The organism is Sphingomonas sp. A2-49 (assembly GCF_025548555.1).
Taxonomy (GTDB): Bacteria; Pseudomonadota; Alphaproteobacteria; order Sphingomonadales; family Sphingomonadaceae; genus Sphingomonas.
In genome coordinates this window covers 1-115,343 of sequence record NZ_JAJLPA010000009.1, presented here as the reverse complement: position 1 = coordinate 115,343, position 115,343 = coordinate 1, and the positions used below count along the sequence as shown (strand labels likewise).

Here is a 115,343-nt window from a genome sequence, read left to right as displayed (position 1 = left end):
CGGCAGCGAAGGATTCGCCAAGGCCGAAGTGACCGCCGGCGGCATCAGCACCGCCGACCTGTCGTCGCAGACGCTGGAGGCGCGCCGCGTCCCCGGACTGCATGCGATCGGCGAGGCGGTCGACGTCACCGGCTGGCTGGGCGGGTACAATTTCCAATGGGCCTGGGCCAGCGGATGGGCGGCTGCGCAGGCGCTCTGACACGGCAAGCCAGCCCACCGAGTTGCGCATCGCAGCATTTTCGCCTATGTGGGCCCCGCGGCCTCGCTCGGCCTCGGCTTCGCGATCAATGGCGGTGCAGGGTCTTCAAGGGGATATGGCAACGGCCATGATGCGCGCGAGACAAGCGCCACATGCCCGCCGACTGCCACCCGCATTGGCCCGCGATTTTCTGAAATCGCGATCGTACTGTCCCTGCCGCGCCCCAGTTCTGGCCTCGTCGCCATGCTGTCGGGGCGCCGCTTCCATTTAGGTTGCCCGAATGCCATTTTCCTCCTTGCCCCCGCTTCTCGCCGAAGCGCTCGTCGCACGCGGCTATACCGCACCCACCGCCGTCCAGGGTTCGGTGATCGAACCCGAAGCGATGGGGCGCGACCTCGTCGTCTCGGCCCAGACCGGTTCGGGCAAGACCGTCGCCTTCGGCCTCGCCATGGCGGGCGAGCTGATGGCGGACGGCACGCTGCCGCCCCCCGGCCTGCCGCTCGCGCTCATCATCGCGCCGACCCGCGAACTCGCGCTCCAGGTCAGCCGCGAGCTGATGTGGCTGTACAAGGGCGCGCATGCCCGCATCGCGACCTGCGTCGGCGGCATGGATGCCAGCAAGGAGCGCCGCTCGCTCAGCCACGGCGCGCATATCGTCGTCGGTACGCCGGGCCGGCTGCGCGACCACCTCGAGCGCGGCGCGCTCGACCTGTCGGCGCTGCGCGTCGCGGTGCTCGACGAGGCGGACGAGATGCTCGACATGGGCTTCCGCGAAGACCTCGAGGGGATCCTCGACGCCTCGCCGACCGAACGGCGCACGCTGATGTTCTCGGCCACCATGCCGCGGCCGATCGTCGCGCTCGCCAAGCGCTACCAGCGCGACGCGCTGCGCATCTCGACCGTGGGCGAGGATCGCGGCCATGGCGACATCGCCTATCAGGCGGTCACCGTCGCCCCCGCGGACATCGAGCATGCCGTCATCAACCTGCTCCGCTTCCACGAGGCGGAGACGGCGATGCTGTTCTGCGCGACCCGCGACAACGTCCGCCACCTGCACGCCAGCCTGGTCGAGCGCGGTTTCGCCGCGGTGGCGCTGTCGGGCGAGCACAGCCAGAGCGAGCGCAACTCCGCGCTCCAGGCGCTGCGCGACCGGCGTGCGCGCGTCTGCGTCGCGACCGACGTCGCCGCGCGCGGCATCGACCTGCCCTCGCTCAGCCTCGTCGTCCATGTCGAGATGCCGCGCGATGCGGAAACGCTCCAGCACCGTTCGGGCCGCACGGGGCGCGCCGGCAAGAAGGGCACGGCCGTGCTGATCGTGCCCTACCCGCGCCGCCGCCGCGTCGACATGATGCTGAAGCAGGCCAAGATCGCCTGCGACTGGATCCCCGCCCCCAGCGCCGACGACATCCGCAAGCAGGATCGCGAGCGGCTCATCACCACGCTGCTTGCGCCGATCGAATTCGATGACGAGGATCGCGAGCTCGCCACGCGCCTGATGGCCGAAAAGTCGGCGGAGGACATCGCCGCCGCGCTGGTCCATGCGCACCGCGCGCTGATGCCGCAGGCGGAGGACCTGCTCGATTCCGCGGCACCCGGCGCAGGCCAGACCGACCGGACGCAGGGGCACCGCCCGGGGTTCGACGACACGGTGTGGTTCCGCATGGACATCGGTCGCCGCCAGAACGCCGATCCGCGCTGGCTGCTGCCCCTGATCTGCCGCCGCGGCCACATCACCAAGGCGGAGATCGGGGCGATCCGGATCAATCCCAACGACACGCTGTTCGAGGTGCCGCGCACGGTCGCAGACCGCGTCCTCGCCAGCGTCCAGCGCACCGCCAATCCGGAAAGCGACGAGGGCAGCCTCCAGATCGTGCCCTTCACCGGCAACCCGCGCGAAGCCGGCGGCAGCGGCGGCGGCGATCGTGGCCCGCGCCCGCCGCGCGACAATGCCGGCCGTCCGCGCACCGGCGCGGCACCCGCCCGTCACCAGGCCAAGCCCTATCGCAAGGGGCCGCGCGGCTGATGACGACGGGCGTCCGCATCCTCGTCGACGCGGACGCCTGCCCGGTGAAGGACGAAATCTACAAGGTCGCGTGGCGCCGCTGCGTGCCCGTGACGATCGTCAGCAACAGCCACTTCCGCGTGCCGGCGCACCCGCTCGTCACCCGCGTCGTGGTGAGCGACGGCTTCGACGCCGCCGACGACTGGATCGCCGAGCGGTCGGACGCGCAGGCGGTCGTGGTGACCGCCGACATCCTGCTCGCCGATCGCGCGCTAAAATCCGGCGCGACCGTCCTGTCGCCGACCGGCAAGGCCTTCACCACCGCCTCGATCGGCGGCGCGATCGCGACGCGCGCGATTATGGCGGACCTGCGTGCAGGTGGCGACCAGATCGGCGGGCCGAAAGCGTTCGCGCCTGCCGATCGCAGCCGGTTCCTCCAAGCGCTCGACACCGCGCTCGCCCGCCTCCAGCGCTGAGCCGGAACCACGACGGCGGTTCGCCCATTGTCGCGGCATATCCAGCATGGAGATACCGTGATGTTCCGTCCCCTCATGATCGGCGCCGCCCTCTTCGTCGCCGCGCCCGCGCTCGCCCAGATGCAGGCGACCAATCCCGCCGATCGGCCGAGCACGCCGCTGCCCGATGCCACCGCGCAGGACAGCAGCAACGCGCGCAGCGACGCGATCGCCGCGCAGACGGCACCGGGCGTCGCCGCCGCGAACGAGGATGTCGCCGCGCAGGCGAGACTCCAGAGCGGTGCCGCTGCCGCGGTCAACACGGCCAACGACGCGCGCTACCGTGCCGACGTCCGCCGCTATCGCGCCGCGATGCGGACCCGGCGACAGGTCATCGCATCCGACGCCGCGCTCCAGGCCGACCGCGAGCGCGCCTATGCGATGGCGATGTCGGACTGGCGCGAACAGGTCCGCGCCTGCAAGAAGGGGCATAGCCGCGCCTGCAAGCTGCCGACGCCGAACCCCCAGAACTACATGTGATACCGCTGGCGGCGCGCGCCGGTCGCGCGCCGCCCCGGTTCAGCCCTCGTCGCCCATCCTGAGCGCGGCGATGAAGGCTTCCTGCGGAATGCTCACCGAGCCGTACTCCCGCATCTTGGCCTTGCCCTTCTTCTGCTTGTCGAGCAGCTTGCGCTTGCGGCTCGCATCGCCGCCGTAACATTTGGCGGTCACGTCCTTGCGCATCGCGCTGATCGTCTCGCGCGCGATCACCTTGCCGCCGATCGCCGCCTGGATCGGGATCTTGAACAGGTGGCGCGGGATCAGTTCCTTCAGACGCTCGACCATGCCGCGGCCGCGGACCTCGGCGGTGCCGCGATGGACGATCATGCTCAGCGCGTCGACCGGCTCCTCGTTGACCAGGATGCTCATCTTGACGAGGTCGCCCTCGCGATAGCCGATCTGCTGGTAATCGAAGCTGGCATAGCCCTTCGACAGCGATTTCAGCCGGTCGTAGAAGTCGAACACGACCTCGTTGAGCGGCAGTTCGTACGTCGCCTGCGCGCGCCCGCCGACATAGGTCAGGTTCTTCTGGATGCCGCGCCGGTCCTGGCACAGCTTCAGGATGCTGCCGAGATATTCGTCGGGGACGTAGATCGTCGCATTGATCCACGGTTCGCTGATCGTCTTGATCTTGTTGACGTCGGGCATGTCGGCGGGATTGTGCAGGTCGATCTGCGTGATCCCCGCCGGATCGGGATGCGTCAGCTCGATCTGGTACACCACCGACGGCGCGGTGGTGATGAGGTCGAGGTCGTATTCGCGCGTCAGCCGCTCCTGGATGATCTCGAGATGCAGCAGCCCGAGGAACCCGCAGCGGAAGCCGAAGCCCAGCGCGGCGCTCGTCTCCATCTCGAAGCTGAAGCTCGCATCGTTGAGGCGCAGCTTGCTGATGCTTTCGCGCAGCTTTTCGAAGTCGTTGGCATCGACCGGGAACAGCCCGCAGAAGACGACCGGCTGGACCTCCTTGAACCCCGGCAGCGCCTCCGCCGCGGGCCGCTTGGTATCGGTCAGCGTGTCGCCGACGCGCGCCTGCGCGACGTCCTTGATCTGCGCGGTGATGAAGCCGATCTCACCCGGCCCCAGGTCGGTCAGCTGCTCGATCTTGGGGCGGAAGCAGCCGACGCGATCGACGAGGTGCGTCGTGCCGGCCTGCATGAAGCTTACCTGCTGGCCCTTGCGCAGCACGCCTGCCATCACGCGCACGAGGATGACGACTCCCAGATACGGGTCATACCAGCTGTCGACCAGCATCGCCTTCAGCGGCGCGGTCTCGTCGCCGCGGGGCGGCGGGATGCGGGTGACGATCGCTTCCAGGATCTCGTCGATGCCGATTCCCGACTTGGCGGAGGCGAGCACCGCCTGCGACGCGTCGATGCCGATCACGTCCTCGATTTCCTTGCGCACCTGTTCCGGCTCGGCGGCGGGCAGGTCGATCTTGTTGATGACGGGCACGATCTCATGGTCGTGCTCGATCGACTGATAGACGTTGGCGAGCGTCTGCGCCTCGACGCCCTGTGCCGCGTCGACGACCAGCAGCGCGCCCTCGCATGCGGCAAGGCTGCGGCTGACCTCATAGGCGAAGTCGACGTGCCCCGGCGTATCCATCAGGTTGAGCGTGTAGGTGATGCCGTCGCGCGCGGGATAGGACAGGCGCACCGTCTGCGCCTTGATCGTGATGCCGCGCTCCTTCTCGATATCCATGTTGTCGAGCACCTGGCTCGACATCTCGCGGTCCGTCAGCCCGCCCGTCCGCTGGATCAGGCGGTCGGCCAGCGTCGACTTGCCGTGGTCGATGTGCGCGATGATGGAGAAGTTACGGATCGTGGAAAGCGGAGTCATGCCGGCCCCCTAGCAGGGAGATGGCGGCTTGCCAAAGGCGACGCGTCGCTCAGCCGGCAGACAGCGTGCCGATCGCGCGCAGTGCGTCCAGATAGCGTTTCGAACCCTGTCCGGACACCAGCGCCCAGCGCACGCCGCGCTCGTCGAGGATCGCCCGGCTGAGGTCGAAGAAGCGGCGCCTCGCGGCTTCGGCACCGAACATGCGGGTGCCGTCGTCGATCCATGGCAGGTCGATGTCGAACAGCAGGTACAGGTCCGCCGTATTGTCCCAGGTGGCGAACCACGGGTCGCGGCGGCCGAACATCATGTCCGCCCACACCATCGTCATCAGCGGATCGGTATCGAGGATGACGGGCCGCTGCCGTTCGGCGAGCGCGCTGCGCACCTTGGCGTCGTGTCCCTTCCCGATCTCGACCAGGTCGGCCATCGTCAGGTCGGTGCCGAACGCCTCGCAATAGGTGCGGCCGAATTCCGCGACGCAGGGAACGCCGCCGAAATGCTGCGCCAGCCGCGGCGCCATCGTCGATTTGCCGGTACTCTCGGGACCGTGCAGGCAGATCGAGCGCGGCGGCGTCATGCCGGCACCGGGCGCAGCGCCGCACGTCGCCATCCGACGAGGCCGTAGACCGACAGGCCGAGCAGCACGACATACAGCGCACAGGTGAACCACAGCCCCTTGGCGGCGTACAGCGGCACGCTGGCGAGGTTGACCGCGATCCACACCCACCAGCTTTCGATCGCCCGCCGCGCCTGCATCACCTGCGCGGTGGCGGACGCGATCGCGATCCCCGCGTCCCACCACGGATAGGAGGCATCGGTATAGCGGTGCATCAGCATGCCCCAGGCGGCACAGCCCGCCGCGCCGCCCGCCAGCCACGCCAGCCGCGTCGCGGGATCGAGCCGCTCGACGACCACCTCGCCCGCCTCCGCGCGGCTGCGCGCCCAATTGGCCCAGCCGTACAGGTTGGCCGCGAAGAAGAAGCCCTGGAGCAAGGCGTCGCTGTACAGCCGCGCATCCGCGAATACCCAGGCATAGAGCGTCACCGCCACCAGCGCGACCGGGTAGTTCCAGACATGCCGCCCCGCGACCAGCGCGACGTTGACGACGACGAGCCCGGCGGCGACCGCTTCGACAGAGGCAGGCATGATGCTCACCGCATCGTGCCTAGGGCCTTGCGACGCGATTTCGCAAGCCCATGATTCCGGTGCTTGCATCCCCTCCGGGGCGTGGCTATAGGCGCGCCTCCAAGCACGGTCGGCCCCGAAAGGGACCCGTCGGCCGAACTCCGTCGGGGAGTAGCTCAGCCTGGTAGAGCACTGTCTTCGGGAGGCAGGGGCCGGAGGTTCGAATCCTCTCTTCCCGACCATTTCCATCGCTTCGGCGGCGGATTGCCTGGTATCCAGGAGCGGTGCCCGAACCGCTCCCAAGCGCCCGTAGCTCAGCTGGATAGAGCATCAGACTACGAATCTGAGGGTCGGACGTTCGAATCGTTCCGGGCGCGCCATTTTCCAACGAGTAACCGGGGCCGCAGCTTTGGTGGACAAGAGCTGGGGCGTCGCCCCCACGACGACGCCGTCCTTTCGCGTCCGGAGCAACGCCGGCCCCGACCAGCGCGCGGCCGAGCGGGCGCAGGCGCGCGAGGCGCGGGCCCGCGAGCATGCCGCCGCCACCGAACGGCGCCTGCAAGCGCGCACCGCCGATCGCGACGCGGATATCCGCGCACGCGAGGCGGCGCGGCTCGCGCGGCGCGAGGACGAGGAACGGCAGGCGCAGGGGGATCCGCATGCCGCCGCCGCACGGCGACGGCGCGGCTCGGGACGCAAGGACGTCGTGCGCGAACAGCGTGATACGCGTGGTTACGCGACGATCGTCGATGTCGGGCGGATGCGCGCGCTGGCGCAGCGGGGGGCGTCGATCGCGGGCCTCGCGGGCGCGTTCGGCATCACCGAGGCGGAGGTCGAGGCCGCGCTCGCCGGCGACTGAGCACCGGCGGACGATCGCGAAGGGCGGGCCGCGCGATCGGCCCCGCTCTCCGGCGTGCGGGATCAGGCGGCGCGGGCGAGGTCCGCGGTTGCGACGCGGTCGTTGGCGACGGCACGATCCGCACGGACCGACGGCACGGACACGCGCGCGGACAGGGCGTGCTGACGGCGATAGGATACGAGAGCGGCGATCAGGCTGAACACGATGATTTCTCCTGGGGAAAAGCGTTGCTGCAACGCAGCATTCGCACGCCATATGTTGCCGGGAGGTAAGTGCGGCAATTGCAATTTGGCGGCTGACGATTGCACCGCGCGCAATCGCGTCGGACGGCGATGACGACGGCGCCGGGGACGACACGATCTGCTTTCCGCCTCAATTCCCGCGGCTTGGCGCATTTACGGACAGGGATCGCTTGATCCGGGCGGCAAACGGAACGAAACGGGGCCATGGCCGACGACGACGTGCCCGTGCAGCGCAAGGTGATCCATGTCGACATGGACGCCTTCTTCGCATCGGTCGAACAGCGCGACGATCCCGCGCTGCGCGGACGTCCCGTCGCGGTCGGCGGCTCGCGCGCCCGCGGCGTGGTCGCCGCGGCGAGCTACGAGGCGCGGGCCTTCGGCGTCCGCAGCGCGATGCCGTCGGTCACCGCGATCCGGCGCTGTCCCGACCTCGTCTTCGTCCGCCCGCGGTTCGACGTGTACAGCGGCGTGTCGCGACAGATCCGCGCGATCTTCGCCGACTATACCGACGCGGTCGAACCCCTGTCGCTCGACGAGGCCTATCTCGACGTCACCGACGACCGCCGCGGACTGGGATCGGCGCGCGCGATCGCCGAGGAGATCCGGGCGCGCATCCGCGCCGACACCGGCCTCACCGCGTCCGCGGGCGTCAGCTACAACAAGTTCATCGCGAAACTCGCCTCCGACCAGAACAAGCCCGACGGCATCTGCGTCATTCCGCCGCACCGGGGCGCCGCCTTCGTCGCCTCGCTGCCGGTCAAGCGCTTCCACGGCGTCGGCCCCGTCACCGCCGGGCGCATGGAGCAACTGGGCATCCATACCGGCGCCGACCTGCGCGACCGGCCGCTCGCCTTTCTCCAGGCGCATTTCGGCTCCTATGCCGACTATCTGTACCGTGCGGCGCGCGGCGAGGATCACCGGCCGGTGCGCGCGCATCGCCAGTCGAAGTCGGTCGGGGCGGAACGGACGTTCGAAACCAACCTGACCGATGCCGCCGACCTGCACGCCGCGCTCGCCCGCGTCGCGGAGGCGGCATGGGTGCGGATCGACCGGTCGGGCACGCGGGGCCGCACCGTGACGCTGAAACTGCGCCACGCGGATTTCCGCACGATCACCCGCGCCCGCTCGCTCGCCACGCCGGTCGCGGATCAGGCGGCGTTCCTCGCGATCGGCGACGACCTGCTCGATGCGCAGCTCCCCGTGCCGGACGGCGTGCGCCTGCTCGGGCTGACGCTGTCCGGGATCGTCGGCGACGCGCCCGACGGCGACGACGCGCAGCCGAGCCTGCCGCTGTAGCGCGCAGCGGCGCGGGGGACCGCGATGGACGGTTGCGTCGCGCGGCGCTTTCCGGTACCGGCACGCGCTTCCACGCTCATGGCTGGATGCTTGCGGGAGGGCGTTCGCGCCCGTCTGGACCGCTAAACTTGAAACGAGAGTGACATGGCAAAAAAGATCACAGGTTACATCAACCTGCAGGTTCCTGCAGGCGACGCGAAGCCCGCGCCCCCGATCGGCCCGGCGCTGGGTCAGCGCGGCGTCAACATCATGGAATTCTGCAAGGCGTTCAACGCGCAGACGACCGACATGGACAAGGGCACGCCGCTGCCCACCAAGATCACCGTCTATGCCGACCGTTCGTTCTCGTTCGAGATCAAGACGCCGCCGGCTTCGTTCCTCATCAAGAAGGCCGCCGGCCTGAAGTCGGGCTCGAAGGAGCCGGGCAAGGTCGTCGCCGGCAAGATCGCGCGCAGCAAGCTCGCCGAGATCGCCCAGACCAAGATGAAGGACCTGAACGCCAACGACATCGAGGCTGCGACCAAGATCATCGAAGGCTCCGCCCGCGCGATGGGCCTCGAAGTGACGGAGGGCTGATAGCATGGCCAAGCTGACCAAGAAGCAGAAGACCAATGCGGTGAACCCGGAGACGCTGCACGGCGTCGACCAGGCGATCGCGATGGCCAAGCAGAACGCCACCGCCAAGTTCGACGAGACCATCGAGGTCGCGCTGAACCTGGGCGTCGATCCGCGCCACGCCGACCAGATGGTCCGCGGCGTCGTGACGCTGCCGGCCGGTACCGGCAAGACCGTCCGCGTCGGCGTGTTCGCCCGCGGCGCGAAGGCCGAGGAGGCGCTGGCCGCCGGTGCGGACGTCGTCGGTGCGGAAGACCTGATGGAAACCATCCAGGGTGGCACCATCGACTTCGATCGCTGCATCGCGACCCCGGACATGATGGGCGTCGTCGGTCGCCTCGGCAAGGTGCTGGGCCCCAAGGGCCTGATGCCGAACCCGAAGCTCGGCACCGTCACGATGAACGTGGCGGAGGCCGTCAAGGCCGCCAAGGGCGGTCAGGTCGAGTATCGCGTCGAGAAGGCCGGCATCATCCACTCGGGCATCGGCAAGGCGTCGTTCACGCAGGAAGACCTGCGTCGCAACTTCGACGCGCTGGTCGATGCGGTCGTGAAGGCCAAGCCGTCGGGCGCCAAGGGCAAGTATGTCCGCAAGGTCGCCGTCAGCTCGACGATGGGCCCGGGCATCCGCGTCGACACCGCCGAGGTCGCCGGCGCGTAAGCGTACCGGTCACACGGAAAGACGGAGAGGGCCGGGAGCGATCCCGGCCCTTTTCGTGTGGGAACGGGACGTTCCGGTAACCCGGCCCCGATCGATCGTCATGGCGAGCGCAGCGTCATAACCCCGGGGGTCCTGGTCCGGCTGGGGATTGCTACGCCGCGATCGCGATGACGGTGCGCGTCACCTCACTCCGGAAAATCGGCGCCCAGCGACTGGTCGCGACGGCCCTCGATCTCCGCCAGCCGTTCCCTGAGTTTGGCGGTCACCGCGTCGAAGCCGAACTTGCCCAGCACCAGATGGCGCGGCGGGTTGGGCTCCTCGGTCACCGCGATGATCGCCTCGCCCGCGCGCACCGGGTCGCCGGGCTGCTCGCCGCTATAGCCCTTCGTGCTGTCCAGCCGCGCGCCGGCGGTGTCGGCATAGTCGACGATCGTCACCGGCGTCTGCTGCAACGACCGGCCGGCCCAGTCGGTGCGGAACGGGCCGGGCTCGACGCAGGTCACCGCGATGCCGAGCGGCCCGACCTCCGCGGCAAGGCTGTCGGACCAGCCCTCGACCGCATGTTTGGACGCCGCATAATAGCCCGATCCGGGAAAACCGACGAGCCCGGCGACCGAGGTGAAGTTGACGATATGCCCCTGCCGCCGCGTGCGCATGCCGGGCAGGACGGCACGGGTGAGCGCGAACAGGCCGAAGACGTTGGTGTCGAATTGCGCGCGGATGGCATCCTCCTGCCCTTCCTCCACGCTCGCCTGATAGCCGTAGCCGGCATTGTTGACGAGCACGTCGATCCGCCCGAACCGGTCCTCCGCAGCGGCGACCGCTGCTGATATGTCGTGGCCGTCGGTCACGTCCAGCGCGAGCGCCAGCGCGCGATCCCCACGCCCCTCGACCAGATCGGCGACCCGCGCCGCGTCACGCGCGGTCACCACCGCCCGCCAGCCGCGATCGAGCACCAGCCGCGCAAGGTCGCGACCGAAGCCGGTGGAACAGCCGGTGATGAACCACACGGGCGAATCGGGAAGCGTCATGTCGGGGAACCTCGGCGGAAAGCGGATGTCAGGCGGCAATGCCGTACCCGCCCTTCCGGTTCCCCCGCGCCCCCGCTATCGCATCCCGCCGTCGGTGGAGCGGGCGGCGCTGCCGTCGAGATGCGCGCCGATGACCGCGAACGGGCGCGACAGCACGCCGCTCACCTCGCTCGCCAGGATCAGCGCGACGGCAACGACGACGGCGATCGCCACCGCGAACTGGAACGCCCGCGCGAAGCGGCGGCTGCCGGCCTCGCGGTCCGCGATCGAGACGCTCGGCCGGTCGGCATTGCGCCGGTCCGTGCCGCTGCGGGTGTCGGGCTTGTGCGCGGGCGGACGCGCGGCGACGATCCCGTCGATATCGATCCGGTCCTGTGTCCGGATGCCGAAATACAGCCCCTTCTGCCAGACGACGCGCCCGACGATGACGTGATGGATGCGGCGGATCTCGACGATGGTGCCGGTGCGGCATTCGGTTTCGCTGGTCGCAAGCAGGCCGCGCGACGACATGTTGTGGATCGTCACGTCGCCCCAGTCGGCGCCGCACCGCATGCGGGCGCGGACCAGAACCTTGCGGCGCGGTTCGCGCTGCCTCACCGGCGGCGACCGAAGCGCGCGGGACGCGGGACAGGGACGGCGGCGTTCATTCCGTCATCCCTGCCCCACCGATCTTTAACGGGAAGTAACCAACCCGTTCCGGCTCGAAAACAATCGTCGAGATCGGACGCAGCGCCTAAAGCCCGACGATCCCGCCGTCCGTCTTGGTGATGACGATCGTCGCCGACCGCGGCCGGCCGGTGCCGCTGCCGGTCGCCTGGCTCTGCGGCCAGTTGCTGGTGATGTTGGCCGGGCCGCCGCCTTCGCCGGGGTGCTGGATGTTGACGAACAGCGTCCGGCCATCCGGGGTCGAATCGATGCCGGTGATCTCGCACTGCTTCGGCCCGACGAGGAACCGCTTCAGCGCCGCGCCCGGCGCCTTGCCGATCCGCGTCGCCTGCGATCCGGCCACACCGTTGAGGCTGTTGGTGATCGTCCGCGTGCCGCCGTCGCCGACGCTGCCGGGGATCGCCGCCAGCATCATGCAATTGGTGACATCGGTATAGGCGCCGTCGTCGGTCTGGATCCACAGCAGCGGCGTCCCCTGCCCCGCGACGTTGGTCGGCCGCGCGAACCACAGGCCGTCCGGCGACGAGAAGTCGTTGGTGTCGTCGAGGTTCGACAGGTTGATGTTCGCGGGGTTGAGGTCGCTGCCCGCACCGAAGGCGTAGATGTCCCAGGTGAAGGTCGTCGCCTCGCTGCTGTCCCCCGCCTCGCGCAGGCGGAAGACGTGGCCGTTGGCATTGCCGTTGGTCGCGCCGCCGGTGATCCTGGGATCGCTGTACGCGCGCGGATTGGCGGCGTCGGTGGTGGCGACGGTGCGCGACGAATTGTTGGTCAGCGTCAGGTACATCTCGCCGCTGACCGGATTGACCGCGGTCCATTCCGGACGATCCATCCGCGTCGCGCCCAAAGCGTCGCCCGCGAGGCGGGCGTGGGTGAGCACGTCGGCCTGGTCGACGAAGGCATAGGCCGCGTTCGCGCCGGTCAGCGGCGCCGCGCCGAAGGTCAGCGGTAGCCACTGGCCGCTGCCGTCGGCATTCATCCTCGCCACGTACAGCGTTCCGCCGTCGAGATATTTGTCGCCGATCGACAGGCGATTGGCGGCGCCGGCATCCGCGGCCGACCACGGCGTCGCGGACACGAACTTGTAGACATATTCGTTCTGCGCATCGTCGCCCATATAGAAGGCGGGGCGGACGCCCGCGACCATCCGGCCGGGCACGACGCCTTCGTGGTTCATGCGGCCGAGCGCGGTGCGCTTGCGCGGGGTAGACGCGGGATCGAACGGATCGATCTCGACGATCCAGCCATACTGGTTGGGCTCGTTGCGGAAATCGCCCGTGCCGCTGGCGGGCTGCGCCGGGTCGAGCGTCGCGTTGAACTTGGCGATGCGGGTATCGCCAGCCACCGGCGCCGGCGCGGTCGCCCAGACGTAATTGCCCTTGCGCAGCGTGTCGCCGCTGCCCATGCCGAGGCCGTAGCGGTTGAACGCGACGACCGAGCGGGCCCCCAGCGCGCTGGTCCGGCGCGCATTGTCACCCGCCTCGCGCCGGTAATAGCCGGCCCAGTTTTCCTCCGCGGTGCAATAGGTCATCCACGGCATCGTGCCGTTGGCGCAATTGTTGATCGTGCCGCGACCCGCGCGGCCGGTCGGCGAGAAGGCGGTGAACAGCAAGGCGCTGCCCGCGACCGGTCCGGAAAAGGTGGTCGGCGTGAACGGCGTGATGCGACGGTTGAGGCCGCTGGTCGGCACGTAGGACCAGCCGCTCGTGCTGCGCGCGATCTCGATGACGCTGACGCCGTGCGCCTCGATTTCCTTCAACGCCTCGGCGGTCGGGCGCGGGCCGTCGGCGAGGTTGGTCGGGCCGTTGGGGTGCAGGTAGCTTTCGGTGATGTTCTCGTGGTTCATCACCAGCAGGCCGCGCGTGCTGTTGGTCGCGTCCGGCGCGGTGCCGCTCGCGGCGAGGCCGAAGAAGCTCATGCCGTCGTGATGGTCGCCCGCCCGCGCCGAAAAGGTCGTGTCGGTGCCGTCGTTGGCGAAGGCGCCGACGCTGGCGTTGATCGGATCGCCCAGGCGATAGAGCACGGTCACCTGATAGCCGGCGGGCACCGCGACGACATCGGCCAGGCTCTTGGGCACGGCCGTGAAGTCCAGCGTCGCGGGCGCGACGGTGACGGTCGTGTCGGCGACCGAGCGGATGCCGTCGCTCGACGTGCTGGTGAACTGGAAGCCGAGCGGGGTGGCGGCGGTGACCGCCGGCGCGGTGAACGTCGCGGTCGACGACGCGGCGTTGGCCAGCGACACGATCGGGCCGCTGGTCTGCGTCCAGCCGGTCGAGGCGGCGGTGCCGCTCGTCACCGTCCCGCTCAACGTCACGGTCTTGCCCGCCGACGTCGTGATCGCACCCCCCGCCGACACCGTCGTGGCACGGCGATCGTCGTCCTTGTCGCACCCGGCGAGCAGCCCCGCGCCGAACACCGCCGTGGTCATCGCGGACAGGCCGCCGCGCAGCGTCTGGCGGCGCGAGTAGCGCGACGCGATCAGGTCCGCGATATGCGGATTCGCGCTGCGGTTGGTGTCGATATCGCCATCGTCATAACCGATCGTCGGCTGGTTCGGCATCGTCATGGAAGTCCCCCCGGGTCGTGCGGCACCGGCCGCCGTGGCCGACGCTTTGCCGGGCAAAAGCGGCAAACCGGTTGCGGGCGGATGACGGCGGGATGAAGCCCGGATGACGGATCAGAGACACGCCGCCCCCTTGCGCGTCTGCGGGCCTGCACGCCGAACGGGGGTTTGACTTATCGTCGCGGTCCGCTATGTGCGCGGCCTTGCCGGCGGGTCCGCCCGCCGTGCATCCGTCCGAGACAGCAGGTGCCGTGGAATATGCCGCGGCTTAATGTCCTGCCGAGACGGGGACAGGAATTCACGATCCGCACCGCGACACGATCGCGCGCGGGTCTGCCGCCCTTCACGGGTGCCTTCCCCATCGCTGGACAACCCCGGCGGGGTTTTCCCCACCGGTTTGTAACCGGGGCGATCGTTCGCGATCGTCTCAAAACGTGGAGAATGGCATGGATCGTGCTCAAAAGGCCGCGGCCGTTGCCGAGTTGAATCGCACCTTTTCCGAGGTCGGCGTGGTCGTCGTGACCCGCAACAACGGAATGACGGTTGCCCAGTCCACGCGACTGCGCAACGCGATGCGTGATGCCGGCGCGACCTACAAGGTCTCGAAGAACAAGCTTGCCAAGATCGCACTGGATGGCACCGACTATGGCTCGGTGGGCGACATGCTCACCGGTCCCGTCGGCCTCGCCACCTCTGTCGACCCGGTCGCCGCAGCGAAGGTTGCGGTCGAATTCGCGAAGACGAACGACAAGTTCGAAATCGTGGGCGGTGCGATGGGTGCGACCCCTCTCGACCTCGCCGGCGTGCAAGCGCTCGCGACCCTGCCCTCGCTGGATGAACTCCGGGCGAAGATCGTGGGCCTCATCGTTGCTCCGGCGACGAAGCTCGCGACCATCACCCAGGCTCCCGCGGCGCAGATCGCGCGTGTGCTGTCGGCCTATGCCGAGAAGGAAGCCGCCTGAATTTCAGGCGCTTTTGGACAAGCGAATTTCAACTGACACTTTGGGGCGCCTGCCCCGACATATGAAGGAAGTACCATGGCAGACCTGAACGCGCTCGTTGAGAGCCTGAGCGAACTGACCGTCCTCGAGGCAGCCGAGCTGTCGAAGATGCTCGAAGAGAAGTGGGGCGTTTCGGCCGCGGCAGCGGTCGCAGCACCGGCAGCCGGCGGTGGCGCAGCCGCTCCGGCCGCAGAAGAGAAGACCGAATTCGACGTCATCCTGACCGGCGACGGTGGCAAGAAGATCAACGTCATCAAGGAAGTCCGCGCGATCACCGGCCTGGGCCTGACCGAAGCGAAGGCTCTCGTCGAGGGCGCGCCGAAGGCCGTCAAGGAAGGCGTGAACAAGGACGAGGCCGAGAAGGTCAAGAAGCAGCTCGAAGACGCCGGCGCGACCGTCGAGCTGAAGTAAGCCGCAGCGGCAAGGGCGGACGGCACGCTGTCCGCCCTCGCCGCAAGGCCGGCCGGCGGCATCCGTGCCGTCCGACGTCAGGCGCCTTGCGCATGATCGTCCCGTCCGGCCGATGCGACATGGAACAGGGCGGCCCCCGCAAGGAGGCCGCCCTTTTTCCGTCGCGTGCCGAACCGCCGTCGACGGTCACGGCAGGGCCAGCGCCGGCGTCGTCCTGCGCTGCATCATGAGCGCCGCCCGCTCGGTCGCCTGCCGCGTATCCCCCGCCAGCTTCTTCACCTCCGCCGCCACGACGGCGAAGCCCCGGCCCGCCTCGCCCGCGCGCACCGCCTCGATCGCGGCGTTGAGTGCCAGCAGCCGCGTCTGCGTCGCGATCTGGCCGATCGCCGCGACGATCACACCCAGCTGTTCCATCGTGTCGTTCAGCTCGGACGCCTGCCGCTCGAGCACCGCCTGAAATCGCTGCCCTTCGGTCAGCCGCTCGGCGACGTCCCGCTCCAGCAGCACCTGCTGCGTGACGTCGCTGGCGATCTTCAGGATCTTGCGCGGCCGGCCATCGGCGCCGATCACCGGATTGTACGTCGCCTGCAGCCAGACGTCGGCGCCGGCCCGCGTCCGGCGTCGATACAGTCCGCCGTCGAACTCGCCCGCGCCGAGGCGGCGCCAGAAGGCCGCATATTCGGCGGATGCGGCATGGTCGGGGGTGCAGAAGATGCGGTGGTGGCGCCCGACGACCTCGTCGACCTCATATCCCATCAGCGCGAGGAAATTGGAATTGGCGTCGAGGATGGTGCCATCGACCGCGAAGGCGACGACCGCCTGGCTGCGATCCACCGCCGCCAGCCGCGCGGCACGCTCGCCATCGTCCTCCCGGATCGCGGTGACGTCGGTCGCGATCGCGACGACGCTCGTCACCACGCCGTCACCGTCGGGCACGGGCGTATAGCTCGCCTGCACCCGCAGGGGCCGCCCGCCAGCCGTGATGCACGTGGCTTCGCCGGTCCTTGCCTCCCCCCGCCGCAGCGCGTCCCAGAATGCGGCATAGGCCTGTGTCTCGCACTCCGCCGGCAGGCAGAAGAGGCGGTGGTGCCGCCCCAGGATCGCATCGAGCGGATAGTCCATCAGCGCGCAGAAGCAGGGGTTTGCCCAGACGATGCGGCCATCGGGCGCGAACTCGACGACCGCCGCCGACCGGCACACCGCCCGCCACACCGCGTCACCCTGCCCGTTCCGCTGCATCTTCCCCTCCGTTAGGACGGGAATGGACCTAGCCGCTCAGGGTAAACAAATGCCTGCGCCTCGATACGCCGGTCAGCGATCGATCGCCGTCCCGTAGCCGCGGACGGCCAGTCCGTCGAACATCCGCGGCGGCTGGTCGAGCCACAGCGGCGCGAGCTTGGCGCTGTCGACCCGCTCGACCCCGACCGCAAAGGCGCGCGCGGTCTGTCCGCCGCCGCCGTCCGTGTCGTACAGCGCATTGACGGTCACGACCGGCACGAACATGGCGCGTCCGGCCACGGCGAGCGGGTCGATCTCGCCGCGCGGCAGCGCCGCGACGATGCGCAGACGCCGCTCCTCCCCCGGCTGGAGACCGAACGGCGGCGTCGCCGGACGCGCGACCGGTGCGGCGAAGAGTGCGGCAGTCGTCGTTTCCTGTCCCGCCGCCGCACCGATCAGGGCGCAGCCGATGCGGATCCCGGTGGCGGCATGCGTCCCGGTGTTGCGGACCACGAGTTCCGCCTCGACCGTCGCGCTCAGCAGGTTGAGCCCCGCCCGCCGCGGCAGCAGGTCGAGCGCCAGCCGTGCGCGATCGGGCAAGGCGACCGACGACACCGGCGCCGGCGATGGCGGGACAACCGCGGGCGCAGCCATGACCGGGGGTGCCTCAATGCTTTCGGGGTCGGGGCCCCCGGCACGCCGACGGCGGAGCCACACCGCGGCCGCCGCAACGACGGCCAGTACCGCCGCACCGACGATCCACCAGCCGACGCCGGGCGCTGCCCCCTCCGCCGTCGCGGCGACGGGGGGCGACGCGGGCGCCGGGGTCGACGCCGGCGCGGGCGTCGGGACGGGCGTGGGAGCGGGCGTCGGCGCGACCGGGGGGGCCGCCCTCGCCGCCGGCGTCGCGGCGGTCGTCGGCGCGGGCGCACGCGGCGTGGCGGTCGAGACCGGCCGCGGCGCCGGGGTGCGCGTCGGTAGCGGTGCGGGCGTCGCGACGGGCGCCGGCCCGACCGCCGGCCCGGTGGCTGGCGCCGGCGTGGGCGTGGGCGTGGGCGTGGGCGCAGGTGTGGGCGTGGGCGTGGGCGTGGGCGTGGGCCGCGACGATGGCAGGCTGAAGCCCTCCAGCCCCGGGATCGTCTGCGGCGGGGTCGTGCCCGTCGTCTGCGCCGACGACGGAGCCGACGGCGCGACCACGACGGCGGCCAGAATGGCGATCGCGCGAACCCGCGCGCGCCGCTTGATGTGCATGGACCCTGTTCTCACCCGGAAGCCTTGCCCGCTCCTTAGTGAACCGCGCACGACCGCCACCTCCACTGCGACGAACCGCCCCCGGCCGACGGCGGACCGATCGGAGCACCCCGATGGAGCGGTGTTGGACGCATGCCCTTTGACACCGTCCTACAGCGCGCCTATATCCGCCTCTCACCACAGCTTTCGGGACATGACGCGCCGTCGCGCAGCGCATCGTACGAATGGGAAGCTGCGGTCATGGACGCCGAAGGCCGACGCAAGGTTTGCGATCGGCTTTTTTGCGTCCCGCCTCGCGTCCCGTCCGGAGGCTTCCGGACAGACATTCGGCTGATCCAGCCACGACTGAGGACAGATAACGCTCATGGCCACCAAGGCGATCCAGGGCAGCACCGCCAAGCGGCGCATCCGCAAGATCTTCGGGGACATCCACGAAGTCATCCAGATGCCGAACCTGATCGAGGTTCAGCGCGAGAGCTACGAGCAGTTCCTGCGCTCGGACAAGAGCACCGGCCATGTGTCGGGGCTGGAAAAGACGCTGCGCAGCGTCTTCCCGATCCAGGATTTCGCCGGCACCGCCTATCTCGACTTCGACGATTACGTACTGGAGCCGCCGAAGTTCGACGTCGAGGAATGCCGCCAGCGCGGCATCACCTACGCGGCGCCGATGCGCGTCACGCTGCGCCTGACCGCGTTCGAGGTCGATCCCGATACCGAGGCCAAGTCGGTCATCGATATCAAGGAGCAGGACGTCTACATGGGCGACATGCCGCTCATGACCGAGAACGGCACCTTCTTCATCAACGGCACCGAGCGCGTCATCGTCAGCCAGATGCACCGGTCGCCGGGCGTCCTGTTCGACCACGATCGCGGCAAGACCCACGCCAGCGGCAAGTATCTGTTCGCCGCGCGCGTCATCCCCTATCGCGGGTCGTGGCTCGATTTCGAGTTCGACGCCAAGGACATCGTCAACGTCCGCATCGACCGCAAGCGCAAGCTGCCGGTGACGGCGCTGCTCTACGCGCTCGGCATGACGAGCGAGGACATCCTCAACCACTTCTACAACCGCGTCACCTACGTCCGCGGCCAGGGCGGCTGGATCATCCCGTTCGCGGCCGAGAACTGGCGCGGCGTGAAGCCGCTGTTCGACATCGTCGACGCATCGAGCGGTGAAGTCGTTTTCGCCGCGCAGCAGAAGATCAGCCCGCGCGCCGCCAACAAGGCGGCCAAGGACGGCCTGACCCAGCTGCTGATCCCGACCGAGGAAATCTTCGGCCGCTATTCGGCCTATGACCTCATCAACGAGACGACGGGCGAGATCTACGTCGAGGCCGGTGACGAGATCGGCCAGGAGAACCTGGAAGCGCTCGACAAGGCGGGCATCGACACGATCGAGCTGCTCGACATCGACCATGTCTCGACCGGCGCGTGGATCCGCAACACGCTGAAGGTCGACAAGGCCGAGGAGCGCGAGCAGGCGCTGTCCGACATCTACCGCGTGATGCGCCCCGGCGAGCCGCCGACGCTGGAGACGGCGGAGGCGCTGTTCTCGGGCCTGTTCTTCGACCCGGACCGCTACGACCTGTCGGCGGTGGGCCGCGTCAAGCTCAACATGCGCCTCGACCTCGATGCCGAGGACACGGTGACCACGCTGCGCACCGAGGACATCCTCGCCGTCATCAAGACGCTGGTCGGCCTGAAGGACGGCAAGGGCGAGATCGACGACATCGACAACCTCGGCAACCGTCGTGTCCGGTCGGTCGGCGAGCTGCTGGAGAACCAGTATCGCGTCGGCCTGCTGCGCATGGAGCGCGCGGTGAAGGAGCGCATGTCCTCTGTCGACGTGTCGACAGTGATGCCGAACGACCTCATCAACGCCAAGCCCGCGGTCGCCGCGGTGCGTGAATTCTTCGGCTCGTCGCAGCTGTCGCAGTTCATGGACCAGACCAACCCGCTGTCCGAAGTGACGCACAAGCGCCGCGTCTCGGCGCTCGGGCCGGGCGGCCTGACGCGCGAGCGCGCGGGCTTCGAGGTCCGCGACGTCCATCCGACGCATTACGGCCGCATCTGTCCGATCGAAACGCCGGAAGGCCCGAACATCGGCCTCATCAACTCGCTCGCCAGCTTCAGCCGCGTCAACAAGTACGGGTTCATCGAGACGCCGTACCGCAAGGTCGTCGACCACAAGGTCACCGACGACGTCGTCTATTTGTCGGCGATGGAAGAGGCGAAGCACACGATCGCGCAGGCGTCGGCCGAACTGGGCGACGACAAGAGCTTCAGCGAGGAGCTGGTTTCGTCGCGTCAGGCGGGCGAGTTCCTGATGGCGCTGCCCGACAACGTCACGCTGATGGACGTCAGCCCCAAGCAGCTCGTCTCGGTCGCGGCATCGCTCATTCCATTCCTGGAAAACGATGACGCCAACCGCGCGCTGATGGGTTCGAACATGCAGCGCCAGGCGGTGCCGCTCGTCCGCGCCGAGGCGCCGTTCGTCGGCACCGGCATGGAAGAGACGGTCGCCCGCGATTCGGGTGCGGCGATCTCGGCCAAGCGCGCCGGCATCGTCGACCAGGTCGATGCGTCGCGTATCGTCGTGCGCGCGACCGGCGAGGTCGATTCGGCCAAGTCGGGCGTCGACATCTACACGCTGATGAAGTTCCAGCGCTCGAACCAGTCGACCTGCATCAACCAGCGTCCGCTGGTGAAGGTGGGCGACGTGGTCAACGCCGGCGACGTGATCGCCGACGGCCCCTCGACCGAGTTCGGCGAGCTGGCGCTGGGCCGCAACGCGCTCGTCGCGTTCATGCCCTGGAACGGCTATAACTACGAGGATTCGATCCTCATCAGCGAGCGGATCGTCAAGGACGACGTGTTCACGTCGATCCACATCGACGAGTTCGAGGTGATGGCCCGCGACACCAAGCTCGGGCCGGAGGACATCACCCGCGACATCCCGAACGTCGGCGAGGAAGCGCTGCGCAACCTCGACGAGGCGGGCATCGTCTATGTCGGGGCCGAGGTCGAGCCGGGCGATATTCTGGTCGGCAAGATCACGCCGAAGGGCGAAAGCCCGATGACGCCGGAGGAGAAGCTGCTTCGCGCCATCTTCGGCGAGAAGGCGTCGGACGTGCGCGACACCTCGCTGCGCCTGCCGCCGGGCGTTGCCGGCACGATCGTCGACGTCCGCGTCTTCAATCGCCACGGCATCGACAAGGACGAGCGCGCGATGGCGATCGAGCGCGAGGAGATCGAGCGCCTGAAGAAGGACTCGGACGACGAGCGCACGATTCTCAACCGCGCGACATGGTCGCGCCTGCGCGAGATGCTGCTCGATCAGGTTGCCACTGCCGTTCCGAAGGGCCTGAAGAAGGGCTCGGCGATCGACATGGACCTGCTCGACAGCGTCGACCGCCACGAATGGTGGAAGTTCGCGGTGCAGGACGACAAGGTCCAGGCCGACCTCGAAGCCGTCAAGCAGCAGTATGACGAAGCGGCCAAGCGGATCACGGACAAGTTCCACGACCGTCGCGAGAAGCTGGAGCGGGGCGACGAGCTGCCGCCGGGCGTGCTCAAGATGGTCAAGGTCTTCGTCGCGGTGAAGCGCAAGCTGCAGCCGGGCGACAAGATGGCCGGCCGTCACGGGAACAAGGGCGTCATCAGCCGCATCCTGCCGGCGGAGGACATGCCGTTCCTCGCCGACGGGACGCCGGTCGACCTCGTCCTCAACCCGCTGGGCGTGCCGAGCCGGATGAACGTCGGCCAGATCTTCGAAACCCACCTCGGCTGGGCCGCCCGCAATCTGGGCATGCAGGTCGCGGCGGCGCTCGACGACTGGCGCGAGGCCAATCCGGACGCCAAGGCGGGCGAGATGCCCGATGCGGTCAAGGAGCGGCTGGTCGAGGTCTATGGCGATCATTATGCCGAGGACATCCAGAGCCGCGACCCCGAGGAGATCGTCGAGCTGGTGCACAACATCCGCACCGGCATCCCGATGGGCACGCCCGTGTTCGACGGCGCGCGCGAAAGCGACGTGTCGGCGATGCTGGAGCTGGCTGGCCTCGACACGTCGGGTCAGTCGGAGCTGTTCGACGGACGGACGGGCGACAAGTTCGACCGCAAGGTGACCGTGGGCATCATCTACATGCTCAAGCTGCACCATCTCGTGGACGACAAGATCCACGCGCGGTCGATCGGGCCGTACAGCCTCGTCACCCAGCAGCCGCTGGGCGGCAAGGCGCAGTTCGGCGGACAGCGCTTCGGCGAGATGGAGGTCTGGGCGCTCCAGGCCTATGGCGCGGCGTATACCTTGCAGGAAATGCTGACGGTGAAGTCGGACGACGTCGTCGGCCGCACCAAGGTCTACGAGGCGATCGTCAAGGGCGACGACACGTTCGAGGCCGGCATTCCGGAGAGCTTCAACGTGCTCGTCAAGGAAATGCGCAGCCTGGGTCTCAACGTCGACCTCAAGACCATGCAGGACGTGGACGACGAGGGCGGCATCGCGATCGCCGCGGAGTGACCTCAAGTCCCCTCTCCCCCTGTGGGAGAGGGGCAAGCCGCGGAACGCGGCGCGGGGTGAGGGGCAGTGCGGAACGGCAGCCGCATCGCTTCCCCCTCACCTTCCCACTGCCTCCGGCAGCGGGCCCCTTCCTCTCCCACAAGGGGAGAGGAGACAGAGATTTTAAGAGGACAGGTTCATGAACGAACTGACCAACTTCGCGAACCCGATCGCAAAGCCCGAGACCTTCGACCAGATCCAGATCGGCATCGCATCGCCCGACAAGATCCGTTCGTGGTCGTTCGGCGAGATCAAGAAGCCCGAAACCATCAACTACCGCACGTTCAAGCCCGAGCGTGACGGCCTGTTCTGCGCGCGCATCTTCGGTCCGATCAAGGATTACGAGTGCCTGTGCGGCAAGTACAAGCGCATGAAGTACAAGGGCATCGTCTGCGAAAAGTGCGGCGTCGAGGTCACGGTGTCGAAGGTCCGCCGCGAGCGGATGGGCCATATCGAGCTCGCCGCCCCCGTCGCGCACATCTGGTTCCTGAAGTCGCTCCCCTCGCGCATCGGCCTGCTGCTCGACATGCAGCTGAAGCAGCTCGAGCGCGTGCTGTATTTCGAGGCGTATATCGTCATCGAGCCGGGCCTGACCCCGCTCGAGAAGTTCCAGCTGATGACCGAGGACGAGCTCCTCGAGGCGCAAGACCAGTACGGTGAGGACGCGTTCTCGGCCGGCATCGGCGCCGAGGCCGTGCGCATCATGCTCGAAAGCCTCGACCTCGAAGGCGAGAAGGTCGCGCTGCTCGAAGAGCTGGCGACGACCAAATCGGAGCTGAAGCCCAAGAAGATCATCAAGCGGCTGAAGGTCGTCGAGAGCTTCCTCGAATCGGGCAACCGTCCCGAGTGGATGATCCTCGAGGTCGTGCCGGTCATCCCGCCCGAACTGCGCCCGCTGGTGCCGCTGGACGGCGGCCGCTTCGCGACGTCGGACCTCAACGACCTGTACCGGCGCGTCATCAACCGCAACAACCGCCTGAAGCGGCTGATGGAGCTGCGCGCGCCGGATATCATCGTCCGCAACGAGAAGCGCATGCTGCAGGAAGCGGTCGACGCTTTGTTCGACAACGGTCGCCGCGGCCGCACGATCACCGGCGCGAACAAGCGTCCGCTGAAGTCGCTCAGCGACATGCTGAAGGGCAAGCAGGGCCGCTTCCGCCAGAATCTGCTCGGCAAGCGCGTCGACTATTCGGGCCGCTCGGTCATCGTCACCGGTCCCGAGCTGAAGCTGCACCAGTGCGGCCTGCCCAAGAAGATGGCGCTCGAACTGTTCAAGCCGTTCATCTACGCGCGGCTCGATGCCAAGGGTCTGTCGATGACCCTGAAGCAGGCGAAGAAGTGGGTCGAGAAGGAGCGCAAGGAAGTCTGGGACATCCTGGACGAGGTGATCCGCGAGCATCCGGTGATGCTCAACCGCGCGCCGACGCTCCACCGCCTCGGCATCCAGGCGTTCGAGCCGGTACTGATCGAGGGCAAGGCGATTCAGCTGCATCCGCTGGTCTGCTCCGCGTTCAACGCCGACTTCGACGGCGACCAGATGGCCGTCCACGTTCCGCTGAGCCTCGAGGCGCAGCTGGAAGCGCGCGTCCTGATGATGTCGACCAACAACATCCTGTCGCCGGCGAACGGCAAGCCGATCATCGTGCCGTCGCAGGACATGGTGCTGGGCCTGTACTATCTGTCGATGCTGAAGGAAGGCGAGCCCGGCGAGGGCATGCTGCTCGGCGACATGGCGGAGGTGCATCAGGCGCTCGAAGCCAAGGCGGTGACGCTGCATACCAAGATCATCAGCCGCGTCCCGCAGACCGATGAGAACGGCAAGCAGTACCTCAAGCGCTACGAGACGACCCCGGGCCGCATGCTCCTCGGCGAGACGCTGCCGAAGTCGTCGAAGGTGCCGTTCGAGACGGTCAACCGCCTGCTGACTAAGAAGGACGTCGGCGACGTGATCGACGAGGTCTATCGTCACACCGGCCAGAAGGAGACGGTGCTGTTCGCCGACGCGATCATGGCGCTGGGCTTCCGCCACGCGTTCCGTGCCGGCATCTCGTTCGGCAAGGACGACATGATCATTGCGCCCGACAAGGACGCGCTGGTCGACGAGACGCGCGATCAGGTGAAGGACTTCGAGCAGCAGTATCAGGACGGCCTGATTACGCAGCAGGAGAAGTACAACAAGGTGATCGACGCCTGGAGCCGTTGCGGCGACCAAGTCGCGAACTCGATGATGAACGAGATCAAGGCCGTCCGTCACTATGAGGACGGGCCGAACAAGGGCCGCGAGAAGGACATCAACTCGATTTACATGATGGCGCACTCCGGTGCGCGTGGTTCGCAGGCGCAGATCAAGCAGCTTGCAGGCATGCGCGGGCTGATGGCCAAGCCGTCGGGCGAGATCATCGAGACCCCGATCATCTCGAACTTCAAGGAAGGCCTGACCGTCCTCGAATATTTCAACTCCACCCACGGCGCCCGCAAGGGCCTCGCGGACACGGCGTTGAAGACCGCGAACTCGGGCTACCTCACCCGCCGCCTCGTCGACGTGTCGCAGGATTGCGTCATCGTCGAGGAGGATTGCGGCACCGAGCGCGCGCTGGAGATGAAGGCGATCGTGCAGGGCGGTTCGACGATCGCCTCGCTCGGCGAGCGCATCCTCGGCCGCACCACGGCAGAGGACGTCGTCGACGCCAAGACGGGCGAGGTCATCATCCCGACGGGCACGCTGCTCGACGAGGCGATGATCGTGCAGATCGAGAAGATCGGCATCCAGGGGATGAAGATCCGCTCGCCGCTGGTCTGCGAGAGCAAGATCGGCGTCTGCGGCAAGTGCTACGGGCGCGACCTCGCCCGCGGCACGCCGGTCAACATCGGCGAGGCGGTCGGCGTGATCGCGGCGCAGTCGATCGGTGAGCCGGGTACGCAGCTGACGATGCGCACGTTCCACATCGGCGGCGCGGCGCAGCTCAACGAGCAGTCGAACCTCGAGGCGCCGGTCGACGGCACCGCGGTGTTCAAGGACCTGCGCCTGATCGTCGACCAGCGTGGCCGTCGCGTGACGCTGTCGCGTTCGGGTGAGATCGTGATCGTCGACATGGACGGCCGCGAACTTTCGACGCACCGCATCCCCTACGGCGCCTACGTGCTGTTCGACGATGGTCACATGCTGACCAAGGGTGATCGCATGGCCGAATGGGATCCGTTCACCATGCCGGTCATCACCGAGAATTCGGGCATCGTGAAGTACGTCGACCTGACGGAGGGCGAGACGCTCACCGAACAGACCGACGAGGCGACCGGTATCGCGCAGCGCGTCGTGATCGAATATCGCACCTCGACCAAGTCGAAGGAGGATCTGCGTCCGCGCCTGACCCTCACCACGACCGAGGACGGCGAGGCGGCGCGCTACATGCTGGCGGCGGGCGCGGTGCTCTCGGTGGACGACAATGCGCAGGTGCAGGCCGGCGACGTGCTGGCCCGCGTCAGCCGCGAATCGGCGAAGACGCGCGACATCACCGGTGGTCTGCCGCGCGTCGCCGAACTGTTCGAGGCGCGCATCCCCAAGGAAGCGGCGATCATCGCCAAGGTTTCCGGCCGGGTCGTGTTCGGCAAGGACTATAAGGCGAAGCGCAAGATCGGCATCCAGCCGGAGGACGGCGGCGACGTCGTCGAGTATCTGGTGCCGAAGTCGAAGGTGATCGACGTTCAGGAAGGCGACTACGTCAAGCGTGGCGACAACCTGATCGGCGGTTCGCCGAACCCGCACGACATCCTGGAAACGATGGGGATCGAGCCGCTGGCGGAATATCTCGTCAGCGAAATCCAGGAAGTCTATCGACTGCAGGGCGTGAAGATCAACGACAAGCACATCGAGACGATCGTTCGTCAGATGCTGCAGAAGGTCGAGATCACCGACGGCGGCGACACCACGCTGCTGAAGGGCGAGCAGGTCGATCGCGAGGAAATGGACGCGACCAACGAGAAGCTGGAGAAGAACCAGCAGCCCGCGCACGGCAAGCCTGTCCTGCTCGGCATCACCAAGGCGTCGTTGCAGACCCGCAGCTTCATCTCGGCGGCGTCGTTCCAGGAAACCACCCGCGTCCTCACCGAGGCGGCGGTCCAGGGCAAGCAGGACACGCTGATGGGCCTCAAGGAGAACGTGATCGTCGGTCGCCTGATCCCGGCGGGCACCGGCGCGGGCATGAACCGCCTGCGCGTCGCGGCCTCCAGCCGCGATGCGGCGCTCCGCGCACAGCAGCGTTCGCTCGCTGCGGCGATCGTCGCACCGGCCTCGGCCGCGGAACTGCGCGCCGCCGAGGCGCAGCGGTCGAAGCGGGAGGACGCCGGCACGGGTCCCGACCCGCTCGCCGAGGTCACGCCTTCGGGCGACGGCAGCGACGAGGCCGCGGGCGAGTATCTGAACCAGGAGTGATCCCGGTTCGGGTCACGGCCTGAACGACACGAACAGCCGCCGTCCGGGGAACCGGGCGGCGGTTTTTCGTTGGTGGATGCGATCGCCGGCGAGGCGCCAGAGCCGGCGCCGGCTGCGCCGACCGATCGCTGCCGCTCCCAGATGGTGGTCAGCGCCGCGCGTGCGGTGATCCATGCGCCCGGGCAGAGGCTGGGCCCGCGACGGCCGAGCGGGGGGATGCCGACGCCGCGCGCCTCGTCCGCCAGCGACCGGCGCGCGCCCGGGATGCGATCGTCGTCGGCGCGTCGATGGTTGGAATCGTGCCGGCGCTCTGCGTGCGTATCGCGCGACGCACAGCGGCGACGCAGGGGAACGCGTCTATCCGGTCGCGCGCGGCCGCGAGGCATCCTCGCTGACGATCCGGTCGGGGTCGTGGCCCATCGTCCGCGCGATCGTCTCGAAACGGCCGCCGGCGATCCGGATCTCGTTGAACGCGGGCGGCGAGTTGCGCACGCGCTTCGACAGCGTTCCCGCACCGATCATTCGCACCGTCCGCCCGCAGCGCTCGACCGGCACGTCGAACGGATCGTGGACGTGCCCCGACAGCACCGCATGCGCGCCCGCCTGCGCCAGCGCGGTCAGAGCGCTGTCGCCGTGGCGGGTCCTCGCCGTGCCCTTCGTGCCCCCCTCGATCAGCGGATGGTGCGCGGCGACGAGGATCAGATTGCCCTTCGGCGCTGCCGCGATCATCGCCAGCGCGCGATGCAGCGAACCGGGGCTCACCCGCCCCTTCGACCAGTTCCATCGCCATTGCGCGCGTGCGGTGGTCTTGAGCGGCACGATCGTCACGCCGGACAGGTCCAGCTCCGCCTCGATCATCTTTTCGACCGCCGCATAGCGCTGATAGGGTGCAAGCAGGCGCCGGAACGGGTCCCAGTAATACGGGATGTCGTGGTTGCCGACCTCCAGCGTCACCGGTACCCCCAGGCTGCGCAGCCAGTCGCCGCCGCGCTGGAATTCGCCCCGCGTCGCCCGCATCGTCAGGTCGCCGGTCATCACCACAGCATCGGGACGTTCGGCCGTCACGCGTTCGCCGAACCAGGCGATCGCCTCCGGATCCTCGGCCCCGAAATGGACGTCGCTGACGTGAAACAATCGTATCATGATCCCCCGAACGCTGTTGTCGCGTGAAGGCTGCTAACGCGCGACGCGCCGGATGGGCAACCGGCCGGGCCGGTCATCGTGCAAAAAGCGCCCGGGCGGTCGTTACGGGATCGACAAATTGATCCAGATCAGTGCACCCCGGATTGTATTGGTCCGGCGTGACGGCCATGCTGTCCGGGACACGTATCAAGAGTGACGATGGCGACCCCCATTCATACCGAGCCCTCGCTCGACCTGACCGTTTGCGACCGCGAGCCGATCCATATTCCCGGCGCGATCCAGCCGCACGGCCTGATGCTGGTCGCGGACGCGTCGGGCGATCACCGCGTGATCGCGGGCGCCGGCGAGCTCGAGGCGCGACTGGCCGACGAATGGCTCGGGCGCCCGCTGGCCGACGTGCTGGGCCAGGACGTCGGGCATATGCTCAACACCCTGCCCGGCGGTCCGAATGCCGTCACGCCCGCGCCGGTGCGGGGGAAGGACGAACGCTTCACCGCGACGCTGCACCGCGCCGGCGACCGCCTGATCGTCGAGCTGGAGCCGCTGGCCGGCGAGCCGATGACCGCCGCGACCACGCTCGCGTGGCTCGATGCCGTGGCGAGCGGGTTCGAACGCGCGGCCGACAAGACGACGCTCTATGCGCGCGCCGCGGTGGCGTTCCGCACGCTCACCGGGTTCGACCGGGTGATGATCTATCGCTTCCTCGACGACGATGCAGGCTGCGTCGTCGCCGAGGATCGCCATCCCGATCTCGGCAGCTTCCTCAACCACCATTTCCCCGCATCCGACATCCCGAAACAGGCGCGTGCGCTCTACATCCGCAACCGCACGCGCGCGATCCCGACGATCGACTACGCGCCGGCACCGCTGCGGCCGGCCGGGTTCGCCGGCTGCGATCTCAGCGACGTCGCGCTGCGCCACGTTTCGCCCGTCCACCTCCAGTATCTGCGCAACATGGGCGTCGCGGCGTCGGCGTCGATCTCGATCGTCAAGGACGGGCTGTTGTGGGGCCTCGTCGCCTGCCACCATCGCGAGCCGCGGCTGCTGCCGCCCGACATCCGGGGCGCCGCGGCGACGCTGGCCAGCGGCCTCGCCCGGCAGATCCGCGCCAAGGAAGAAGCCGCGGCCTATCGCGAGCGGCTGGCGCTGCGCGCGGCGGAGGATCGCGTCGTGCCGCGCCTCAACAGCGAGGAGCCGCTGCGTCAGGCGGTGCTGTCGGTTCGCGACGAACTGCGCGAGATGCTCGATGCCGACGGGTTCGCGCTGGTCGCCGGCGATCACGTCGAGGCGACCGGCCGCTGTCCCGACGCCGCCACGCTGGTCGCGATCGCACGCTTCGTCCGCGAGCGCGGCAGCGAGCCGCTGGCGACGCGGGCGCTGACGACGCTGATGCCGGTGCCCGCGCCACAGGCGGCGCTGGCCAGCGGCATGCTCGCGCTGCCCCTGATCGAGGAGGACGCGACGCTGATCTGGCTGCGCGCCGAACGGATCGAGGAGATCGAATGGGCAGGCAATCCGCACAAGTCGGTCGGGATCGCGCCGGGAGAGGCGCTGACGCCGCGCGCTTCCTTCGCCGGCTATACCGAAACGGTCCGCGGCCGCTCGCGCCACTGGACGCTGGAACAGGTCGAGGCCGCGCACCGGCTGCGCCGCCGGTTCCAGGAGGCGCGCCAGCATCTTCAGGTCCGCATCCTTAACCGGGAACTCAGCCGGACGCTGATCGAAAAGGACGCGCTGCTCGCGCAGAAGGACGTTCTGATGAAGGAGGTCAACCACCGCGTCCAGAACAGCCTCCAGCTCGTCGCCTCGTTCCTGCGCCTCCAGGCGAAGAGCGCCGACAATCCGGTCGTGGCGGACCACCTCGCCGAGGCGCAGGCCAGGCTCGCCGCGGTCGCGCTGGTGCATCGCCGCCTGTATCGCGACGACCAGGTCGAAAGCGTCGACCTGTCGCGCTACGTCGACGAACTCGTCGCGGACATGCGCACGTCGCTCGGCGAGGACTGGGGCCGGCACATGACGCTCGACCTCGCGCCGATCCTCGTACCGACCGACCGCGCGGTGAACATCGGGCTGGTGCTCACCGAACTGGTCATCAACGCGACGAAATATGCCTATGACGGCGCCGCGGGTCCGATCGCGATCACGCTCGAACAGCATAATGCGAAGCTGCGCCTGATCGTCGCCGACGACGGCCGCGGCCGGGGCGCAGCGGCCGAGCACGGCCGGGGCTTCGGCAGCCGGATGATGGAGGCGATGGTCCAGCGCCTGTCGGGCGACATCGAATATGGCGACAACCAGCCCGGCCTGCGCGCGATCATGACGGTGCCGATCGCAGAGGTATGACCCGCGCGCCGTGACGGCGGTCGTGACGCAACCGGAACGGGCCTAACGAATAGTTCATGCGCATGGCGTAGACCCGTCGCCGGTTGATCGGTCAGCAGGACGTCGGCGATGAAAGTCTGTTCCAACACTGGCGTGGCCGGGTTTGCCGGTGCGTCGCTCGCGACCGCGGCGGTCGGGCGTTGACCGCCGCCTTGCCCTCCGCCGGCCCGCCGCGCGCGTCGCGGATCGGCCGGCTGTCGTCGTGGCTCCATCGCCCGTCCGACGCCCCCGCGACCGTCGCGCGCCGCGACGCCGACCGCCGCCTCTATGGGGATGTCGGCGCGTTCCTCGACGCCCACGATCTGTCACCGACACCCGATCATTTCCGCATCGTCCGCGCCCATCTGCTGGGCGAGGACGTCGGCCTGTCGCGAGCGATCGACGACCATCTCGCACGGCACGATGGCATCACCGCGTCCGACCTCGAAGCCTTCGCCGCGGTGCGGCCGGGCGATGCGCTCCATCCCGATCGCATCGCCCGGCTCGCCGACGCGCTGGCGGCGCGGCTCGCCGAATCGGAACTCGCCTTTCGCCAGAGCCATACGTCGGTGCGCGACTATGAAAGCGCACTCACCGCCGAGGTCGACGCCGCCGCGCGCGATCCGGGGGGCACCGTCGAGCGGCTGCTGTCGCTGACCTCCGCGGCCATCGCCCGGGCGCAGCAACTCGCCGACCGCCTGCAACAGACGCATGGCGAAACCGAACGCCTGCGTGGGCATTTGCAGGCGGCGCAACGCGCTGCGTCGGAGGACCACCTCACCGGCCTGCCCAACCGTCGCTGCTTCGATACGCGGTTGCAGGCGCTGGCGGTGGCAGCCGACGACCCTCCGCATAGCGTCGCGCTGTGCGACATCGACGATTTCAAGGCGATCAACGACCGCCACGGCCACGACACCGGCGATCGGGTGCTGAAGCTGATCGCGCGCCACCTCACCGCCGAACTCGGCGTCGGGGTTCTGGTGGCACGCCACGGCGGCGAGGAATTCGCCTGCCTGTTCGAGGATAGCGCGCCCGACCATGCCCGCGCGCTGCTCGACGACGTGCGCGCCACGCTCGCACGGCGCACGCTGGTCAATCAGGCATCGGGCGAAGGCATCGGGCGCCTCACCTTTTCCGCCGGCGTCGCGGTGCTGGGCGGCGATCCGGCGGCGGCGATGCGTCAGGCCGACGCCGCGCTCTATTCGGCCAAACGCGACGGCAAGGACCGGGTCGCCATCGCGTCCTGATCCGCGGCACGGCCGTAGAGCGCGAAGGTCGCCTGCGCGCCCGCCAGCGCCGCCGCCGCCCACTCCGCCCCGCCCGCCGCGGCCCGCACATCGAGCGCGGCGAGCAGCGCCCGCCACTCCCCCGCCGCGTGCCGCGCCGCCAGATAGCTGGCGGGCAGGCCGGCCGGCACCGCGCGCGCGAGCAGCTGTCCGCCGAGCCGCGACCCCTCGATCACGTAGAGCGCACCCCAGCGCGCCGGCCCCCGCGCCTCGAATGCGAGCGGCACCGGCAGCGGCTGCCCCAATGCCGCCAGATCCGCGGCGAGCAGCGCCGTCCGCGGCCGCCACGAGGGCAATGCCTCCTCGTCGCCGGCCTGCGCCAACACCGCCTCGACCGCGGGCAACGCGCGGCCGTGCGCCAGCAGGAATCGGCGGTAATCGTCGGCATCGTCCAGCGTGAATCCACCGAAGCGGTCGTCCACGCGCTGGTGGTCGACGGCGGTGGCGGCACGCAGCATCTGGACGAACGACATGCACCTCCCCTGCCCTGCCCGCGCGCCGCTGTCGACCCGTGCGGGGGCGCCGCCGCCGGTTGCATTCGGCGATGTCGTTTCGCCCCTGAGTCATGCTATCGTCATGCGTGTCCGCCATCGTCTTCCCGGATCGCGGCGCCAACCCCGGCGCCTCCGATCCGTCCCGGTACGGCGCTACCGGCAGAATCGGCTTGCACGCCGGTCCGCCGGGCCCCATGCGCGCCGCGCCATTATCGAAAGGTCTCTTATGGTTGCCTGGTTCCAGGCGCTGATGCCGAAGCAAGGTCGTTTCTTCGATCAGTTCGAGGCGCATGCCGCCACGCTGGTCGCGGGCGCCGACGCCTTGCAGAAGCTGTTCAGCGGCGACGGCGCGATCGCGCAGCATATCGCCGAGATCGTCGATCGCGAGCATGAGGCCGACGATATCACCCGCGCGGTCCTCCAGGACGTGCGCCGCGTCTTCGTCACGCCGTTCGACCGCTCGGCGATCACCGACCTGATCGGGGTGATGGACGATTCGATCGACCAGATGAACCAGACCGCGACGACCATCGCGCTGTACGAGGTGACCGAGTTCGCGCCCGCGATGCGCGACATGGTGCAGCTGGTGGTCGAGGCGGCGCGCGTCACCGCGGAGGCGATCCCGCTGCTGCGCAAGCTCGACGCGAACGCCGGCCGCCTGCACGAACTGACCGCGCGGCTGGTCCAGCTGGAGGGCGAGGCGGACGAATTCCATGCCACCGGCCTCAGGGCGCTGTTCAAGGCCTGCGGCAACGACCAGCCGATGAAGTTCATCGTCGAGCGCGAGATCTACAGCCATCTGGAACGCATCGCCGACCGGTTCGAGGACATCGCCAACGAGATCCAGGGTCTCGTGATCGATCACGCCTAGACCATGACCATCTCCTTCACGCTGCTGGTCGCCCTGATCGGCGTGGCGCTGCTGTTCGATTTCCTGAACGGCCTGCACGACGCCGCCAATTCGATCGCGACGGTGGTCTCGACGCGCGTCCTCAAGCCGCATCACGCGGTGCTGTGGGCCGCCTTCTTCAACTTCATCGCATTCGCGGTGTTCGGGCTCCATGTCGCGCAGACCGTGGGCAAGGGCATCGTCGATGCGCAGATCATCGATCCGCAGGTGATCTTCGGCGCGCTGATGGGCGCGATCGTGTGGAACGTCATCACCTGGCGCTACGGCATCCCGTCCAGCTCCAGCCACGCGCTGATCGGCGGACTGCTCGGTGCCGGCATCTCCAAGGCGGGATTCTCCAGCGTCGTCTGGGTCGGGGTCGGCAAGACGGTGGCGGCGATCTTCCTGTCGCCGACGGTCGGGCTGGTCCTCGCGCTGCTATTGGTGCTGGTCGTCGCGTGGAGCTCGCTCAAGCTGACGCCGATGGGCGTCGACAAGCGCTTCCGCAAATTGCAGCTGGTGTCGGCCGCGCTGTACAGCCTCGGCCATGGCGGCAACGACGCACAGAAGACGATGGGGATCATCACCGTCCTGCTCTATTCGCAGGGCATGCTGGGCGGCGAGTTCCACGTCCCCTTCTGGGTGGTGCTGTCGTGCCAGGCGGCGATGGCGCTGGGCACGATGTCGGGCGGATGGAAGATCGTCCACACGATGGGATCGAAGATCACGCGGCTGACCCCGGCGCAGGGCTTCTGCGCCGAAACCGGCGGGGCGATCACGTTGTTCATGGCGACGATGGGCGGTATTCCCGTGTCGTCGACGCATACGATCACCGGCGCGATCGTCGGTGTCGGCTCCGCCCGCCGGCTGAGCGCGGTGCGCTGGAACATCGCCAGCCGCATCGTCGTCGCCTGGGTCGTCACGCTGCCCGCGGCGGGGCTGATCGGCGCCGCCTTCTACGAGCTGGCGGCGTTCATGTCCGCCTGACGCCGGGCGCGGGGTTCATCGCGGGGCCACCCGCGGTCTGCGATGGGGGGCCATGGCGAGACGCTCCACACCGGGCCGCAACCGCAGGCCAACGCCACCGCCGCGCCCGCCGGCCGAGCCGCGGCGCGAGACGATCGCGGCGCGTATCCGGCGATGGTGGCGGGTGATCCGCACCGGCTTCTGATGCGGCGGGGGTGACCGGTCAGGCGACGACGCGCAGCCGCCCGGGTCCGCGGTCCGGCCGGTACAACAGCTCGTCGACCTTGGCGGCGAGGTCCACCTGTCGAAACGGCTTGGACAGCCGCGGCACGTCGTCGGGCACGTCGTCGCCGGTCGACGCATAGCCGGTGATGAGCAGCGCCGGCAGCCGTCGTTCGAGGCCGCGCAATTCCGCGATCAGCGCGGCACCGCTCATCCCGGGCATCATATAGTCGGTGACGACGACATCGATCTCCGCGCCCGCCCGCACCGCGGCCAGCGCCTGGCTGCCCGACGGCACCTCGACGACGTGATAGCCGATGTCGCGCAGCATCTCGGCCGTGGCGTTGCGCACGATATCCTCGTCGTCGACCAGCAGCACCCGCGCGGCGCGACGCGCGGGCAACGGCTCCGCGGGGCGATCGGCGGCGGCGGCGGGCCGTTCCGCGGTCGCCGGCAGCCACAGCGCGATGCTGGTGCCCCGCCCGGACTCGCTGGCCAGCGTCAGCGTGCCCCCCGATTGCGCGGCAAGGCCGTGGATCATCGACAGGCCGAGGCCGGTGCCCTTGCCGACGCCCTTGGTCGAGAAGAACGGTTCGGTCGCGCGCGCCAGCGTCGCCTTGTCCATGCCGATCCCGGTGTCGCTCGCCAGGATCCGGACATAGTCGCCCGGCGCCAGTTCCAGCGCGTTGCGCGGTTCGACCGTCGCGTTCGATACCGTGATGGTCAGCGTGCCGCCGCCCGGCATCGCGTCGCGCGCATTGATCGCGAGGTTGAGCAGCGCCAGTTCGAGCTGGTTGGGGTCGACCATCGCCGACGGCAGTCCGGACGGAATTTCCAGCGCCGTCCGGATGGTGGGGCCGAGCGAGCGGCGGATCAGGTCGACGATGCCGTCGATCAGCGCGCCGATGTCGACGGGGCGCGGCTGGAGCGCCTGACGGCGCGCGAAGGCGAGCAGCCGCTGGGTCAATGTCGCGGCGCGCTCGGCGGCCTGCAACGCCCCGCCGACCATCCGCTGCGTCCGCTCGTCGTCCTTGTGCCGCCGCCGCAGCAGGTCGAGGCTGCCGACGATCGGCGTTAGCAGATTGTTGAAATCGTGCGCGACGCCCCCGGTCAGCTGGCCGATCGCATCCATCTTCTGCGCCTGCGCGAGTTGCGCGTCGGCCTCCTTGCGGGTGGTGACGTCGGTCACCACGCCGGTCAGGCGCACCGGCCGGCCCTCGGCATCGTTGCGGATCCGGCCCTTCTTGGTGATCCAGCGGCGGCTGCCGTCGGCGCCGCGGATCGCACATTCGATGTCGAGCGTGCCCGTCGCCGGCGCCTCGTCGAACGCCGCCGCGATCCGCGCCCGCTCGGCCGGCTCGACATGGGTCAGCAGGCGCGCGATCGACCAGTCGGGCTGCGGTTCGGCATAGCCGAAGATCTCGTCGTGGCGCATGCTCCGGCCGATCTCGCCCGTCGCCAGATCGAGGTCCCAGCTGCCCATGCCCGCCGCATCGAGCGCGAATTCGAGGCTGGAGCGCGCCGCCTCGAGCTCCGCGGTACGTTGCCGCACCGCGGTTTCCAGCGTCGCCGCGGCGGAGCGGACCTCATATTGCCGGCGGCGCGCCTTGATCGCGGACCGCACCGCGCCGAGCATCGCCTCGGCATGCAGCGGCCGTTCCAGCAGCACGACGTTGCCGAGGTCGGCGATCCGTTCCGCCGCCTTTTCCGACCGCGGTGCCCGCGTGCCGTTCGCCAGCACGACGAAGGGCAGGTCGGACCAGGTCGGCTGCGTCGCGATCCAGTCTGCCAGGGCGGTCCGGTCGGACGCCGCCAGCGCCTCTTCGGTGATGAGGACGGTGGCGGCACCTTCGCACACGCCGGCGACCAGCGCATCGAGGTCGGCGACGACTGTCGCGATCAGGCCGCCACGTTGCAGCAGGTCGGCGGCGACGCTGGCGTCGCGGCCGCGGGGCGCGAGGATCAGGACGCGTTCGTCCATCAGGCGTGCGGCGTCCCGGGGTCGTCCTGTCCCGCGGTGGCGGCGAGGAGCGTCTTGCCCTCGCCCGAGAAGGTCGGAACGCCGGTCAGGATCCCCTGGAAATGCTGGAGCGGTTCGCCGAGCATGATCCCGCCGGGGCCGACGCTGAATTCGCGGATCGTCCGCTCGTGCTGCGCGGTCCGCGTCTTGATGACCGATATCGCCTGTCGCACCGCGCCGAACGCCTCGAAATAGCGCAGCTGCACCGCGGTATCGGCGAGGTAGCTGAGGTCGACGTCGGCGCGGACGTCCCCCATGATGCCATGCATCCCCAGGATCAGCATCGTCACCACGCCGCGCTGGCCCAGGTAGGTCAGCATCTCATGCATCTGCAGCACGAGGAACTGCTCGCTCGGCATGGATTGCAGATAGGCGTTCAGGCTGTCGATCGCGATCATCCGCGCCGCATCCTTTTCCACCGACGCGCGGACGGTGGCGGCGAATTCGCCGGGCGACAGTTCGGCGGGGTCGATCGCGCGCAGGTTGAGCTGCCCCGTGTCGATATAGGGTTGCAGGTCCATTCCCAGCGCCCGCGACCGCGACAGCAATGTGGGCGCGCGTTCGTCGAACAGGAAATAGGCGACATGCTCGCCGCGACGCAGCGCCGCCGTCATGCACTGGACCGTCGCGGTGGTCTTGCCGACGCCGGCCGGACCGGTCAGCAGCGTCGCGGTGCCCGGCACCAGTCCGCCGCCGAGCAACGCGTCGAAGCCCGCGAGGCCGGTCGAGACGAACGGCATCTCCGGCACTACGCCATGCTCCGCCGCGACCAGCCGCGGAAAGACGTTCAGTCCGCCGCGCTCGATCTCGAAATCGTGATAGCCGCCGCTGTAGCGCATGCCGCGCATCTTGACGACGTGCAGCCGTCGCCGCTGTGCGCCGAAGCCCGACAGCGTCTGTTCCAGCGACAGCACGCCATGCGCGATGCTGTGCAATTGCAGGTCGCCGCCGGACGCGCTCTTGTCGTCGAGCACCAGTACGGTGCAGTGCCGCGTCGCGAAGAAATGCTTCAGCGCCAGGATCTGGCGCCGGTACCGCACCGGGTTCTGCGCCAGCAGCCGCAGTTCGGACAGGCTGTCGATCACCACCCGCGCCGGGCGCAGCTCGTCGACGCGCGCCATGATCGCACGCACCGTCTCGCCGAGCTCGACCTCGCTGGGATGCAGCAGCGTCTGCTCGTGCTCGTCCGACAGGCCGTCGGCGGGCACCATCTCGAAGATCGTGATCGGATCGAGCGACCAGCCGTGCGTCGCCGCGACCGCGCGCAACTCGACCTCGGTCTCCGCCAGCGTGACGTACAGGCCGACCTCGCGCAGCGCGACCCCCGCCAGCAGGAAGCCCAGCCCGAGCGTCGTCTTGCCGGTGCCCGGCGTCCCCTCGACCAGATACAGCCGTTCGGGCGTGACGCCGCCGCCCAGAACGGTGTCGAGCCCGACGACACCGGTCGAGGCCGGCGAAGATGATGTTGCTTGCTGCGGCACGCCGTCGTTCCTGCTTGGCTCACGCGCGGGCTGAAAAAATCGTGCGCGAGCCGCTGGTCTAGGGACAATGTCGGCCCACCGCTAGCCGCTCATTGAACAGGATTCGGGTCGCGGCGCAACCGATCGCAACTGTGCCGTTTCCGGACTCCCCCGCTTCGATCGTGTCGAAGGAAAGATCTTTCGCATTCTTAACGCCGTGTTAACCCTGTTGCCGGGGTGGCGATACCGACGTCGAGTCGGAGGCAAACAGGTGAGGATGACCATGAAGACACTGATTTTGGGACTGGCACTCGTTCCGGCAGCGATGGCCGCGACTCCGGCAGCCGCGACCGTGATCCTGCCCGGCCAGACCGGCATGGTGTTCACGCCGCTCGATACCACGACCCGCGGGACGCTGCTGTCGTCGACGACGCAATCGGGCACCGCAGCGACGATCAGCGGCACCGTCGCCGAAGCGGTCTATCGCAACACCTTCGGCACGCTGGATTTCTATTTCCAGGTGTTCCGCACCGGCGGCACCGCCGAGATCGACGCACTGAACGTCAGCTCGTTCGCCGGCTATCTGGTCGATGCCTTCACCGACGGCACCGATTTCGACGGCGCCGGCCCGTTTGCGACGGTCAACAACCCGACGCTCGCGGATGGCACGCCCAGCGGCTCGACGACGCGCGTCGGCCGTTCCAACGACGGCTCGGTGATGCGGGTCGATTTCGGCCTCAACGGCCTGACCGGTTCGGAAAACAGCACGACCTACATCTTCCGCACCAACGCGATCAACTTCGCGCCGCAGACGGGCAATGCGACCGTCAGCAACGGAACGTCGTTCAACGTGCTGGCGCCGCAGCCGATCGGCCCCGCCGTGCCCGAGCCCGCGACCTGGGCGATGATGATCCTCGGCATGGCGTCCGTCGGCTATGCCGCCCGCCGCAACAGGAGCCGGGTGGCGACGCGCGTCCGCTTCGGCTGACGTTCGATCGTGCCGGCGTTCGTCGCTTCCCCCAAGGGAAGCGGCGGGCGCCGTCGCACGAACAGCCTTGCTTCCCGTTTATCCGTCGCAGGCGTCGCATCGCGCGATCGATGACTATCGGCGATGCCCCTTTGCAGGCCGCGCCCGGCGGACGGCGGCGGCACCGCTGTTTTCCACATCCTCGCGCGCCAGCTTGCGCCACCGGTCGAACCGGTCCGGATCGAGCGTCCCGGCGCCGATGGCCGCTTGGATCGCGCAGCCGGGTTCGTCGCCATGGCCGCAGTTGGAAAACCGACAGGCGAGCGCCACGTCGGTGACGTCGTCGAACACCTCGGCCACCCCGGCGGCGACCTCGGACATCTGCAATTCGCGCATGCCGGGCGTGTCGACCAGCCAACCGCCCTCGCCCATGCGACCGGTCAGCCGGTGCATCTCGCGGACCGTCGTCGTGTGCCGGCCCTTGCCGTCGTCCTCGCGCACGGCCTGGGTCGCGATGCCGTCCGATCCGCGCAACGTATTGACGAGCGTCGACTTGCCCACGCCGGACGATCCCACCAGCGCGACGGTTTCGCCCCGGCCGCAATAGTCCGCGAGCGAGGCGGTGCGCGTCGCGTCGCGCGCATCGACCTGATGCACCCGCAATCCCGACTGGAGCGCGCGCGCCGACGCGGCGAAATCCGCCGGATCCGCCGCCAGATCGGTCTTGGTCAGCACCACGACCGGGCGCACCCCGACCTCGCGCGCCAGCACGAGATAGCGTTCGACCCGCGCGACGTTGAAATCCGCGTTGCAGGAGGTGACGATGAACAGCGTGTCGACGTTCGCGGCGATCAGCTGGACCCGGCGATCGTCGCCGGGAGCGGGCCGCTTGAACAGGCTGGTCCGGTCGAGGATGCGGATCACGCCGCGCGTGGTGCGATCGATCATCAGCCAGTCGCCGACGGTCGGCCGATCGTCGGCGGTTCCGGCCGCGGGCATCCGGGACGGGATCGATTCCTCCCCGTCCGCGCCGGCGACGGTCACCCGCCCGCGGTGGACCGACAGGACCCGGACGGGCAGACCATCCCGCGCCTCACCGCTCGTGACCTGCCGGGCAAAGACGGGTTTCCAGCCCAGGTCGGCAAGGACTCGGGTTGCGGCATCGCTCATCGCGTCCGGGCCCTATGCCCCGTCCGCGGGGTCCGCGTCCGGCGCCTGCACCCCGGCACCGCGCTTCTCCGCCTTGGCCTGTGCCTTTTTCGCGGCCTCGGCCGCCTTGTTCTTCTCGCGCTCGCGGCGCTCGAAGTCGTAATTCGGTTTGCGTGGGATGTCGGTCGCTCCACAATTGGGATACCGGTCCTGGCGACATGCCAGACCTTCGGCCCTTCCGACCCGGCTACACGGATCGGACGCCGGGGACTAGGCACCAGAACGGGATCGGGACGGTATGGCGGGCACGACGGCGGTTTGGGACGAGGCGCGCGTCCGCCTGTGGCTGGACCGCAGGATCGCCGCCGCACGGCTGGACCAGGCGGCGGCGGACCGGCGCGGCTATGCGGCGCAGGACGATTATGACGCGGCGGCGGCCGAGGAATGGGCCTGCCGTGCCCTGCACGCCGGCGATCACGCCGGTGACCGGGCGACGTTCGCGGCCCGCATCAAGACGCTGCTGGCGCAGGACGACTATCGGATCGCCGGGGTCCACGACGACCGGCGGGTGGACCGGCATGTCCGCGCCACGCTGAGAAAGGTCGCGCGCCTCGCCAAGGGCGACGATGGCTTCGCGAACACCTTGCGCTATCAGGGCTGACGCGTCACCGATCGGGACGGCGCACGGGATCGGGACATCGGGCAGAGGCATGGCACGCAAGCATTCGAAGCATGGCCCCTATCCGGATGCGGCCGGCGAAGACGACGCGCCGCCGGCCGCGCCGGCATGCTGGCTGTGTTCGCGACCGACGGGCAAGACCATCGTCTGGCACCATCCCGTGCCCAAGAGCCGGGGCGGGCGCGACGTGGTGCCGATGCATCCGGTCTGTCAGCAGACGCTGACCGCCAATTTCACCAATTCCGAGCTGCAACGCCACGGCATGGACGTCGACGGCCTGCTCGCCCACCCCAACGTGCGCAAGTTCGTCGACTGGGTCGCCAACAAGGAACCGGACTTCACCGCCACCATGGCGCGCAAGCAGCGCTGACCGCCGGTTCGCAAGCGCGATACCGCCGTGATGACGGCGAGGCGGATCGCGGATCGCCGAGTCCGCGCCGCCCTCACTGCGACGACAGGGAAAACGGCCGCGCGGCGGGCCCGGTGGCCCATCGGCGGTTCGGCCGCGCCGCCATCGCGAAGCGCAGTTCGCCGCCCGCGCGCAATTCGGCATCGCGCACGAAGCTCCGCTCGAGCGGCGTGCCGTTCAGCGTGACCGCAGCGATGTAGCGGTTGGTCGCGGACAGGCCGTCGGCGACGACGGTGAACCGCTTGCCCCCCGGCAGGGTCAGCGTCGCGCGATCGACGAATGGCCGGCCGATGACATATTCGTTCGATCCCGGCGCGACCGGATAGAAGCCGAGCGCGGTGAACACCAGCCACGCCGACATCTGGCCGAGGTCGTCGTTGCCGGCGAGGCCGTCGGGCGTCGCGCGATATTGCGAGGCGACGATCTGGGTCAGCCGCTCCTGCGTGCGCCACGGCGCGCCCGCATAATCGTACAGATAGGCGACGTGATGGCTGGGTTCGTTGCCATGGATGTACTGGCCGATCAGCCCGGCGATATCCTCGGCATGGCTGTAGTCGAGCGTCGACATGTCATAGTCGAACATCGCGTCGAGCTTTGCGATCGCCTTCGCATCGCCGCCGAGCAGACGGAACAGGCCCGCTTGGTCCTGTGGCATGAACCAGCTGTATTGCCAGGCATTGCCCTCCGTATAGTCCGACCCATAGTTGATCGCGGTCGGATCGAACGGCGTGCGGAACGCGCCTGACGCGGTGCGGGCGCGCAGCCAGCCGGTCCTGGCATCGAAGCTGTTGCGCCAGTTGCCCGCACGCCGTTCGAACCGCTCGGCGATCGCCGTCCGCCCCATCGCCCGCGCCATGCGCGCGATCGTCCAGTCGTCATAGGCATATTCGACGGTCTTCGACGCCGCCTCCGGCTCCCGGTCGATCGGGACGTAGCCGCGCGCGATATAGTCGCCGAGGCCACCGTAGGGTGCATAGTCGGCGCTGGCGACCATCGCGTCGAGCGCGGCGTCGGCATCGAACCCGCGTATGCCCTTCAGATAGGCGTCGGCGATCACCGGGGCGGCGTGATAGCCGATCATCGTCCACGTCTCGCGCCCGGCGAACTGCCATACCGGCAGGATGCCGAACGGACTGTATCGGCGGCTCTCGATCAGCGAACGGACGACGTCGACGCTGGTCTGCTCGGGCTGGATCAGCGTCAGCAGCGGATGTTCGGCGCGAAACGTGTCCCACAGCGAAAAGGTCGAGCGAAAGGTGAATCCCGCCGCGACGTGCACCTGATCGTCGGGTCCGCGATAGCGACCGTCGGCGTCGCTCCAGACGCTCGGCGCCAGCAGCGCGTGGTAGAGCGCGGTGTAGACGGTCGTGCGCATCGCCGGCGTCGCCTCGATCGCGACCGCGCCGAGCGCCCGGGCCCAGGCGGCGGCGGTCCGCGCCCGCACCGCGTCGAACCCGCCCGGCTCCGCATCGAGGTTGGCGATCGCCCGCGCCTCGTCGACGCCCGACAGCGCCACCCGCACCTCCAGCGGGCGATCGAGCCGCCCGAAGTCGAGCCGCGCCTCCAGTGCGCGACCGAGCCGCTCGGCGACGGCGTCGCTGCCGCGGCCGGGTCCCTGGAACCCCTTGTAGGGCACCGCCGCATCGCGATCGACGAAGGCGTGCCCGGACGGCGGCGCGGAGAATCGCATGGCGAAATACAGCTTGCGCCCGGGCGCCCAGCCGCGCGTCTCGCGGAAACCGGTGAGCGTGCCGTCGGGGCGCAGATGCAGGCCCGACCAGAGGATCTTGCCCGGATAGTCGTAGAGCGACGATCGCAGGTCGATGACCAGATGCGCGGCGCGGCCCCCGGGAAACCGATAGCGATGCACACCGATGCGCGTCCCCGCGGTCATTTCGGCGCGCACGCCGGTATCGGTCAGCGTCACGGCATAATAGCCCGGTCGCGCGACCTCCGACGCATGGGCGAAGCGCGAACGATAGCCCGATCCCGGCCGCTGCGGATCGCCCGGATCGAGCCGCACGTCCTCGCCGACCTGCGGCATCACCAGCACGTCGCCGAGATCCGAATGACCGGCGCCCGAAAAATGCGTGTGGCTGAACCCCTGGATCGTCGGATCCTCGTAGCGATAGCCCGCGGCATGGCCGTAGCACGCGCGCAGGATGCAGCGCGTGTCGGTATCCGGCGACAGCTGCACCATCCCGAACGGTGCGGTCGCGCCCGGGAAGGTGTGCCCCTCGCCACCGGTGCCGATCATCGGATCGACGACATCGATCGGGGGCGGCGGCGACGCCGTCCGGGCGACCGCGGCGCCCGAGAGCAGCAGGGCGGACAGGAGAAGGATACGCATCGGGCGATCTAAGCATCTGCGATCGCCCGACGAAACCCCCGTCGCGCGGCACGTTCACGGCATCGTGCCCCGGATGCCGGCGCGCCGGCAATCGTCCCCATTCCGGCCGGGCGCGCCCGGCGCCTCCCAACTTCCCTATTGCCGTCCCGTCCGCGACGCGGCAGCAACGCCGCCGGAGAGACGCCATTGCGGCGCAACGGGTGGTGGAGATGGCATCGACAGGCGGTACCTTGCCCCGCACCGACCAAAGCGCGGCGGCGTTCGACTGGGCCGCCACCCCGCTCGGTCCGCGCGACGCATGGCCGGAAGACCTTCGCACGGCGATCGATGCGGCGGTCGCTGGCAGGACCGGGCACGGGCGCGCCGGCGCGCACCCCGTGCGGACGGACGATCCCGCGACCCCCGCCCCCGCCGCGGTTCTCGACGCCCTGTTCCGCACCGCGCCGCTCGGGCTGGCGGTATGGGATCGCAACCTCCGGTTCCTGCGCATCAACCAGACGCTGGCGGACATGAACGGCATCCCGGCCGAGGACCATGTCGGTCGCCATCCCGCAGAGATCCTGCCGGATATCGAGGACCTCGATGCCATCGTCGCGCGCTGGCAGGAGGTGCTCGACACCGGCGTGCCGTGGATGAACGTCGAGGTCTATGGCGCGACCCCCGCCGACCGCGACGCGCAGCGCAGCTGGGTCGAGCATTTCTTTCCGATCGAGGCGGACGGCCGCATCCTGGGCCTGGGCGCGATCATCGAGGAAACGACCGAACGGCGGCGGGTCGAGAATGCGTTGCGCGCCAGCGAGGCCCGGTTCCAGCATTTCGCCGCGGCCTCTTCGGACGTGCTGTGGATCCGCAACGTCGCGACCGGGGCATTCGAGTTCATCAGCCCGTCGCTCGGCAGCCAGCTCGAGGTGCTCGGCCCCGGCGGCGAGGCCGTCAACCTGCTCGACATGATCCTGCCGGAGGATTTCCCCGCCGCCTGGGAAACGCTGCGCCAGGCACGCGAGGGGCACCCGACCGCGCATGACTGCCGCGCGCGCCGGCCGCGCGACGGCGCGATCCTGTGGGTCAGGATCACCGCGTTTCCGATGCGCGACAAAGACGGCGTGATCCGTCGCCTCGGCGGGATCATCCGCGACATCACCGCCGATCGCGCGTCGTCCGAACGCCTGACGGTGCTGGTCGGGGAATTGCAGCACCGGACCCGCAACCTGATGGGCATCACCCAGGCGATCGTCGAGAACACGCTCGAGACGGCGACCGATTTCGCCACCTTCACCGACAAGATTCGCGACCGGATCGCCGCCCTGTCGCGCGCGGAGGGTCTGTTGTCGCAGGTGCAGGGCCGCGAGCGCGTCGCGTTCCCGGAACTCATCCGCGGCGAACTCGCGGCGTTCGGTGCCTTGCCAGAGGAAACCGACCGTGTCCGCCTCGCCGGGCCCGACGACGTGCCGCTGCGATCGAGCAGCGTGCAGACGCTGGCGCTGGCGATCCACGAACTGGTGACCAATGCGGTGAAATACGGCGCGCTGGGGACCGAAAAAGGGTATCTGACGATCCGCTGGTGGCTGGAGGACGATCTCGGCGGCGGGAAGGGCCAGCGCCTGACCGTCGACTGGCGCGAGCATGGAGTCACCATGGCGCCGTCGCAGGCCGGGGGCGGCACCAGCGGCCAGGGCCGCGAGCTGATCGAGCACGCCCTGCCCTATCAGCTCGGCGCGACGACCCGCTTCGCGCTCGGCGACGACGGCGTCCACTGCACGATCACGCTGCCCGTCTCGACCGCGGGATCGATGCCGTGACGCGGGACCTGCACGGCAAGCGCATCCTGATCGTCGAGGACGAATATCTGATCGCACGGCAGGTGCGCCGCGCCATCGAGGCCAGCGGCGGCACGGTCGCGGGCGTCGTCGGCACCGTCGCCGATGCGCTCCGGATCGTCGATGCCGATCCCGCCATCGATGCGGCGGTGCTGGACGTCAACCTGGGCGGCGAACGGATCACCCCGGTCGCCCAGCGGCTGGCGGACACCGGCGTGCCGTTCCTGTTTTCCAGCGGGTACGAGAAGGCGGAATTCGTCAGCGCCTTCGGTCACGCCCCCCACCTCCGCAAGCCGACGACCGCGCCGCAACTGATCGCGGGGCTGATCGCGGTGCTGGCCGCGGACGGGGCGACCGACGACAATCGCTAGAGCCGATCGACGTGCGGGGGTGGCAGGCTTCCGCCGCGCCATGGCACCCGTCGGGCGCCACCGTTCGACGAACGACCGGTGCCGCCCGGTGGCGGTGTTCCCGGCCATCCCGGGCCCGCTCAGGTCGGGCCGGAGGATGGCCCATCGCCGCGACCGAAACCCCGGGGGCGCTGGCCCAGCGCTTCGCACGGCCGGTCGCACCGCTGGATGTCTGGGCCGCTACGCCCGCCCCGTGCGTCCGAACAGCGCATCCTCATCCTGCATGCGAGCGTACAACGCTCGCTCCGCCTGCCCTCTGTTTGCGTCCGATCCGATGGCCGGGCGAATGCCGGCGCGTCGCGCGTCGGTGGGACTGTCCCGCCGAACGCGAGCATCATACGATGCCATCGATATTGCAGCGGTGACGGACGTATCCTGTGCCGGATACGGGCCTGCCGCGCCTCGACCCACTCCGTGGCGTAAGCGGGCACAACCCGTCTGGAGGGGGCAGGTACACGTCTGTCTAGCCCGCGCTGCGTCGTTTTCCATGCATTCAGGCGGCGGCTGGAGCGGGTGAAGGGAATTGGGCGTAAGCGTACATTCCTGAAGGCCCAGGTCTGACCACCCTGCCCTTTAGCCGTGGAGCCGTAATGTCGTTTGTTTTCAATGGCAGTTGACGCTTTATGTGGTCGGAACGTGTCATTGTAGATCAATGACTTACAGGGCCGGGGCCATATCCCTTGTGCCCGGAGACACTCCCCGCCAACATGAACCCTTGTTCAATGGGTGGGCGCGATGATCCGACAGCAGACTATCGACAGGTGCTTGAACACGGTCTGGGCGATCGCGTCATCGCGCTACTGCCAGCACTTTCTAATTGGCTTCACGGCGCAGTCGATATCTGCTAGGATGTCAGGAACGTACTACAGGGCGACCTTTGACCACATGGTCGTTCTGGCAGATCGCCTCAGCCGATCCGACGGGCTAGCGCTTGAAGAGGCTCTCCAAACTGCCTGCAAATTCGGCACGGCGCGAGGCGAACCTTATCGGCGGAAGTATCATCCCGATCACCGATCGGATGTATATCGACCCAGTGTTGGGAACGCAGGTCTGATCGATCCTCTCGGCCGAACGAATTCCGTTTATATGGCTTGGGTAGAGCCCTGAACTCTGCGGTGCGGTTGCGGCTCATACCGCCGTTCCGTTGTTTCAACGGACGGGGAGGACTGGACAGCGCCCTGAACAAGAAGGCTAGTTCGCCGTTGGCGATACCAGCGCGATACCAAGTTTCCTCAATCTAGGCGAGAGTCGTCGGCGCTAGCGGACCGTTGACGAGACTGCTACGCAATCGTCCTGTCCAAAAGGGATGATGCATGTTTTTCGACGTCGAGGTTGGTTTTACGTCTGCCGAGATTCGCGATTCTCGCCGTTTTGTAGGTCGGACAAACATCATCCGGGATTGCGTAAAAGCGCTCAATGCTCCCGTAGGGCTGATTGCAGTCTACGGTCGACGTGGGGTGGGAAAGTCGTCGTTGCTTCGGCAAATCCAAAATATGGCGAACGGCGATTACACTACAGCTAAGCAAGCGGGGCTTGAACATCTAATCCCGAAAAGGCCTCGTCGATATTATACTGCGTACTACACGTGCGACGCAATGATTGAGGACGCTAACGCGCTACTGACTCGGTTGTGTAATGATCAGCATCCGGAAGATGGTTTGCTTCGCTTAGTTCCTGACAATGGGAAGGAACTGGTCGAATTTTCACGATCCGATGAAGATTCAATTGGGCTAGATTTGAAAGTCGTAAAGTGGGGCGGCAAGGGTACAGACGCCTCGAAGTATGCGAGGGTCGTTCCCGGCAATATAGTCCAGACATTCCGAAACTTCGTCGATTCGGTTGTCGAAGCAAACAACCGCCTGTTCAATAAGCGGGATGCTGTGCTCATCCTACTCGACGAATTTGACGTTGTTCGAGACAAGGCAGGTATCGGATCGATCATCAAGTCGATGAGCAGCGATCGTGTCAAATTCGCAATTTGCGGAATTGGTCGCGATCTTGTCGAATTGGTAGAAGACCATCAGTCAGTCGAGCGACTTCTGGAGGAAGGTGCGATCGACATCAAGCCAATGGCCGATGGGGAAATACGCGAGATATTTGCTCGTGCAACGCTGCTTTTTGGCGACGCTCTGAAATTTGATGCGGAGGTAGTTGAGCAGATTACGAAGCTGTCGGACGGTTACCCTTATCTGGCGCAATTAATGGGGAAGGCATGTGTAAATCGTGTTAACGAAACGCAAGCGCCTCGGGTGGACGCAAGGGTCTTTGAAGATGTACTGGAAGATATCCGATCAGGCAGTGCATTCCCAACCTTAGAGAGCGCATATCTGCGTGCTGTGGGTCAGTCAGAACCTCGACGGTTATTGCTGACTATTCTGGCGGAGCAGACAACTGACGTGGCTAAGTACAACGACGATGTTCAACGCGTCGCTCTACGGGAAATCCGTCCGTTGGCAACTGAGTTCGAGATCGATCATATCGACCAGCTGGTTCCCAGATTGATCGATAAGAAATTCGGCCCGGCTCTTGTTCGCGATCCAGACATTCATGGTGCTTACGAATGGGTCAATCCGGTTCTGCGTGCTTATGTCCGATTGAGGCGCTGACTTCCGAGGGCAGTAGACCATCGCGCAGCGTCGCTTTACGAACAGGGCGGGCGCCTGCCAATTCCAGCGGAGGGGCGTTCAGCTGGGGGCGGAATGCAGAGACGATGGATATGGGCTGCCGCGGCGGCAGTGGCAGTGTTTGTGGGGGCCTATGTTGCCTCCCCATATTGGGCAGCCCGGCAACTGCGCATCGCAGCGGCCAGCGGCGATACCGATGGCCTCGAGCAACGAGTTGACTTTCCGGCGGTACGCGCGAGCCTCAAATCGCAGCTAACCGTTATAATCACCCAAAAGATGAATGACGACGCGAACCTCAAGAACAACCCGTTCGCCGGCCTAGGCATGATGCTGATGCCGACCATCATCAACAATATGGTCGAGGGCTTCGTCACGCCCGACGCGATCGCCACGATGGCGACGCAAGGCAAGATTTCGAAGCAGTCAAAGCCGGCCGGGGACACGCCGCCTGTTTCCTACGTTTACGGCTATCGCGGCCTGGACCGGTTCGGCGTCGGAATTAAGAACGACAAGGCGCCCACGGATCGTAAGCTCACCTTCGTGCTGGACCGCCGCGGCCTGTTCACTTGGCGTCTAGTGCGGATCGAAATACCCGCTGAAATCCTAAAGCAACCGGCTTAGCTCTACTGGGGCGGCCCTCTCGGTGTAAACGAGATGCTCTACCAACTGAGCTAAGCGCCCCCTCTCGGGAGACCCGCGTATTACCGTCGTTTTTGCTCAGGGCAAGCGTCCGTTTCACGGAAGCCAGCGGACCAAAAAGGAAACGGCTGGACCCACGAGTCCCGCACTATTCCCGAACTGAAAAGAGCGGGGTTATCGACAGGTCAGCCGATCAGGATTGGACAGGTCGTATTGCGCCACGACTGCTTGAATGCGTCGAGCGGCTAGCGATGACGCATGACCTATATGACGTGCTCACAAGCCGATTTCGCGTCCATCAGTTCACCGAGATCGTTGGTTTGACGCTTCGCGCCCGCCGAGGCCGAAACGGACCATTGCCTCGAAGTCAGCGAACGAAGTATGACACAACGCCGGCGAAACCAAGCTACGGGGGCTTACCGGCTCTGGCCGGCAATTGGACGAGCGACATGAGATCTGACGGCCTTCAAGAGTGCGAAAAGCTTCACATCGATATGCGCACGCACATGCTAGCAATGCAGTCGGCTGGATCTCACGAGGCAGTAGTGAAACACTGGGTGGCGGTCATCAACGCGTATGTGACGATTTTCAATAAATTACGCGCTGCGTCACAAGGGGAGCCAAAATCCTGGGCGTTTACCAACCGGCTTAAAAACGAGATGAGGAAAGATCCTATTCTCGCATATGCTTATGCCGCACGTGGCGCGGAAGAGCATGGCATCGGCGTAGGTCATGCTGACCTTCACCCGATCCAGTTTTCTGGTCCAGTTCCTTCCTCACGGATGGCAGTGAATCCTGAATTAAAGGCATTCTCCGAACGCCAAGGCATGCCCCTGTTAATAACGCCGCAAAGTTCTTTTCTTAAACCAGTAAGGAACAAAGGCCGTTGGTATAGTCCACCTTCGAGGCTCCCCGTATCGACCACTGATAATATCGATAATGATCCGAGCACGCCGATTAACGTCGCAGTACGGGTTTGCCTGAAGACTCATCATTGGCTTGAGGAGGCGAAAACGCTGCCGGCCCATATGTAATTTCCGCGTCCTTCTTGCACGCAACGCGAACGGCAAGGAGTGATATCGTGGTCATGGCCTGACTTCCCCGCGATAGTCGACAAGCCCGTTTAGTCTAAGCTTCGGCGCCGATCGACGAAGCAGATTGCGTGGCAGCGCCTCAATAAGTGGTGGACGGTGATCCAAGGCAGGTTCTGTTACGGGTCTGCCGGACCAGGGGCTTTCGGTCCCGCCATCGCCCTCCTCATCGCCGCAGCGATGAGGAGGGTCGTTTTCAGTCGGCTGCTGTATCGGAAAGGCGCGACGTTTTGTCCGGTTCGACGCCGATACTAAGCGGCTAGCGCATTCACTCGCCGGGTAAACCTCGACCATTCAGCAATGCGGTCAGCTGTAGATTTTACCGCTACGTCGAGTAGATAAAATCCGTCCAGCAGAAGAGACATATCCGTCCCCCTTATTTCGATACTATCCAGCTTAAAAAATCCGGTATCCAGCGTATTTGGATTCTCTGCGGTTGCCGACAATGACCAACTTGAAATCGAATCTCTATCATCATCTAACCCGATTTGGATTACATGGTTCTTGTGCGTTAACTCAAATGCTCGGAGGTGTTTCGCTATGTCCTCGCGTGGGCTATGAGTCCGGACGATGAATGGGCTGATCTCCCGAGGAGTTGCGGCTAAGTTATAAGCCTCAAATAGCTTTTTGTTCAGAGCGAGGGGACCGGCGTGATCGTACATTCCTGTTATCAGAACTAGCACCTGCTCGCTTATGCTGTGATCAACAGCCCAGAACAGGCCCTCCGGCCGGAGGCCAAGCCGCCTCAACGCGGTGAGGAAATCTCGCCCAGCAGCTATACGTGCGGCAGATAGGTTGCTTTTAGCCATGGCACTACTCCCATATCCCCAAACGCGGCTGCAATATAGCCTTTGATCACCGCGCGCGGGATCGGCGTGAAGCTGTACGAATGCGATCGATTCCAGTCCCACATGGTCATCACCGCAGGCGCCACGGGGTCAGTTTCGGATATTGCTATTCCAGCTATGGCAAATAAGCCGCGCAGATCGTGATGCCATAAATCCGGACGCTGAGATCGCGATGGCCAAGCGTTCAGACCCTCCTTCCGCATAATCACCGCTTTCACCGCGCATTCAACGGCAAAGCCGCACTCGTTCCAGGCGCGCGCGGCCGCGGCGGGGTCTTTTTCACATAGCCTCGCCGCCGCTTCGCATGACGCGGCAAGGACGAGCCATTCTGCGGCAGAATTAGCCTGCGGAAACATCAAGTCTCCGCGCAAAGGCGTCTGAGCGGTTGATTCGCGAAGTCACGCCGCCACGATAGCACCTGCTGTAGCAAATCTGTCCATAGCCTACCTCTGGCTCACCGTCGTGCGCCTTGCGCGAATCGACCGGCCGCCGCAGCCTGCCGGCATGGACCAGCTGACCACCGCCCTCGACCGCCTTCGCCGGTTCCGCGACACCTTCAACGACGGCGAGCCGGTCGACGAGGAGAGCAGGTTGTTCGCCGACGACCTCACGACGATCATCTGCGCGGTCGAGGCGTTCGGCGAGGATGCGGTAGCGGGCGATCCGAAACCCGAATAGGCGGTTGATCCAACTAGAACAAATGTGGAACATTGTCGGCGCTGATCGAATCGGAGCCGCCAATGTCACCCCGCGAAAACCTGCGTCAGCTGGCCGCTGCGCGCGGCGAGAGTCTCGCCAACCTGTCCGCCCTCATCGGCCGGAATGCCGCCTACCTGCACCAGTTAGTCACCCGCGGTTCGCCCAAGCGCCTCGCTGACGACGATCGGCTCTACCTGGCGAAATACCTCAACGTCGACGAGCGAAAGCTGGGCGCCCGCGACCCGTGGGAACCGGTCTTTTGATCGATGGGGCGCATCTACGTCCTGACCTTGGGCGACGCGGCGAAACGCGGGCTGATCCTGGAGATCGCGTGCCTGCGCTGCGCGCGCGTAATCTACCGGCACCCGACCGACTTCCTCGGGATGAAGACGCCGGCCGGTCGGGAGATCAGGAGCCATATCTACATCGAGGAGCTCGGCACCATGTTCCGGTGCCGCGGCGCGGCCGGCGCGCGTGGATGCGGTGCGAAGGGCGCGCGCGTCGTTCCGCGGTGGAAGACCGAGCTGAAGGTGCCCGCCGGCGTGCCGCTGCTGCCGTTCCTCAACGCCGATGACCGCGAGCGGAAGCGGATGATCCGTGCCGCTCGCGGTTGAGGTTCAGAGCGCCTGCCCCTTGTATGCCTTCACAAGCGTCTCGACGGATGAAAGGGACGAGCGCGCCGCTCGGATCGCGGTGTAGATCTGCTCCTTCGTGACCTTCGCGGCAGCGGGCGGTGGCGCTGGCGTCGGAGCTGCCGGGACCGGGGCGGGTTCAGGTGCTGGCGCGGGCGATGCATCCGGGAGGGGCGCGGGAGCTGGCATCGGCGCCGGCGTGACGACCGGCGCAATCGCGGCGTCGAGCTCGGCGCGGATCCGTTTCCAGACCGGTTGCAGCGTTGCGCCAAAGAACCCGAACGCCGTCGACGGCGTCGCGTAATTGTAGAGCGGCTGGACCGCGCCGCCCTCAGCAACGAACGCCTCGTCATAGGCCGCCAGCACCCCGTCTGCGTCCGGGTGCATCTGCATGTCGTAATAGAAGGCGCGCAGCGTCTCCCAATCGTGTGCCGACCCGTTGGCGTTGAGGTGCCACATGCCGCCCTCATAGGCCCAATATTCAGCGCCGACCGACGTCGCGCGTTTCACGCAGTCGCGCATCTGCTCGCGATATTTCGGGATGCCCGCCAGGATGTAAGCCAGCGCGCCCTTGGCGTCGCCACGCTGGGCATAGCCCCAGGCAAGGTCCGGATTTTTGCCATAGTCGTTGAAGTCGGACGAGACGTAGCTCGTCGCCGATACAATTTCGAGGTCGTTCGGATCACAGCCGGCATCCCGGATGCCCTGGAACTGCATGTCGGTATGCCACATGTTCACGAACTGGCCGCACTGCGCGACGCCGGCCCGCTTGCCCTTCGTCGCCCGCAGCAGTCGCGCGATCTGGGCACCGATCCAGCCGTTCGGATTGTCCGGTCCCTGGTCATGCGCGTATTTCGTCTGCACGAACTGCCAGTTCCAGGTCTCGTTCGAATACTCGAAGATCGCCGGCAGGATCGACTGCGCTTCGACACAGGCGACCGTCTCGGCGATCGACGCATCGGTGACGAGGTGCGGGAAGCTGATCCATGGACGGACGCCGGCCGCGTTGCAAAGCTCGACGACCTCGGCCACCGAGCCGCGATCGCCATAGCCCTCGGCCGCCGGGTGGATCGGCAGGAAGTCGGCGAGCGAGGCGTTGGTGTCGAGGAAGTCCATCGCGCGCCAGGCGACGAAGCCGCGCACGTCGGCGACGTATTCCGGCTTGAAGGTCTGCGTCAGCGCTTCCTGCCCCTTGGGCACGATCCGAATGTTGGTCGGCTTTCCGCTGCGCACGATCACCATCGGCCAGCTGGCCGGCGTGGCCGCCGTGAAGTCGATGCGATTGCGCGTCGCCGCCTTCTTCTCGACGCCGATGTCGAGGACGCCGTCGCCCTCCCAGGTCAGCACCATTTCCCGGCCCTCGTCGCCGACAAGCGGCGCGAGATAATAGGCAACCGCCTCACCGGCCTTCGCGGGCGCGTTGGCCGAGGTCATCTTCCCCGCTGCCCGCATCCGATTGAGGAAGGGCTGGTTGGACCAATAGTTGATGCCGTCGGAGGCAAGCATGCGCTTCATCAGAAGGCTCCTTATGCGGCCGCAATCGCGGCGATGATGGGGGCGGCGGGGATCGGCGCGCGGCCGTCGGCATAGGTTGTGTAGAACAGGACCGTGTCGTCGTAGGACCAGCCGTACATGCTGCGCACCTTCACCGGCCCGCCAGGGTCCGCCGCAAGGGCGATCCGCAGCTTGCCACTGACAAGCGTCACGTCGCTGATCGCGAGCGTGGTCGCGAAGTTGTCGGCCGACACCTGATAGCCGAGCTTGCCCTGCTTCGTCGCCGGCGGAACGTTCCCGGTCGCGAACGACGTCGGCCCGGTGATGGCGGTGCCGCCATTGAGGTCGAACGTCACATCGATGAGGGCGCCAGATCTGGTCGCCGACGTCGCCAGCGCGCCACGGCCGTCCGGCACGTTGACGCCGAAATACTTGGCGATCGAATAGGCCGCTCGACGGCCCATCTCGGCGTAGCCCAGCTTTCGGTTGCTGTAGTGGTAGGCGTCGTTGCCATTGTGCTCGGTGCCGAGCTTGTAGTCGCCGATGAAGACGCGCGGGTCGAGCGTCGTCGCGAGGCGATACTGCTCCTGCATGGTGTTACGCTGAAGGTCGTTCTGCACTGCCCCGAGATCGGCATAGGGCACATCGCCGGTCGAGGCGAAGCGGCCGACGGGTGAAAAGAACATCGGAGCCTGCGGGTTGTTGGAGATCGTGCGCAGGCCCGGCAGGACGTTGTTGTTGAAATCGTTCGCCCAATAGGTCGGATTGGCTGCACTGTCGGCATCGCCCTCGCCCTGGTCGCCGATCCAGAACTCGACGATGCCGCGGCGCGAAGCCAGCGCATCCACGTATTTCTGCCAACCGCCTTGCCCTGGTGAATTGAAGTAGAGCGCAGTCGAATCGTTGCCCTGTGCACCGATGCCAACAGGCTTGCCGAGGAGCTGGGACAGCACGCGCGCGCATTCGTGCATGCCGGTCGGCTGATAGGCGTTGGTCGCGGTCGACCAGCCCGACGCCGGCGCACCGGCAATGATGCCTCTAAGGGTGACGGCTGCCCAGGGCGTGCGCGTGTTCAGCGCGGCGTCGGAACCATCGACCGGCCCCTGCCGGTAATTCGAATTGCTCTGCCCCCACGTCTCCCCGCGGATGCCCGACAGCACCGGCAACGAAAGGTCGACGCGCGCCTTGCCATCGCTCGCGTCCACATAGCCGGCCTGAACGATATAGGGCCCGCCAGTTGGCACGAACGCGAACGCCGTGGCAGCACTGCCATTGACGCTCACGTTTGCCATTGGCGCAAACGCCTTGACCTCGGCGAGCGTGCCCGGCGTCAGCAGGCGATAGACCCACGACTGCGGGTTGGCGCCGGCAGCCATTGTCATCGCCACCTTGGTGCTGCCGCCGGTCGCCGTCAGACTATCACGACCGACAAACTCGTCGACGCTGTCAATCGCAACCTTAAGTGGATCAACCGTGATATATTCCAGCACTGGATAGCGCCACAGCGACGCCGTGACGCCGGCCCGGCCGCTGCGCTTGGCAGCCGCAAGGGTGCCCGTCTGGTCGACTGTATCGATCGGATAGCCGTATCGGTTGCTTGCTACCGGTATCCATTTGCCGTCGACCATCGCGCGGAATTTACCGTCACGGACCGTCAGTCGGATCTCGCCCTTGTCCTTGAACGCGACGCCTCCGAAGAATTGTTCGTTCTGAAAATTGCCGTTGATGACCGGAATGATGGACAGCCGGCTCAGCCCCTTACTGATAAAGACGCGAACGAAGCTGTTCGCGTCCTGATAGTAGAGGTGGAACCACTGGCGCGACTCCTCCCAAGCATCACCGTTGCCGTCGACAGTCGAATAGCCGAACGTTGCGACGTGGTCGCCGAGCGAACCGCCGAAGAACGCGGAACTTGACGCGTCATACTGACCCGTTCGATGAAGGTAACCGTCCTTTACCTCGAACGCTCCGAACGAAGCGTCCTGCGCCGACCAATTCGCGCGGCCGGCCAGCGACGAGGTGCCGGCCGGCGCCGTGAAATCGTCGGCGTAGAGCGGCGCCGCGAGGGTCGGCGCCACAAAGGCGCTGTCGTCGTTCTGAATCGTGCCGGTCGCCGACATCGAGGTGCCGGCGGCATAGCCCGAGGGCACGCCGATCGACACGGTGAAGGTCTCATCGGCCTCGGTGACGGTGTCACCATTCACGCTGATAGTGAATTGCCCGCTGGCCTGGCCATCGGACATCGGAACGATGCCGCCCGTTGGGTAGGCCCCGCCGGTGAAGTCGTCGGCACTGGTCGAGCCGGCTGCAAACAGCCACGACACGTTCACCGCACCGACCGCCGAGGAGCGGGTGACCGTGAAGGTGAAAAGCGTCGGCCCGGCGTTGCCTTCGGCTTTCGCTTGCGAGGTAGACAAATAGACGGTCGGCGTCGGCACCGGCGTCGGCGTCGGCGTGCTGCCCCCGCCCTGCTTGAGCGCCTGGATGTCGACCAAGGCGCCGTTGATGGTGTCGCGGATGTCCTTGTTGGACGATCCGTTTTGGATGGTGGTGAGGACGGTCATGGGCGGTCGCTCCAGGCTTTGGTGTCGTCCCAGCTGCCCGTGTCGAGCCAGAGGGCGTAGATGATGGGCAGCGCGGTGCCGCCGAGGAGGATGGCGAGCGTCGGCCGCCCGCGGTGCCGGGTCAGCCCCAGGCCGAGCCGCATCAGTAGATCGCGAGCATGTCGGCCGCGGTGGTGCCGGTTGCGAGGACCCGGCGCGGGCGGAAGGGCACGATCGCGCCAGCGGGCACGTTGCGCCAGACAACTGCTGCGGCGCCCGTGGCCTCGTTGTCGCCGATCATGGCGATGTCGCCGCCCGTGCCCACGTAAAGCGCCTTCGGCGTTTCGGTCAGGTCGACCGTATCGCTCGGCGCCACCGCCTTCGCCCGCTCGCCGGGATCGGACACACTCGAGAAGACCTCGCCATACCGGTCGACCATCTCTCGTTCCTCTCTTCAGCTGGGGGTCAGGCCTTGGGCTTCTTGATCTCGGCCTTCACCGCCTTCACGACGGGGCCGATCGCCGAGACGGCGCTGATGACGAGGGTGGGATTGGCCTTCGCGACCTTGATCGCGGCGCCGAGCAGCTTGCCGATGTTCATGTGCATTCTCCTTTGCTGACCGGAGCGGTCAGGCTTCGTTGCGAGAGAGGGGGACGCCGGCGATGGCCGTCATTCTGACCGGGCCGAGAATGACGGGGCGGCCGGCTGGCCAGCGACGCGCGACACAGCGCGCCTTTTCGATGCGGGTGACACTGACCCGGTCGCCCTGATTGCCGCCAAGGACGTGGTAGGCGCGGTCGTCCTCGCCGACGTACAAGCCGACGTGGCCGCCGCCCGGACGTTCGAAGACGAGGATCGCGCCCGGCGACAGGCGATCCGCGCGGAGGTTCTGCCCCCAGGTCGCCCAGCTCTTCGCGCGCACGGCGATGGAGGGCGGGGTCAGACCGGCCTCCGTGACGCACGCCGCCACGAACAAGCCGCACCATGGCACGCTGTCGGCGTTGTAGACCATGCCGAGCACCTTCGCGCCGAGGCGCGCGGCCCAGCCGAGGATCGTCGGATTGTTGGCGGCGCCGGCTGCTTCACGCGTGCCGAGCTTCGCCCGCGCGGCGAGCAGCCACGCTGGTTCTTTTGCCATGCTGAAATCCTTTGGACTGTCACGGGCCGTTAATCGGCGTCGTTTAGTTGAGACGACGGCTGCCAATTGGCGGTCGTGTTATGGCTACGGGTTTACACCGGCCCAGTACGTGGCCAGCGCCCCGCCGATCTCATTGCCAACCGTTATCGGCGGGGCGCATCGTTTCGATTTACGACAATCACACTGGTTGATTTCGATCAGCCAACGTGTGATTTGAACTACAGATCGCGATGCCACCTGCACGCGATCCAACGCCGGTCGGGCGTGAACACCTGACCGGCGTTGTTGCCGCGGCAATTATGTGTCGGCCTTGTCGACATCGATGCCGAACACGGTCCCCGCCTTTTGCAGGTAGCGCTCGGCGATCTTGAAAATGCCCTCGCCCAGTATGCCGAGGGCGGCACCGTAGAGCAGCGCGCCGAGCGGCTCGGGCCGCTGCGACACAATCAGTGCCGCAGACACCGCAAGCGCCATGCCCGTTACCGGTATGTCGAGCGTCCAGCGGTGCTCTTTGCGCACAGCCTGCGCCGCCCCGATCCAGAGTCGCGCGGCAAAACACCCGAACAGCGCAGCGATCATGCATGCAGCCTCGAACGGGAAGCCGAGGAAATGCCAGACGACCGGCTGCGAGGTCGCAACGGTCGCGCCCTTCTGCACCATTGCAGCAGCGGCGACCGGTAGTATTGCCGCCATCGTGACGCCCCCTTTATAGATGCCCCCGGTGCCAATCATCGCGTCGACACCACGCCGATCGCGGCGACGAACGTCAGCAATCCCAGCTGAAGCATGCGCTTCACCATCGGCCATGCGAGCCACATATCGACAGGGAACGGCACCTTGCGCTGCTGCTCGACCATGCCGGGCTCCGAACAGATGTAGAGCAGCAGCCCGGATAAGCCGCATGCGACCGCGAAGGGGTCGAACAGTCGTTTGACCGTGTTGTAGGTGCCCGTGGCGACGGGATCGCGTGGATCCCAGCCCCAGAGCGTCAGCGCCTCCGCGCCGCATCGGATAGTGATGCCGGCCGCAAACAGGATGCCTAGCGTCCGGTAGATGCCGGCCGGCGACAGCCAAGTATCTTCGCGCCGATGCTTCAACCAGTCTCCAATCAGCTTCACCAGCACCATGACGCCGACCATGGTGGCGATCGTCATGCAGGCGAGATTGATGACGACAAGCCATCCCATGCCGTTGAAACTGGGCTGCGCGATCGTCTGCGGCCCATGCGCCACCGCCTGGGCGGCGAAGCTGGTGTTGCTCATGATGCTGTCCTTCATGGTCGGGGCGCGCAGCCGAGGAAGGCGGTTTCGACGTTGCGACGGCAGTGGCCGGGTGCGGCGCCCAACAGCACGAACAGTCGGTCTATGACGGCTTCAAGCGCCAGCCCCCAGCGGTGCCCTTTGATGGCTGCCCGGCCGACGCGGCTCGATATCGTCTCGTCGGCCGACGGCGTGGGACCGCCTGCGACGACGTAGATCGGAACAGCGATAATGATGTAAATCAACTGATCGATCGCCACGAGCAGCTGGCGCAGGCCAAGCCAGAAGCGCTCAACCACCGAGCGCCGCCCAATCAACGGTGGCGGCAATTACGATCGCGCCGATGCTGTCCGCAACCTCGACGGCGTCTTTCGCTCCCAGCCGCAGCCCCTCGATTGCGCCCGCGGCGCGCTCCCAATCCGCTTCCCGCTGCAAGACCTCCGCGCAGAGCGCTTCAAGGGACATGCGACGGCTGGTCGCCTCTGGCTGAAGCATCCAGGTCGGCGCCGAATTGTCCGCGAGCCACCGCCGCGCCGCGTTCGCCTTCAGCAGGTACGCACCAATCTGACCGGGCAGCGCCGTGATGAACCGCTGGCGGATCGCTTCGGCTTCGGCATCGATCCGCGCTGCACTTGCTGCGCGCACGATGTCGAGGTCGACGGTAGAGCCGCGAACGGCTGCCGCCGGCACCAGCACCATGCCGAGACCATCGCCCAATTCCTGTTGCGCGGCGGTTCCGGGCGTGCCGCTGCCGCGCCAGCGCTGCTCGCCAGAGGCGAGGTCGTAAACGATCCAATATTCCATAAGGCCCCCTTGGGAGATCAGCGCTTGAACTCGGTCACGGCGATCGCGGCGTCCGAATAGCTCCACGCCCCGCTGGGGACGCTGAAGCGGAGGAAGAACTGTACGGCGGTCCCGGCCGGGAACCCGGTGATTTGAAACAGGCTCACCGGGACCGCCGTATTCGACGGCGAAAACGCGACCTGTCGCGACAGGGCCACCTCGCCACCGCTATAGGCGGCGAACAGCTGCACCTTCATGATGCCCGCTCCGCTGTTGCGGTTGCCGTCCGACTGAACGTCCACTTTCATGGTGCCGCCGTTGCTGGCGATCGACAGTCGAGCGCTTTCGCCGACCTCACCTGCCGGAATGTTAAACTGACTCATCCCGCTGATCGCGACGGTGTTGGTAATGCCATTCTGGGCGATCTTGTCGGTGATGACCGAGCCGCCGACCAGCAGATTACCGCTGATGCTGAGGTCGCCGATCAGGTCTGCGCCGCCACCGCCGTTCGCATCGGCGCTCAGTGTCAGCTGCGCGCGGCCGTTGCCCGCCGTCGCCAGGAACCGCACATAGGCCGACGCCCGGCCTTGCAGATCGACGATCGTGCCGGCTTGCTGCTGCACGGTTGCCTTAGTGCCGCGGTACTCTGACGTCAGCTCGGTGACCGTCTGTGCGACCGCGCCTGCCTTGGCATCGGCGATGGCCGCCGCACGATCCTCAATCCGGGCATTGACTGCGCGCTGTAGTCCACTGTCCGCAGCAAAATTGACCTGCGCTTCCAGCGCGGCTGTGCGCGAGGCTGCGGCGTAGCGGTTGGGCAGGTCAGCCAGCGTGTTTTCGGTTGCCGTCACGCGGGCGGACACCGCACCGATCACCGTGCGATCGTTGCCCGGCGCGTAGGGCGCCCACGTGTTGGTGCCAGCCTGAACCTCGGTCACGAATGGCCGCGACATCCAACCGTAGCCATCGACCGAGACGTTGTAGAGCCGGAAGACGAAGGCGGCCGCGACCGCATCGGCAGGCACCTGCACCGACTTCGAGCCGGTCAGGTCCCACCCGGCAATGCTCTTGCCGCCCTCGTTGATCCGGGGGCTCATGAACTCGCCGGCATAACCGGCCAGCGAGCCGTCCGCGCGATAGAAGAACAGCGACGTCCAGACGTTACTGCGGTGGTTCGAGGTCAGGGCGTAGAACTGAAGGAAGCTGCCCGGCCGCACGGCGAACCGCGCCGACTGCGCTTCGGCGCAGAGCCCGTCGCCGGCCTGCGCCCGGTAAAGCGTGAGGTTATTCTCGTACCCGCCAATCATGTACGGCTCGCCGGCGCGGTTGAGCGTCATCGTCGCCAGCGCGCCCGCATTAAACGTCAGCGCCCAGCCGTCCAGCGTTGCCAGCGCCGTGTTCGGCACCAGGTTGCCTCCGCCCTGCGCAACGGCCTCCAGCGTCTGGATACGACCGGCATAGCCCTGCGAGGCATTGCTGAGCGTCGTGATGCGCTGATCGTAGCCGCCGAGCGTCAGGTCGACGCCCTGGAACCGGGTGTTCACGCTGGTCGTCAGGTTGGCGACGGCTTGCGCGGCACCGGCCGCCGTCGTCGCGACCTCGGCGACCCTAGCGTCGGTCAGCTGCGCCGTGCCGACTTCCTCCAGCCAGAAGCTGTGGACTTGCACATACCCGCCGGCGAACGGCCCGGCGCCTTCGGGATAGTTGGCGAGGAACGTCGCTCGCACGACGTTGACGCGGGGGATGAACTTGCCGCCGACCTGGAACTGAAGGCCATCGGTAGCGGGCCAGAGGCCGGTGTACAGCTGGTCGACGGTGTAGGTGCCTGCCGGCAGCATGCCGTGGACGTTGTCGACGTAGCTGTTGCCGATGAAGGCGCCCGATGCGTCGTACATCGACAGCCCGACATAGGTCACCTGCGCAGGACCATAGACCGTGAAGACGCAATGGAGGCGCATGCCGCGGCCGGTGTCGACCACCTTGGCCCCGCCCGTCATTCCCAACTGGCAATATTGCCCGGCAGCCGATTGCGCGACGCGTCCCGCCCCGTAGCTGGGGAAGGTGAAGCCAGCCTGCGACCAGTTGGCCTCACCGGCGCTAAAATCGGCGTTGGGCGTGATACCCTTGGCCGCGGTGAAGCTGCTCTGAACGCTGTCGATGCGCTGCCCGATCGCGCCGTCGCGAGCGATCGACGCCGTCTCGACGCGGGCGATCTCGGTCCGGGCGACCGTATCGACGCCCTCACTGCCGCCCCCGCCCGACGCAACGAGCTGATCGATCCGCTCGCCGATCGCCCGGTCAGCGTCAGAGAGCGCGGTGACGCTACTCGTGATGCGGGTGTTCGTCGCGGTGTTCAGGTCACGATAGTCGGTGGTGACCGCATCGATCCGCTGGCCAAGCGCGCGGTCCGCATCGCTCAGGCCCGTTGCAGTCGTGGTAATGCGGGTGTTCGTTGCCTGGTCGCGGTTCTGATAATCGGTGACTACTGTGTCGACACGCTGCCCGATCGCCCGCTTGTCGTCGGCGCGGGCCGTATCGACGGTCGAGATCAGGGCGCGAACCTGCGTATCGTCGTAGCCACCGCTGACCGAGATGGTGTCGATCCGTTGCGAAAGCTGCTCGTCGGCACCCTTGGCACGGGTGACCTCCGCCGCCAGATCGAGCACCGCCTGGTTCAGGTCACTGCGCGCGCCGTCGATGCGCTGGTTGGCCAGCGCAACCGCCTGATCCGCGGCGGCTCGGGTGGTGCCGATCGCCGTGTTGGCATCGGCCACCGCCTTGTTGATTGCCGGGATCGTGACGTTGTCGATCGCCTGCGCACGCGCCTTCATCGCGTCGAACTCGGACAGGACTTGCGTCGTCGGCCGGCCGCCGACCGCGGCGGTATCCTTCGACGTGTTCTCGCTGGTCTTGTCGGCGTTGTCGGTCGGCTTGGTACCGGCAGGATCACCGATATCCGGCCAGTCGACGGAGCCGGCGCCTCCGCCAATCGGCACGACCTTGCCCGCAGTGCTGAGTCCTTCGATCGACAGCGACAGCTTGCTGACGCTCGTCCCGATCTCGATGGAGAAGTCGCGGAAGAAGCCGTAGACGGTCAGGCTGTCGAGGCCGGCGTCGCCCAGCCACAGCGACGGCAGCGCGCGCGCCGCGGCGATGCGTCCGGCGACCTGGTCGACGGCGTCGGTCCGGATCAGCGCCTTCGCCGCCATCTTCTTGGCCCAAGCACGCGGCACGATCGACACCTCGCCGAAGTCGTCGACGACCTTGCGGCTGTAATCGGTGATGCTGGCGGTCGGCGATGCCTCGGTGACGCCCAGACCGGTCAGGCGGCCGATCAGCAGCGTGCCGACCGACACCGTCCCATCGCCAGCGCCTAACGTGTCGCGCCAGCTGGCATAGTCCGACCAGCGCGCGCCGTCGTCCCAAGGGCGCGGCGTCGCGGTGGCGGCGGCCGGCGTCAGCGTGACGGTGACGTTCGCGCCGGCGGGTGCCGCGAGGTCAAGGAATAGCGCCGAGCCGGCGCCGTCGACCACCGCCTGCGTGCGGTCGTAGCTTCCCGCCTGAACCCGGACCGTCGCGGCATTGGTGTCGAGCACGGCGAGCCCGGTGACGGCGGGGCCCGGCTTGAGCGTCAGCACGATCGCCGAGGCCGACGTCGTCACCGAGCCGAGCGCCTGGTCGAACATCGCCCAGCGGCCGGTCGGGCCGACGTCGAACCACTTGCCGGACGTGCCCGCCGGATCGTTGCCGACGTTGGCGCCCGCAAGGCTCTCGTAGATCCGATGCGTCGCGGCCTTGATCACACGCGTTCCGGCCGCATAGGTCGTGGCAACCGACCATTCGGGCGCGTCCGCCTCGGCGACGCTGCTCGTCGACAGGACGGCATCGGTGACCGCGATCGGCTGTAGCATCAGCAGCGACGAGGCTCGCCCGGTCGGTGCCGGATCGACCCCGCTGTCGACGAACGCGTCGTCCTCGACGATACCCTCGACCGTGAGCGTGCAATAGCTGATCGGCGGGACCGCGAGGTCGAGCTCGAAGTCCTTGTAGAGACCGGTGACCGACAGGCTGGCGATGTCGTCGTCCGCGATCCACAGCGCCGGCGTCGCTCGCAGGGCGGCGAGCTGGCGCTGGATCGCGTCGACATCCTCAAACGGCACGGCGAGGCGCACCGACATGCGACGCGCGAAGCCGCGCTTCACCACCGTCGTCACGCCGAAATCATCGGTGACCCGGCGGCTGTAATCGGTGATCCCGATGGTCGGCGCCGCCTCGACGGCGCCCAGCTCTATCGTGCCGTCCTGCGTTACGACCCTCATGCGGCGTCCTGCTGCTGCGTCACGACCAGCGCCGTTCCGCTGTCAGTCACCGCGTCAATCTGCTTGACGAGGCGCCCGGTGTTGCCGGCGGTCGCGGCGTGACCGGAATTATTTTCACTGCGCAGCTGCACGATCTCGGCCTTCAGCGCCCGAATCTCGCTCGCGGCGTCAGCGGCCGGCGTGGCGGTGGTCGACGTGCCCTGCGCGTCGGCCGCCGCGGCGACCTGCGCGGCCGGCGTCGCGCCGGTCGCCGTCGCCTTGGTGAGAGCGCCGACGACGCCATAGGTCGCCTCCAGCGCGGCTGCGGTCTGCGCCTGCACGCGCGCCAGTTCCTGCCGGCTGGTCGCCGCGTCGGCCGCCGCGCTGAGCAGCGCCTGGCTGAGGCCCGGCAGGCTCTTGGCGGCGTCCATGTCGCCTCCGCGCGCCGCGGCGTTGGCGGCGTTGAACTGGCCCATGAGCGTCGCAAAGCCATTGCCGCCAGTCGGGTCGGTCAGGCCGCGGATGCGCTTGACCTCGTCCATGATGCTGTCGCCGACCGAGGTCCACGCCTGCCGAAGCTCGTCGGCGGCCTTGGCGGCATCCTGCGCGTCCTGGATCGCGTAGATCTGCTCCTGGATCGCGCGGTTGCTGGCATCGAGCTTGGCGAGGTCGAGCGCGCGGATCGCGGCGGTGTCACCCTTCACCTCAAGCAGCTTTCGCTCCAGATCCTGCCGCTCGGTCGCGATGTCGGCGGCACTGCGCGTTGAGCCGAGCGCCTGTTGCAGGTCGGCGAACGCCGGCGCGAGGCGCAGGAGCGCGGCATAGGTGCCCTGGCCGGCCGTCGTCGTCAGGTCCTGCGCCTCCACCAGCGCGCGGAAGCCTGCGAGCGTCGTCGGCATGGCGGCACCGAGGCTGTCGAACACCTTGGACAGCTGTGCCGTCTTGGCGGCCGACTGCTCGGCCGCGCTGTAATAGGCGCCGAAATAGGCATCGACCGCGCTGGTGAGATCGCCGATCGTGTCGAACTGGTCGGCAAGGCCGAGCTTGGCGTCGATCGACATGGCGCGTGCGCTGGTGCCGACGAGGTCGAGCGACGACGACACCGCCTCCAGCGTGGATGCAACGCGGACCAGCGTCTCGAACGTGCCTTCGCCCGCCTTCTGGAACCGCGCGATTCCAGGGAACGCCGCCTCGGCCATGCCATCTGCCGCGGCGCCGAAGATCGCCTCCAGCTTTTCCTGGATCTCGGTGCCGGTCAGGCCCTTCAAGTCGATCTTGCCGATGTTGACGACGAAGCCGTTGAGCCGCGCCTCGACTGCGCCGGTCGCCTCGCCGAGCGGGCCGGCGGCATGCCCGATCGCGGTGGCGAAGCTGCGCAGGATGAGCGTGAACTGGTTTTCGAGGCCGGCATCCGCTGCGGCGAATTGCGTCGAGGTCTTGGTCGAGGTGGTGATGCCGAAGAGCTTCTTCTTTTTCTCGACATCGGAATAGGTCGAGGCGTCGAACCCGCCCGACAGGATGCTGCCGACCGACTGCGCACCGCCATAGAGGCCGCTGCCGATCACCGTCGTCTTCGTGCCGAACAGCGAGGCGAGCGCGTTGCCGAACACGGGGATCGCCTTCAGCACCGAACCGATCGCGTTGGTCTTGAACCCCTCGGTGGTGCCGGCCGACGCATCGATGTTGCCCGACCGGACGAGGACGGCCGCAAAGCCGCCGATCTGGTTGTCGATCGAGCGCAGCGAGCTTGCCATCTGGCGCGCGAACACGCTGGTCGCGGTGTCGACGTCCTTCAGGGCATCGATCGAGCGCTTCAGGCTCTCGCTCTGCGCCTTGCTATCGCCCAGGACCGTCCCGGTGCCGGTGTTGGTGACCGGTGCCGCCTTCGCCCCGCCACCGCCGCCACCGAAGACGGCGATCCCCGACGCGACCAGTGCAGCAGCGGTGGCCGCCATCGCCGCAATGTTCGCCGGGAAGGGCAGCTTCGATTGGTGCGCGACACCTTCGGCGCCGGCCGCGGTCGCGCGCGCGGCGCTGCCGGCGACGAAGCCGAACGTCTCGGCCGCGTTCTGCACCATCGCCTGGATCGACATGGCGAGCTGCGCGACGCGATAGACCTTCTCGGCCGCCGCCATCGCCTTGTAGCCCTTGCTGCCTTCCTTGAAGAACCCCTTCGCCGCGGAGGCCATGCTTCCGAAGGCGTCGATCTGCGTCGAGGCCGACTGGATCGCGAACACCTGGTTCTCGTGCGCGATCGCCTTCTGGTTGCCGTTTGCCTTGCGGATCGCCTCGTCGTGCGATCGCTGCAATGCTGCCTGGTCGGCGTAATACCCCGTCATGATGGTCAGCACGTCGCCGATCGTCGAACCGACGTGGCCAAAGGCGTCGGCCATGCCCTGCGCGGCCCGCTGCGCGGTCTGGTCGATCGTGTCGAAGAGTTCCGAGGTGCGCGACAGCGAGGCGTTGAACGCGTCGTTCGCCTCGACAAGCTTCTGCTGAGCGACGGCGATCTCGACCTGCTGGTCGATCCATTCCTTGCCCGCCGTGCCGGTCCGACCCTTTGCCTGCGCTTCCTGCGTCGCGCGGATCGTCGCCAGCGCGCGGATCCGCTCCATGTCGGTCGCGCCAACGAGCCGCAGCTCCTCGCGCAGATAGTCGAGCTGGTCGCGTCCCGACGCGAGCTCGGCCTGCCGCTGGGCTTCGCGCTCGGCGTCGGTCAGACGGTCGCGGGCGGCGCGCTGCTTGTCGAGCTGCGCGGTCGCCTCGGCGAACCCCTTGGCGTCCTTGCTCTGCTTGGCCGCCTCGATGGCGGCGAGCAGCGGCAGATCGGCAAGCCGCGCCTGCAAGAAATCGTTGGCGAGCGCGGCGGGCACGTTGCCGGCCGCGACTGCCGCGTTGACCTGCTCCTGCATCGCCGCCTGGTCGATCATGCCGGCGGTCGACTGCGCGGCCGTCTTTACCCGCTCGGCGACCGCGAGGCGGATCTCGCGCGCAACCGCGACCTCGATATCCGCCTGCTTCTTGATTGCGGTGCTCTCGGCCTTCACCCGCGCCTCGGCGATCAGCGCCGCAGCGCCCGACACGCCATAGGCGTCGGCGAGCTTGTAGAGGTTGCGGATCTGCGCCTCGACCGCCTCGGCGTCGCGCGCCAGCGATTCGGCATGGCGGTCCACCTTGGGCTTGGGCTCGTTGTTGAACCCGATCGTCCTGGCGTTGCGCTCGCGCGCATTCTCGATCGCGCCCTTCTTCACGCGCTGACCGAGCTTGCCGAGATAGGTGTCGGCCTTCCGGTACGCCTCGCCATAGGTGCGGTCGAGGAGCGTCGGATCGCCGGTCAGGAGCTTCTGCAGGCCCTCCCGGCTGCTGATCGCGCCGAGGTACGCCTTGGTACCCGCGACGCCGGCATAGAGCCCGGCGAGCGCCGCGCGGCCGTAGGACGTCAGGTCGTCGAGCACCTGCTTCACGTCCTTGCCCATGCCCTTCATGTCGCTGACGAACTGCGATGCGACGTCCTTGCCGACCTCCTCGAACAGCGCCTTCGAGACGTCGCCCCATTCGACGGTCGCGTCCTTCAGCTTGAACAGCTCCTGCTTGGTCGCATCGGCCCCGCCGGTGATGTCGCCGAGGTTGCGGGTGAGCTGGTCGCTCTTGACGCCTTCGTTGACCCAGCGGGCGAACAGCGCGAAGCCGGCGCCGGCCGCGGCCAGGCCGACGAGCAGCGGCGCGAAACGGAGCGCGAGGCCCGCCACTTCCTTGCCGAACCCGCGGAGGCCACCCTCGGCCATCTGCGCGACCTGGACGATCTGGAAACCCTGCTGGATGAACACCGTCATCGGCTTCTGACCGGTCAGCAGCCCCTGCGTGATGTCGGGCAGCTGCAACGCGATAGTCTGGAGGGCGAAACCGCTTTTGCGCGCCGCGCCTGCCATGGTCGTGTGCGTCTGTGCCGCAACGTTGGCGCGGTCGATCAGCAGGCCTTCCGCCCGCGCCATATCCTCGGCGGACAGGCCCGCGGCCGTCATCACCCGGCGCGCCTCGACGAGCTCTTGGTTGAGCCGGTTCTGCGCGGTGGCGGCCGGATCGAGCATCGCCTTGAGGTCGGCAAGCGTCGCGGCATCGCGCGCCGCGGCGGCCTCCTGCTCGCGCAGCGCGACGATGCCGCGGCGAGCCGCCGCCTCGAACTGGTCGTGCGCGAAGGCGGCCGAACGCAGCTGCTGTTCGTGCGCGGCGAGCGAGGCGGCCTTCAGGATGGCATCCTCCTCGCGCATCGCCTCGACGCCGGCACGCACGCGGGATTCGAACAGGTCGTGCGCGTGGGCGGCCTCGCGCAGCTCGCGCGCGCGGATCTCCAGGGCGGCGGACTTCAGCGCCGCCTCCTCTTCCTTCATCGCGACGACGCCGGCGCGCACCCGCGCCTCGAACAGCTCGTGCGCGTGCGCGGCGTCCCGCATCGCCTGGGCTTCGGCCGCGGCGGCCGCAGCCGTCTTCATCTCCGCGGCGACGAGCAGCTCTTGCTCTGTGCGCAGCCGCATGGCGAGATCGGTGTTGCGGGTCCGCTCGGCGGCCAGCGCCGCCTCCTCGACGCGCATCGCGCGGATCTCGTCGCGGCTCTTGCCGTAGGTGGCGTTCTGGCGCTCCAGCTGGCGGACCAGCGCTTCGCCGGTGCGTTCGGCGCGCGCGGCTTCCTGCGCGACCGAGCGCAGCTCGCGCGTGGCGGTATTGCCGAGCGCCTTGAACTGCGCCGACGCCTCGCTGAGGTTGAGGCCGTCGGACACCGATGCCTGGATGCGCTGGAACTCGCGCACCGCGTTCGCGCTGGTCGTGCCGATCAGATCGTCGAGCGACTTCAGGCCGCCGAAGCTGTCGCCGAAGTTGATGACGAAATCGACGCCGAGATCGGGAGAGCCCGTATCCATGCTCGAACCCTCCCTTCTCTGTCAGCCAAGCACCGCCTCGAGGCGGGCTTGTTCGGTTTCAATTGCCTGCCGCGTCGGGCCGGAATGCCACGGCGCGGGGCAGTTCTCGCTGTCGGCGATGCGGCTTTCGGCGAGATACGCCTTGGACAGGTCGCGGATCAGGCGCGCTTCCCATGGCGCGAGCCTGACCCATGTTCCTTCCTGCCAGGCGACGATCTCGCGCCAGCTGAGCGCCACCGCGCCCATGCCCGCCGCCTCGGTGATCCCCATCTCGACCAGCCGGTCGACAATATGGGGCGCCGGGTTCGGCGGCATGGGCGGCGTGATCTTCCGCCGCTTGGCATCCTCCAGCCGGGTCATCGTCGGTTGGGCGGCCTGGCTCTTGCCGCGGGCACTGTCTGGATCCGGCTTCGGCACGCCGTTGAGCCATGCCATCTGCCGGACGTAGAGCTTCAGCTCGTCGCCGAGCTGCCGGTGAACTTTCCCCAGTCACCCACGAACTTCACCACCTGCTCCTTGATCCAGCCGAGGGCGGGGTCGGAATAGACAGCGATGTGCAGCGCGCGGCCCACCAGCGGCGTGCCGTCGGTACTGTCATGGTCGATGTTGCGGAAGTCGGCAGTCAGGTCGGCGAGGTCCTCGGCCGATTCCGCGCGGCGCTGCTCGACGGGGACGTGGGCGACCTTATTGTCGTTGTCCTGCATGCGCTTGATCGTGCGCGCCGACTGGCGCTCCTCGATCTTCGCGAATTCGCCCGAGCCAGGGCCGAACAGATCGATACCGACCGGCGATTTGTCTGCCTCATAGAGGAACGTGCCGTCCGGCCCCTTCAGGTGCAGGAAGGCGGTGGCAGCGACGGCGAGCGTCTTGATCTTCATGGGTATATCCTCGCGGGGGATGGTCGCACCGACCCGTCCCGCCACCCGCGATAGCGGGGCGAGCCGGTACGAAAGGGACGGCGTCGCGGGCGCCGGAACTGGAAAGGGTTAGACCGCGGCGACCTTGATCACGTCGGTGCTGATCTCGATCGACGGATTGGCCATGACCATCGAGTTGGCTGCACCAACCGTCTCGGGATAGCCGAACACACGGCCACCGAAGTACCGGAGCGTTCCATTCGGCAGGGTGACGCGGAAGCTGTAGAGCTTGCTCGTCTTGTCGTCCGCCGCGGTGCGCAGCAGCGTCTGCCCGGCGTCGGCGTCGTCATGCGCCAGCGATGGCGAGAGCGCACCCGAGTTGCTCGGCCCCTTGTACTTCTGCAGCGGCCCGTCGAGCGGCTGGAAGTTCACGACCTCGAAGGTTGCGCCAAAGGGGCCGAGCTGTTCGACCTGTCCGACCGAGGTATAGGCCAGCGCGGCATAGCCGGCAGCGTCGGCGGTGGCGGGGGCGGCGGCAGAGATGGCGAGTTTGGAACCCGCCGCAGTCATGGACGTCATGGAATAATCTCCAGATAGCGTGCCGGCGATGCCGGCGGGTCAGTCCTGTCGCGGGCAGGAAAGGTGGTTCAGGCCGCGGGCGCGTCGGCCTTCGCGGCCTCGGACTTCTTGTCCGTCAGCAGCCCGGCGGCTTCGTAATTGGCGATCTCGCCGGCCTTGCCGGTGACCTCGTCGCCGGCTGCGAACGACCGGCCGGTGCCGACGTCCTTGAAATCACGGGCGGCGTAGAGCTTCTTGGACGTGGACACGGTACGGCTCCTCAGGCTGGCGCGTCGAAGGACACGCGGAAATCTTGCGTCTGCTCGTAGCTGTCGCCCGGGCCGATGCCGTCGGGCCCGGTGCCGGCGGTCAGCACGGCGACGCTCTCGAAGCCGGCGATGCTGCCGGTCTGACCGGCGCAGGCGGCGACGATGAGCCGGATCACAGCGCGCTGATCGCGATAGCTCTTGGCGCGAACGGCGACCGCGACGCGGTCGGTCGTCGGCACCGTCGCGCCGCGGGTCAGCGCCTGCCATTCGAGCGAACTCACGGTGCGCAGCAGGATGGCAGGCAGCGCGACATCGTCGGGCAGCCGCCCGGCCTTGATCGATTCGGCCGGAACGACGGCCGTCAGTGCCTCCGACGCGCGCAGCAGCGCGCCGACGATCGTCACGCCGCTCATTCGTCGTCCTCGGTGTCGGCGGCATCGGGGACGACGGCGCCGCCCTTGATCCGTGCGGTGATGTAAGCCTGCGACGTCGCGATCGCGTCGGCGTGGCGCTTGTCGAGCGCGGGCCGCAGGAACGGAAACTTGTCAGCGCCGGGATGGTGAACCGTGCGGCCCACGCCCTTGCCGTTGATCACCAGCGAGCGCTTCAGATCCTCGCTGCCGGCACGGTTGATGCGCCGCGCCGTCATGCCCTGACGTAGGCTGTCGTCGACCGAGATGAAGTGCGCGGCCGTGCCGTATTCTAACCAGGTCGCGATCGATCGCGCGAAGCCCGGCTTCACCGACACGGTCACGCGCACCTGATCGCCATCGACTCGTGTCCGCGCAGTTACGTTGCGGCTGACATAGTCGCTGCGCGACCCGGCGCGGGCCTCGTCGGCGATCACTGCCCCGCCGGCGCGCCCCGCACCGCGCAGGACCTTTGTCAGCTGTTCCGGCAGGGCGGCAAGGTAACGGCTGACCTCGGCCCGGCCGCGCACCCCGCCCGCCATCAGGCCGCGTTGCCTGCGGACGAGTAATCTTCGACCATGAACTCGACGGCTTCGCGCCGGCCGATCTCAGCCGGGCCAGCGACGATCTGCATGATCCGATCACCGAGCACGAAGCGCATGGCGGCGGTCACGTCGTCGCGGTAGCGCATCCGGACGCGGGCGGGTCGCGCGGCGACATTGAGGCCGTCCGCCAGTCGCTCGCCGCGGCTGGGTAACGCGTCCACGACGCTTGCCCACACAATTGCCACCGGCGCCCATGCGCCCGAACCCGCCCCGTCGATGGCGTCATCCGAGACTGGCCGCTCGATCCGGACCCGGCGGTCCAGAGAGCCGGCAGGAAGGCCCATCAGCAGATCAGCCGGCGAAGGGGAGCGATCAGCCACTCGACCGCGAGTGGCATCTCGTTCGGTGCGGCGTTGCTGGTCACGACCGCCTCCCGATTGCTGTACCAAGCCGCGACGAGCATGAGGATCGACACCGAGACGAGCCTGACATCGTCCCCACCGACAGCCGCAGCGTCACCGACAACAATGCGGCCGGTCCGCTTCTCGATGGCGCGGCGCGCGGCCAAGATCAGGATGCCGAGGTGATCGTCGTCGGCGGTTTCGGTCAGTTCAAGCCGAAGGTGCGTCTTCACCTCGGCAAGCGTGACGGGCTCATCGGTCATCGGCGCACCTCGTCAGCGAATGGTCTCGGGACTTGCCACTTGGTGAAGCCCGGCTCCGAACATGGCAGATCATGCGTCGCGGATCGTGGTCGCGAGGTCGTAGAGATCGGCCTTGATTTCGGTGCCGTCATCCTTGGTCAGCACCAGCTGCAGCGCTCTCGGGTCGGCATAGGCCGCGATCACTGTCGCTGCGGTCGCGCCGTCCTTGCCTGCCGATCCCCGCTCGCCGCGTTCGCCACGGTCGCCACGCTTTCCGCGGCAGGCAGATAGCATCCAGCCTTCGCCGGGGATCGCGCCGGGGCTGTCCACCTTCGCCCGCCACTCCGAACCGTTGAAGCTGACGACGTCCATCGCGCGATAGTCTGCCGTCGGATCGAACAAGCCTCGCGCTTCGCCGGCATAGGCATCCTTGCCGTCGACGCCGTCGCGGCCGTCGGCGCCACGCTCGCCGGGCGGGCCTCGTTCGCCGACCGCACCGTCCCTGCCATCAACACCGTCGCGGCCTGCCGTGCCGTCCAGACCGTCCTTGCCCGGCGCGCCGTCCTTGCCGTCCAATCCATCACGCCCCGGCTCGCCGGCCGCGCCGTCCTTGCCATCAACACCGTCGCGGCCTGCCGTGCCGTCCAGACCGTCCTTGCCCGGTGCGCCGTCCTTGCCGTCCAATCCATCACGCCCCGGCTCGCCTTCGCGGCCGGCCGCGCCGTCAACGCCGTCTTTGCCATCCGCGCCCGGTGCACCATCGGCGCCATCACGCCCCGGCAGGCCGTCCTTACCGTCAATGCCGTCGCGCAGGCTTGCCAGCCGATCGTCGATGGCCCGCACCATTAGCGCGAACGCCTCGCGCTGCTCCGCCATGAACGCGCGATGCTCGGCAGCCCGCAACTGTTCGGCGCTGTCCGCCTTTTCGCGAAGGTCGGCGATGACGCGGCGGATAGCATCGCGGCCACCATCGATGAGCGCACGCAGTTCAGGCTCCATGGAACAGCTCATCGGAAACTGCGCGGGTCCTGGCGGCAACGTATTCGCGTCCGGCATTCTGTTCGGCCTCCGTCGGCTGAGGGGCGATGACCGGCTCCGGGGCGGGGGGCGCCGGAGCGTCAGGCTTCCAGCTGAGCGGGACATCCTGCTGCTGGACGCGCGGCTCGTCGCCGCCCTCGCGATCGCCGAACTCGAAGTCGCGGCGCGCCTCGTTCGAGCCGAAGATGCTGCCCTTGACGCCCGCCGCCCACGCCTCCACGCGCGACTTGAAATCGCTGCGCAGCAGGACGGACGTGTCGAATTCGGTGTATTCGGTCAGGCCGCCGGCCAGGCCGAACAGCCGATCGAAGCCCTGCTCGATGTGGTTGAGGCAGAAACCAAGACCGCTCGCGAGCCACGACGTCATCATGAGTTCGGTCGTCGAGAACTTTTGCTCGCCGATGCCCAGCACCTGAAGCGGCGTGCGATAGGCGAGCGCGACGTTCTGCTCGCTCATCTTCATGATCTCGGCGAAGGCGGTGTCCTTCGCCGGTATCGACATCGGCTCCCACTTCAGACCGTTCGTCAGGATCGGCGTGCCGCCGGCGTTGAGGCCGCGCGATTGCTCGTCCCAGCGCGCGCGGAGCTCGGCGACCTGCTCGCCGGTGAGGTTCGCGCCCGTGTTCAGCGTGCCCGAGGGCCGCGCCTGCCGGTCGAAGAAGGCGATCGCCTGCCGAGCCATCGCATTGGACATGGCAAGGTCCATCATGGCGGCGGTCAGCGGCGTCTCGCCGATCAGCGGATGCCGCGGCGTCTCGAGGTGGACGTGCAGAACGTCGCGCGCGGGCACGCCAACAAGCGCGCCGCTCACCTGCCGCTCGACGACCTCGTTGCCGGCCAGCGCATAGAAGACCTCGCCGCTCGCCGACACGAGCGGAGCACACTGCCCCCACATCAGGTGCAGCTCGACGATCTCGAAGCGCGAGTTCCGGATCGCCAGGGCGTAGGCGTTGCCACGACGGTAGAGCAGCGAGGTCAGGTTGAGGAGAAAGTCGGACGGCGACTGGTAGGCGTTGGGTCGCAAGAGGATACGGGACAGTGCCGAGTTGATGACCCGGTCTCTGCCGCCGTCCGATCGGGAACGCCAATGCGAGCCAAGGCACATGGCCGAGGTCTGGGCGTAAGCGGAAACGCAGGCTTGCACGATTGCCGACCCGCCTGAGCGGTGAAGGTCATAGCCAAGCTGCCAGAAATTGAGGTTGCTGCCGGCTTCGGCCGACAGCGTCCCGCCCGAGACCGGCAGGACATATGGTCCGGGACGATACTCCCCCTCCACGGCCTTGTTTTCGCGCGACGCGACATAGCGCGCCTCCGCTGCCGCAGCGCGCGTGGAGAGGGAGTAACCGTCCACCGGTGTGGCTCAGTTCGCCTTGGTATGGCGCGTCTTGTACGCGCCGGACTTGCCGACGTCGGCATGGTTGCCGAGCTTGGCGGCGTCGAGTTCGGCCTGCGTCGGCGTCGGCGTTTCCTCCGCCGCAGCTTCCGCTTCCGCCACTGCGCGCGCCCGCACGTCGTCGGTCTCGCCCGCGTTGTCGGCAGGCTTGGTCGTTTCGTCAGCCATGATCGTCTCCTTCGGCTGGGTGGTGACCCGCCTCACATCCGAGGCGGGCCGACGGGGTTACCAGGTGACGCCGGTGACGAAGGCCACCATGCCGGCCCGGCGCATGGTCCAGTTCAGGTCCATGATCATCCGCAGGGCCAGACTGTCGGTCTGGAACATCGACCGGATCGGCGCGGCGACGGCGTTCGGCGTGCCGGTCGTCGACAGCGCCTGGGGCGCCGTGTCCTCCATGTGAAGGACCGCCTGATCGCTCACCTCGAAGCGCGGCTCATCGCCCGAAGCAGCGAAGAAGTCCGCGGCATCCACGATCGAGACGACGCCGTTCGGCACCGTCGCCGACTGCGCGACCGGATAGCCGAGCAGCAGGCCGTTGCGCATGTCCGCGGCGAAGGGGAAGTCGCCAGCACCGTTCTGGGTCAGCGAGATCGACAGCGCCTGGACCGGGTTCATAATCCAGACCGGCTGGCGCACATTGCCGCCCGACGACGTGATAAGCGCGCTCACCAGCCCCTTCAGGTCGGAGACGAGCGCGTTGAACCCGCCACCGGTGGCCGGCGTGATGCCGGTAATGCCGTTCCGCAGGCCCGCCGGACGGATCGTCGTGGCGGCATTGGCGTCGAGCAGCACGGTATCGATCGCGACGCCGGTGTCTTCCTGGATCGCGGTGCGAAGCACCTGCTCGATGTCGGGGGTCGACTTTTCCGCGATCTCCCGCGTGAAGGTCGTGATGACCGCCATCTTCTTCGGCGTCAGGGTGGTTGCCGAGAAGCCGGCCTGGCGGACCGGGATCGGCGCGCCCTGGCCGACGAAGGAGCCGGCGATCGACGGCGTCGCCGAACGCGCCGGGATCGAGATGATGCCATTGCGACCGAAAGTGAACCGTCCGCCGAGATCGCGCAGGATCGGATAGACCGACTTCGCGACCAGCGTGTCGATGAAGTCGAGCGTCGCCGTCTGGACGAGCTCGGCCGCCCAGCCGGTCGTGGTCGTGGTCGCCGGCGCCGAGGCGGCCTTCGTGGTGACGTCGAGCATCGCCTTTATGCTGTCGTCTTCGCCGTAGCGGCCCGTCAGCACGTCGATCGCCGCGCGACGCTCGATGTGAGCAAGCACCTGGACGACCGCCGAGCGGATGATGAGGTCCTGCGGCTGGCTCTTCTTCGCCGGGGCAGCGAACGGCCGGCGCGCGTCGGGAGCAGGGTCGTCCTGCTTGACGGTCTTGGTGGCGAGAGCAGTTTCGGCGCGCTTCCGCGATGCGAGCGAGCCTTCGGCCTTCTCGATCTGGTCGGCGAGTTCGCTGGTGACGATCTCGTCGGCGTCATCCGCCTTGATGTGATCGGTCAACGCGTCCTTGAGGCGGACGAGTTCGGCCTGGGCGGCCACGATGCGGTCGGAGAGGGTAGCCATGTTCTGGCCCTTTCGATTGGGTGGGGTGACAATGGCGGGCTCGCCGGACATGCCGCGACGCTCGACGGTGCTGGTCTTCCCGGCGGCCTCGCCAAAGATCAGCCGACGCGTGTCGTCGGAAAGGTTGAGCGACTTGGCGACTGCCAGCGCGTTGGGGTTCGCCGGGATGCTCACCAGCGAGCATTCGACCAGCTCGGCCGCCTTGAAGCGGACGCCGCCCTGCTTCGAACCCTCGATGGGCTCGGCGATCACGGGCCGGAAGCCGACCGAGACGGCCCGCATATGGCCGGCTTCGACGAAGGCACGCATCTTGTCGGTCGTCGGGCACGCGCCGATCGGACCGAAGTCGAGCTCGCCGAGCAGCTTGCCGCCTTCGACCCGAACGTTCGTCCACTTGCCGATCGGCATGTCCGAGTCGTGGTTGAACAGGGCCATCGGGTTGGCCTTGAAGTTGCGCAGGATCCAGCCATTGGGCTCGATCACGTCCCCCATGCGGTCGACGGTGCTGTCGCTCATCACGAACAGCAGCGGGTTGTCGCCGGCGGGCTGCGCCGTCGCCTTCAAGATCGTCTGCATTGCAGTCTCCAGGTCAGCCGATCATTGCCATCGCGTCGAAGGAGCCGACGGCTTCGGGGTTCAAGCTCATGAGCATGGCAGCCGAAAACATGGCTGCGGCGGGATCGATCTTGGCGCTTGGCGACTGCTTCGTGATCGCTACGCCGCTCGCGCCGCGGGCCTCCTGCTTCACGTTGCCGACGCACCACGTCATCAGCGCCGTGCCGCCATGGCGGACCGTCCGGGCGGCGCATTTTCGGGCTAGCCCCTTGATGGCGCTGCTTAGCCGCCATCCTTGCGGGATCGCCTTCAGCATGTTGTCGTCGAAGCCTTGACGGGCCAATTCGTCGACGATCGCCGCGACGCCAGCCGGGTCGAGACCGACTGCCTCCTGCGGCGGAAAAAGACCGGCATCTCGAATGCGCACCAGCACATCGACGACGCCCTGCACGTCCTCCGTCAGATCCGTGACCTCGGCGACCTCGCCGTCCCCTTCGAGGACGGAGGTCAGATCGTCATCGTCCGGCATCTCGCATCGGGTCAACGACCCTTCGGCGACGAGCTCGTCGAGCTTCGACGCGATATCCTGCCGCCGTTTCCAGACGATCGACCATGCCCACGCATGCGCCCACACTAGCCATCGCCGGCTGCCCTTCTCGCGGCCGATCAGGCAGAGGCCGAGCAGATCGTCGAGGCCACCACCGTCGACGGACCCGACGATGACCTCGCTCCGCGCAATCAGGTCATCGAGACTGAGCGCCGGCATCGCGCACTGCGGCCAGTAGGGTGTCCCCGACCAACGGTCGCGCGCCAGCCGCTGTCCGATCTCGACGTTAAGATATTTGGCTAGGACGATCTGGATGGAGTCGTCACCGTCCTCGCCGCGGCCTTCCTTCACCTGCCGCAGCTTGCGAGTGATGAAGGCGACCGACTGCGACCGGCCCATGTTCGGGTTGGTCACGTAGAAGTTTGCCGGATCGAGGTATGCCTCGTCCTCGCGCATCTGCTCTGGCCACTCGTAGAGCATGCCGAAGCTGCGCGGATCGTCGATCGTGCCGTCGCGGACGCCCCGGAAATAGTCCAGCTTGTCCTTGAAGATGCCGCGAGGCGGCTCGTCGCTGTGCGTCGTCAGATAGATGACGAACCCTTCAGGCCGCGACGCCAACCCGCCGGTCGCCTCTTCGAACATCGACTCGGCGTTGGCCTTCTTGCCGAAGAGCCAGAGCTCGTCGACCAGGACGAACCCGGCCTTGCTGCCGCCAACCGTGCCGCTGTCCGCGGCGATCACCTGAAGCTCGGCGCCGGTCTTGCGATGCCTAATCAACTTCTGGTTGTCGATGACTTGCAGGATGGTGAGCAGCTTGCGATCGGCCCGGACCATCGCGGCCGCGGGTCCGAAGCTATTGCCGGCGACCTTCTGCGTCGGCGCCAAGATGCTCAGCGATGCGCCGTGCCGCCAGTTGCGGATGAGCGCGGTCAGCATGATGCCGGCCGCAATCGTCGACTTGCCGTTTTTCTTGCTGATCAGGAGGAGAAATTCCTCGATCAGCCGGTTGCCGCTGTTGGCGTCGTATGCGCCGAAGATCGCCTCGACCAGGTCGAACACGAACGGCTCGCACGCCTCGCCGAACGTCGGCTGGCCGGCCACGTCGACCATCCGCAGCGACTTAAAGACGTCGAGCGCCGCGGCGGCCTCGTCGGGGAATAGCGGCGCGAACGGCACGAGCGAGCGGCGCTCGACGATCCGCTGCTCCCAATCGGGGCAGGCAGTCGTCCAGACCGGCTGCGTCGCCAGCGCCAGCATGTCAGTTCAGCAGTCCCGGCGGGGGAGGCGGCGCTTCATACTGGCCGCGCAGCTCGTCCGCCTCTCGCTGCATCGCAGCCTTCTTGCCGAGCTTCTCCGGCTTCGGCGCGCGCGCGTTCCGCGACACCTGATCTGACAGCACCTCGATCCGGGCCTTCTCCAGCCGCCGTCCCAATTCCTTCTCGGCGGACACGCTTCCGGCCTTCGCCCCTTCGTTGAGGCGGTGAAGCTGGACCATTTCGAACCGGACTGCCGCCGCGTCACGCTGCGCCACCTCGGAAGAATAATGTTTGCGCAGCGTGGGGACCGAGACCCCGATCGCTGTTGCCGCTTCCTTGACCGTCAGGCCGCGCGCGAAGCCCAGCAGCACCTTATTCGAGTTTTCGAGGGTCCGAATATGCTCCGGCCGCCCACGGCCTTCGTGGCGCGGCATAATCGGGTCGCCGAACAGGTCGACCTCCCGAAAATCCGCGTCGGCCAAAAAAAAATCTCCAGATGAGAGGACTAGCGGTCTAGGCGGGCCGCCCGTTCCGGACTTTTCACCCCCCCCCCCCTACCCGTCGCCGAGACGCTCCTCGCGCTGCTTCAGGCTGTCGTGGCACGGCTTGCACAGGCACCACAGGTTACCCTCGGACCAGAACAACGCCTCGTCGCCGCGGTGCGGCTTGCGATGGTCAGCGACCAGCTGCGACGTGTCCGCCTCGACCCGACCGCAGCCCGGCCACTGGCAGGTGAACAAGTCGCGCAGCAGGATCGACATGCGCAGCTTCTGCCAGCGTGCCGTCTTGTACCATTTGCGCCAGCCGCGCTGGTCGCGCTGGCGATCGAACGCCTGCCTGTCCATCGGAACGGACGTCAGTCGGGGGCGGAGGCCGCCGAGGCGCGGGCGCAGGCTGGTCAGCTTGGCCACATGCAACATCCGTAAACGGCGACGGGCGGCGTGACCGAAGCCGCGCCGCCCGTCGAGGTGGGATCAGGAGAGGAAGTCACCGTGTTGCGTCCGAAGGCCCAACCCAGCGTGTCAATAAATAGGCCGATTTCGTCGCATAGGCGAACAGGGAAAATGTTCGATCGAGCAACTTTAGCCCATTGACACGCTGCGGCTAGGATTTCCGCCGCTTTGCGAGGCGCAGATCGCGTTGATGGCACGGGCGTAGCGCATCCGCAGCCCATCGGCACCATGATCGAGCCCCAATCGGGGAAGCATCTCGACCCAGGACACCTCACGCTTACCGCGTGCCAGCTGGACGATGGCGCGGGCGATCAGCTTGCGGTCGCCAGGGTCGACGGCGCTCAGCCACCCGAACGCCTCTTCCATCTCATCGACGTCCGCTCGCGTCATGGCGGCGGCCCGCAGCGGCGCGCTGTCGCCGTCGCCGCCACGCGCGTCATAGTCGCCGGCCCACACATCGCGGCTGATCTCAGGCCATGCCGATCGCAGCGTCTGCCAACCGCGCTCACGGTCAGGGTAGCGCCAACACGTCAGCACCGCCTCGACGAGCCGGTCCTGCACCTCGTCGAACGACAGGTATCTCTCGACAGGAAGGTCCTTCCCATCCCTCCCATCCATGGGAGGAAGATTGGGAGGATAGAATGATGATTTATCAATCACTTAGAGGTCCTTTGGGAGGGTGGGAGGCAGAATGCGGATAGATGGTCGTGTGTGCGCCTGCGCCTGCGCGCTACGGAAAGGGGGTGCGATTTGGCTCCCAAGCTCCCACACCCTCCCAACCCCGCAGAAAACCGCGGTTCCCGGCCGAGTGCGATCCTCCCAAACTTGGGAGCGTGGGAGGATCAAGGTGGAAGGATGTCATCGTCGTCACCCGGAAACGGGGGTGCGGGGGGCGATCCGGTACCGTCTTTGTGCCGTGGCGGCGTGAGGTCGGTCTCGACCGGCCGGCCCTCGCGGACGAAATCGGTGGCGCTGTAGAGCGGCCAGATGTCGCCCCATACCATCGAGCTCGACTTGCGCTTCTTGAAGCTCTTCTTCTCCAGCTGAGTGGCGAGATACTTCGGCGACCAAGGCTTACCGCTTGCGGGAAGCAATTGCGCCCAGGTCTGCCATGCGGCGAACAGCTCGTGGAGCGCGCTCGAACCCAACGTCTCGCCGGGCACGCGTTCTATGCACAGCGCCAGGAACTTGCCGAGGATGTCATTCTCATCGAGGTAAGCTTCGGTCGCTTCCTTGATCGCTTCCGGCATCGGCAAACCTGACGACAGGTATTGCAGGGCGCCGGTGACCATCCGGTTCAGGATGCCGTCCGCTTCCTTCACCAGTTTCGATTTCAGCAGCGGATCCTGATCCTTGTCGGCGATGATGACGCCCCACGGCACCAGCTGCATGCGGCGTCGGATTCCGTGGTCGGTGCCGATCCGCGGCTTGTTGTTGGCGATGATCGTGTTCTTGAACGTGATGATCAGTTCGAACGGCGGCTTCATCAGCTCGCGCACGCCGCCCTTGGGTTCGTCGCTGGTCAGCTCCTTGACCAGGCCGTCGGATAGCTTGGAGCCTTCCTCCGCTTCGTTCGCGTAGACCATGCGTCGGCCGGCGAGGGCAGCGAGGTCGGGCGTTGCGTCCGATCCCTTGCGGGAGCGATCGGCCTCCATGAAGGTGTTGATCGATGCCGACCAGGCATAGTCGCCGAGGATCGCACGCTTCGTGTTGATCCAGACGCCTTTGCCGTTCGATCCCTCGCCGTAGAAGATCGCCATCTTCTGCGCCGACGCGTCGCCCAGCATGTTGTAGCCGGCCCACACGTCGAGGAAGCCGCGCATCTCCTCCATCGGCTGCACCTGCGCGAGGAAGGCGTCGTAGGTCGGGCATTTGGCAGCCGGATCATAGGCGGCCGTTCCGATCTTGGTGATCAGGTCCTTCCGCCGCGGTTCGATCAATCGCACCGTCGCCGGCTGGCCGTTTTCGCCCCGCGCGAAGACGAGGGTGCCGTTGGCCATGTTGACGAGAAGCGGGTCGCCGTCGAAATCGGCCGGTCGTGCCGTGATGCGCGCCTCGGCCATCTTCGGCAGGCTGGCGATATGCCCGGCCCCTTCCGAAGTCCGGCCCCATTTCGAGATCGTCTCGGACAGCAGCACGATCGTGCCGTCACGCTTCACCAGCACGATGCGATCGAGCTTGCCGCGCTGCGCTTCCTCGTGCGCCGTTATCGCGGCCTCGTCGGCGTCCGCCGGCGGATCGGTGGCGATGCCGCTTTCGCGGACGACGGCCGCCTCGTCCTGGATGGCACGAACGGTGTCCTGCACCGCCCGGCCGAGCAGGCTAACCGCCATGTCCCGGTTCCAGCGACGGCCATCCCACGCCAGCCAGCCCCATTGCTCAACGTAGAGGAAATTGCGGCCGTAGCGCCGGAGGAACCGCTGCAGGTTGCCGAGGTCGGTCTGCGGCAAGAACGCGCATTCCCGCGCCAGATCCTCGCCCCCTGCCCCCTTTCCGATCCCACGACCGTCTTCGGCTCCCATTTGGGAGCTTTGCTTCTGATCAGTGTGATCAGGGGGCGGGGGGGAAGAATGGGAGGATGAGGCCGCGGTACCGGGCGGTCTACCCGATGAGGAGCGGCCGCTATCGCGTCCGCGCGTTTGTTGAGCGCCTACGGCGCTGAGATCGCGCGGGCTGGCATTCTCGAACCCATTGTCGATCGCGGCCAGGGCGCCTGCCATGTCACCATTGTTTGGCATGGCGCGGACGATCGCCTCGATGCCGGCGCGGACGACGGACTCCCGCAGCGCGCCCGCCAGCACGAACCCGCCAAGCTTCAGCGCGGCTTGGTAGATACCGTAGTTGCGCCCCCGACCATGCCGGCCGCCACCCTCTGGCGTGCGCTCGAGTTCGGACAGTTCCTCGTCCATCGCCCGCAGCGCGTAACGGCGCTGCGCGTCGTCGACGTCGCCGCGGACCGGCAGCAGCTCGCCGCGCGGCGCGTGCGGCTTGCGCTCCGACGTCGCCTTCGTACGGTCGCGCAGGATGCGTACGAGTTCGGGCGGCGCCGGCAGGACCGCGCTCGGATCGGTCCAGTCCCCATGCAGCCAGCTATAGGCGCCCGGACCCTTCTTGCCGCCCTCGTCGAGATCGCCCAGGCGGACGGACGGCGGAGCGATGATGTAGCCGCCCTGTCCGCGTACATCGATGTGGCGAGGCAGCGCACCGCTGTTCCCGATCGGCTCGCCGTCGGGCATCACGAACCAATGGTGCTCGCCACCAGACGGCGTGAGCGATGCAAGCGTCGGCGGCAGCGGCACGCCCATTTGCGCCAACAGTGCGGCCTTCAGCCGGTCGACAGTCCATTCGTCATATTCGATCTCGCCGGTGTGCGGATCGACGATCTCGTCTTTGCGGGGATCGAAGTCGATGTGCACCAGGCCGCCGGCGCCGCTGTGCAGGCCGATCTGCGCGCGAGGCCATTTGCGCCACCAGGATGCGATCTGGTCGACGTCACACGTCGCCTTGTGCAGGCCGCCCGTGTTCGGGATGGGCTTGCCCTCCCCGTCCCGGTCGCCGCCAACCAGCGGCCGGCCGTTCTTCTCGTTGCACGGGAAGACGGGCCAACCGCGGCGCGCGAATGCTATCGCCGCCTGCCCCATGGGCGAGAGCGACGGGTGATTGCTGGACACTTACTGGATACCCCCGGACGCGAGCATCAGCCCGCGGTGACGTCGATCAGGCGAACAGCGTTTCTACCTTGGCCTTGACCTGCGCGAGCTGCACTTCCGCTGCCTCTGCTCGCGCCGTCATGTCGGCCAGTTCAAGCGATAGATCCGGCGCGCGCGCCTGCTCGTCCACACGGCGAACGATCTCGGCGAGTAGTGCCCCGAGCTCGAGCTGATCGATCGCCATGGCGGCCGTTGGCTGCGCGGGGGGCACTTCACTGATGTCGAAGCCGCCAACCACTGACATACCTCGCTTGACCAGGCTCGCCGTGGCTAGCCCGAGCGACACGTCGTGCTTTCGCGCATGCTCCTCGATCGCGACGATCACGTCGTCGGCCGAGGCGGGGATCTGAATCGACTTTGCGGGCATGACGGCTTCCTTCTCACTTCGTGGTGCCGGCTTCGGCTCGGCCGGGGCTGTGGCGACGGTCTTGAGCAGCGCCGCGGCATTCTCAGCGACCACCGCCTTCGAGCTCTTGCGGCCGCGCTGGACGATCTCTGCGATCCGGGCCGCGGCGCGTTCGACCTCGACGTCGGCCTTCTTCACGGCGGGGGCGACGCGACCCACGCTGGCGATGGCGCCCTTCGCGCGGCCGAGCGCGATGCGGCGGTCGGGACCGTATCCCTTGATCGTGATCTTGCCCGCGTCGGCGAGCTCGGCGAGCAACGTGCGCGCCGACTCTGTGCTGTCGAAGCCGAACAGCTCGCAGATCTCGGCGTCCGTTGGCGTCGGCTGCCCCGCGTCGAGCTTCTGCTCGATCCACGACAGCATACGCGCGAGGTTGAGCCTGGCGTGCGCCATCGTCAGACTCGCAACGGCATGAGGACGAACGTCGCGTTGGCGCCTTCGCGATCGCGCCAGAGCGCCGGTCCGGCGCTGTCCGTGAACGTCGCCTCGATCTGGTCGGCGTTGAGGTGCCCGAGCACCTCGCCGAGGTAGCGGGCGTTGAAGCCGATCGTCAGCGCCGGGCCGACATAGTCGCAGGACAGTTCCTCGACGGCGGTGCCGTTCTCCGGGCTAGTGACCGACAGGACGATCATGTCCTTGTCGAGCACCATCTTCACCGCGCGCGTCTTGTCCGACGAGATGGTCGTGACCCGCGCAACCGACGCCGCGAGCTGCTCGCGATCCACCTTCAGCAGCGAGGTATGTGACGACGGGATCACGCGAGTGTAATCCGGGAACGTCCCGTCGATCACCTTCGAGTGAACGACCGTCTGACCTATCTCGAAGCGCAGACTGGTGGCGGAGACGCGGACCTCGATCTGGCCTTCGTGGCGATCCAGCAGCGAGGTCAGGACCTTGACGATCTTGCGGGGGATGATGACGTCGGGCAGCGCCTCGGCACCATCCGGCAACGCCATCACGCCGCGCGCGAGGCGATGGCCATCGGTGGCGGCGAACCGTAGATCGGCGCCTTCCGGCGCGTGCATGAACACGCCGCCCAGGTAGTAGCGCGTCTCCTCGGTGGACGCGGCGAAACCGACGGTCGACAGCGCGCCGGACAGGTAGATGGCCTGCATCTCGAATTCGGCATCCCAGTCCTTGCTCGGCAGGACCGGGAAATCCTCGATCGGCAGCGTCGGCAGCGAAAACCGCGACCGGCCCGCCGATACGGTCAGCTTGCCATCGGCGTACGCGAATCGGACCGATGCTTCGCTCGGCAGCTTCTTGGCGATACGGTTGAGGACGTCCGCCTCGACCGTGAGGGACATGGCATCGGCCGTCCCGTCGAGCGTGACATGTCGCTCGCCCCACGCTTCGAGGTCGGTCGCGGTCAGGGTCAGCGCGCTTGGCGTCACCACCATGAGCACATTCGACAGGACCGGGATCGTGTTGCGCTTCTCGACGACGCCGGCGACATCGGCGAGCGCGGCGCGAAGCGATGGCGCGTCTATCTCGAACGAGCGCGCGGGTTCGCCCGCCTGCGCCTGCTTCTTCGTCATGCGGCGATCCCTGTGATGAGGCCGTTGGATAGGATGATGATCCGCCGGTAGGTCGGCGCAGCGCAGCCCTGGACGCGGATCAGATGCGTGGAGATCATGGCTTCGAGGCCGGCCTTGACGGCATCCTCGGTGAGCCCGGCTTTGGCGGCGAGCTGGCGGTCGGTCGGGCACGGCCGGCCGTGGCGGGCGAACCGCTCCAGCACCGGCAGTAGCGCGTCGACCACCGCGGCCTCGCCGTCGGCAATCGGCTCGACGGCAGCCGTTAGGCGCGGCCGGACGATACGGGACAACGCGCAGGGCACGGCCGTCCGGACGGCGGTGTAGTTGAGCCGGCTTGGATCGAGCGTCGACCGCACCTGGACGAGCAACACGACCTTACGACTGGCGAGGTCGCGCATGCGCGCGGCGCCAGCGGAGGTCCGAGGCAGACCACAGCGGCTCGCATAGATGAAACGATCGCCCGGCTTGGCCACGGCCAGCCAGGCGTTGATCCGATCGACGCCGGCGACGAGGCCGCTGACCTCGTCGAACATCGGACCCGAGGAGACGGAGGCTCGGGGGTACACCCCCGCCTCCTCGGCACACACGCGCCCGTCGGCATCGTGCATGGTCAGTGACGCGGGCCTAGCCATGAAGCACCGCGTAGAGATCCGGCGAGGCGGGACGCGTCTTGGGGGCCACAGGAGCCACCTCGCCGGCACGCGCGAGGAAAAGGGTCAGAACCCCGCGCGTGATCTGTTTGAACATCAGGCGGCGATCCGATCTGCATCGAACCAGCCACCGGCCGGCCGCGAACGCCAGTCCAGGCGACCGATGCCGTGCGCGGTCACGCAAGCGATATCGCGGACGAGTTCCTCGCCAGGGATCAGCGTCCCGTCGACAAGGGTCTGCAGCGTCACTGCCGACACATGCATGCAGCGCGCGGCGAACGGCAGATTGCCCTTGTAGGCGGACGCGATACGGCGGGCGAGGAGGCGCGCGCCTTCGTTCGGCGGAATCGCCGGCAGATGCAGTTTCATGATGTTGCTCCCTCGCTGGTGGAGCGGGCGACCGCCCGCATGTGAACGGCGACGCGGATGACGTCGTCGAGCTCGCGTTCCAGGCGTGCGGCGTCTTCCCGACACCACTTGCCGTCAGAAAGACCGCCGCAGACAGCACGGGTCGCGTCGTTGAACTCGCTGGAAAGCTGCGACATCATCGACAGGAGGTCTGCATTCGTCGCCGGCACATCCGGCTCGGCAACAAAGGTCCCACCCATCGCCTTGCACAGCGCCTGCGTGACGTGCGGCCAGCCGGTGCGCTCGCGTGCCAGCGGTTCGAGATCGGCGACAACGTCGATCGGCGCGAAGCAGTCTGCCTTATTCGGCGAGCCGTATTCAGCGAGCATCGACTTGCCGACACGGGTGAAACCGGCCCCGGCCTCCAAGCCGCCAACGCCTCGGATCATTTCCGCGGTTGCGCGCTTCAACAGCGCCTTTTCCGGCGTCATGCGGATGCCCGATCGGAAACTTCATCCGCCTTTCCGGCTGACGTGGCACGCCCCACCGGGCATTCCGGCGCCATGCTCAAGGGATACACGACGTCCTCCGCCGTAACGGCCAGACCGAGTTCTCCTGCTTTTTGGAGCACCCGGTGCTGATGGCCAGCGGGAACCCGGCCGGCATTTTTCCAGCTTTGGACGGTCGAGGGCGCCTCGCCGAGATGGGCGGCCATCGGGCGAATGCCGCCGAATTTGTCGAAGAGCGTCGTCATGGCAACGCTATGTGCGGCACAGCCGTACATTCGTCAACGGGAAAACCGCACAGACAATGTGCGACTTTTCCGCAAGACGAGGATATGGCCGATCAGACCCCTATAGCGACCCTGCTGAAGCGCCTTCGCGAGGCAACCAACCCTAAAATATCGGTGCGCGCGACTGCGGAAGCGCTTGATATGCCGCCGTCATCATACGCCTTTTACGAGGACCCAAACGGCTTTAAGAAACCGTTTCTTCCCGTTCCGCTCGCGCGCCAGTTAGCTCAAATATTCGGAGATCGCGGCATTGAACGTCGCGACGTGTTGGCTCTTGCAGGCTTCGATGAGCAGCACGCACCAGAGAGCGAGAGCGATCAGATCGCCCAGCAGCTCGACGCGGTTATGTTAGATGAAATCGAGGTAGGGTACTCGATGGGCGGCGGCACTGAAGTCGGCGAATACCAAATCGTGAGGCAAGTTCCCTTCTCGCGCGAATGGCTCTCGTCGCTGACCAGTGCTCCGGCCAGCCAATTATTCGTCGCTCGCGGCGATGGCGATTCTATGATGCCGACCTTGCTGGATCAGGACATCGTGATCATCGATCGGTCACAACGTTCGGTGCGGCAGCAGGATCGAATATGGGCTGTCAGTTACGGCGGCTTTAGTATGATCAAGCGCGTCCGGATACTTCCTGACGGCGGTATGCAGATTAATAGTGACAACCCAGCCGTAAGTCCGATCCAGGCATACGACGGGGAGGCTTTCCTAATCGGTCGGGTGGTAGCGATCGTCCGTCGGATCTAGCTGTGCGGAAAAACCGTTTGACAGTGTACGGCTAAACCGCACATAGGCTCACATCAGGGCACCCCGCCCGATGGGAGCACGCCGTGCATCTTGCCACACTGCCAGACGATGCGGTCGCCTTCGGGCGCCATGCCGCGGACCTTCCGGGCGCGACGCCGCTCGACCTGACCGCCTATCCGCGCCCCTCACCGATGGGACCGACGCCGCGCACGATCCGGGAGCACGTCGGCAAGCGCGAGATCGGTAGCTTCGGCACATGGCTTGCCGAGCCCGACCCGACCGCGCGCCGCCTGCGCGATGTCGTCCGCCGCGCGCGCGCCGTCGATGATCTCGCGCGCCGCCCGGTCTCTGCCGCACCTAGGCTGATCGCGATGCGGGAAGCGGCGGAGGCCCGTGCTGATCGCGCGATGCGCAATGCCATGATCATGGTTGCCGCGGCGCTCGCGCTCTGGGTCGGCGTGCCGACGGCGCTCGCGCTCATTGCGGGGGTCTTGTGATGGACAGCCGCATCAAGACGGCCAAGGGGCCGACGATCCTGCTCCACAGCGGAGCCTATTTCGATCTGCTTGACCCATGGGGCAGCCAGTTCACGATCGAGGACATCGCACACGGCCTCTCGAACACCTGCCGCTACGCCGGCCAGTGCAATGCCTTCTATTCGGTCGCCGAGCATAGCTGGCACACCAGCTACATCGTGCCCGAGCACCTTCGGTTCGCCGCGCTAATGCACGATGCCGCCGAGGCGTTCATCGGCGACGTCACCCGACCGCTGAAATCGCTCTTGCCCGACTACAAGCAGATCGAACGCGGCGTCGAGGACGCGATCGCGGCGCGGTTCCGAATCTACGGCATGGATGCGCCAGAGGTGAAGCACGCGGACCTCGCGATGCTTGCAGCGGAGCAGTCGGAGATCATGCCGCCGCATGCTGATGGCTGGGCCGTCCTTGGCGGCGTCATTCCGGCGCCGGTCAACCTGCGCATGTGGCGGCCGGAGATGGCGGAGGAGGCGTTCCTCGATCGCTATCATCAACTGGTGGCCGGGCAGGATATCATACCCGAAAGCACGAAGCCTTCGTTGCAGGTGAGGACGACTACGCGTGGCTTCGCTGTGGCACGCAGCGTCGACCTCTATGATCAGCCTTGGAGCATCCAGGACAGCTCGCTCGCCACGCAGGAGGCCATCTGGCTGGGCGGCGATGGCGAGGACGGCGGCAGGGCACACCTCACGCGTCAAGACGCCGAAGCCCTCATCCCTCTGCTCCGGCGCTTCGTCGATACTGGTTCGATCCGAGCACCAGAGGTGGCAGCATGATGCGTCCGCTCGTCATCGACAACTTCGCCGGTGGTGGCGGCGCCTCGACCGGCCTCGCCCGCGCGATCGGTCGCGAACCTGACGTCGCGATCAACCACGATCCCGAGGCGGTAGCGATGCATATCGCGAACCACCCCTCCACCAAGCACTATTGCCAATCGATCCTCGCCGTCGATCCGCTCGACGCCACGGGTGGGGCCCCGGTCGCGCTCGCCTGGTTCTCGCCGGACTGCAAGCACCACAGCAAGGCGAAGGGCGGCAAGCCGCGCGAGAAGAACATCCGCGACCTCGCATGGGTCGTAGTGCACTGGGCCGAGCGGCTGCTGAAAGCGACGCCGAACGGCCGCGGCGCGCCGCAGGTCATCATGCTGGAGAACGTCGAGGAGTTCCGCCAGTGGGGCCCGCTCGACGCCGAGGGCCAGCCGATCAAGGAACGCCGCGGCGAGGAGTTCGACCTGTGGTGCCGCCGCCTGCGCCGGCTCGGCTACAAGGTCGAGCATCGCGAGCTGCGCGCCTGCGACTACGGCGCCCCGACCAGCCGCAAGCGCCTCTACCTGATCGCCCGCCGGGACGGCCTGCCGATCGTGTGGCCCGCACCGACGCACGGCAAGCCCGGCACGCCCGAGGTGGTGTCCGGTCAACGCCTACCATGGAGGACGGCGGCCGAGTGCATCGACTGGTCGATCCCCTGCCCCTCGATCTTCGACCGCAAGCGCCCGCTGAAGGAGGCGACGCATCGTCGCATTGCGCACGGTGTCATGCGCTACGTTGTCAATGCGGCGACGCCGTTCGTCGTCGGCACCGCCTTCACCAATACGCGCGCTGCTCGCGTCTTCGATCCACAGGATCCGCTCCGCACGGCAACGGCGCAGCAGGAATATGCGGTCGCCGACGCCGCGATCGTCCCGATCACCCATACGGGCGATCCGACTCGCGTCCACAGCCCCGGCGATCCGATGCGGACGATCACCACGGCCAATGGCGGCGAATTCGCGCGGTCGACCGTCACTCTTGCGCCGCACGTCACCAAGTTCCGGACAGGCTCGATCGGCAGCGATGCCGGCAACCCAATGCCGACGGTGACGGCCAACGGTCACAGCGCCCGGCCCGCCGGCGCAACACCGCTGGGCGTGGCCGCTGCGACCCTCATTACGATGGGCTATGGCGAGCGTCCCGGCCAACAACCTCGGGTGCCACACCTTGACGTCCCCGCCCGCACCATCACCGCAGGCGGCGGCAAGCACGGGCTGGTCGTCGGCCATCTGGAAAAGTTCAGCGAGAACAGCTGCGGGCGTCCGGCCTCCGAGCCGCTCGACACCGTGATGGCGGGTGCACCACGCCATGGCGCGGTGACGGCGTTCCTGTCGCACTTTTACACGTCGAAAACGAACAGTGGTCGCGGCGAGCCGGACCAGCCAGCGAAGACGGTCACGTCCGAAGGCCAGCACCACGCTGTCGTCTGCGCTCACATGGAGCAGGCGAACACCGGTCGCATCGGGCACCCGATCGAGAAGCCCGTGTCGACGATCACTACGGCCGGCGCTCATCAGCGCCTGGTGCAGACGACGATGGTCGACGCCGACGCATTGCCGCCTGAGCAGCTGGCGCGGGCCGTCCAGGTCGCCGCCTTCCTCGTGAAATACTACGGTTCTGGCGACGGTCAGGCGCAGGCCGCGGATCGGCCGCTCGACACTATCACGACGCTGCCGCGATTCGCCGTTGTCACGGTGACGATCGACGCGGTGACCTATGTGATCGTCGACATTGGCATGCGGATGCTGACGCGCCGCGAGCTGGCCAATGCACAGGGCTTTCCGCCCGACTATCAGCTCGCACCGCTGTGCGACGTCAGTCGACGGAAGGACGGCACGTGGCGCAAACTCAAGACGCCTCAGCCGCTGTCGATCAGCTCGTCGATCCGGATGATTGGCAACAGCGTCTGTCCGGACATGGCCGAGGCGCTGGTCCGCGCGAACCTGCCGGCGCTTTGCGCAGTCGAGCAGCCGCACGAGGTGGCGGCATGACTGTCTATGTCGATGATGTCCGCCATCGTTTTGGACGCATGGTGATGTGCCACATGTGGGCCGATACCACCGAAGAACTGCATGCCGCGGCTCAGGGGCTTGGCCTGCGCCGATCATGGTTCCAGGCGCCGCCAAAGGCTTCATGGGAGCATTACGACATCAGCTTGAGCGTCAAGGCCCAAGCGATCGCCAATGGCGCCATCCTGACTGACAAATATGGCCCCGTCGAACACACAAGCAGGCTCCGGCTTGAGCACGAGAACGAGGTCGTCCGCTTACGGGCACGGGAAATGCTCGATCGCGTCGCCATCTGCCGCGCCCAAGCCAAGCAGGATCGGCTGCTGTGAACGCCCCTCCCTACGCCGCACCCCAGCATCGCCACCTCTGCGCACGTGCAGCGGTGACATTGCTGCGCGCTCGTGAGGACGCCTATCCCGCCGCGATAACAGCCGGGAAGATCACGGCAGAAGATGCCGATCGCGGCCTCCACCTTGCGCGATGCATCGCCGAGCAATGGCGTTGGGTCTTCGACAAGGGGCAACCAGCATGCCCGGCGTTCGATGAGCGGACCGACCGATTCGGGGCGTTCAATTTCGAAATGGCGGCCGAGCTGGGCCGCGCAGCAGATCGCCAGCGTGTCATCGCCGCCCGAAAGCCGAGTGACGCTGGCGCCGAGGAGCTGGCCGAGCTCTACGGGGCGCTGGCGTGGCACCAGCGGACGCACGCAGGGGCGGCGTGGATCGTCCATATCGTCGACGTCGAGCGATCGGCCGCGGCGAAGGCGCTCGCGAGGGCCGCATGAAGCACGACCCTGCCCTCATCGATCTGGTGAAGGCCCTTGCGCGGGCAGCAGCCGCGCGGGACATAGCAGCCTCGCGACCTAAGGACCCGACCCGTGCGGACCGTCATCTACGCCCGTTTCTCCAGCCAGCTTCAGAATAGCCGGTCGATCGACGATCAGATTGCGGTCTGTCGCGATCGTGCAGACCGGGAAGGCTGGACGATCGTCGACGTCTATACTGATTACGCCATCAGCGGCGCGGCCGGGATCAGCGAGGCGCAGCGCCCCGGCCTTGCCGCCATGCTGGCGCGGGTCGAGGCAGGCGGCGTCGAGCAGGTGCTCACCGAATCGACCGACCGCATCGCTCGGCATGAGGGCGACAGCTTCGCGATCCGCGAGCGGCTTCAGTTCGCCCGAGCGCGGCTCTTCACCCTTTCCGACGGCGAGGTCACGAACCTTACCGGGACGATCAAAGGCCTCATGGACGCGCAGTTTCGCAAGGAGCTCGGCGCCAAGATCAAGCGCGGCCAGCGCGGCACCGTGGCGCAAGGCCGCAGCCCGGCCGGCATCGCATATGGCTATCGAACCGCCAACCGCATTGATCCGAACGGCCGCCCCGTCCGCGGTCTGCGCGCCATCGACGAGGAGCAGGCGGAGATCGTGCGTCGCATCTTCCGCGAGTATGCCGCCGGCATCAGTCCGCGCGGCATCGCGCAGCGGCTCAACGCCGACGGCATCCCCGGCCCGCGCGGCGGTGCGTGGAAGGCTACGACGATCGCGGCCGATAGGACGCGGGGCAATGGTCTGATCCAGAACCAGCTCTACATCGGCCGCATCATCCACAATCGGACATCGAAGATCGTCGAGCCGGTCACACGATCGGTGCGCATCCGGCCCAACCCGCCCTCGGACTGGATCATCGAGGAGGTGCCCTCGTTGCGCGTCATCGATGACGCCCTTTGGGAGGCCGTCCAGGAAGGGCGCGGCAGCTATGGGACTCCGCAGCCGCAGCAGGCGCGCCGTCCTAAGCACATGCTGTCGGGGCTTGGCGTCTGCGGCGTCTGCGGCAGCGGCTGGATCGTTAAGGGCAACGGCTATTGGGCGTGCGGAGGCCGCAAGGAAGGCAACAACTGCGCCAATGAACGCACGGTTTCGACGGCTCGCTATGAGGATCGGGTGCTGCATGGGCTGCGCGCGCAGATGCTCGATCCTGACCTCGTTGCGATCTTCGTGAAGGAATATCACGAGGCCCGCGCCCGAGGATTGCGGGAGGAGCGACAGAATCGCACGCGCTACGAGCGGCGGCTGGCAGAGGCGTCCGGCAAGGTCGACCGTCTGGTCGCCGCGATCAGCGCCGGCGCCGGCGAGTTCGCCGAGGTGCGCGAAGCACTCCAGCAAGCCCGCGCCGAGCGCGATGCTGCTCAGGAGGCGCTATTGGAGATGGAGGCGCTTCCCGTGGTCGCGCTGCATCCTGCCGTGGTGACATCCTACCGCCGCGAGGTGGAGGAGCTGCACGCCATGTTCGCTGACCCGGAGGCGAAGGCCGAGGCCGTCCCGAAGCTGCGCTCCATGATCGACCGGATCGTGCTCGTCCCAGCCGCGGAGGGTCGCGGCGTCGACATCAGTGTGGAGGGTCGCCTTGCAGCCATGCTCGCAATCGCCGGCGGCAATGCCGCTCCTAAACCGATTACGATAACGATGGAGCGGGTGAAGGGAATCGAACCCTCGTCGTAAGCTTGGGAAGCTTCTGCTCTGCCATTGAGCTACACCCGCGCGGCACCGTCAGGCGGTGCGAACGCGGACTGACTAATCGCCGCGAGCCGGTGTGGCAAGCGGTGTTGCGCGATCAATCGCGGGTCAGCACGTGCAGCGTGGCCGGCGCCACCCACACGATGCCGCGCGCACCGGACGCGAGCCTCGCCTCATCGACGCGCGCGCGATCCGCCACCGTCACCCGCAGGCGCCCGCCGTGGCGCGTCGCCGCGGTGACGTTGGCCGCGCCACCGAGCGCGGCGAGCATCGCCCCCGGCACCGCCACCGCGGCCGCGGCCGGCGCCGGCGCCGGCGCGGCCTCGACCGGATGGCCGGCGTCCGCCCAAGCGCGCATCTCCATCGCCAAGCCGTCGGCGATGCCACCCACGACCACCTGCACCGATGTCGGCGACGGCCGCAGCACGCCGCGCGCGCCCAGTTGGCGCAGCCGCGGCTCGTCGATCGCGCCGGCGTCGGCCACCGCCAGCCGCAGGCGCGTCGCGCAGGCGTCGATGCTGCGCAGATTGGCCGACCCGCCGAGCGCGGCGACGAACGCCGCCGCGCGCGCGTCGCCGCTCACCGCCGGCGCGGCCGGCCCGGCATCGACCGCCTCGCGGCCCGGCGTCGGCAGGTCGAAGCGCAGGATCGTCCAGCGGAACAGCACGTAATAGACGAACGCATAGACCGCGCCGATCGGCACCAGCAGCAACGGCCTGGTGGCCTTGCCGAAGTTGAGGACATAGTCGAACAGTCCGGCGGAGAAGCCGTAGCCGAGCTTGACGCCCAGCGCGTTCATCAGCGCTTCGGACAGCCCGGTCAGCACCGCGTGCACGCCATAGAGCACGGGCGCGAGGAACATGAAGCTGAACTCGATCGGTTCGGTCACGCCGGTGAGGAACGAGGTCAGCGCGAGGCTGAAGAGCATGCCGCCGACCGCCTTGCGCCGGTCGGGCGCGGCGGTGTGGTACATGGCGAGGCAGGCGGCGGGCAGGCCGAACATCATCACCGGGAAGAACCCGCTCATGAACCCGCCCGCGGTCGGATCGCCCGCGAAGAAACGGGTCAGGTCGCCGGTCTTGCCGTGATAGTCGCCGACGACGAAATAGGCGACGTTGTTGAGGATGTGGTGCAGCCCGGTCACCAGCAGCAGCCGGTTGAGCACGCCGAACGCGAACAGGCCGAACCCGCCCGCGGCGACGACGCCGCGGCTCAGCGCGTCCATGCCGGCATTGATCGGCGCGTAGCTCAGCCCCAGCACCAGCGCGATCAGCAGGCCGGCGACCCCGGCGATGATCGGCACGAAGCGGCGGCCGCCGAAGAACGCGAGATAATCGGGCAGCTTGAGGGTCGAGAAGCGATTGTAGAACAGGCCGCCGACCAGTCCGGACACGATACCGATCGGTACTTCCAGCCGATCGATCGCGGCCGTCCTCCACGCCGCGGTCACGCCCGCGGCCAGCGCCGCGGGCACGCCGGCAAGCGTCGCCGCCGGCACCGTCAGGAACACCTGTGCGCCATTGGTCGCCACGAGGAAACAGACGACCCCCGCCATCGCGGCGGCGCCGTTGCCGTCGCGGGCAAAGCCGGTCGCGACGCCCACCGCGAACAACAGGCCGAGGTTGGCGAACATCGCATCCCCGGCGGCGCTGAGGAAGGCGATGTCGAGCATGTCGGACTGGCCGAGCCGGAGCAGCAGCCCGGCGATCGGCAGGGCCGCGATCGGCAGCATCAGGGCGCGGCCGAGCGGTTGCAGGAACGCCATCAGCGAGAAACGCGACGGCTGCGCGGGCGTGGTCATCGTCCGGTCTCCTCGGCAAAGCGGCGGGCAAGCGCGCGGACCGCGCCGGCGCCGGGCGCGGCGAGCGCGGCGGTGGCGAGCGCCTGTACCGCGGGCAGCGTCAGGGTGGCGACGAGCGCCTTCGTCGCGGGAACGCGGCCCGGCGGAACCGACAGGGTGCGCACGCCGAGCCCGATCAGGATCGGTGCGGCGAGCGGATCGGCGGCGAGGCCGCCGCACACGCTTACCGGCACCCCGTGCGTCGCGGCGCCGTCGCATGTCATGCCGATCAGCCGCAGCACCGCCGGGTGCAGGCCATCCAGACCGGCGGCGAGCGCGGGATTGCCGCGGTCCATCGCGAGGACATATTGGGTGAGGTCGTTGCTGCCGATCGACAGGAAATCGGCGTGCGCCGCGATCAGGTCCGCGGTCGCCGCGGCGGCGGGCGTCTCGATCATCGCGCCGAGCGGCACGGGCGGCAGGCCGTCGGCATCGCGCAGCCGGTCGAGCATCGCGCGCACCGCGATCATTTCCTCGATCCCGGTCACCATCGGCACCATGATCCGGCAGAGCGCCACGTCGGGCACCGCAAGGATCGCGCGCAGCTGCGTCTCCAGCACCTCCGGCCGCGCCAGCGCGACGCGGATGCCACGCAGGCCCAGCGCCGGATTGTCCTCCGCCGGGATGGCGAGATAGGGTGCCGGCTTGTCGCCGCCGACGTCGAGCAGCCGGATCACGACCGGCCGGTCGGGCAGCGCCGCCATCACCCCGCGATAGTCCGCCGCCTGCTCGTCGAGCGAGGGCGCGGTCGTGCGGTCGAGGAACAGGAATTCGGTACGAAGCAGGCCGCATCCCTCGGCGCGCATGGCGGCGGCGGTTTCGGCATCCGCCACCGAGCCCAGGTTGGCGAATACGGCGATCGGCAGCCCGTCGGCCATCGCCGCCGGCCGGTCGCCCGCCGCCAGCGCCGCCGCCTCCGCCGCCGCCCGCGCCGCGATCGTGGCGCGCGCCTGGACGAGCCTGCCGGGGGCGGGATCGGGGATTACCGCCCCCGCATCGGCATCGAGGATCAGCGGCGTCCCGTCGGCGACCGCCGCCATCCCCTGCCCCAGGGCGACGACCATCGGCACGCCCATCCCCGCCGCGAGGATCGCGACGTGCGAGGTCGGACCGCCGCGCAGCACCGCGAACCCGCCGACCCGCGCCGTCGCCAGCGCCGCCAGTTGCGATGGCAACAGGTCGTCCGCCAGCACGATCGCGCCGGCAGGCACGATCTGGGCGCCGGGCTGCGTCCCCAGGATCGCATGGACGACGCGCAGCGCGACGTCGCGGATATCGTCGGCGCGCTCGGCGATGCGGGCGTTGCCGGTGGCGCGCAGCTGCGCCTCCTGCGCCTCCGCCGCGGTCATCAGCGCGGCCGCCGCGGCCATGCCGTTGGCGACCGCGGCGTCGGCACGGGCGCGCAGGTCGGGATCGTCGAGGATCGCGCGATGGGCGGCGAGCACCCCGGCCATCGGCCCCGGCGTCGCGATCGCGGCATCGAGCGCCGTCGCAACCGCCGCCAGCCCGGCCGCCAGCCGCTCCTGTTCGACCGCGACGCCCTCGCCCGCAGTCGGCAGATCGGGCGCGGCGATGCGCAGCCAATGGGCCGGGCCGACTGCCAGTCCGGGCGCCGCCGACACGCCGCGCAGCGCACCCGCCTCCAGCGGTGCGGCCTCGACGGCCGGCGGAGCGGTGGGCGCGGGCGACGCGTCGACCTCGGCGGAGAGCAGCGCCGCGACCGCCTCGATCACGCGGGCGGCCTCGGCGCCGCGCGCCTCGATCGTCACCGGCGCCCCGGCCGCAAGGCCGAGCGCCAGCAACGCCACCGGGCTCGCCGCGGAGGCGGAGCGCTCGCCGCTGCGCACGGTCACCTCCGCCCCGCTGGCCCGCACCGCGGCGACGATCCGCGCCGCCGGACGGGCATGCAGGCCGTGCGGGAGCAGCACGACCATGTCGCGGCGGACGAACGCGCCGTCGACAGGGCGGGCGGCCTCGCCGCGCCCGGCCCGGACGATGCGCAGCAGCGGATCGCCCACCGCGATCATGCCCTCCGCGGCCATGTCGGCCAGCGCGACGCCGGGCCCCTCGATCAGGATCACCGGCGTGATGGCGGAGGGCGCCTGCTGCACGATGACGTCGAGATCGAACCGGACCAGCGCATCGCCGGCCGCCACCGCATCGCCGGGCGCGACCAGCGGCGTGAAGCCATGCCCGCCGAGCGCCACGGTATCGACGCCGATGTGCATCAGCAGGGAAACGCCGTCACCCGCGTCCAGCGTCACCGCATGCCCCGCATCGTGCACCGTCAGCACGGTCGCGGCGCAGGGCGCGTGCAGCGTGCTGCCGGTCGGATCGATCGCGATCCCCGGCCCCATCATGCCGTCCGCGAACACCGGATCGGGCACCGCGGCCAGGGGCAGGACCCATCCGGCGATTGGCGCCACCAGCTGCACGTCCGTCATTCGCCGATCTTCCCCGTCATCCGCCCGGCAGTCTATCGCACGTCCGGATCGTGACAATACCTATTGCATACCATTTCGCGACATTTTCGTGACGCCTGCCGCCTGACGCGGCCGCGGCGGCCCGGCAGTGGCAGGCGCCGCCCGATCTCCCGGCTATGGTCGTATCACCACCCGTCCGACGATTCCCGATGGCTGGCCGGGTTCGGGCTGGACGATCAGCGCGACGATCCGTTCGCCGGCGCCGGCCGGCAGCGCCGCCTCGATCGGCCCCTCGTGCGCATCCGTCTTGGTCGCGACCTTGCGCCCATCGATCCAGAGGTCGGCACGCCCGGCAATCGCGGCAAAGGCGATCCGGCCGCCCTGCGCGGCGATCGCCCGGACCGGGGTGACGCGGGCCCGGTAGACTTGCCAACCCGCGCCCGCCTCGGCGGGCGTCGCGGTACCGCTGCGGACGAAGGCCCAGCTGTTGTTGTCGCCGTCGGCGGGCGCGAGCGTCGGATTGGGGCGGCTTGCCAGCACCGGCGAGCGCCGCCACGCGTCGATCGTCCGCTCCGCCGCGGCGGGGGCGACCTGCGCCCGTGGCGCCGCCGCGAGCCGGTCGATCCGCAACAGCGCGGGTTTCAAGCCCGGCGCGGTCGCACGCAGCACGATCCGCCCGCGTCCGCCCGCATCGGCCTGCACGATCGCCTGTGCCAGCCCGTTGAACAGCGATCGCGCGTCGCCCTTCTCGGGCTCGTGGCTGTTGGGGTCGCCATTGCCCAGCCCGATGATCGCCGCCCCCTCGATGCCGAACCGCACGGGCAGGTTGGCGGTCGGCACGTGCCGGCCGCGCGCATCCATGGCATCGACGGTGACCGGCTGCACGTCCTCGCCATCGCCCGCCATCACCCGCCGCGCCGGGGTCAGCCGCAGCGCGACCGGGGGCCCCGCGGTCTCGTGCCCCGCCCGTGCCACGACGCGGCCGCCGCGATAGGCGATCGCCTCCAGCGTGCCGGGCGCATAGGGGATCGTGAATACATTGCCCATCAGCCGGTCGACCGCCGCCTCGCCGACGACACGGCCGTTCAGCCTGAGAACGACCCGTTCGGCGTTGCTGGTGACCAGCACGGGCACCGACTGCCCCTCGCGCCCCGGCCACGTCCAGTGCGGGGCGATGCCGACGACCGCGGTATCGTCGATCCAGCCGGCGCGATGGATGTCATAGGCGGTCTTGCGGAACCCGCAGAGGTCGAGGATGCCGAAGAAGCTCGATATCGTCGGCCAGGCATAGGGCGTCGGTTCGCCGTGATAGTCGAAGCCCGTCCACACGAACCCGCCCGCGACGAACGGTCGCCGCGCGATCTCCGCCCAGGCCTGTCGATGCGTCGCGCCCCAGGACGCGGCCTCGTCGTCCATCGACGATGCGACGTGCGCGGCGGCATCGCGGACGAAGGCGCCGCGCGTCTCGAACGCGCTCGTATCCTCCGAACTGGTGATCGGCTTGGTCGGGTTGAGCGCGTGGAACTTGTCGTAGTCGCCCGGATAGTAATTGAAGCCGACGACGTCGACCACACTGGACACGTTGTCCGGGTTGAAGAACGACCCGTTCATCGCCGCCGTCACTGGCCGGCTGTCGTCGAGTCGCTTCACCGCATTGGCCATCCGCCGCACCATCTCGACGCCCGCGGCGGTGCCCTGCATCGGCTCTTCGTTGAACACCGACCACAGGATGACGCTGGGGTGGTTGCGGTCGCGCCGCACCAGCCATTCCAGCTGCGCCATGTAATCGGGCGCCGGATTGAAGTTGCGGTTCTCGTTCATGACGAGGAACCCCATCCGGTCGCACAGGTCGAGGAAGGCGGTCGCCGGCGCGTTGTGCGAACAGCGGATCGCGTTGCAGCCGAGTTCCTTCAGCCGCTCGAGCCGCCACGCGAGCAGCGCGTCGGGCACCGCCACGCCGACGCCGGCATGGTCGAGGTGCAGGCACACGCCCTTCAGCTTGACGGGCGCGTCGTTGACGAACAGCCCGCGGTCCGCATCGAAGCGGATGGTGCGGAAGCCGACGGGCACGCGCCGGGTGTCGACCGTCGCCCCGTCCCGCTCCAGCGTCACCGCGACGGTATAGAGCGTCGGCGTTTCCACCGACCACAGCCGCGGCGAAGGCACCGGGATGGTTAGGGCAAGGTCGACCGCGCCGAGCGCGGGCACCGTCGCCGGGGTTGAACGCACCGTGGCGATGCTGCGGCCGTCCGGATCGACCAGCGTGGCGACCGCGCACACCTCCGCCGCCATCGCCGCGATCGACCGCGCGGACACCGTGACGGGTACGGTCCATGCGCCGCCGGTCCGCCGCGGGTCGCAATGGACGCCGTCGGTGACGATCGCCACCGGCGCGCGCCGCGCCAGCCAGGCGTGGCGATACAGGCCGGCGCCCTCGTACCACCATCCCTCCATCGCATCGGCGTCGACGCGAATCGCGACGACGTTGGTCTGGTCGCCGAACCGCGCGAACGGCGTGATGTCGACGTAGACGCTGTTATAGCCCGACCAATTGTGTGCGACGACGCTGCCGTTGACCCAGATCGTCGCGTTGGTCGCGATCCCGTCGAATTGCAGTTCCAGATACCGGCCGCGATCCGCGGGGTCGAGGCGGAAGGTCCGGCGATACCAGCCGATCCCGCGCGGGCGATAGCCCTGCGACGGATTGGCGGTTTCGACGAACGGCTGGAAACTCGCCCAGTCGTGCGGCAGCGTCACCGCCTGCCAGTCGCTGTCGTCGTACGCCATCGCCGCGGCACCACGGGCGTTGCCGGCCTTCGCGCGCAGATAGGTTTCCTCGTGCGTGGTCGACGGGGGGACGATCAGATCGCCCTCGTGAAACAGCCAGCCGGTGTCGAAACCGGTCCGCGACGGGTCGACCACCGGGAGCGGCGCCAGCAGCGCGTCCCCCGGCAGCGGCATCGGCAACGCGCCATAGTCATTGCGCGCCACCGCGGCGGCCCCGGCGGTTCCGGGCAAGGCCAGCGTCAGACCGGCACCGGCGGACCCCAGAAGCTGCCGCCGGTCGATCGTCATGCCGTCTTGCCTCCGATGGTCGTCGCGACCGGCACCATCGCCCCGGTCAGTTGCACCCAGTCCGCCCGCAGCCCGACGGCGAGCGTGCCCCGTTCCGCCTCCAGCCCCAGGAACGCCGCCGGGTTGCCCGCGGCAAGGCGTGCCGCCACCACCGGCTCCAGCCCGAGCATCCCCATCGCATTGGCGACCGCCGCCGCCATGTCGAGGTCCGATCCCGCCAGCGTGCCGTCCTCGTACGAACAGATGCCGTCGCGAACGCGGATCCGGCGCCCCTGCAACACGAAATCCTTGTCCTTTGCGCCCACCGACGACATCGCGTCGGTGACCAGCATCATCCGCTCGATCCCGCGGGCGCGCAGCGCGATGCGCAGCACCGCGGGCGCGACGTGGACGCCGTCGACGATCAGCCCGCACCACGGCCGCGGATCGTCGAGCGCGGCGCCAACCAGCCCGGGCTTGCGCTGGACCATCGCCGGCATGGCGTTGAACAGGTGGGTGACGCCGGCGAGGCCCGCATCGAACGCGGCAAGCGCGGTGTCGTAGGACGCCTCGGTATGCCCCGCGCTCACTCGGACGCCCGCGGCGGCCAGCCGCGCGATATCGTCGAGCTGCGCCAGTTCGGGTGCCAGCGTCACCATCACCACGCCCCGCCGGGGCCGCGCGAGCAGATCGACCATCGCCGCGTCGAGCAGGCGGAAGCGCGCGGCGTCGTGGATGCCCTTGCGCGCGACGTTGAGGAACGGCCCCTCGATATGGACGCCGACGACGCCGGGCACGCCCGCGTCGATCGCGGCATCGACCGCATCGAGCGCCAGCGCGATCCGCTCGGGCGAATCGCTGATGAGTGTCGGCAGCAGCGCCGTCGTGCCGTAGCGCGCATGCGCCGCGGTGATCGCGGCGATGCCGTCGACGTCGGTATCGTCGTTGAACAGCACGCCGCCGCCGCCGTTGACCTGCGTGTCGATGAAGCCGGGCATGACCCAGCCGCCATCGAGGTCGACGCAATCGCGCGCGCCCTCGTCGAGCGGGCGGATGCTCGCGATCCGGTCGCCGGTGACGACGATCTCCGCACCGCGCCACAGCTGGTCGGCCACGACGACGTGGCCGTTGATGAAACGAAAGGCCTCGCTCATAGCGTGCGCGTCACCTTCGCCAGATGTGGCGGCGTGTCGGGATCGAGCCCGCGCCGCCGCGACAACGCCTCGGCAAGGCCGTAGAAGCTGGCGAGCAGCAGGATCGGCTGCACCGCCGGATGCGCGTCGAGCGCGGGCAGCACCGCGCGCGCGTCGCCGGCATGCGCGGCGAGCACCGCCGCGCCACGGTCCGCGAACGTCTCGACCACCGCCATCACGTCGTCGCCGGCGGCATCGCTGGTCGCGAGCGCGAGCACGGGAAAGCCTTCACCGACGATCGCCATCGGGCCGTGGCGCACTTCCGCCGCGCTGAACGGTTCCGCCTGGACCTGGCACGTCTCCTTCAGCTTCAGCGCGCATTCCTGCGCCACGCCGAAGCCATAGCCGCGGCCGATCACGAACATCTGCGTCGCCTGCGCCAGCGGTTCCACCCCGGCGCTCCAGTCGAGCGCGACCGCCCGGTCGAGCTGCGCGGGCAGCGCATCGACCGCCGCCTGCAACGCGGCATCGCCGGACCAGGCCGCGACCAGCGCCGCGAGACCCGCCATCGCGGCGATGCACGATTTGGTCGCGGCGACCGACTTCTCCGGCCCGGCGCTGAGGGCGAGCAGCGTGTCGGCCATCGTCGCGAGCGGCGACGTCTCGTCGTTGACCAGCGCCACGACCTGCGCGCCGCCCTTGGCCTGCGCCTCCACCGTCGCGAGCAGGTCCGGGCTGCGCCCCGATTGCGAGATGGCGATGCACAGCGCGCGGCGGGTGGCGACCGGCGCGTCGAACAGCGAGGCGACCGACGGCGCGGCGGAAGCGACCGGCACGCCGACCATCGTCTCGATCAGATATTTGCCGTACATCGCGGCATGGTCCGACGATCCGCGGGCGCAGGTGACGACGACGTCCGGCGCGGCGGCGCGCAGCCGCTCGCCGACTTCGGCGAGGCTCGCGCGGTTGCGCTCCAGCAGGCGGGCGACGGTCGCCCCCGCCTCCAGCGTCTCGGCGCGCATCAGCGTGGCGACCGGTGTCTCGGCAATCGTATCGGTCGTCACAAATCGCGCCCCCCAGGCGGTGTCAGGTGTCGGCGAGCTCCGCCACGAAATCGTAGCTGTCGCCGCGGTAATAGGATCGGGTGAATTCGACCGCGCGTCCGTCGCGCAGGAAGCCGCGGCGTTCGATCAGCAGGCCGGGCGAGCCCGGATCGACGCCCAGCATCCGCGCGTGGTCGCCGCCGAACGGCACCGCGCGCAGCCGCTGCAACGCCCGCACCGGGCGATGCCCCGCATCGGTCAGCGCGGCGTAGAGCGAGGTGTCGACCGCCTCGATCGACGGAAGGCAGAAGCCCGCGATCGTCGACAGCTCGAGCGCCATCGGCACCTCGTCGGCGAAACGCAGCCGCTGGAAGCGATAGACCGGCGCGCTCGGCGACAGCGCCAGCGCCATCGATTCCTCGGGACTGACCGTCCCCATGTTGCGCGAGATCCAGGCGCTGCTCGGCACCCGTCCGCGCGCGATCATGTCCTCGGTGAACGACGACAGCTTACTGAAATTCTTTTCGACGCGCCCCGCGACGAAGGTGCCCGCACCGCGACGGCGCGTCAGCAGCCCGTCCTCGACCAGCCCCTCGATCGCCTTGCGCACGGTGATCCGCGACACGCCGTAATCGACCGCCAGGTCGCGCTCGGCCGGAATCGCATCGCCCCGCGTTATCACCTCGTTGCCGATGGCGTCCCGGATGAGCTGTTGCAGCTGCAGGTAGAGCGGTGAGGGATTGTCGGTGCGAAACCGCCCCACCCTGCTCACGAAACTCATCGACGACTCCCTCTTCCGCTGGTCATGGCCGATCGGTGCCACGCCGCGCAGAACAGCGCCAGTCATGCCCCCTGACGCGCCGCATCACACTTGTCTTAGATTGGACTTGTCGTCAATCACCTGTCGCAGACCTTTGACCGATATCGGATCGGTCCGGCGCGGCGATGGGCCGAAGCCGAGCCGGTCCGGGCCGCCCGGCGCCGCGGCGACGCTGGCCGATCCATGCAGCGCGTGCGCCCCCGTCGCGGCCAGCAGTGCAGCCGCATTGGACGGCGTCACCCCGGCGCCCGCCATGATCGTGCAGCGGCCGCGGGCGTGCGCCACCATCCGCGCGATCGTGGCCGCCCCCGCGACCGCGTCGGGCGCCCCGCCGGAGGTGAGCACGATGTCGAAGCCGAGCGCCGCCGCATCCTCGACCGCTGCCACCGGGTCGTCGACCACATCGATCGCACGGTGCAGGGTCAACATCGGCCGGGCGGGGCCGAGCGCCGCGATCCATTCGCGCATCGCGGCGACGGCCAGCCCGCCGCGATCGGTCGCACCGAACACCAGCCCCTGCACGCCGGCAGCCACCAGCGCCAGCGCCTCGGCCCGCGCGACCGCTAGATCGTCCGCGTCATAGTCGAACCCACCGGGCCGCGGCCGGACCATCGCATGCACCGGCACCCCGGCCGGCCGGGCGACCGCCAGCACCGCCTCGACCAGGCCGGCCGACGGGGTCAGCCCCCCGAGCGCGAGCGCCGAACACAGCTCGATCCGGTCACAGCCGCCGGCGATCGCCGCCACCGCGCCGGCCGGCGACTCGACGCAGATTTCCAGCAGGACGCGTTTCGCGACGGCGTTGGCAGACGTCATCATTACGTTTGAACCTCTCTGTTCGACATAAACCAACGCTCCGAACAGCCCCCGGGACACAAGCTTATCCGCGATTTCAGGGCCGATTTTGCCGGCCCTTGAAATATGACAATTTTTTTATAGGCCATTTGGTATGAATTGGTTATGAAGGACCGTATCGGGCCTGCGCAGCCAGGGTGGAAAAACACCTGCGTTACCCGATCTGTCGCCGGTTTCGCGACGGCTTTCGGATTGGGGGGGACATGCGACCGGGCGTGTTCCGAAGAAGGACTATCCTATGCGCCTGCGCCACGCGATCCTCGTCACCACCGCCCTCGCCGGTTTCGCCGCCACCGCCCAAGCGCAGGACGCGCCCGCCACTGCCCCCGCGCCCAGTGCGACGCCGCCAGGCAGCACGACGCAGGACGATGCCGCCGCGGGCGACGACATCCTGGTGACCGGCTATCGCGGCAGCCTGCGCGAGGCGATCAGCGTCAAGCGCAACGCCAATGCCGTCGTCGACGTCATCACGGCCGAGGATGTCGGCAAGTTCCCCGATCGCAACGTCGCCGAATCGCTGTCGCACATCCCCGGCGTCAGCATCGACCGTCGCTTCGGCGAGGGCGAAAAGGTCGCGATCCTCGGCACCGATCCCGCGCTGAACCGCATGCTGCTCGACGGCCACGCGCTCGCCTCCGCCGACTGGGGCGGCAACGACAACGATCCCTCCAGCCGCACGTTCAACTATTCGCTGCTCGCACCCGAACTGGTCGACCGGCTGGAAGTCTACAAGTCGCCCGAACCGCGTATCGAGGAAGGCAGCATCGGCGGCACCGTGATCGTCCGCACCCGCCGCCCGCTCGACCTGCCCGCCAACTCGCTGTTCGCATCGGGCGGCTATTCGTACAACGATCGCAGCGACAAGGGGAATATCCGCGGCTCCGGCCTGTACAGCTGGCGGAACGCGGACGAGACGTTCGGCGTCCTAGTCGCGGCCACCTACGACAAGCAGAACCTGACGCGCGCCGGCGTCGAATTCTTCGGCTATCAGAGCGGCGCCGACTTCTTCCAGAAGAATGCCGACGGCACCGTCCGGCGCGACGCATCGGGTCAGGGCATCCTCCTCAACCCGAACGCGACAGTCACCGGCGGCAAGAACGACCTCATTTCCGCGGTCGCGCCGTTCGGCATCAACTACGCCTATTTCCAGCAGCAGCGCGAGCGCAAGAGCGTGTCGGGCACGATCCAGTATCGTCCCAGCAGCGACCTGACCTTCACCGTCAATGCGCTGCACATCGACGGCAACTACAACAACTACAGCCAGTCGATGTACACCATCCCGGTCGCCTGGACCGGCAGCGTGCTGCAGACCGCGAACGTGTCGAACGGCGTGGTCAATTCGGCGTCCTTCGCCGCCGCCCCCAGCCAGAGCGCGCAGCTCGACACGCTGGTCCGCCACACCAAGCTCAAGACCGACAACGTCAACCTGTTCGCCGACTGGGAGGGCGACGGCGGCGCGAAGGTGGCGTTCGCAGGCGGCTGGTCGAAGGCTACCGGGGGCCGCAACCCGGAATATCTGTTCAACGTGCAGACCAAGCTGCCGTTCAGCTACGCCTTTACCAACGACAGCGCACAGGTGAACTTCACCGGCGACCTGACCAACCCCGCCAATTATTTCACCAACCCCAACAACAACCCCGCGCAGATCGAGGGGCGCCCGGTCACCACGTCGACCGGCGCGCAGCTCGTCGCCGCGCAGATCGGCGGGCTCGACTATAGCGTCACGACCGACCGCGACATCTTCGGCGGTTATGACGCCACGATCCCGCTCGCCTTCGGTCCGTTCAAGGAAATCCTGCTCGGCAGCCGCGTCACCGACCACGTCAACCGCATCGACGGTCGCGGCATCAACACCTATCTGACGCGCTCGCTCAACGGGTCGCAGCTCGGCGTCACCACGCTGACCACGCCGGACGGCACCTTTTCGGGCAGCGGCGGCAGCGGCAACGCGACCAAATATCTGAACCTGCCCGAACAGGCGGTGATCGACATCCTCGCCAACGCGATCAACAGCCCGCTCATCACCAAGGTCGGCGCCTCGACGCAGGTCAGGGAGACCGTCGCGGCGAGCTACGTCCAGGCCAATTTCGACCAGGGCGGCCTGCGCGGCAACATCGGCGGGCGGCTCGTCTACACCCGCGACGTGTCCAATTACGCGCTGTCGCTGACCACGATCGCCAATCCCAACCCGATCCCGACGCCGACACGCACCGTGACGGATTATCTGAAGTTCCTTCCCAGCCTGAACGTCGCCTACGAGATCAGCCCCAAGTTCATCGTCCGCGGCGCCGCAGCCAAGGTGATCTCGCGCCCGCGCTATCAGGATCTGGCGGCGTCGATCTCGCAGAACGACGTCACGCTCGACGCCGGCGGCGGCAACCCGAACCTCAAGCCCTATCAGTCGACCAACTACGAACTGACCGCGGAATGGTATCCGCGCGCCGGCTCGCTGGTCGCGGTCGAACTGTTCCGCCGCGACATCTCGAACTACATCATCAACACCCGCGCCGATGCGCTGCTGTTCAATTCGCTCCAGAACCGCCTGACCACCTACAGCGTCTCGCAACCGATCAACGGCGGCAAGGCGAAGGTGAACGGCGCGCTGATCTCGGCGCAGAGCGAAATCTGGGGCGGCTTCGGGCTCCAGGCCAACTACACCTATCAGGACAGCAGCACCTCGTCGGTCGATACGACCGGGGCGGAACTCAACCTGCCCTATCTGTCGAAGCATACCGTCAACGTGATCCCCTATTTCGAAAGCGGACCGTTCCAGGCGCGCGTCAGCTACAACTACCGCACCTCCTATTTCCGCACGATCGGGCGCCTCGGCAGCCGCGAGATGGTGGCACCGTACAACCAGCTCGACGCCTCCGCCTCGCTCGAACTGCTGAAGGGGGTGATCCTCAGCGTCAACGCGCAGAACCTGCTCGACGAAACCTATCTCCAGTACAACGCCACCCCGGATCGTCCGACCGCCTTCTACAAGAACGGGCGCACCTTCTCGGCGGCGGTGTCGTTCCGGATGTGATCGTCCGCCGCCGCCCGTGCGGCGGCGGCACCGCCTTCCCCGTGGCAGCGCGCAGACCCCGGCGCGCCCCGGCCCTCGGCCCCGGCCCGCGCAGATGCGCGGCCGGGGTTTTTTTTGCCGCAGGCCATGGACGCCGCCCGATCGCTCCTGCAAGATACATTCAATACCAAAACAGAACCAAGGGGCTGTCATGAGGCATATCGCAGGGATCGCCGCCGTCGCCGGTTGCGTCATGCTCGCGCCCCCCTCGTTGGCCGCCGACCGCGCGCCCCTCCCCCTCGTCCCCATGCCGCAGTCGGTCGCCCAAGGCGGCGCCGGTTTCACCGTGCGCGACGCGATGCGCGTCGGCGCCGCGGATGCGGGAACGATGGCGGCGGCGCGGCTGCTCGCCGACCACGTCGCGACGGAGCGCGGCCTGACGCTCGTCCCGGCCGCGACGGGCGATATCCGCTTCGTGCGCGACGCCGCGGTCGCGGGCGACGAGGCGTATCGGCTGGAGGTGGGGCGGCAGGGCATCGTCGTCGCCGCCTCGGGCGACCGCGGGCTGGTCCATGGCGCGATGACGCTCGCGCAACTGCTCAGCCCGGACGGCGCATTCGGCCGGCCGGTGGTGGTGCCGGGCCTGACGATCCGCGACGCGCCCCGCTTCGGCTGGCGCGGGCTGATGATCGATCCGGCGCGGCACTTCCTGCCGATGCCCGCGCTGCGCGCCATCGTCGACCAGATGACGTCGGTGAAGCTCAACACGCTGCACCTGCACCTCACCGACGACCAGGGCTGGCGCGTCGAGATCCGCAAATATCCGAAGCTGACCACGGTCGGGGCATGGCGCGTACCGCCGTCGGCCGGGGGCGCGGAAACGCCGACGCGCGTCGGCGGCTTCTATACGCAGGCGGAGCTGAAGGATCTCGTCGCCTATGCCGCCGCGCGCGGCATCGTCATCGTGCCGGAGATCGACCTGCCGGGCCATGCGCAGGCGCTGGTCGCCGCCTATCCCGATCTCGGCATCCTCGGCGATACGCCCGCGGTCAGCAACCAATGGGGCATCATGCCCTATCTGTTCAATCCGGGGCCGAAGGGCATCGCCTTCGTCGAGGACGTGCTCGACGAACTGATGGCGATCTTTCCCGGCACCTACATCCACCTCGGCGGCGACGAGGCGGTGAAGGACCAGTGGCAGCGCAGCCCGGTGGTGCAGGCGCAGATCAAGGCGCTCGGCCTGAAGGACGAGGACGCGCTGCAAAGCTGGATGATCGACCGCTTCGGCCGCTATCTCCAGGCGAAGGGGCGCCGGCTGATCGGCTGGGACGAGATTCTGGAAGGGGGCCTGCCCGCCTCCGCCTCGGTGATGTCCTGGCGCGGCGAACAGGGCGCGGTCGCGGCGGCGAACATGGGCCACGACGTGGTGCTGACGCCGGGCCTGCCGCTGTACCTCAACAACCTCCAGAGCACGCGCAGCGACGAACCGCCCGGCCGGTTCGATGCGATCGTCACACTGGCGAAGGTCTATGCCTACGACCCGCTCCCGGCGGGGATCGCGGCGGACCGCGCGCATCACGTGCTCGGCGCACAGGGCAATCTGTGGAGCGAATATATCGTCACGCCGCGCCAGTTGCAGCACCTCGCCTTCCCGCGCGCGGGCGCGCTGGCGGAGATCGCCTGGTCGCCCGCCGGCCGGCGCGATTTCCCGGACTTCCTCGCCCGGCTCCAGCCGCAGATCGCCCGCTGGCGCGCGTCCGGCATGGCGGTCGCCGACAGCGCCTTCGCGGTCGATTTCGCGCTGCAGGGCAGCCGCGGCGACGCCCTGCGCGGCAAGCGGCCGTCGGTCGCGCTGTCGACGCAGGCGGGCTACGGCACGATCCGCTACACACTCGACGGCAGCGCGCCGGGCGCGCGATCGAAGGCGTATCGGACGCCGCTCGGCCTGCCGTCGGGCACGACGATCCGCGCCGCCGCCTTTGCCGCCGGGGCCGCGACCGCCGCCCCCCGCGCCTTCACCCTCGACCGGCCGGGCCTGCTCGGCCGCGGGACGAGCGACCTCGTCGCCTGTCCGGGCGGCACGATCGGGCTGCGGGTGCCGCCGACTGCGGACGCCACCGCCGACGCGCCGGTGTACAACGTCGATATCTTCGACACCTGCACCGTCTATCCCGCCGCGCCGCTCGACGTCGCGACCGGCTTCACGGTCGAGGTCGCGCGGCTGCCGCGCCCCTACGGCCTCGCGCACGATTTCACCAAGGTGCGCCGCTATTTCAACGTGACGCCGCATGGCGAGCTGACGATCAGCGCCGGCTGTGCGGTGGACGAGATGAGCAGGACGCCCGTGATCGCCACCTTCCCGCTGCCCGACCCGGCGACCGCGCCCGCCCGCTTCCGCTTCACGGGCGCGTTGCCGCGCATGGCGGGGGACACCGATTTGTGCCTGCGCTTCACCGCGCCGGTGTCGGGGCCCTATTATGCGATCGAGCGCATGCAGCTGACGGAGGCGGGCCGATGAGGATCGTGTTCGCCGTCGCACTGCTGTGCACCGCCTCCTCGGTCGCGGCACGCGAGACCGTGCCGCTGCCCCGCGACTGGCAGGTGCGGATCGACCCTGCCGACACCGCCGCCACCCGTGCCCACCCGAAGGAGGCGCGCTGGTTCCCGGCACGCGTTCCCGGCAGCGTCCAGGAGGACCTGATCCGCGCGCGCCGCGTGCCCGACCCGTTCGTCGCCACCAACGAAGGCGCGATCCAATGGGCGGGCCTGACCGACTGGCAGTTCCGCACCGGCATCACCGTCACCGCGGCGATGCTGGCGCACGGTCATCTCGACCTGGTGTTCGACGGGCTCGACACCTTCGCCACGGTGCGCGTCAACGGCCGGCCGCTGCTGACCGCGGACAACGCGCATCGCCGCTGGCGTGCCGATGCCAAAGCGTTGCTGCGGGCCGGACGCAACGAGATCATCGTCAGCATCGCCTCGCCGATCCGGACGCTCCAGCCGATGGTGCTGAAGGAACAACACCCGCTGCCCGGCGAATATGACAGCGCGTTCGGCGACGAGCCGAAGGGCGTCCAGACCAGCCCGTACATCCGCAAGCCCAAATACCAATACGGGTGGGACTGGGGCCCGCGGATCGTCACCACCGGCCTGTGGCGCCCCGCCCGGCTCGAGGCCTGGGACGAAGTCCGTGTGGATCGCCTGAGGGTGGCGCAGGACGCGCTGACCGATGCCGAGGCGCGGTTGACCGCGCACGCGACGATCGTCGCCGACCGCGCGCGCACCGTAACGCTGTCGACCGTCGTCACCGGGCCGGACGGCAGCCGCCAGTCGGTCGCGCGCACCGTCGCGGTCGCGCCGGGCAGCAATGCCGTGACGATCCCGCTGAGCATCGTCCGCCCGCAGCGGTGGCAGCCGGTCGGCTATGGCGCGCAGCCGCTCTACACCGTCGCGACGACGCTGGACGGCGATACGCAGACGCGCACGATCGGGCTGCGCACGGTCACGCTCGATCGCTCCGGCGGCGCCTTCGGCTTCGTCGTCAACGGCGTGCCGATCTTTGCCAAGGGCGCGAACGTCATCCCGTTCGACAGCTTCCCCGCGCGCGTCGACCCCGCCGAGCCCGAAGGGCTGTTGCGGGCGGCGCGCGACGCCAACATGAACATGGTCCGCATCTGGGGCGGCGGCTATTATCTCGACGACGCTTTCTATGCCGCCGCCGACCGTCTGGGGCTGATGGTGTGGCAGGACTTCATGTTCGGCGGGTCGGTGACGCCGCCCGACGCCGCCTTTCGCGCCAGCGTCGCGGCGGAGGCGGACGAGCAGGTCGCGCGGCTCGGCGATCACCCTTCGATCGTCCTGTGGGCGGGCAACAACGAAGTGCTGTCGGGGTGGGAGAATTGGTCGGACCGCAAGGCGTTCAAAAAGGCGGTCGGCGCGGACGAACAGGAGCGGATCGGCACCGGCATGGCGGTGCTGTTCGACCGGGTGCTGCGCGGCGCGGTCGTCGCGAACAGCCCCGGCACGCCCTATATGCCGGGATCGCCATCGACCGACTATGAAGCGCCGGTCGATACGGACGCCAATGGCGACCGCCATTTCTGGGACGTGTGGTCGGGCAGCAAGCCGGTCGAGAACTACCTCGATTCCTGCCCGCGCTTCATGAGCGAATACGGGTTCCAGGCGATGCCGACGATGGCGACGATCCGCGGCTTCGCCGGCAAGGGCGCGCTCGATCCGGACAGCCCGGTGATGAAGGCGCACCAGAAGTTCCTGGCGGGCGAAGGCAATGCGCGGCTGCGCCTCTATCTCGACCAGCGGCTGCGTCCCGCGCGGGACTTCGCCGATTTCGTCTATTTGACCCAGGTGAACCAGGCGCAGGCGATCGGCCTCGCCGCGCGGCATCATCGTGCCTGCCGGCCGGTGACGATGGGGTCGCTGTTCTGGCAGCTCAACGACGTCTGGCCGTCGATCAGCTGGTCGAGCATCGATCACCTCGGCCAGTGGAAGCTGCTGCAATATGAAGCGAAGCGTGCCTTCGCGCCGCAGGCGATCGTCGCCGAGCATCGCGCCGGCGCCACCCGGATCGTGCTGGTGTCGGATGCGACCGCCCCGGTCGCGGCGCACTGGCGGATCACCGTGCGCGACATGGCCGGCGCGACGCTGAACCGGCGCGAGGCCGCGGTGACGCTGGCACCGCTCGGCACGACGACGGTCGCGACGCTGCCGGACGCCGAGCTGTTCGGCACCGCCGATCCGGCGCGCAGCTATGCAGTGGCGGAGTTGCTGATCGATGGCCGGACGGTCAGCCGCGCGCTGGTCGAGCGGCTGGTGCCCAGGGACATGGCCTATCCCGATCCGGGCCTGACGCTGCGCCGGTCCGGCGACACCGCGACGATCACCGCCCGCAACCTCGCGCGCGCGGTAATGGTCGACATGGGCGACGCACCCGGACAGGCGAGCGACAGCGGTTTCGACCTGCTGCCCGGCGAGAGCGTCACCGTGACGCTGACCGGCAAGCAGACGCCCACGCTGCGGACGTTGGCGCGATGACGGCATATTGCCGATCGCCCGGCATGTGGGCATCCGACGGCGCGACGGCGCGAAGAGGGTTGGTTCACGCGGAGGCGCGGAGGCGCGGAGTGGCTGCGATCCGGGCGACCGACGCATTCCCCCAAGATGGCGGCAAAGCCTGCGGCAGCAGGATTCGTTTGGTGAAGGGTGCGATACATTTGGTCCCGCTGCCCCCTTCTCCTCTCCGCGCCTCCGCGCCTCCGCGCGAACCCCATCCTCCTTCGCGCCTTCGCGTCACCGCGCGAAACCCTTCCTTCCGACCGATGGGACCGACACGATGATCCCCGCTCTCCTCCTTCTCGCGCAGGTTGCCGATCCGGTCACCGCCGCCATCGCGGCGATGACGCCGGAACAGAAGGCCGCGCAGCTGCAAAGCACCGCGCCCGCCGATGCGACCGCGAAGCTGCCCGCCTACGACTGGTGGAACGAGGGGCTGCACGGGCTCGCCCGCAACGGCCACGCCACGGTGTTTCCGCAGGCGATCGGCCTCGCCGCGACGTGGGATACCGACCTGCTGGAACAGGTCGGCACCGTCGTATCGACCGAGGCGCGCGCGCGCTTCAATGCCAAGCCGGTCGGCGCCGATCGCCGCATCTACGAGGGGCTGACGATCTGGTCGCCCAACATCAACATCTTCCGCGATCCGCGCTGGGGCCGCGGCCAGGAAACCTATGGCGAGGATCCCTATCTCACCGGCAAGTTGGGGGTGGCGTTCATCCATGGCCTGCAAGGGCCCGATCCGCTGCACCCGCGCGTCGTCGCGACGCCCAAGCACCTCGCCGTCCACAGCGGTCCCGAGGCGGGGCGCGACGGCTTCGACGTCGATCCCAGCCCCCGCGACCTCGAGGCGACATACCTGCCCGCGTTCCGCCGCGCGGTGACGGAGGGCAAGGCGCAATCGCTGATGTGCGCCTACAACAGCCTGCACGGCATTCCCGCCTGCGCCGCATCGTGGCTGATGAACGACCGCGTGCGCACCGCATGGGGCTTCACCGGCTTTACCGTCTCGGACTGCGACGCGGTGTCGAACATCCACAGCTTCCACCATTACCGACCCGACGCCGCCGCCGCCGCGGCCGCCGCTGTGCGGGGCGGCACCGATCTCAATTGCGGCACCGCCTATGCCGCGCTGCCGCAGGCGCTCGCGCGCGGGCTGGTGACCGGGGCGGAGGTGGACACCGCGCTCGCCCGTGCGCTCCGCGCGCGACAGGCGCTGGGCATCGCCTTCGGCGCGACGAGCCCGTGGTCGCGCATCCGGCCGACCGAGGTCGCGACGCCGGCGCATCGCAAACTCGCGCTGGAGGCCGCGCGCAAGTCGATCGTGCTGTTGCAGAACACCGGCGACCGCCTGCCGCTGCGCAACGGCACGCGGATCGCGGTGATCGGCGCCGATGCCGACGACCTCGGCGTGTTGCAGGGCAATTACCACGGCACGGCCGTCGCCCCCGTAACCCCGCTCGACGGCATCCGCGCGCGCTTCGGCGACGGCAACGTCACCTATGCGCAAGGATCGATCCTGGCCGAGGGCGCCGCGGTCGTCCTGCCCGAAACCGCGCTGCGTACCGACGGCAAGCCCGGCCTGCGCGCCGATTATACCGCCGCCGGCGCGCACGCGGCCCGGCGCGATCGCCGCATCGATCTCGACCTCAACCGCGCGGCCCCCGCCCCCGGCCTGCCCGCTACCGGCTATACCGCGCGCTGGACGGGCGAGTTCGTGCCCCCCGGCCCCGGCCGCTACCGCCTGATCCTCGACCAGTCGCAATGCTGGAAGGATTGCACCATGCACGATCGCGCACGGCTGATCCTGGGCGGCCGGACGCTGCACGACGGCGACCTGCGCAGGGGCCGCGTCGAACTGACCGTCGACAGCGACGGGACGCCGCAGCCGATCGAGCTGACGCTCGACCACCGGTCGGAGGACGAGAGCTTCCGCCTGCTCTGGATCCCGCCCGCCGAACCGCTGCTCGCGCAGGCGGTCGCGGCCGCGCGGCAGGCGGACGTCGCGGTCGTCGTCGCCGGCCTGTCCCCCGATCTGGAGGGCGAGGCGCTGTCGGTGCAGGTGCCCGGCTTCGTCGGCGGCGATCGCACCGACATCGCGCTGCCGCCGCCGCAGCAACGCCTGCTCGACGCGCTGCGGGCGACGGGCAAGCCGGTCGTGCTGGTCCTGACCAGCGGCAGCGCGGTCGCGGTCGATCCCGCCGCCGATGCGATCCTCGCCAATTGGTATCCGGGCGAAAGCGGCGGCACCGCGCTCGCCGACGTGCTCGCCGGCGCGGCCAATCCGGCGGGACGGCTGCCGGTGACGATCTACCGGTCGACCGGCGACCTGCCCGCCTTCGTCGACTACGGGATGAAGGAGCGCACCTATCGCTACTTCACCGGCACGCCGCTATGGGGCTTCGGCCACGGGCTCAGCTACACACGCTTCGCCTATGCGCCCCCGCGCGGCGCACCGACGGTCGCCGCGGGCAGCGACCTGCGGATCGACGCCACGGTCACCAACGCCGGCGCGCGCGACGGCGACGAGGTGGTGCAGGCCTATCTGGTTCCCCCGACGCCCGCCGCGCGGGCGGGGTTCACCGATCCGGTGCTGCAACGCCAGCTCGTCGGCTTCCGGCGGATCGCGGTAAAGCGCGGGCGCACCGCGCGCATCGCCTTCACGCTCGATCCGCGCGCGATGAGCATCGTCGATCGCGACGGTCGCCGCCACGTCGTGCCGGGGGCCTATCGCGTCTGGATCGGCGGCGGCCAGCCGGGCGACGGCGCGGGCCGATGGCACGATTTCACGGTGACGGGCACCGACACGGAGCTGCCGAAATGACGCGCGACGCCACCCCACCGACCGGCGCCGGCGCGATCGACCGCCGCCTGTTCCT

The 115,343-nt window shown here is 68.0% G+C and carries 95 protein-coding genes, 4 tRNA genes and 3 pseudogenes (1 of these 102 running past the window's edge); 40 read left to right on the top strand and 62 right to left on the bottom strand.

The features are described 5' to 3' along the window. The 4 genes from LPN01_RS10040 to LPN01_RS10025 form a co-directional block, all read left to right on the top strand. Positions 1-199, top strand: the 3' portion of a protein-coding gene (locus LPN01_RS10040) for an NAD(P)/FAD-dependent oxidoreductase (protein WP_262828256.1). The gene continues 980 nt to the left of window position 1, outside the view; 199 of the gene's 1,179 nt are visible here — the last part of the coding sequence; its start codon lies beyond the left edge, outside the window; its stop codon occupies positions 197-199. A 280-nt stretch (positions 200-479) separates the two neighbouring features. Continuing rightward, positions 480-2,222, top strand: coding sequence for a DEAD/DEAH box helicase (locus LPN01_RS10035; protein ID WP_262828255.1), 1,743 nt, complete (start codon positions 480-482; stop codon positions 2,220-2,222). Next, a complete protein-coding gene (locus LPN01_RS10030) occupies positions 2,222-2,677 on the top strand; it encodes a YaiI/YqxD family protein (RefSeq protein WP_262828254.1) in 456 nt (151 codons plus the stop codon). The genes LPN01_RS10035 and LPN01_RS10030 overlap by 1 nt, the downstream gene beginning before the upstream one ends. Positions 2,678-2,737: 60 nt before the next feature. Next, positions 2,738-3,196 (top strand): hypothetical protein, encoded by a 459-nt coding sequence (locus tag LPN01_RS10025; protein ID WP_262828253.1) that lies wholly within the window; start codon positions 2,738-2,740, stop codon positions 3,194-3,196. Positions 3,197-3,235: 39 nt separating this feature from the next. Here LPN01_RS10025 and lepA read toward each other — a convergent pair whose 3' ends face one another. Genes lepA through pnuC form a run of 3 tightly spaced genes read right to left on the bottom strand, consistent with a single transcriptional unit; the run spans position 3,236 to position 6,202 of the window. Beyond that, positions 3,236-5,056, bottom strand: a complete 1,821-nt coding sequence (gene lepA / locus LPN01_RS10020; RefSeq protein WP_262828252.1) for a translation elongation factor 4 — start codon at positions 5,054-5,056, stop codon at positions 3,236-3,238. A gap of 49 nt (positions 5,057-5,105) precedes the next feature. Beyond that, positions 5,106-5,633 carry an AAA family ATPase gene (locus LPN01_RS10015; RefSeq protein ID WP_262828251.1) on the bottom strand — a complete coding sequence of 176 codons (528 nt, stop codon included), beginning with the start codon at positions 5,631-5,633 and terminating at the stop codon, positions 5,106-5,108. Then, positions 5,630-6,202, bottom strand: coding sequence for a nicotinamide riboside transporter PnuC (pnuC, locus tag LPN01_RS10010; RefSeq protein ID WP_262828249.1), 573 nt, complete (start codon positions 6,200-6,202; stop codon positions 5,630-5,632). Before pnuC ends, LPN01_RS10015 begins: the two co-directional genes overlap by 4 nt. 144 nt (positions 6,203-6,346) lie before the next feature. On the opposite strand from pnuC, the gene LPN01_RS10005 reads away from it, so the two are divergent. From LPN01_RS10005 to LPN01_RS09995, 3 genes are all read left to right on the top strand, one after another. Further along, positions 6,347-6,423, top strand: a tRNA-Pro gene (locus tag LPN01_RS10005). Positions 6,424-6,484: 61 nt separating this feature from the next. Continuing rightward, a tRNA-Arg gene (locus tag LPN01_RS10000) sits at positions 6,485-6,561 on the top strand. Positions 6,562-6,593: 32 nt separating this feature from the next. Then, complete coding sequence (locus LPN01_RS09995; protein WP_262828248.1) at positions 6,594-7,040, top strand: hypothetical protein; 447 nt, start codon at positions 6,594-6,596, stop codon at positions 7,038-7,040. A gap of 62 nt (positions 7,041-7,102) precedes the next feature. Here the strand turns inward: LPN01_RS09995 and LPN01_RS09990 are convergent, their stop codons facing one another. Continuing rightward, the gene (locus LPN01_RS09990) at positions 7,103-7,243 is read right to left on the bottom strand and encodes a hypothetical protein (RefSeq protein ID WP_262828247.1); all 141 of its coding nucleotides are present in this window, start codon (positions 7,241-7,243) and stop codon (positions 7,103-7,105) included. A 243-nt stretch (positions 7,244-7,486) separates the two neighbouring features. Here LPN01_RS09990 and dinB point away from each other — a divergent pair, with 243 nt between their 5' ends. The 3 genes from dinB (at position 7,487) to rplA (ending at position 9,851) form a co-directional block, all read left to right on the top strand. Next, positions 7,487-8,578, top strand: a complete 1,092-nt coding sequence (gene dinB, locus LPN01_RS09985; RefSeq protein ID WP_262828246.1) for a DNA polymerase IV — start codon at positions 7,487-7,489, stop codon at positions 8,576-8,578. Positions 8,579-8,722: 144 nt separating this feature from the next. Continuing rightward, positions 8,723-9,154 carry a 50S ribosomal protein L11 gene (rplK, locus tag LPN01_RS09980; protein WP_017978227.1) on the top strand — a complete coding sequence of 144 codons (432 nt, stop codon included), beginning with the start codon at positions 8,723-8,725 and terminating at the stop codon, positions 9,152-9,154. A gap of 4 nt (positions 9,155-9,158) precedes the next feature. Continuing rightward, on the top strand, positions 9,159-9,851 hold the full coding sequence (rplA, locus tag LPN01_RS09975) for a 50S ribosomal protein L1 (RefSeq protein ID WP_262828245.1): 693 nt from the start codon (positions 9,159-9,161) through the stop codon (positions 9,849-9,851). A 185-nt stretch (positions 9,852-10,036) separates the two neighbouring features. Here the strand turns inward: rplA and LPN01_RS09970 are convergent, their stop codons facing one another. From LPN01_RS09970 to LPN01_RS09960, 3 genes are all read right to left on the bottom strand, one after another. Further along, positions 10,037-10,882 (bottom strand): oxidoreductase, encoded by an 846-nt coding sequence (locus LPN01_RS09970; protein WP_262828244.1) that lies wholly within the window; start codon positions 10,880-10,882, stop codon positions 10,037-10,039. Positions 10,883-10,957: 75 nt separating this feature from the next. Next, positions 10,958-11,479, bottom strand: coding sequence for a PilZ domain-containing protein (locus LPN01_RS09965; protein ID WP_262828243.1), 522 nt, complete (start codon positions 11,477-11,479; stop codon positions 10,958-10,960). A gap of 136 nt (positions 11,480-11,615) precedes the next feature. Next, positions 11,616-14,105 carry a PhoX family protein gene (locus LPN01_RS09960; protein WP_262828259.1) on the bottom strand — a complete coding sequence of 830 codons (2,490 nt, stop codon included), beginning with the start codon at positions 14,103-14,105 and terminating at the stop codon, positions 11,616-11,618. Between the two features lie 449 nt (positions 14,106-14,554). On the opposite strand from LPN01_RS09960, the gene rplJ reads away from it, so the two are divergent. Further along, complete coding sequence (gene rplJ, locus LPN01_RS09955; protein WP_262828242.1) at positions 14,555-15,070, top strand: 50S ribosomal protein L10; 516 nt, start codon at positions 14,555-14,557, stop codon at positions 15,068-15,070. Between the two features lie 75 nt (positions 15,071-15,145). Further along, positions 15,146-15,520: a 50S ribosomal protein L7/L12 gene (gene rplL / locus LPN01_RS09950; protein WP_262828241.1), complete on the top strand. Its 375-nt coding sequence runs from the start codon at positions 15,146-15,148 to the stop codon at positions 15,518-15,520. A 186-nt stretch (positions 15,521-15,706) separates the two neighbouring features. Here rplL and LPN01_RS09940 read toward each other — a convergent pair whose 3' ends face one another. Continuing rightward, a complete protein-coding gene (locus LPN01_RS09940; RefSeq protein ID WP_316747354.1) occupies positions 15,707-16,759 on the bottom strand; it encodes a PAS domain-containing protein in 1,053 nt (350 codons plus the stop codon). Positions 16,760-16,831: 72 nt separating this feature from the next. After that, on the bottom strand, positions 16,832-17,989 hold the full coding sequence (locus LPN01_RS09935; protein ID WP_262828239.1) for a hypothetical protein: 1,158 nt from the start codon (positions 17,987-17,989) through the stop codon (positions 16,832-16,834). Between the two features lie 364 nt (positions 17,990-18,353). Here LPN01_RS09935 and rpoB point away from each other — a divergent pair, with 364 nt between their 5' ends. Continuing rightward, on the top strand, positions 18,354-22,508 hold the full coding sequence (gene rpoB, locus LPN01_RS09930) for a DNA-directed RNA polymerase subunit beta (protein ID WP_262828238.1): 4,155 nt from the start codon (positions 18,354-18,356) through the stop codon (positions 22,506-22,508). A gap of 178 nt (positions 22,509-22,686) precedes the next feature. Then, positions 22,687-26,976 (top strand): DNA-directed RNA polymerase subunit beta', encoded by a 4,290-nt coding sequence (gene rpoC, locus LPN01_RS09925; protein ID WP_262828237.1) that lies wholly within the window; start codon positions 22,687-22,689, stop codon positions 26,974-26,976. Between the two features lie 357 nt (positions 26,977-27,333). On the opposite strand, the gene LPN01_RS09920 is transcribed toward rpoC, so the two are convergent. Next, positions 27,334-28,119, bottom strand: a complete 786-nt coding sequence (locus LPN01_RS09920; RefSeq protein ID WP_262828236.1) for a metallophosphoesterase family protein — start codon at positions 28,117-28,119, stop codon at positions 27,334-27,336. Between the two features lie 198 nt (positions 28,120-28,317). Between LPN01_RS09920 and LPN01_RS09915 the strand changes: the two genes are divergently transcribed. Further along, positions 28,318-30,462, top strand: a complete 2,145-nt coding sequence (locus LPN01_RS09915; RefSeq protein WP_262828235.1) for a histidine kinase dimerization/phosphoacceptor domain -containing protein — start codon at positions 28,318-28,320, stop codon at positions 30,460-30,462. A gap of 179 nt (positions 30,463-30,641) precedes the next feature. Next, complete coding sequence (locus LPN01_RS09910) at positions 30,642-31,727, top strand: sensor domain-containing diguanylate cyclase (RefSeq protein ID WP_262828234.1); 1,086 nt, start codon at positions 30,642-30,644, stop codon at positions 31,725-31,727. Here the strand turns inward: LPN01_RS09910 and LPN01_RS09905 are convergent. Continuing rightward, positions 31,679-32,239: a biliverdin-producing heme oxygenase gene (locus LPN01_RS09905; RefSeq protein ID WP_262828233.1), complete on the bottom strand. Its 561-nt coding sequence runs from the start codon at positions 32,237-32,239 to the stop codon at positions 31,679-31,681. The two genes, LPN01_RS09910 and LPN01_RS09905, sit on opposite strands and share 49 nt — an antisense overlap. A 235-nt stretch (positions 32,240-32,474) precedes the next feature. Here LPN01_RS09905 and LPN01_RS09900 point away from each other — a divergent pair. Next, positions 32,475-33,131, top strand: a pseudogene (locus LPN01_RS09900) (DUF47 domain-containing protein); the annotation flags it as partial. Positions 33,132-33,134: 3 nt separating this feature from the next. After that, entirely contained in the window at positions 33,135-34,136 is a 1,002-nt protein-coding gene (locus LPN01_RS09895; protein WP_262828232.1) for an inorganic phosphate transporter, read from the top strand. A 202-nt stretch (positions 34,137-34,338) separates the two neighbouring features. On the opposite strand, the gene LPN01_RS09890 is transcribed toward LPN01_RS09895, so the two are convergent. After that, the gene (locus LPN01_RS09890; RefSeq protein ID WP_262828231.1) at positions 34,339-36,318 is read right to left on the bottom strand and encodes a PAS domain-containing hybrid sensor histidine kinase/response regulator; all 1,980 of its coding nucleotides are present in this window, start codon (positions 36,316-36,318) and stop codon (positions 34,339-34,341) included. Further along, positions 36,318-37,838: an ATPase domain-containing protein gene (locus LPN01_RS09885; protein WP_262828230.1), complete on the bottom strand. Its 1,521-nt coding sequence runs from the start codon at positions 37,836-37,838 to the stop codon at positions 36,318-36,320. The genes LPN01_RS09890 and LPN01_RS09885 overlap by 1 nt, the downstream gene beginning before the upstream one ends. 262 nt (positions 37,839-38,100) lie before the next feature. Here LPN01_RS09885 and LPN01_RS09880 point away from each other — a divergent pair, with 262 nt between their 5' ends. Continuing rightward, the gene (locus tag LPN01_RS09880; RefSeq protein ID WP_262828229.1) at positions 38,101-38,805 is read left to right on the top strand and encodes a PEPxxWA-CTERM sorting domain-containing protein; all 705 of its coding nucleotides are present in this window, start codon (positions 38,101-38,103) and stop codon (positions 38,803-38,805) included. Between the two features lie 114 nt (positions 38,806-38,919). Here the strand turns inward: LPN01_RS09880 and rsgA are convergent, their stop codons facing one another. Beyond that, positions 38,920-39,954: a ribosome small subunit-dependent GTPase A gene (gene rsgA / locus LPN01_RS09875; protein ID WP_262828228.1), complete on the bottom strand. Its 1,035-nt coding sequence runs from the start codon at positions 39,952-39,954 to the stop codon at positions 38,920-38,922. Positions 39,955-40,231: 277 nt separating this feature from the next. Between rsgA and LPN01_RS09870 the strand changes: the two genes are divergently transcribed. Together LPN01_RS09870 and LPN01_RS09865 are read left to right on the top strand one after the other, a co-directional pair. After that, complete coding sequence (locus LPN01_RS09870) at positions 40,232-40,594, top strand: hypothetical protein (RefSeq protein WP_262828227.1); 363 nt, start codon at positions 40,232-40,234, stop codon at positions 40,592-40,594. Positions 40,595-40,643: 49 nt separating this feature from the next. After that, positions 40,644-40,982 (top strand): hypothetical protein, encoded by a 339-nt coding sequence (locus LPN01_RS09865; protein ID WP_262828226.1) that lies wholly within the window; start codon positions 40,644-40,646, stop codon positions 40,980-40,982. Between the two features lie 73 nt (positions 40,983-41,055). On the opposite strand, the pseudogene LPN01_RS09860 reads toward LPN01_RS09865, so the two are convergent. After that, positions 41,056-43,389, bottom strand: a pseudogene (locus LPN01_RS09860) (GH92 family glycosyl hydrolase); the annotation flags it as partial. 212 nt (positions 43,390-43,601) lie between these two features. On the opposite strand from LPN01_RS09860, the gene LPN01_RS09855 reads away from it, so the two are divergent. The 4 genes and pseudogenes from LPN01_RS09855 to LPN01_RS19145 form a co-directional block, all read left to right on the top strand. Continuing rightward, positions 43,602-45,170: a sensor histidine kinase gene (locus LPN01_RS09855; protein ID WP_262828225.1), complete on the top strand. Its 1,569-nt coding sequence runs from the start codon at positions 43,602-43,604 to the stop codon at positions 45,168-45,170. Then, positions 45,167-45,559, top strand: a complete 393-nt coding sequence (locus tag LPN01_RS09850) for a response regulator (RefSeq protein ID WP_262828224.1) — start codon at positions 45,167-45,169, stop codon at positions 45,557-45,559. The genes LPN01_RS09855 and LPN01_RS09850 overlap by 4 nt, the downstream gene beginning before the upstream one ends. Before the next feature lie 1,352 nt (positions 45,560-46,911). Then, complete coding sequence (locus LPN01_RS09845; RefSeq protein WP_262828223.1) at positions 46,912-48,204, top strand: AAA family ATPase; 1,293 nt, start codon at positions 46,912-46,914, stop codon at positions 48,202-48,204. A gap of 93 nt (positions 48,205-48,297) precedes the next feature. After that, positions 48,298-48,606: pseudogene (locus tag LPN01_RS19145) on the top strand (DUF2939 domain-containing protein); the annotation flags it as partial. A gap of 183 nt (positions 48,607-48,789) precedes the next feature. Here the strand turns inward: LPN01_RS19145 and LPN01_RS09840 are convergent. Beyond that, positions 48,790-48,897 (bottom strand) — tRNA-Val (locus LPN01_RS09840). A gap of 413 nt (positions 48,898-49,310) precedes the next feature. Between LPN01_RS09840 and LPN01_RS09835 the strand changes: the two genes are divergently transcribed. Further along, positions 49,311-49,895, top strand: a complete 585-nt coding sequence (locus LPN01_RS09835; protein WP_262828222.1) for a hypothetical protein — start codon at positions 49,311-49,313, stop codon at positions 49,893-49,895. Between the two features lie 308 nt (positions 49,896-50,203). Here the strand turns inward: LPN01_RS09835 and LPN01_RS09830 are convergent, their stop codons facing one another. Both LPN01_RS09830 and LPN01_RS09825 read right to left on the bottom strand, forming a co-directional pair. Then, complete coding sequence (locus LPN01_RS09830; protein ID WP_262828221.1) at positions 50,204-50,761, bottom strand: hypothetical protein; 558 nt, start codon at positions 50,759-50,761, stop codon at positions 50,204-50,206. Next, entirely contained in the window at positions 50,728-51,156 is a 429-nt protein-coding gene (locus LPN01_RS09825; RefSeq protein WP_262828220.1) for a hypothetical protein, read from the bottom strand. The genes LPN01_RS09830 and LPN01_RS09825 overlap by 34 nt, the downstream gene beginning before the upstream one ends. 106 nt (positions 51,157-51,262) lie before the next feature. On the opposite strand from LPN01_RS09825, the gene LPN01_RS09820 reads away from it, so the two are divergent. The 3 genes from LPN01_RS09820 to LPN01_RS09810 are packed head-to-tail and all read left to right on the top strand — an operon-like array spanning position 51,263 to position 52,113. Beyond that, on the top strand, positions 51,263-51,478 hold the full coding sequence (locus LPN01_RS09820) for a hypothetical protein (protein ID WP_262828218.1): 216 nt from the start codon (positions 51,263-51,265) through the stop codon (positions 51,476-51,478). A gap of 32 nt (positions 51,479-51,510) precedes the next feature. After that, positions 51,511-51,762: a hypothetical protein gene (locus tag LPN01_RS09815; protein ID WP_262828217.1), complete on the top strand. Its 252-nt coding sequence runs from the start codon at positions 51,511-51,513 to the stop codon at positions 51,760-51,762. 3 nt (positions 51,763-51,765) lie between these two features. Then, the gene (locus LPN01_RS09810) at positions 51,766-52,113 is read left to right on the top strand and encodes a hypothetical protein (RefSeq protein ID WP_262828216.1); all 348 of its coding nucleotides are present in this window, start codon (positions 51,766-51,768) and stop codon (positions 52,111-52,113) included. 3 nt (positions 52,114-52,116) lie between these two features. Here the strand turns inward: LPN01_RS09810 and LPN01_RS09805 are convergent, their stop codons facing one another. The 36 genes from LPN01_RS09805 to LPN01_RS09630 form a co-directional block, all read right to left on the bottom strand. Then, complete coding sequence (locus LPN01_RS09805) at positions 52,117-53,646, bottom strand: hypothetical protein (RefSeq protein WP_262828215.1); 1,530 nt, start codon at positions 53,644-53,646, stop codon at positions 52,117-52,119. 11 nt (positions 53,647-53,657) lie between these two features. Beyond that, on the bottom strand, positions 53,658-56,189 hold the full coding sequence (locus LPN01_RS09800) for a hypothetical protein (RefSeq protein WP_262828214.1): 2,532 nt from the start codon (positions 56,187-56,189) through the stop codon (positions 53,658-53,660). Beyond that, a complete protein-coding gene (locus LPN01_RS09795) occupies positions 56,186-56,332 on the bottom strand; it encodes a hypothetical protein (protein ID WP_262828213.1) in 147 nt (48 codons plus the stop codon). Before LPN01_RS09795 ends, LPN01_RS09800 begins: the two co-directional genes overlap by 4 nt. After that, a complete protein-coding gene (locus LPN01_RS09790) occupies positions 56,332-56,607 on the bottom strand; it encodes a hypothetical protein (RefSeq protein WP_262828212.1) in 276 nt (91 codons plus the stop codon). The genes LPN01_RS09795 and LPN01_RS09790 overlap by 1 nt, the downstream gene beginning before the upstream one ends. Before the next feature lie 26 nt (positions 56,608-56,633). After that, entirely contained in the window at positions 56,634-56,768 is a 135-nt protein-coding gene (locus LPN01_RS09785; protein ID WP_262828210.1) for a hypothetical protein, read from the bottom strand. 28 nt (positions 56,769-56,796) lie between these two features. Further along, positions 56,797-57,306 carry a TIGR02594 family protein gene (locus LPN01_RS09780; protein ID WP_262828209.1) on the bottom strand — a complete coding sequence of 170 codons (510 nt, stop codon included), beginning with the start codon at positions 57,304-57,306 and terminating at the stop codon, positions 56,797-56,799. Between the two features lie 297 nt (positions 57,307-57,603). After that, positions 57,604-58,038, bottom strand: a complete 435-nt coding sequence (locus LPN01_RS09775; protein WP_262828208.1) for a hypothetical protein — start codon at positions 58,036-58,038, stop codon at positions 57,604-57,606. Further along, positions 58,035-58,568, bottom strand: a complete 534-nt coding sequence (locus tag LPN01_RS09770) for a hypothetical protein (protein ID WP_262828207.1) — start codon at positions 58,566-58,568, stop codon at positions 58,035-58,037. Before LPN01_RS09770 ends, LPN01_RS09775 begins: the two co-directional genes overlap by 4 nt. Positions 58,569-58,579: 11 nt before the next feature. Then, complete coding sequence (locus LPN01_RS09765) at positions 58,580-58,864, bottom strand: hypothetical protein (RefSeq protein WP_262828206.1); 285 nt, start codon at positions 58,862-58,864, stop codon at positions 58,580-58,582. After that, positions 58,857-59,369, bottom strand: coding sequence for a hypothetical protein (locus LPN01_RS09760; RefSeq protein ID WP_262828205.1), 513 nt, complete (start codon positions 59,367-59,369; stop codon positions 58,857-58,859). Before LPN01_RS09760 ends, LPN01_RS09765 begins: the two co-directional genes overlap by 8 nt. A gap of 17 nt (positions 59,370-59,386) precedes the next feature. Next, positions 59,387-63,667, bottom strand: a complete 4,281-nt coding sequence (locus tag LPN01_RS09755; protein ID WP_262828204.1) for a hypothetical protein — start codon at positions 63,665-63,667, stop codon at positions 59,387-59,389. Next, positions 63,664-68,562, bottom strand: a complete 4,899-nt coding sequence (locus LPN01_RS09750) for a hypothetical protein (RefSeq protein ID WP_262828202.1) — start codon at positions 68,560-68,562, stop codon at positions 63,664-63,666. The genes LPN01_RS09755 and LPN01_RS09750 overlap by 4 nt, the downstream gene beginning before the upstream one ends. Before the next feature lie 21 nt (positions 68,563-68,583). Continuing rightward, entirely contained in the window at positions 68,584-68,997 is a 414-nt protein-coding gene (locus LPN01_RS09745; protein ID WP_262828201.1) for a hypothetical protein, read from the bottom strand. Between the two features lie 17 nt (positions 68,998-69,014). Further along, complete coding sequence (locus tag LPN01_RS09740) at positions 69,015-69,440, bottom strand: hypothetical protein (protein ID WP_262828200.1); 426 nt, start codon at positions 69,438-69,440, stop codon at positions 69,015-69,017. Between the two features lie 108 nt (positions 69,441-69,548). Next, positions 69,549-69,998 carry a hypothetical protein gene (locus tag LPN01_RS09735; RefSeq protein WP_262828198.1) on the bottom strand — a complete coding sequence of 150 codons (450 nt, stop codon included), beginning with the start codon at positions 69,996-69,998 and terminating at the stop codon, positions 69,549-69,551. Between the two features lie 68 nt (positions 69,999-70,066). Then, on the bottom strand, positions 70,067-70,246 hold the full coding sequence (locus LPN01_RS09730) for a hypothetical protein (RefSeq protein WP_262828197.1): 180 nt from the start codon (positions 70,244-70,246) through the stop codon (positions 70,067-70,069). Between the two features lie 11 nt (positions 70,247-70,257). Further along, positions 70,258-70,659, bottom strand: coding sequence for a DUF3168 domain-containing protein (locus LPN01_RS09725; RefSeq protein WP_262828196.1), 402 nt, complete (start codon positions 70,657-70,659; stop codon positions 70,258-70,260). Further along, positions 70,656-71,198: an HK97 gp10 family phage protein gene (locus LPN01_RS09720; RefSeq protein ID WP_262828195.1), complete on the bottom strand. Its 543-nt coding sequence runs from the start codon at positions 71,196-71,198 to the stop codon at positions 70,656-70,658. Before LPN01_RS09720 ends, LPN01_RS09725 begins: the two co-directional genes overlap by 4 nt. Continuing rightward, positions 71,198-71,545 (bottom strand): head-tail adaptor protein, encoded by a 348-nt coding sequence (locus LPN01_RS09715; RefSeq protein WP_262828194.1) that lies wholly within the window; start codon positions 71,543-71,545, stop codon positions 71,198-71,200. Before LPN01_RS09715 ends, LPN01_RS09720 begins: the two co-directional genes overlap by 1 nt. After that, entirely contained in the window at positions 71,545-71,865 is a 321-nt protein-coding gene (locus LPN01_RS09710; RefSeq protein WP_262828193.1) for a head-tail connector protein, read from the bottom strand. Before LPN01_RS09710 ends, LPN01_RS09715 begins: the two co-directional genes overlap by 1 nt. Positions 71,866-71,934: 69 nt before the next feature. Beyond that, entirely contained in the window at positions 71,935-72,843 is a 909-nt protein-coding gene (locus LPN01_RS09705) for a hypothetical protein (RefSeq protein ID WP_262828192.1), read from the bottom strand. Beyond that, complete coding sequence (locus tag LPN01_RS09700; RefSeq protein WP_262828191.1) at positions 72,833-74,233, bottom strand: phage portal protein; 1,401 nt, start codon at positions 74,231-74,233, stop codon at positions 72,833-72,835. Before LPN01_RS09700 ends, LPN01_RS09705 begins: the two co-directional genes overlap by 11 nt. 9 nt (positions 74,234-74,242) lie before the next feature. Then, positions 74,243-74,443 carry a hypothetical protein gene (locus tag LPN01_RS09695; protein WP_262828190.1) on the bottom strand — a complete coding sequence of 67 codons (201 nt, stop codon included), beginning with the start codon at positions 74,441-74,443 and terminating at the stop codon, positions 74,243-74,245. Between the two features lie 57 nt (positions 74,444-74,500). After that, entirely contained in the window at positions 74,501-76,423 is a 1,923-nt protein-coding gene (locus LPN01_RS09690; protein WP_262828189.1) for a phage major capsid protein, read from the bottom strand. A 13-nt stretch (positions 76,424-76,436) separates the two neighbouring features. Then, the gene (locus tag LPN01_RS09685) at positions 76,437-78,206 is read right to left on the bottom strand and encodes a terminase large subunit (RefSeq protein WP_262828187.1); all 1,770 of its coding nucleotides are present in this window, start codon (positions 78,204-78,206) and stop codon (positions 76,437-76,439) included. Between the two features lies 1 nt (position 78,207). Continuing rightward, on the bottom strand, positions 78,208-78,687 hold the full coding sequence (locus LPN01_RS09680; protein WP_262828185.1) for a hypothetical protein: 480 nt from the start codon (positions 78,685-78,687) through the stop codon (positions 78,208-78,210). A gap of 72 nt (positions 78,688-78,759) precedes the next feature. Further along, a complete protein-coding gene (locus LPN01_RS09675) occupies positions 78,760-79,116 on the bottom strand; it encodes an HNH endonuclease (protein ID WP_262828184.1) in 357 nt (118 codons plus the stop codon). Between the two features lie 171 nt (positions 79,117-79,287). Beyond that, positions 79,288-79,818, bottom strand: coding sequence for a DUF6362 family protein (locus tag LPN01_RS09670; RefSeq protein WP_262828183.1), 531 nt, complete (start codon positions 79,816-79,818; stop codon positions 79,288-79,290). A gap of 182 nt (positions 79,819-80,000) precedes the next feature. Next, positions 80,001-82,829, bottom strand: coding sequence for a phage/plasmid primase, P4 family (locus tag LPN01_RS09665; RefSeq protein WP_262828182.1), 2,829 nt, complete (start codon positions 82,827-82,829; stop codon positions 80,001-80,003). A 46-nt stretch (positions 82,830-82,875) separates the two neighbouring features. Then, positions 82,876-83,667, bottom strand: a complete 792-nt coding sequence (locus LPN01_RS09660; protein ID WP_262828181.1) for a hypothetical protein — start codon at positions 83,665-83,667, stop codon at positions 82,876-82,878. Between the two features lie 2 nt (positions 83,668-83,669). Next, a complete protein-coding gene (dnaN, locus tag LPN01_RS09655) occupies positions 83,670-84,812 on the bottom strand; it encodes a DNA polymerase III subunit beta (RefSeq protein WP_262828180.1) in 1,143 nt (380 codons plus the stop codon). After that, complete coding sequence (locus LPN01_RS09650; RefSeq protein WP_262828179.1) at positions 84,809-85,345, bottom strand: hypothetical protein; 537 nt, start codon at positions 85,343-85,345, stop codon at positions 84,809-84,811. Before LPN01_RS09650 ends, dnaN begins: the two co-directional genes overlap by 4 nt. A gap of 91 nt (positions 85,346-85,436) precedes the next feature. Continuing rightward, positions 85,437-85,559 carry a hypothetical protein gene (locus tag LPN01_RS09645; RefSeq protein ID WP_262828178.1) on the bottom strand — a complete coding sequence of 41 codons (123 nt, stop codon included), beginning with the start codon at positions 85,557-85,559 and terminating at the stop codon, positions 85,437-85,439. After that, on the bottom strand, positions 85,559-85,831 hold the full coding sequence (locus LPN01_RS09640; protein WP_262828177.1) for a hypothetical protein: 273 nt from the start codon (positions 85,829-85,831) through the stop codon (positions 85,559-85,561). The genes LPN01_RS09645 and LPN01_RS09640 overlap by 1 nt, the downstream gene beginning before the upstream one ends. Next, positions 85,828-86,301, bottom strand: coding sequence for a phage regulatory CII family protein (locus LPN01_RS09635; protein WP_262828176.1), 474 nt, complete (start codon positions 86,299-86,301; stop codon positions 85,828-85,830). The genes LPN01_RS09640 and LPN01_RS09635 overlap by 4 nt, the downstream gene beginning before the upstream one ends. Next, positions 86,298-86,564: a carph-isopro domain-containing protein gene (locus LPN01_RS09630; RefSeq protein WP_262828175.1), complete on the bottom strand. Its 267-nt coding sequence runs from the start codon at positions 86,562-86,564 to the stop codon at positions 86,298-86,300. The genes LPN01_RS09635 and LPN01_RS09630 overlap by 4 nt, the downstream gene beginning before the upstream one ends. Before the next feature lie 84 nt (positions 86,565-86,648). Here LPN01_RS09630 and LPN01_RS09625 point away from each other — a divergent pair, with 84 nt between their 5' ends. From LPN01_RS09625 to LPN01_RS09595, 7 genes are all read left to right on the top strand, one after another. Next, positions 86,649-87,350 carry a helix-turn-helix transcriptional regulator gene (locus LPN01_RS09625; RefSeq protein WP_262828174.1) on the top strand — a complete coding sequence of 234 codons (702 nt, stop codon included), beginning with the start codon at positions 86,649-86,651 and terminating at the stop codon, positions 87,348-87,350. 83 nt (positions 87,351-87,433) lie between these two features. Beyond that, positions 87,434-87,847 (top strand): hypothetical protein, encoded by a 414-nt coding sequence (locus LPN01_RS09620; RefSeq protein ID WP_262828173.1) that lies wholly within the window; start codon positions 87,434-87,436, stop codon positions 87,845-87,847. Next, a complete protein-coding gene (locus LPN01_RS09615; RefSeq protein WP_262828172.1) occupies positions 87,847-88,662 on the top strand; it encodes a hypothetical protein in 816 nt (271 codons plus the stop codon). Before LPN01_RS09620 ends, LPN01_RS09615 begins: the two co-directional genes overlap by 1 nt. Beyond that, on the top strand, positions 88,659-90,686 hold the full coding sequence (locus tag LPN01_RS09610; protein ID WP_262828171.1) for a DNA cytosine methyltransferase: 2,028 nt from the start codon (positions 88,659-88,661) through the stop codon (positions 90,684-90,686). The genes LPN01_RS09615 and LPN01_RS09610 overlap by 4 nt, the downstream gene beginning before the upstream one ends. Further along, positions 90,683-91,033, top strand: a complete 351-nt coding sequence (locus LPN01_RS09605; protein ID WP_262828170.1) for a DUF4031 domain-containing protein — start codon at positions 90,683-90,685, stop codon at positions 91,031-91,033. The genes LPN01_RS09610 and LPN01_RS09605 overlap by 4 nt, the downstream gene beginning before the upstream one ends. After that, positions 91,030-91,488 carry a hypothetical protein gene (locus LPN01_RS09600; protein WP_262828169.1) on the top strand — a complete coding sequence of 153 codons (459 nt, stop codon included), beginning with the start codon at positions 91,030-91,032 and terminating at the stop codon, positions 91,486-91,488. Before LPN01_RS09605 ends, LPN01_RS09600 begins: the two co-directional genes overlap by 4 nt. A 93-nt stretch (positions 91,489-91,581) precedes the next feature. Next, complete coding sequence (locus LPN01_RS09595; RefSeq protein WP_262828168.1) at positions 91,582-93,201, top strand: recombinase family protein; 1,620 nt, start codon at positions 91,582-91,584, stop codon at positions 93,199-93,201. Here the strand turns inward: LPN01_RS09595 and LPN01_RS09590 are convergent. The 8 genes from LPN01_RS09590 to LPN01_RS09555 form a co-directional block, all read right to left on the bottom strand. Then, positions 93,167-93,240, bottom strand: a tRNA-Gly gene (locus tag LPN01_RS09590). The two genes, LPN01_RS09595 and LPN01_RS09590, sit on opposite strands and share 35 nt — an antisense overlap. A 73-nt stretch (positions 93,241-93,313) precedes the next feature. Continuing rightward, positions 93,314-95,017, bottom strand: a complete 1,704-nt coding sequence (gene nagE / locus LPN01_RS09585; RefSeq protein WP_262828167.1) for an N-acetylglucosamine-specific PTS transporter subunit IIBC — start codon at positions 95,015-95,017, stop codon at positions 93,314-93,316. After that, on the bottom strand, positions 95,014-97,500 hold the full coding sequence (ptsP, locus tag LPN01_RS09580; protein ID WP_262828165.1) for a phosphoenolpyruvate--protein phosphotransferase: 2,487 nt from the start codon (positions 97,498-97,500) through the stop codon (positions 95,014-95,016). The genes nagE and ptsP overlap by 4 nt, the downstream gene beginning before the upstream one ends. Before the next feature lie 153 nt (positions 97,501-97,653). Next, the gene (gene galA, locus LPN01_RS09575) at positions 97,654-100,554 is read right to left on the bottom strand and encodes a beta-galactosidase GalA (protein ID WP_262828164.1); all 2,901 of its coding nucleotides are present in this window, start codon (positions 100,552-100,554) and stop codon (positions 97,654-97,656) included. Further along, complete coding sequence (gene nagA, locus LPN01_RS09570) at positions 100,551-101,687, bottom strand: N-acetylglucosamine-6-phosphate deacetylase (protein WP_262828163.1); 1,137 nt, start codon at positions 101,685-101,687, stop codon at positions 100,551-100,553. The genes galA and nagA overlap by 4 nt, the downstream gene beginning before the upstream one ends. After that, on the bottom strand, positions 101,684-102,688 hold the full coding sequence (locus LPN01_RS09565) for an SIS domain-containing protein (protein ID WP_262828258.1): 1,005 nt from the start codon (positions 102,686-102,688) through the stop codon (positions 101,684-101,686). Before LPN01_RS09565 ends, nagA begins: the two co-directional genes overlap by 4 nt. Before the next feature lie 64 nt (positions 102,689-102,752). Continuing rightward, on the bottom strand, positions 102,753-103,490 hold the full coding sequence (locus tag LPN01_RS09560; protein WP_262828162.1) for a GntR family transcriptional regulator: 738 nt from the start codon (positions 103,488-103,490) through the stop codon (positions 102,753-102,755). Between the two features lie 84 nt (positions 103,491-103,574). Beyond that, positions 103,575-104,348 carry a copper homeostasis protein CutC gene (locus LPN01_RS09555; protein ID WP_262828161.1) on the bottom strand — a complete coding sequence of 258 codons (774 nt, stop codon included), beginning with the start codon at positions 104,346-104,348 and terminating at the stop codon, positions 103,575-103,577. 274 nt (positions 104,349-104,622) lie between these two features. Here LPN01_RS09555 and LPN01_RS09550 point away from each other — a divergent pair, with 274 nt between their 5' ends. The 4 genes from LPN01_RS09550 (at position 104,623) to LPN01_RS09535 (ending at position 115,288) form a co-directional block, all read left to right on the top strand. Continuing rightward, positions 104,623-107,412, top strand: coding sequence for a TonB-dependent receptor (locus LPN01_RS09550; protein ID WP_262828160.1), 2,790 nt, complete (start codon positions 104,623-104,625; stop codon positions 107,410-107,412). Between the two features lie 190 nt (positions 107,413-107,602). Continuing rightward, the gene (locus tag LPN01_RS09545) at positions 107,603-109,909 is read left to right on the top strand and encodes a beta-N-acetylhexosaminidase (RefSeq protein WP_262828159.1); all 2,307 of its coding nucleotides are present in this window, start codon (positions 107,603-107,605) and stop codon (positions 109,907-109,909) included. Next, positions 109,906-112,446, top strand: coding sequence for a beta-mannosidase (locus tag LPN01_RS09540; RefSeq protein WP_262828158.1), 2,541 nt, complete (start codon positions 109,906-109,908; stop codon positions 112,444-112,446). The genes LPN01_RS09545 and LPN01_RS09540 overlap by 4 nt, the downstream gene beginning before the upstream one ends. Before the next feature lie 298 nt (positions 112,447-112,744). After that, positions 112,745-115,288: a glycoside hydrolase family 3 C-terminal domain-containing protein gene (locus tag LPN01_RS09535; protein WP_262828157.1), complete on the top strand. Its 2,544-nt coding sequence runs from the start codon at positions 112,745-112,747 to the stop codon at positions 115,286-115,288. Positions 115,289-115,343 lie beyond the last annotated feature (55 nt).

Excerpts from the sequence above, each read along its gene's own strand:
- LPN01_RS09775 (WP_262828208.1), bottom strand. The coding sequence starts at position 58,038 with ATGATTGGCACCGGGGGCATCTATAAAGGGGGCGTCACGATGGCGGCA.
- LPN01_RS09660 (WP_262828181.1), bottom strand. The coding sequence starts at position 83,667 with ATGGCGCACGCCAGGCTCAACCTCGCGCGTATGCTGTCGTGGATCGAG.
- LPN01_RS10035 (WP_262828255.1), top strand. The coding sequence starts at position 480 with ATGCCATTTTCCTCCTTGCCCCCGCTTCTCGCCGAAGCGCTCGTCGCA.
- rpoC (WP_262828237.1), top strand. The coding sequence starts at position 22,687 with ATGAACGAACTGACCAACTTCGCGAACCCGATCGCAAAGCCCGAGACC.
- LPN01_RS09865 (WP_262828226.1), top strand. The coding sequence starts at position 40,644 with ATGGCACGCAAGCATTCGAAGCATGGCCCCTATCCGGATGCGGCCGGC.
- LPN01_RS09780 (WP_262828209.1), bottom strand. The coding sequence starts at position 57,306 with ATGGCAAAAGAACCAGCGTGGCTGCTCGCCGCGCGGGCGAAGCTCGGC.
- LPN01_RS09805 (WP_262828215.1), bottom strand. The coding sequence starts at position 53,646 with ATGAAGCGCATGCTTGCCTCCGACGGCATCAACTATTGGTCCAACCAG.
- rplA (WP_262828245.1), top strand. The coding sequence starts at position 9,159 with ATGGCCAAGCTGACCAAGAAGCAGAAGACCAATGCGGTGAACCCGGAG.
- LPN01_RS09535 (WP_262828157.1), top strand. The coding sequence starts at position 112,745 with ATGATCCCCGCTCTCCTCCTTCTCGCGCAGGTTGCCGATCCGGTCACC.
- LPN01_RS09880 (WP_262828229.1), top strand. The coding sequence starts at position 38,101 with ATGAAGACACTGATTTTGGGACTGGCACTCGTTCCGGCAGCGATGGCC.
- LPN01_RS09970 (WP_262828244.1), bottom strand. The coding sequence starts at position 10,882 with ATGACGCTTCCCGATTCGCCCGTGTGGTTCATCACCGGCTGTTCCACC.
- LPN01_RS09635 (WP_262828176.1), bottom strand. The coding sequence starts at position 86,301 with ATGACGCCGGAAAAGGCGCTGTTGAAGCGCGCAACCGCGGAAATGATC.
- LPN01_RS09785 (WP_262828210.1), bottom strand. The coding sequence starts at position 56,768 with ATGAACATCGGCAAGCTGCTCGGCGCCGCGATCAAGGTCGCGAAGGCC.
- LPN01_RS09810 (WP_262828216.1), top strand. The coding sequence starts at position 51,766 with ATGGGGCGCATCTACGTCCTGACCTTGGGCGACGCGGCGAAACGCGGG.
- LPN01_RS09770 (WP_262828207.1), bottom strand. The coding sequence starts at position 58,568 with ATGAGCAACACCAGCTTCGCCGCCCAGGCGGTGGCGCATGGGCCGCAG.
- rplL (WP_262828241.1), top strand. The coding sequence starts at position 15,146 with ATGGCAGACCTGAACGCGCTCGTTGAGAGCCTGAGCGAACTGACCGTC.
- LPN01_RS10030 (WP_262828254.1), top strand. The coding sequence starts at position 2,222 with ATGACGACGGGCGTCCGCATCCTCGTCGACGCGGACGCCTGCCCGGTG.
- LPN01_RS09735 (WP_262828198.1), bottom strand. The coding sequence starts at position 69,998 with ATGACGTCCATGACTGCGGCGGGTTCCAAACTCGCCATCTCTGCCGCC.
- LPN01_RS09625 (WP_262828174.1), top strand. The coding sequence starts at position 86,649 with ATGGCCGATCAGACCCCTATAGCGACCCTGCTGAAGCGCCTTCGCGAG.
- LPN01_RS09750 (WP_262828202.1), bottom strand. The coding sequence starts at position 68,562 with ATGGATACGGGCTCTCCCGATCTCGGCGTCGATTTCGTCATCAACTTC.
- LPN01_RS09920 (WP_262828236.1), bottom strand. The coding sequence starts at position 28,119 with ATGATACGATTGTTTCACGTCAGCGACGTCCATTTCGGGGCCGAGGAT.
- LPN01_RS09755 (WP_262828204.1), bottom strand. The coding sequence starts at position 63,667 with ATGAGGGTCGTAACGCAGGACGGCACGATAGAGCTGGGCGCCGTCGAG.
- nagA (WP_262828163.1), bottom strand. The coding sequence starts at position 101,687 with ATGAGCGAGGCCTTTCGTTTCATCAACGGCCACGTCGTCGTGGCCGAC.
- LPN01_RS09630 (WP_262828175.1), bottom strand. The coding sequence starts at position 86,564 with ATGACGACGCTCTTCGACAAATTCGGCGGCATTCGCCCGATGGCCGCC.
- LPN01_RS09845 (WP_262828223.1), top strand. The coding sequence starts at position 46,912 with ATGTTTTTCGACGTCGAGGTTGGTTTTACGTCTGCCGAGATTCGCGAT.
- LPN01_RS09640 (WP_262828177.1), bottom strand. The coding sequence starts at position 85,831 with ATGAAACTGCATCTGCCGGCGATTCCGCCGAACGAAGGCGCGCGCCTC.
- LPN01_RS09545 (WP_262828159.1), top strand. The coding sequence starts at position 107,603 with ATGAGGCATATCGCAGGGATCGCCGCCGTCGCCGGTTGCGTCATGCTC.
- LPN01_RS09685 (WP_262828187.1), bottom strand. The coding sequence starts at position 78,206 with ATGCTGGCGCTGGCGACGCAGCCGGTCTGGACGACTGCCTGCCCCGAT.
- LPN01_RS09725 (WP_262828196.1), bottom strand. The coding sequence starts at position 70,659 with ATGAGCGGCGTGACGATCGTCGGCGCGCTGCTGCGCGCGTCGGAGGCA.
- dnaN (WP_262828180.1), bottom strand. The coding sequence starts at position 84,812 with ATGACGAAGAAGCAGGCGCAGGCGGGCGAACCCGCGCGCTCGTTCGAG.
- LPN01_RS09690 (WP_262828189.1), bottom strand. The coding sequence starts at position 76,423 with ATGCAGACGATCTTGAAGGCGACGGCGCAGCCCGCCGGCGACAACCCG.
- LPN01_RS09565 (WP_262828258.1), bottom strand. The coding sequence starts at position 102,688 with ATGCGCGCCGAGACGCTGGAGGCGGGGGCGACCGTCGCCCGCCTGCTG.
- rsgA (WP_262828228.1), bottom strand. The coding sequence starts at position 39,954 with ATGAGCGATGCCGCAACCCGAGTCCTTGCCGACCTGGGCTGGAAACCC.
- LPN01_RS09795 (WP_262828213.1), bottom strand. The coding sequence starts at position 56,332 with ATGCGGCTCGGCCTGGGGCTGACCCGGCACCGCGGGCGGCCGACGCTC.
- rplK (WP_017978227.1), top strand. The coding sequence starts at position 8,723 with ATGGCAAAAAAGATCACAGGTTACATCAACCTGCAGGTTCCTGCAGGC.
- galA (WP_262828164.1), bottom strand. The coding sequence starts at position 100,554 with ATGACGATCGACCGGCGGCAGCTTCTGGGGTCCGCCGGTGCCGGTCTG.
- pnuC (WP_262828249.1), bottom strand. The coding sequence starts at position 6,202 with ATGCCTGCCTCTGTCGAAGCGGTCGCCGCCGGGCTCGTCGTCGTCAAC.
- LPN01_RS09835 (WP_262828222.1), top strand. The coding sequence starts at position 49,311 with ATGAGATCTGACGGCCTTCAAGAGTGCGAAAAGCTTCACATCGATATG.
- lepA (WP_262828252.1), bottom strand. The coding sequence starts at position 5,056 with ATGACTCCGCTTTCCACGATCCGTAACTTCTCCATCATCGCGCACATC.
- LPN01_RS09720 (WP_262828195.1), bottom strand. The coding sequence starts at position 71,198 with ATGGCGGGCGGGGTGCGCGGCCGGGCCGAGGTCAGCCGTTACCTTGCC.
- LPN01_RS09895 (WP_262828232.1), top strand. The coding sequence starts at position 33,135 with ATGACCATCTCCTTCACGCTGCTGGTCGCCCTGATCGGCGTGGCGCTG.
- LPN01_RS09695 (WP_262828190.1), bottom strand. The coding sequence starts at position 74,443 with ATGGCTGACGAAACGACCAAGCCTGCCGACAACGCGGGCGAGACCGAC.
- LPN01_RS09825 (WP_262828220.1), bottom strand. The coding sequence starts at position 51,156 with ATGTTTCCGCAGGCTAATTCTGCCGCAGAATGGCTCGTCCTTGCCGCG.
- LPN01_RS09555 (WP_262828161.1), bottom strand. The coding sequence starts at position 104,348 with ATGATGACGTCTGCCAACGCCGTCGCGAAACGCGTCCTGCTGGAAATC.
- LPN01_RS09745 (WP_262828201.1), bottom strand. The coding sequence starts at position 68,997 with ATGGCATGGCTCAACGGCGTGCCGAAGCCGGATCCAGACAGTGCCCGC.
- LPN01_RS09650 (WP_262828179.1), bottom strand. The coding sequence starts at position 85,345 with ATGTTCGACGAGGTCAGCGGCCTCGTCGCCGGCGTCGATCGGATCAAC.
- LPN01_RS09560 (WP_262828162.1), bottom strand. The coding sequence starts at position 103,490 with ATGAGTTTCGTGAGCAGGGTGGGGCGGTTTCGCACCGACAATCCCTCA.
- LPN01_RS09740 (WP_262828200.1), bottom strand. The coding sequence starts at position 69,440 with ATGAAGATCAAGACGCTCGCCGTCGCTGCCACCGCCTTCCTGCACCTG.
- LPN01_RS09615 (WP_262828172.1), top strand. The coding sequence starts at position 87,847 with ATGGACAGCCGCATCAAGACGGCCAAGGGGCCGACGATCCTGCTCCAC.
- LPN01_RS09550 (WP_262828160.1), top strand. The coding sequence starts at position 104,623 with ATGCGCCTGCGCCACGCGATCCTCGTCACCACCGCCCTCGCCGGTTTC.
- LPN01_RS09705 (WP_262828192.1), bottom strand. The coding sequence starts at position 72,843 with ATGGAGCCTGAACTGCGTGCGCTCATCGATGGTGGCCGCGATGCTATC.
- LPN01_RS09710 (WP_262828193.1), bottom strand. The coding sequence starts at position 71,865 with ATGACCGATGAGCCCGTCACGCTTGCCGAGGTGAAGACGCACCTTCGG.
- dinB (WP_262828246.1), top strand. The coding sequence starts at position 7,487 with ATGGCCGACGACGACGTGCCCGTGCAGCGCAAGGTGATCCATGTCGAC.
- ptsP (WP_262828165.1), bottom strand. The coding sequence starts at position 97,500 with ATGACGGACGTGCAGCTGGTGGCGCCAATCGCCGGATGGGTCCTGCCC.
- LPN01_RS09760 (WP_262828205.1), bottom strand. The coding sequence starts at position 59,369 with ATGGAATATTGGATCGTTTACGACCTCGCCTCTGGCGAGCAGCGCTGG.
- rpoB (WP_262828238.1), top strand. The coding sequence starts at position 18,354 with ATGGCCACCAAGGCGATCCAGGGCAGCACCGCCAAGCGGCGCATCCGC.
- LPN01_RS09645 (WP_262828178.1), bottom strand. The coding sequence starts at position 85,559 with ATGTTCAAACAGATCACGCGCGGGGTTCTGACCCTTTTCCTCGCGCGT.
- LPN01_RS09605 (WP_262828170.1), top strand. The coding sequence starts at position 90,683 with ATGACTGTCTATGTCGATGATGTCCGCCATCGTTTTGGACGCATGGTG.
- LPN01_RS09940 (WP_316747354.1), bottom strand. The coding sequence starts at position 16,759 with ATGCAGCGGAACGGGCAGGGTGACGCGGTGTGGCGGGCGGTGTGCCGG.
- LPN01_RS09960 (WP_262828259.1), bottom strand. The coding sequence starts at position 14,105 with ATGCCGAACCAGCCGACGATCGGTTATGACGATGGCGATATCGACACC.
- LPN01_RS09610 (WP_262828171.1), top strand. The coding sequence starts at position 88,659 with ATGATGCGTCCGCTCGTCATCGACAACTTCGCCGGTGGTGGCGGCGCC.
- LPN01_RS09870 (WP_262828227.1), top strand. The coding sequence starts at position 40,232 with ATGGCGGGCACGACGGCGGTTTGGGACGAGGCGCGCGTCCGCCTGTGG.
- rplJ (WP_262828242.1), top strand. The coding sequence starts at position 14,555 with ATGGATCGTGCTCAAAAGGCCGCGGCCGTTGCCGAGTTGAATCGCACC.
- LPN01_RS09715 (WP_262828194.1), bottom strand. The coding sequence starts at position 71,545 with ATGGGCCTTCCTGCCGGCTCTCTGGACCGCCGGGTCCGGATCGAGCGG.
- LPN01_RS09540 (WP_262828158.1), top strand. The coding sequence starts at position 109,906 with ATGAGGATCGTGTTCGCCGTCGCACTGCTGTGCACCGCCTCCTCGGTC.
- LPN01_RS09915 (WP_262828235.1), top strand. The coding sequence starts at position 28,318 with ATGGCGACCCCCATTCATACCGAGCCCTCGCTCGACCTGACCGTTTGC.
- nagE (WP_262828167.1), bottom strand. The coding sequence starts at position 95,017 with ATGACCACGCCCGCGCAGCCGTCGCGTTTCTCGCTGATGGCGTTCCTG.
- LPN01_RS10015 (WP_262828251.1), bottom strand. The coding sequence starts at position 5,633 with ATGACGCCGCCGCGCTCGATCTGCCTGCACGGTCCCGAGAGTACCGGC.
- LPN01_RS09800 (WP_262828214.1), bottom strand. The coding sequence starts at position 56,189 with ATGACCGTCCTCACCACCATCCAAAACGGATCGTCCAACAAGGACATC.
- LPN01_RS09790 (WP_262828212.1), bottom strand. The coding sequence starts at position 56,607 with ATGGTCGACCGGTATGGCGAGGTCTTCTCGAGTGTGTCCGATCCCGGC.
- LPN01_RS09905 (WP_262828233.1), bottom strand. The coding sequence starts at position 32,239 with ATGTCGTTCGTCCAGATGCTGCGTGCCGCCACCGCCGTCGACCACCAG.
- LPN01_RS09890 (WP_262828231.1), bottom strand. The coding sequence starts at position 36,318 with ATGGACGAACGCGTCCTGATCCTCGCGCCCCGCGGCCGCGACGCCAGC.
- LPN01_RS10025 (WP_262828253.1), top strand. The coding sequence starts at position 2,738 with ATGTTCCGTCCCCTCATGATCGGCGCCGCCCTCTTCGTCGCCGCGCCC.
- LPN01_RS09830 (WP_262828221.1), bottom strand. The coding sequence starts at position 50,761 with ATGGCTAAAAGCAACCTATCTGCCGCACGTATAGCTGCTGGGCGAGAT.
- LPN01_RS09935 (WP_262828239.1), bottom strand. The coding sequence starts at position 17,989 with ATGCACATCAAGCGGCGCGCGCGGGTTCGCGCGATCGCCATTCTGGCC.